This is a genomic window from Paenibacillus caseinilyticus (assembly GCF_027533645.1).
Taxonomy (GTDB): domain Bacteria; phylum Bacillota; class Bacilli; order Paenibacillales; family NBRC-103111; genus Paenibacillus_G; species Paenibacillus_G caseinilyticus.
Window position 1 is genome coordinate 115,344 of the sequence record NZ_JAQAGY010000001.1, and the last position, 115,343, is coordinate 230,686.

Annotated in this window: 103 protein-coding genes, 2 tRNA genes, 1 other RNA gene and 3 pseudogenes (1 of these 109 only partly in view); 32 read left to right on the forward strand and 77 right to left on the reverse strand. The window is 55.2% G+C overall.

All coding sequences use genetic code 11. The features are described from left to right. The 27 genes and pseudogenes from O9H32_RS00480 to O9H32_RS00605 form a co-directional block, all read right to left on the reverse strand. On the reverse strand, positions 1 to 1,316 hold the 5' portion of the coding sequence (locus tag O9H32_RS00480) for a CoA-acylating methylmalonate-semialdehyde dehydrogenase (RefSeq protein WP_269863750.1). It extends 130 nt beyond the left edge of the window; only the first 1,316 of its 1,446 coding nucleotides appear in the window; the start codon lies at positions 1,314 to 1,316; its stop codon lies off the left edge, out of view. A 20-nt stretch (positions 1,317 to 1,336) separates the two neighbouring features. Continuing rightward, on the reverse strand, positions 1,337 to 2,344 hold the full coding sequence (gene iolC / locus O9H32_RS00485; protein ID WP_269863751.1) for a 5-dehydro-2-deoxygluconokinase: 1,008 nt from the start codon (positions 2,342 to 2,344) through the stop codon (positions 1,337 to 1,339). A 2-nt stretch (positions 2,345 to 2,346) separates the two neighbouring features. Beyond that, the gene (iolE, locus tag O9H32_RS00490; protein WP_269863752.1) at positions 2,347 to 3,258 is read right to left on the reverse strand and encodes a myo-inosose-2 dehydratase; all 912 of its coding nucleotides are present in this window, start codon (positions 3,256 to 3,258) and stop codon (positions 2,347 to 2,349) included. Positions 3,259 to 3,284: 26 nt separating this feature from the next. After that, positions 3,285 to 5,153: a 3D-(3,5/4)-trihydroxycyclohexane-1,2-dione acylhydrolase (decyclizing) gene (gene iolD, locus O9H32_RS00495; RefSeq protein WP_269863753.1), complete on the reverse strand. Its 1,869-nt coding sequence runs from the start codon at positions 5,151 to 5,153 to the stop codon at positions 3,285 to 3,287. A gap of 513 nt (positions 5,154 to 5,666) precedes the next feature. Then, complete coding sequence (locus tag O9H32_RS00500) at positions 5,667 to 7,214, reverse strand: response regulator (RefSeq protein ID WP_269863754.1); 1,548 nt, start codon at positions 7,212 to 7,214, stop codon at positions 5,667 to 5,669. Continuing rightward, positions 7,207 to 9,108 (reverse strand): sensor histidine kinase, encoded by a 1,902-nt coding sequence (locus O9H32_RS00505; RefSeq protein ID WP_269863755.1) that lies wholly within the window; start codon positions 9,106 to 9,108, stop codon positions 7,207 to 7,209. The genes O9H32_RS00500 and O9H32_RS00505 overlap by 8 nt, the downstream gene beginning before the upstream one ends. A gap of 35 nt (positions 9,109 to 9,143) precedes the next feature. Then, positions 9,144 to 10,793 (reverse strand): type 2 periplasmic-binding domain-containing protein, encoded by a 1,650-nt coding sequence (locus O9H32_RS00510; RefSeq protein WP_269864298.1) that lies wholly within the window; start codon positions 10,791 to 10,793, stop codon positions 9,144 to 9,146. A 226-nt stretch (positions 10,794 to 11,019) separates the two neighbouring features. Then, positions 11,020 to 11,898 (reverse strand): LysR family transcriptional regulator, encoded by an 879-nt coding sequence (locus tag O9H32_RS00515; protein WP_269863756.1) that lies wholly within the window; start codon positions 11,896 to 11,898, stop codon positions 11,020 to 11,022. Continuing rightward, positions 11,883 to 12,782, reverse strand: coding sequence for a LysR family transcriptional regulator (locus O9H32_RS00520; RefSeq protein WP_269863757.1), 900 nt, complete (start codon positions 12,780 to 12,782; stop codon positions 11,883 to 11,885). The genes O9H32_RS00515 and O9H32_RS00520 overlap by 16 nt, the downstream gene beginning before the upstream one ends. Before the next feature lie 321 nt (positions 12,783 to 13,103). Further along, the gene (locus O9H32_RS00525) at positions 13,104 to 14,606 is read right to left on the reverse strand and encodes an alpha/beta hydrolase family protein (RefSeq protein ID WP_269863758.1); all 1,503 of its coding nucleotides are present in this window, start codon (positions 14,604 to 14,606) and stop codon (positions 13,104 to 13,106) included. A 499-nt stretch (positions 14,607 to 15,105) separates the two neighbouring features. Beyond that, entirely contained in the window at positions 15,106 to 16,242 is a 1,137-nt protein-coding gene (locus O9H32_RS00530) for a sugar ABC transporter permease (RefSeq protein WP_269864299.1), read from the reverse strand. 59 nt (positions 16,243 to 16,301) lie between these two features. Beyond that, on the reverse strand, positions 16,302 to 17,813 hold the full coding sequence (locus O9H32_RS00535; protein ID WP_269863759.1) for a xylose ABC transporter ATP-binding protein: 1,512 nt from the start codon (positions 17,811 to 17,813) through the stop codon (positions 16,302 to 16,304). 81 nt (positions 17,814 to 17,894) lie between these two features. Then, positions 17,895 to 18,962 carry a D-xylose ABC transporter substrate-binding protein gene (gene xylF, locus O9H32_RS00540; RefSeq protein ID WP_406627235.1) on the reverse strand — a complete coding sequence of 356 codons (1,068 nt, stop codon included), beginning with the start codon at positions 18,960 to 18,962 and terminating at the stop codon, positions 17,895 to 17,897. Positions 18,963 to 19,228: 266 nt separating this feature from the next. After that, positions 19,229 to 20,824 carry a response regulator gene (locus O9H32_RS00545; protein ID WP_269863761.1) on the reverse strand — a complete coding sequence of 532 codons (1,596 nt, stop codon included), beginning with the start codon at positions 20,822 to 20,824 and terminating at the stop codon, positions 19,229 to 19,231. 12 nt (positions 20,825 to 20,836) lie between these two features. Beyond that, positions 20,837 to 22,651, reverse strand: coding sequence for a cache domain-containing sensor histidine kinase (locus O9H32_RS00550; protein ID WP_319946914.1), 1,815 nt, complete (start codon positions 22,649 to 22,651; stop codon positions 20,837 to 20,839). Further along, positions 22,590 to 23,639: a substrate-binding domain-containing protein gene (locus O9H32_RS00555; protein WP_269863763.1), complete on the reverse strand. Its 1,050-nt coding sequence runs from the start codon at positions 23,637 to 23,639 to the stop codon at positions 22,590 to 22,592. Before O9H32_RS00555 ends, O9H32_RS00550 begins: the two co-directional genes overlap by 62 nt. 30 nt (positions 23,640 to 23,669) lie before the next feature. Continuing rightward, positions 23,670 to 24,743, reverse strand: coding sequence for a substrate-binding domain-containing protein (locus O9H32_RS00560; protein WP_269863764.1), 1,074 nt, complete (start codon positions 24,741 to 24,743; stop codon positions 23,670 to 23,672). A 229-nt stretch (positions 24,744 to 24,972) separates the two neighbouring features. Next, positions 24,973 to 25,890 carry a chitinase N-terminal domain-containing protein gene (locus O9H32_RS00565; RefSeq protein WP_269864300.1) on the reverse strand — a complete coding sequence of 306 codons (918 nt, stop codon included), beginning with the start codon at positions 25,888 to 25,890 and terminating at the stop codon, positions 24,973 to 24,975. After that, positions 25,876 to 26,742, reverse strand: a pseudogene (locus O9H32_RS00570) (glycoside hydrolase family 30 beta sandwich domain-containing protein); the annotation flags it as partial. The pseudogene O9H32_RS00570 and the gene O9H32_RS00565, both read right to left, overlap by 15 nt. Before the next feature lie 24 nt (positions 26,743 to 26,766). After that, positions 26,767 to 27,129: pseudogene (locus O9H32_RS00575) on the reverse strand (carbohydrate-binding protein); the annotation flags it as partial. 6 nt (positions 27,130 to 27,135) lie between these two features. Then, positions 27,136 to 27,540: pseudogene (locus O9H32_RS32750) on the reverse strand (carbohydrate-binding protein); the annotation flags it as partial. Between the two features lie 113 nt (positions 27,541 to 27,653). Further along, entirely contained in the window at positions 27,654 to 28,574 is a 921-nt protein-coding gene (locus O9H32_RS00580) for a carbohydrate ABC transporter permease (RefSeq protein WP_269863765.1), read from the reverse strand. A gap of 15 nt (positions 28,575 to 28,589) precedes the next feature. Next, positions 28,590 to 29,525, reverse strand: a complete 936-nt coding sequence (locus O9H32_RS00585) for an ABC transporter permease (protein ID WP_406627243.1) — start codon at positions 29,523 to 29,525, stop codon at positions 28,590 to 28,592. A 101-nt stretch (positions 29,526 to 29,626) separates the two neighbouring features. Continuing rightward, positions 29,627 to 31,315, reverse strand: a complete 1,689-nt coding sequence (locus O9H32_RS00590; RefSeq protein WP_269863766.1) for an ABC transporter substrate-binding protein — start codon at positions 31,313 to 31,315, stop codon at positions 29,627 to 29,629. A gap of 130 nt (positions 31,316 to 31,445) precedes the next feature. Beyond that, complete coding sequence (locus O9H32_RS00595; RefSeq protein WP_269863767.1) at positions 31,446 to 33,167, reverse strand: cache domain-containing sensor histidine kinase; 1,722 nt, start codon at positions 33,165 to 33,167, stop codon at positions 31,446 to 31,448. Positions 33,168 to 33,183: 16 nt separating this feature from the next. Further along, positions 33,184 to 34,743, reverse strand: coding sequence for a response regulator transcription factor (locus O9H32_RS00600; protein ID WP_269863768.1), 1,560 nt, complete (start codon positions 34,741 to 34,743; stop codon positions 33,184 to 33,186). 479 nt (positions 34,744 to 35,222) lie between these two features. Continuing rightward, complete coding sequence (locus tag O9H32_RS00605; protein WP_269863769.1) at positions 35,223 to 37,841, reverse strand: adenosylcobalamin-dependent ribonucleoside-diphosphate reductase; 2,619 nt, start codon at positions 37,839 to 37,841, stop codon at positions 35,223 to 35,225. A 395-nt stretch (positions 37,842 to 38,236) separates the two neighbouring features. Here O9H32_RS00605 and dat point away from each other — a divergent pair, with 395 nt between their 5' ends. Then, positions 38,237 to 39,076: a D-amino-acid transaminase gene (dat, locus tag O9H32_RS00610; protein WP_406627236.1), complete on the forward strand. Its 840-nt coding sequence runs from the start codon at positions 38,237 to 38,239 to the stop codon at positions 39,074 to 39,076. 376 nt (positions 39,077 to 39,452) lie between these two features. Here the strand turns inward: dat and O9H32_RS00615 are convergent, their stop codons facing one another. After that, on the reverse strand, positions 39,453 to 40,295 hold the full coding sequence (locus O9H32_RS00615) for a lipoate--protein ligase family protein (RefSeq protein ID WP_269863770.1): 843 nt from the start codon (positions 40,293 to 40,295) through the stop codon (positions 39,453 to 39,455). A gap of 211 nt (positions 40,296 to 40,506) precedes the next feature. On the opposite strand from O9H32_RS00615, the gene O9H32_RS00620 reads away from it, so the two are divergent. The 3 genes from O9H32_RS00620 (at position 40,507) to O9H32_RS00630 (ending at position 44,458) form a co-directional block, all read left to right on the forward strand. Beyond that, complete coding sequence (locus O9H32_RS00620) at positions 40,507 to 42,309, forward strand: DEAD/DEAH box helicase (RefSeq protein ID WP_269863771.1); 1,803 nt, start codon at positions 40,507 to 40,509, stop codon at positions 42,307 to 42,309. Continuing rightward, entirely contained in the window at positions 42,306 to 43,367 is a 1,062-nt protein-coding gene (locus O9H32_RS00625) for a YqhG family protein (RefSeq protein ID WP_269863773.1), read from the forward strand. Before O9H32_RS00620 ends, O9H32_RS00625 begins: the two co-directional genes overlap by 4 nt. A 152-nt stretch (positions 43,368 to 43,519) precedes the next feature. After that, positions 43,520 to 44,458, forward strand: coding sequence for a hypothetical protein (locus O9H32_RS00630; RefSeq protein WP_269863774.1), 939 nt, complete (start codon positions 43,520 to 43,522; stop codon positions 44,456 to 44,458). 101 nt (positions 44,459 to 44,559) lie between these two features. Here O9H32_RS00630 and O9H32_RS00635 read toward each other — a convergent pair whose 3' ends face one another. The 3 genes from O9H32_RS00635 to O9H32_RS00645 form a co-directional block, all read right to left on the reverse strand. Beyond that, on the reverse strand, positions 44,560 to 45,906 hold the full coding sequence (locus tag O9H32_RS00635; protein WP_269863775.1) for an arsenic transporter: 1,347 nt from the start codon (positions 45,904 to 45,906) through the stop codon (positions 44,560 to 44,562). 42 nt (positions 45,907 to 45,948) lie between these two features. Beyond that, positions 45,949 to 46,110: a hypothetical protein gene (locus O9H32_RS00640; protein ID WP_269863776.1), complete on the reverse strand. Its 162-nt coding sequence runs from the start codon at positions 46,108 to 46,110 to the stop codon at positions 45,949 to 45,951. A 260-nt stretch (positions 46,111 to 46,370) separates the two neighbouring features. Continuing rightward, the gene (locus O9H32_RS00645) at positions 46,371 to 46,592 is read right to left on the reverse strand and encodes a YqzE family protein (protein WP_269863777.1); all 222 of its coding nucleotides are present in this window, start codon (positions 46,590 to 46,592) and stop codon (positions 46,371 to 46,373) included. 254 nt (positions 46,593 to 46,846) lie between these two features. Here O9H32_RS00645 and O9H32_RS00650 point away from each other — a divergent pair, with 254 nt between their 5' ends. Continuing rightward, the gene (locus tag O9H32_RS00650) at positions 46,847 to 47,263 is read left to right on the forward strand and encodes a YjdF family protein (protein WP_269863778.1); all 417 of its coding nucleotides are present in this window, start codon (positions 46,847 to 46,849) and stop codon (positions 47,261 to 47,263) included. A gap of 225 nt (positions 47,264 to 47,488) precedes the next feature. Here the strand turns inward: O9H32_RS00650 and argS are convergent, their stop codons facing one another. From argS to O9H32_RS00675, 5 genes are all read right to left on the reverse strand, one after another. After that, the gene (gene argS / locus O9H32_RS00655; protein WP_269863779.1) at positions 47,489 to 49,201 is read right to left on the reverse strand and encodes an arginine--tRNA ligase; all 1,713 of its coding nucleotides are present in this window, start codon (positions 49,199 to 49,201) and stop codon (positions 47,489 to 47,491) included. Positions 49,202 to 49,475: 274 nt separating this feature from the next. Then, entirely contained in the window at positions 49,476 to 49,964 is a 489-nt protein-coding gene (locus O9H32_RS00660) for a GNAT family N-acetyltransferase (RefSeq protein ID WP_269863780.1), read from the reverse strand. A gap of 125 nt (positions 49,965 to 50,089) precedes the next feature. Next, on the reverse strand, positions 50,090 to 51,226 hold the full coding sequence (locus O9H32_RS00665) for a DUF2264 domain-containing protein (protein ID WP_269863781.1): 1,137 nt from the start codon (positions 51,224 to 51,226) through the stop codon (positions 50,090 to 50,092). Positions 51,227 to 51,526: 300 nt separating this feature from the next. After that, positions 51,527 to 51,610, reverse strand: a tRNA-Leu gene (locus tag O9H32_RS00670). A gap of 402 nt (positions 51,611 to 52,012) precedes the next feature. Then, a tRNA-Leu gene (locus O9H32_RS00675) sits at positions 52,013 to 52,096 on the reverse strand. Positions 52,097 to 52,283: 187 nt separating this feature from the next. Between O9H32_RS00675 and O9H32_RS00680 the strand changes: the two genes are divergently transcribed. Beyond that, the gene (locus O9H32_RS00680; RefSeq protein WP_269863782.1) at positions 52,284 to 53,279 is read left to right on the forward strand and encodes an LCP family protein; all 996 of its coding nucleotides are present in this window, start codon (positions 52,284 to 52,286) and stop codon (positions 53,277 to 53,279) included. Between the two features lie 535 nt (positions 53,280 to 53,814). Here O9H32_RS00680 and O9H32_RS00685 read toward each other — a convergent pair. Genes O9H32_RS00685 through O9H32_RS00695 form a run of 3 tightly spaced genes read right to left on the reverse strand, consistent with a single transcriptional unit; the run spans position 53,815 to position 55,084 of the window. Next, positions 53,815 to 54,105 carry a hypothetical protein gene (locus tag O9H32_RS00685; RefSeq protein ID WP_269863783.1) on the reverse strand — a complete coding sequence of 97 codons (291 nt, stop codon included), beginning with the start codon at positions 54,103 to 54,105 and terminating at the stop codon, positions 53,815 to 53,817. Between the two features lie 23 nt (positions 54,106 to 54,128). Beyond that, the gene (locus tag O9H32_RS00690) at positions 54,129 to 54,857 is read right to left on the reverse strand and encodes an adenosylcobinamide amidohydrolase (protein WP_269863785.1); all 729 of its coding nucleotides are present in this window, start codon (positions 54,855 to 54,857) and stop codon (positions 54,129 to 54,131) included. Beyond that, complete coding sequence (locus O9H32_RS00695; RefSeq protein ID WP_269863786.1) at positions 54,854 to 55,084, reverse strand: hypothetical protein; 231 nt, start codon at positions 55,082 to 55,084, stop codon at positions 54,854 to 54,856. The genes O9H32_RS00690 and O9H32_RS00695 overlap by 4 nt, the downstream gene beginning before the upstream one ends. Positions 55,085 to 55,178: 94 nt before the next feature. Here O9H32_RS00695 and O9H32_RS00700 point away from each other — a divergent pair, with 94 nt between their 5' ends. Continuing rightward, a complete protein-coding gene (locus O9H32_RS00700; RefSeq protein WP_269863787.1) occupies positions 55,179 to 55,502 on the forward strand; it encodes a hypothetical protein in 324 nt (107 codons plus the stop codon). A gap of 149 nt (positions 55,503 to 55,651) precedes the next feature. Here O9H32_RS00700 and O9H32_RS00705 read toward each other — a convergent pair whose 3' ends face one another. Both O9H32_RS00705 and O9H32_RS00710 read right to left on the reverse strand, forming a co-directional pair. Beyond that, a complete protein-coding gene (locus O9H32_RS00705; RefSeq protein WP_269863788.1) occupies positions 55,652 to 55,975 on the reverse strand; it encodes a hypothetical protein in 324 nt (107 codons plus the stop codon). A gap of 222 nt (positions 55,976 to 56,197) precedes the next feature. Continuing rightward, complete coding sequence (locus tag O9H32_RS00710) at positions 56,198 to 56,767, reverse strand: xanthine phosphoribosyltransferase (RefSeq protein WP_269863789.1); 570 nt, start codon at positions 56,765 to 56,767, stop codon at positions 56,198 to 56,200. Between the two features lie 313 nt (positions 56,768 to 57,080). Here O9H32_RS00710 and O9H32_RS00715 point away from each other — a divergent pair, with 313 nt between their 5' ends. Then, the gene (locus O9H32_RS00715) at positions 57,081 to 57,803 is read left to right on the forward strand and encodes a DUF4309 domain-containing protein (protein WP_269863790.1); all 723 of its coding nucleotides are present in this window, start codon (positions 57,081 to 57,083) and stop codon (positions 57,801 to 57,803) included. 135 nt (positions 57,804 to 57,938) lie between these two features. On the opposite strand, the gene O9H32_RS00720 is transcribed toward O9H32_RS00715, so the two are convergent. After that, positions 57,939 to 58,565, reverse strand: coding sequence for a DedA family protein (locus tag O9H32_RS00720; protein ID WP_269863791.1), 627 nt, complete (start codon positions 58,563 to 58,565; stop codon positions 57,939 to 57,941). Between the two features lie 193 nt (positions 58,566 to 58,758). On the opposite strand from O9H32_RS00720, the gene O9H32_RS00725 reads away from it, so the two are divergent. After that, positions 58,759 to 59,805 carry a YkvI family membrane protein gene (locus O9H32_RS00725; protein WP_269863792.1) on the forward strand — a complete coding sequence of 349 codons (1,047 nt, stop codon included), beginning with the start codon at positions 58,759 to 58,761 and terminating at the stop codon, positions 59,803 to 59,805. Here O9H32_RS00725 and O9H32_RS00730 read toward each other — a convergent pair. Both O9H32_RS00730 and O9H32_RS00735 read right to left on the reverse strand, forming a co-directional pair. Next, positions 59,731 to 60,174 (reverse strand): hypothetical protein, encoded by a 444-nt coding sequence (locus O9H32_RS00730; protein ID WP_269863793.1) that lies wholly within the window; start codon positions 60,172 to 60,174, stop codon positions 59,731 to 59,733. The two genes, O9H32_RS00725 and O9H32_RS00730, sit on opposite strands and share 75 nt — an antisense overlap. A 34-nt stretch (positions 60,175 to 60,208) precedes the next feature. Beyond that, the gene (locus O9H32_RS00735; RefSeq protein WP_269863794.1) at positions 60,209 to 60,484 is read right to left on the reverse strand and encodes a hypothetical protein; all 276 of its coding nucleotides are present in this window, start codon (positions 60,482 to 60,484) and stop codon (positions 60,209 to 60,211) included. A gap of 161 nt (positions 60,485 to 60,645) precedes the next feature. Between O9H32_RS00735 and O9H32_RS00740 the strand changes: the two genes are divergently transcribed. Continuing rightward, entirely contained in the window at positions 60,646 to 61,410 is a 765-nt protein-coding gene (locus O9H32_RS00740; RefSeq protein ID WP_269863795.1) for a glucose 1-dehydrogenase, read from the forward strand. A 79-nt stretch (positions 61,411 to 61,489) separates the two neighbouring features. Further along, positions 61,490 to 62,422 (forward strand): EamA family transporter, encoded by a 933-nt coding sequence (locus O9H32_RS00745; protein ID WP_269863796.1) that lies wholly within the window; start codon positions 61,490 to 61,492, stop codon positions 62,420 to 62,422. Positions 62,423 to 62,691: 269 nt separating this feature from the next. Here the strand turns inward: O9H32_RS00745 and O9H32_RS00750 are convergent, their stop codons facing one another. Continuing rightward, a complete protein-coding gene (locus O9H32_RS00750; RefSeq protein WP_269863797.1) occupies positions 62,692 to 63,831 on the reverse strand; it encodes a glycosyltransferase family 4 protein in 1,140 nt (379 codons plus the stop codon). Between the two features lie 228 nt (positions 63,832 to 64,059). On the opposite strand from O9H32_RS00750, the gene O9H32_RS00755 reads away from it, so the two are divergent. Beyond that, on the forward strand, positions 64,060 to 65,208 hold the full coding sequence (locus O9H32_RS00755; protein WP_269863798.1) for a GGDEF domain-containing protein: 1,149 nt from the start codon (positions 64,060 to 64,062) through the stop codon (positions 65,206 to 65,208). A gap of 136 nt (positions 65,209 to 65,344) precedes the next feature. Here the strand turns inward: O9H32_RS00755 and O9H32_RS00760 are convergent, their stop codons facing one another. From O9H32_RS00760 to queD, 5 genes are all read right to left on the reverse strand, one after another. Beyond that, entirely contained in the window at positions 65,345 to 66,163 is an 819-nt protein-coding gene (locus tag O9H32_RS00760) for an aminoglycoside N(3)-acetyltransferase (RefSeq protein WP_269863800.1), read from the reverse strand. A 20-nt stretch (positions 66,164 to 66,183) separates the two neighbouring features. Then, complete coding sequence (locus O9H32_RS00765) at positions 66,184 to 66,654, reverse strand: hypothetical protein (protein ID WP_269863802.1); 471 nt, start codon at positions 66,652 to 66,654, stop codon at positions 66,184 to 66,186. A 202-nt stretch (positions 66,655 to 66,856) separates the two neighbouring features. Then, positions 66,857 to 67,552: a 7-cyano-7-deazaguanine synthase QueC gene (gene queC, locus O9H32_RS00770; protein WP_269863803.1), complete on the reverse strand. Its 696-nt coding sequence runs from the start codon at positions 67,550 to 67,552 to the stop codon at positions 66,857 to 66,859. A 107-nt stretch (positions 67,553 to 67,659) separates the two neighbouring features. Next, positions 67,660 to 68,394, reverse strand: coding sequence for a 7-carboxy-7-deazaguanine synthase QueE (locus O9H32_RS00775; protein WP_269863804.1), 735 nt, complete (start codon positions 68,392 to 68,394; stop codon positions 67,660 to 67,662). Next, complete coding sequence (queD, locus tag O9H32_RS00780) at positions 68,391 to 68,861, reverse strand: 6-carboxytetrahydropterin synthase QueD (protein ID WP_269863805.1); 471 nt, start codon at positions 68,859 to 68,861, stop codon at positions 68,391 to 68,393. Before queD ends, O9H32_RS00775 begins: the two co-directional genes overlap by 4 nt. Before the next feature lie 135 nt (positions 68,862 to 68,996). On the opposite strand from queD, the gene O9H32_RS00785 reads away from it, so the two are divergent. Next, positions 68,997 to 70,382: an RsmB/NOP family class I SAM-dependent RNA methyltransferase gene (locus O9H32_RS00785; RefSeq protein WP_269863807.1), complete on the forward strand. Its 1,386-nt coding sequence runs from the start codon at positions 68,997 to 68,999 to the stop codon at positions 70,380 to 70,382. Between the two features lie 316 nt (positions 70,383 to 70,698). Beyond that, the gene (locus O9H32_RS00790) at positions 70,699 to 70,917 is read left to right on the forward strand and encodes a CsbD family protein (RefSeq protein WP_269863808.1); all 219 of its coding nucleotides are present in this window, start codon (positions 70,699 to 70,701) and stop codon (positions 70,915 to 70,917) included. A 331-nt stretch (positions 70,918 to 71,248) separates the two neighbouring features. On the opposite strand, the gene O9H32_RS00795 is transcribed toward O9H32_RS00790, so the two are convergent. Next, positions 71,249 to 72,310 carry a hypothetical protein gene (locus O9H32_RS00795; RefSeq protein WP_269863809.1) on the reverse strand — a complete coding sequence of 354 codons (1,062 nt, stop codon included), beginning with the start codon at positions 72,308 to 72,310 and terminating at the stop codon, positions 71,249 to 71,251. Positions 72,311 to 72,567: 257 nt separating this feature from the next. Between O9H32_RS00795 and O9H32_RS00800 the strand changes: the two genes are divergently transcribed. Beyond that, positions 72,568 to 72,657 (forward strand): YjcZ family sporulation protein, encoded by a 90-nt coding sequence (locus O9H32_RS00800; protein WP_269863810.1) that lies wholly within the window; start codon positions 72,568 to 72,570, stop codon positions 72,655 to 72,657. A gap of 274 nt (positions 72,658 to 72,931) precedes the next feature. Here the strand turns inward: O9H32_RS00800 and O9H32_RS00805 are convergent, their stop codons facing one another. The 3 genes from O9H32_RS00805 to O9H32_RS00815 all read right to left on the reverse strand — a co-directional run bounded on the left by O9H32_RS00805 (position 72,932) and on the right by O9H32_RS00815 (position 76,105). Beyond that, positions 72,932 to 73,759 (reverse strand): Cof-type HAD-IIB family hydrolase, encoded by an 828-nt coding sequence (locus O9H32_RS00805; protein ID WP_269863811.1) that lies wholly within the window; start codon positions 73,757 to 73,759, stop codon positions 72,932 to 72,934. Between the two features lie 82 nt (positions 73,760 to 73,841). Then, complete coding sequence (locus O9H32_RS00810) at positions 73,842 to 74,588, reverse strand: pseudouridine synthase (RefSeq protein WP_269863812.1); 747 nt, start codon at positions 74,586 to 74,588, stop codon at positions 73,842 to 73,844. 5 nt (positions 74,589 to 74,593) lie between these two features. Further along, positions 74,594 to 76,105, reverse strand: coding sequence for an RsmB/NOP family class I SAM-dependent RNA methyltransferase (locus tag O9H32_RS00815; protein WP_269864303.1), 1,512 nt, complete (start codon positions 76,103 to 76,105; stop codon positions 74,594 to 74,596). A gap of 297 nt (positions 76,106 to 76,402) precedes the next feature. On the opposite strand from O9H32_RS00815, the gene O9H32_RS00820 reads away from it, so the two are divergent. Then, on the forward strand, positions 76,403 to 76,885 hold the full coding sequence (locus tag O9H32_RS00820; RefSeq protein ID WP_269863813.1) for a thioredoxin family protein: 483 nt from the start codon (positions 76,403 to 76,405) through the stop codon (positions 76,883 to 76,885). A 146-nt stretch (positions 76,886 to 77,031) separates the two neighbouring features. Here the strand turns inward: O9H32_RS00820 and O9H32_RS00825 are convergent, their stop codons facing one another. From O9H32_RS00825 to O9H32_RS00835, 3 genes are read right to left on the reverse strand one after another with little or no spacing between them, the layout of a single operon-like run. Further along, a complete protein-coding gene (locus tag O9H32_RS00825) occupies positions 77,032 to 77,448 on the reverse strand; it encodes a DUF309 domain-containing protein (protein ID WP_269863814.1) in 417 nt (138 codons plus the stop codon). 46 nt (positions 77,449 to 77,494) lie between these two features. Then, positions 77,495 to 78,298, reverse strand: coding sequence for a GTP pyrophosphokinase (locus O9H32_RS00830; RefSeq protein WP_269863815.1), 804 nt, complete (start codon positions 78,296 to 78,298; stop codon positions 77,495 to 77,497). 18 nt (positions 78,299 to 78,316) lie between these two features. Beyond that, positions 78,317 to 79,420, reverse strand: a complete 1,104-nt coding sequence (locus tag O9H32_RS00835) for a quinone-dependent dihydroorotate dehydrogenase (protein ID WP_269863816.1) — start codon at positions 79,418 to 79,420, stop codon at positions 78,317 to 78,319. A gap of 178 nt (positions 79,421 to 79,598) precedes the next feature. Here O9H32_RS00835 and O9H32_RS00840 point away from each other — a divergent pair, with 178 nt between their 5' ends. After that, entirely contained in the window at positions 79,599 to 79,736 is a 138-nt protein-coding gene (locus O9H32_RS00840) for a hypothetical protein (protein WP_269863817.1), read from the forward strand. Positions 79,737 to 79,884: 148 nt separating this feature from the next. Here O9H32_RS00840 and O9H32_RS00845 read toward each other — a convergent pair whose 3' ends face one another. The 6 genes from O9H32_RS00845 to O9H32_RS00870 all read right to left on the reverse strand — a co-directional run bounded on the left by O9H32_RS00845 (position 79,885) and on the right by O9H32_RS00870 (position 87,789). Further along, the gene (locus tag O9H32_RS00845; RefSeq protein WP_269863818.1) at positions 79,885 to 81,504 is read right to left on the reverse strand and encodes a stalk domain-containing protein; all 1,620 of its coding nucleotides are present in this window, start codon (positions 81,502 to 81,504) and stop codon (positions 79,885 to 79,887) included. Between the two features lie 29 nt (positions 81,505 to 81,533). Beyond that, the gene (locus tag O9H32_RS00850; protein ID WP_269863819.1) at positions 81,534 to 83,390 is read right to left on the reverse strand and encodes a FecR family protein; all 1,857 of its coding nucleotides are present in this window, start codon (positions 83,388 to 83,390) and stop codon (positions 81,534 to 81,536) included. A gap of 120 nt (positions 83,391 to 83,510) precedes the next feature. After that, entirely contained in the window at positions 83,511 to 85,313 is a 1,803-nt protein-coding gene (locus O9H32_RS00855; protein WP_269863820.1) for an adenylate/guanylate cyclase domain-containing protein, read from the reverse strand. Between the two features lie 262 nt (positions 85,314 to 85,575). Next, entirely contained in the window at positions 85,576 to 85,809 is a 234-nt protein-coding gene (locus tag O9H32_RS00860) for a ferredoxin (protein WP_269863821.1), read from the reverse strand. Positions 85,810 to 85,957: 148 nt separating this feature from the next. Continuing rightward, positions 85,958 to 86,473 carry a molybdopterin-guanine dinucleotide biosynthesis protein B gene (gene mobB, locus O9H32_RS00865; RefSeq protein ID WP_269863822.1) on the reverse strand — a complete coding sequence of 172 codons (516 nt, stop codon included), beginning with the start codon at positions 86,471 to 86,473 and terminating at the stop codon, positions 85,958 to 85,960. After that, positions 86,470 to 87,789, reverse strand: coding sequence for a DNA polymerase IV (locus O9H32_RS00870; RefSeq protein ID WP_269863823.1), 1,320 nt, complete (start codon positions 87,787 to 87,789; stop codon positions 86,470 to 86,472). The genes mobB and O9H32_RS00870 overlap by 4 nt, the downstream gene beginning before the upstream one ends. Positions 87,790 to 87,951: 162 nt before the next feature. On the opposite strand from O9H32_RS00870, the gene cimA reads away from it, so the two are divergent. Beyond that, a complete protein-coding gene (gene cimA / locus O9H32_RS00875; RefSeq protein ID WP_269863824.1) occupies positions 87,952 to 89,607 on the forward strand; it encodes a citramalate synthase in 1,656 nt (551 codons plus the stop codon). A 105-nt stretch (positions 89,608 to 89,712) separates the two neighbouring features. Here cimA and O9H32_RS00880 read toward each other — a convergent pair whose 3' ends face one another. Continuing rightward, on the reverse strand, positions 89,713 to 90,267 hold the full coding sequence (locus tag O9H32_RS00880; protein WP_269863825.1) for a TlpA family protein disulfide reductase: 555 nt from the start codon (positions 90,265 to 90,267) through the stop codon (positions 89,713 to 89,715). A gap of 222 nt (positions 90,268 to 90,489) precedes the next feature. On the opposite strand from O9H32_RS00880, the gene O9H32_RS00885 reads away from it, so the two are divergent. Together O9H32_RS00885 and O9H32_RS00890 are read left to right on the forward strand one after the other, a co-directional pair. Beyond that, positions 90,490 to 91,809, forward strand: a complete 1,320-nt coding sequence (locus O9H32_RS00885) for an MFS transporter (protein ID WP_269863826.1) — start codon at positions 90,490 to 90,492, stop codon at positions 91,807 to 91,809. 84 nt (positions 91,810 to 91,893) lie between these two features. Continuing rightward, complete coding sequence (locus tag O9H32_RS00890; RefSeq protein WP_269863827.1) at positions 91,894 to 92,352, forward strand: M67 family metallopeptidase; 459 nt, start codon at positions 91,894 to 91,896, stop codon at positions 92,350 to 92,352. A gap of 53 nt (positions 92,353 to 92,405) precedes the next feature. Here O9H32_RS00890 and O9H32_RS00895 read toward each other — a convergent pair whose 3' ends face one another. Genes O9H32_RS00895 through O9H32_RS00905 form a run of 3 tightly spaced genes read right to left on the reverse strand, consistent with a single transcriptional unit; the run spans position 92,406 to position 95,625 of the window. Further along, positions 92,406 to 93,143 carry an exonuclease domain-containing protein gene (locus O9H32_RS00895; protein WP_269863828.1) on the reverse strand — a complete coding sequence of 246 codons (738 nt, stop codon included), beginning with the start codon at positions 93,141 to 93,143 and terminating at the stop codon, positions 92,406 to 92,408. Between the two features lie 13 nt (positions 93,144 to 93,156). Then, complete coding sequence (locus O9H32_RS00900) at positions 93,157 to 94,236, reverse strand: DUF294 nucleotidyltransferase-like domain-containing protein (protein WP_269863829.1); 1,080 nt, start codon at positions 94,234 to 94,236, stop codon at positions 93,157 to 93,159. A gap of 39 nt (positions 94,237 to 94,275) precedes the next feature. Then, positions 94,276 to 95,625 (reverse strand): ammonium transporter, encoded by a 1,350-nt coding sequence (locus O9H32_RS00905; protein ID WP_269864304.1) that lies wholly within the window; start codon positions 95,623 to 95,625, stop codon positions 94,276 to 94,278. Positions 95,626 to 96,059: 434 nt separating this feature from the next. Between O9H32_RS00905 and O9H32_RS00910 the strand changes: the two genes are divergently transcribed. Both O9H32_RS00910 and O9H32_RS00915 read left to right on the forward strand, forming a co-directional pair. Further along, positions 96,060 to 96,491: a MerR family transcriptional regulator gene (locus O9H32_RS00910; protein WP_269863830.1), complete on the forward strand. Its 432-nt coding sequence runs from the start codon at positions 96,060 to 96,062 to the stop codon at positions 96,489 to 96,491. A gap of 39 nt (positions 96,492 to 96,530) precedes the next feature. Continuing rightward, complete coding sequence (locus O9H32_RS00915) at positions 96,531 to 97,211, forward strand: zinc metallopeptidase (protein WP_269863831.1); 681 nt, start codon at positions 96,531 to 96,533, stop codon at positions 97,209 to 97,211. A gap of 57 nt (positions 97,212 to 97,268) precedes the next feature. Here the strand turns inward: O9H32_RS00915 and O9H32_RS00920 are convergent, their stop codons facing one another. After that, entirely contained in the window at positions 97,269 to 99,113 is a 1,845-nt protein-coding gene (locus tag O9H32_RS00920) for an ABC transporter substrate-binding protein (RefSeq protein WP_269863832.1), read from the reverse strand. A 111-nt stretch (positions 99,114 to 99,224) separates the two neighbouring features. Here O9H32_RS00920 and O9H32_RS00925 point away from each other — a divergent pair, with 111 nt between their 5' ends. Continuing rightward, positions 99,225 to 99,368 (forward strand): hypothetical protein, encoded by a 144-nt coding sequence (locus O9H32_RS00925; protein WP_269863833.1) that lies wholly within the window; start codon positions 99,225 to 99,227, stop codon positions 99,366 to 99,368. A 50-nt stretch (positions 99,369 to 99,418) separates the two neighbouring features. On the opposite strand, the gene O9H32_RS00930 is transcribed toward O9H32_RS00925, so the two are convergent. Further along, positions 99,419 to 100,354, reverse strand: coding sequence for a LysR family transcriptional regulator (locus tag O9H32_RS00930; RefSeq protein WP_269863834.1), 936 nt, complete (start codon positions 100,352 to 100,354; stop codon positions 99,419 to 99,421). A 317-nt stretch (positions 100,355 to 100,671) separates the two neighbouring features. Here O9H32_RS00930 and tpx point away from each other — a divergent pair, with 317 nt between their 5' ends. Continuing rightward, the gene (gene tpx / locus O9H32_RS00935) at positions 100,672 to 101,175 is read left to right on the forward strand and encodes a thiol peroxidase (RefSeq protein ID WP_269863835.1); all 504 of its coding nucleotides are present in this window, start codon (positions 100,672 to 100,674) and stop codon (positions 101,173 to 101,175) included. Between the two features lie 78 nt (positions 101,176 to 101,253). Here the strand turns inward: tpx and O9H32_RS00940 are convergent, their stop codons facing one another. Together O9H32_RS00940 and O9H32_RS00945 are read right to left on the reverse strand one after the other, a co-directional pair. Then, the gene (locus O9H32_RS00940) at positions 101,254 to 101,643 is read right to left on the reverse strand and encodes a DUF1499 domain-containing protein (RefSeq protein WP_269863836.1); all 390 of its coding nucleotides are present in this window, start codon (positions 101,641 to 101,643) and stop codon (positions 101,254 to 101,256) included. A 101-nt stretch (positions 101,644 to 101,744) separates the two neighbouring features. After that, on the reverse strand, positions 101,745 to 103,103 hold the full coding sequence (locus O9H32_RS00945; protein ID WP_269863837.1) for an ROK family transcriptional regulator: 1,359 nt from the start codon (positions 103,101 to 103,103) through the stop codon (positions 101,745 to 101,747). Between the two features lie 63 nt (positions 103,104 to 103,166). Between O9H32_RS00945 and xylB the strand changes: the two genes are divergently transcribed. Next, a complete protein-coding gene (gene xylB, locus O9H32_RS00950) occupies positions 103,167 to 104,699 on the forward strand; it encodes a xylulokinase (protein ID WP_269863838.1) in 1,533 nt (510 codons plus the stop codon). 258 nt (positions 104,700 to 104,957) lie between these two features. Here xylB and fsa read toward each other — a convergent pair whose 3' ends face one another. The 3 genes from fsa to O9H32_RS00965 form a co-directional block, all read right to left on the reverse strand. Next, positions 104,958 to 105,614 (reverse strand): fructose-6-phosphate aldolase, encoded by a 657-nt coding sequence (gene fsa, locus O9H32_RS00955; RefSeq protein ID WP_269863839.1) that lies wholly within the window; start codon positions 105,612 to 105,614, stop codon positions 104,958 to 104,960. Between the two features lie 105 nt (positions 105,615 to 105,719). Continuing rightward, positions 105,720 to 105,899, reverse strand: a non-coding RNA gene (ssrS, locus tag O9H32_RS00960) — 6S RNA. An 86-nt stretch (positions 105,900 to 105,985) separates the two neighbouring features. After that, the gene (locus tag O9H32_RS00965) at positions 105,986 to 106,828 is read right to left on the reverse strand and encodes a YesL family protein (protein WP_269863840.1); all 843 of its coding nucleotides are present in this window, start codon (positions 106,826 to 106,828) and stop codon (positions 105,986 to 105,988) included. A gap of 135 nt (positions 106,829 to 106,963) precedes the next feature. On the opposite strand from O9H32_RS00965, the gene O9H32_RS00970 reads away from it, so the two are divergent. After that, a complete protein-coding gene (locus O9H32_RS00970) occupies positions 106,964 to 107,053 on the forward strand; it encodes a YjcZ family sporulation protein (RefSeq protein ID WP_269863841.1) in 90 nt (29 codons plus the stop codon). Positions 107,054 to 107,224: 171 nt separating this feature from the next. Here the strand turns inward: O9H32_RS00970 and O9H32_RS00975 are convergent, their stop codons facing one another. Next, entirely contained in the window at positions 107,225 to 108,862 is a 1,638-nt protein-coding gene (locus O9H32_RS00975; RefSeq protein ID WP_269863842.1) for a DEAD/DEAH box helicase, read from the reverse strand. 333 nt (positions 108,863 to 109,195) lie between these two features. Between O9H32_RS00975 and O9H32_RS00980 the strand changes: the two genes are divergently transcribed. The 5 genes from O9H32_RS00980 (at position 109,196) to O9H32_RS01000 (ending at position 112,375) form a co-directional block, all read left to right on the forward strand. Further along, on the forward strand, positions 109,196 to 109,726 hold the full coding sequence (locus O9H32_RS00980) for a DUF4178 domain-containing protein (RefSeq protein ID WP_269863843.1): 531 nt from the start codon (positions 109,196 to 109,198) through the stop codon (positions 109,724 to 109,726). Between the two features lie 70 nt (positions 109,727 to 109,796). Next, positions 109,797 to 110,519 (forward strand): DUF4247 domain-containing protein, encoded by a 723-nt coding sequence (locus O9H32_RS00985; RefSeq protein ID WP_269863844.1) that lies wholly within the window; start codon positions 109,797 to 109,799, stop codon positions 110,517 to 110,519. 230 nt (positions 110,520 to 110,749) lie between these two features. Further along, entirely contained in the window at positions 110,750 to 111,586 is an 837-nt protein-coding gene (locus tag O9H32_RS00990; protein WP_269863845.1) for a YitT family protein, read from the forward strand. A gap of 184 nt (positions 111,587 to 111,770) precedes the next feature. Further along, positions 111,771 to 111,965, forward strand: a complete 195-nt coding sequence (locus O9H32_RS00995; RefSeq protein ID WP_269863846.1) for a hypothetical protein — start codon at positions 111,771 to 111,773, stop codon at positions 111,963 to 111,965. A 182-nt stretch (positions 111,966 to 112,147) separates the two neighbouring features. Beyond that, positions 112,148 to 112,375 (forward strand): twin-arginine translocase TatA/TatE family subunit, encoded by a 228-nt coding sequence (locus O9H32_RS01000; RefSeq protein ID WP_269863847.1) that lies wholly within the window; start codon positions 112,148 to 112,150, stop codon positions 112,373 to 112,375. A 79-nt stretch (positions 112,376 to 112,454) separates the two neighbouring features. Here the strand turns inward: O9H32_RS01000 and O9H32_RS01005 are convergent, their stop codons facing one another. Together O9H32_RS01005 and O9H32_RS01010 are read right to left on the reverse strand one after the other, a co-directional pair. Continuing rightward, complete coding sequence (locus O9H32_RS01005) at positions 112,455 to 112,751, reverse strand: hypothetical protein (RefSeq protein ID WP_269863848.1); 297 nt, start codon at positions 112,749 to 112,751, stop codon at positions 112,455 to 112,457. Between the two features lie 21 nt (positions 112,752 to 112,772). Continuing rightward, positions 112,773 to 113,927: an MFS transporter gene (locus O9H32_RS01010; RefSeq protein WP_269863849.1), complete on the reverse strand. Its 1,155-nt coding sequence runs from the start codon at positions 113,925 to 113,927 to the stop codon at positions 112,773 to 112,775. Between the two features lie 131 nt (positions 113,928 to 114,058). Between O9H32_RS01010 and O9H32_RS01015 the strand changes: the two genes are divergently transcribed. Beyond that, entirely contained in the window at positions 114,059 to 115,222 is a 1,164-nt protein-coding gene (locus O9H32_RS01015) for a putative glycoside hydrolase (RefSeq protein WP_269863850.1), read from the forward strand. The last annotated feature ends 121 nt before the right edge of the window (positions 115,223 to 115,343 follow it).

The window sequence follows — 115,343 nt, forward strand, 5'->3', positions numbered from 1 at the left end:
CCGAGATTCACGCCCAGCATACCCGCGTCGATCGTGTCGCGGAATTGACGCATGGCTGCCCCGCTGCGGGTGAAGATGCAGGCGCCATTGGCAAACTCGGAACGATTGGAGAGCTCGATGGCTTCCTCCAGCGTCCCGACACGGACAATCGAGAGGACCGGAGCAAAAATTTCGTCTTCCCAAATCTTCATTCCGCACTCCACCCGGTCAAAGATCGTAGGCCCTACAAAGTACCCGCTGCCGCCCGCCGCCTCATCCTTCCGACCGTCGCGCAGCAGCAGCGCCCCTTCCTTCTCTCCGGTGTCGATGTACTTCAGCGTTCTCTCCTTATGCGGGCCGCGGATGACCGGTCCAAGGAATACCCCTTCCTCCAGACCGCTGCCCATCGTAATGCTGTTGGCCGCTTCCACCAGTTTGTCGACAAGCTCATCGCCGATCTCCCCTACCGCGGCGACGACGGAGCAGGCCATGCACCGCTCTCCGGCAGAACCGAACGCCGCATTGATAATTTCCTTCACGGTCAAATTCAGGTCGGCATCCGGCATGACGATCGAGTGGTTCTTGGCGCCGGCCAGCGCCTGAACGCGCTTGCCATGGGCGGAGGCCGTGGTGTATACGTACTCTGCCACAGGCTGCGACCCTACAAAGGAAACGGCGGCGATCGACTGATGTTCAAGAATGCCGTTCACGACATCGTGGGCGCCGTGAACGATATTGAAGACGCCCGCAGGGAGCCCGGCTTCGTGGAACAGCTCCGCGAGACGGTTCGCGAGCAAAGGCGTCCGCTCCGATGGCTTCAGAATGAACGTGTTGCCGCAGGCGATCGCCAGCGGGAACATCCAGCAAGGGACCATCATCGGAAAGTTGAACGGCGTAATGCCGCCCACGACGCCTACGGGGTACCGGTACATTCCCGATTCGAGGTTCGTGGCGATATCGGGTAATTGTTTGCCCATCATCAGGTTCGGTGCCCCAGCCGCGAATTCGACGCATTCGATCCCCCGCTGCACTTCGCCATAAGCTTCGTTGTAGCTCTTCCCATTCTCCAGCGTAACCAGCTTCGCGAGCTCTTCCCAGTGCTCGACCAGAAGCTGCTGGAATTTGAACAGGACCCGTGCCCGGCGCGGCACCGGCGTCCGGCTCCAGCCCTTGAACGCTTCTTGCGCGGTTTGGACGGCTTGGTCCACGTCATCCTTAGTAGACAGAGGCACATAGGCGAGCACCTCTTCCGTAGCCGGATTGTATACGGGATCGCTCTGATTTGACCGGGATTCGACCCACTGCCCCCCGATCCAATTTTTCAGCGTTTGCGTCATTTGGATAGTCCCCTCTCTAGTTAAACCATGATTTCGCCGCGTTCGCAGCGGGCGATGTAATCATGCACTTGCTCCACGTTCGGCATCGCGTCGGAGCAGCTGTGGCTGGAGATGACAATGCAGGCTGCAGCGCTGCCGAATTCCATGCTCTTCTCCAGTGTCCAGCCCTGCGTCAGGCCGTACAGGAAGCCGGCCGCGTAAGAATCTCCCGCCCCGAAGGTCTTGATCACCTTCGCCGGATACGACTTGGCGCGATGGCTTGCGCCGTCCTTGGTATAGGCAATGGAGCCTTCCTTGCCGTGTTTGATGATGACGATCTTAGCGGAATAGTCGAACCATTTGGCTGCCGTCACCCGGTCGCTGCCATCCGGATTGTGATCAAAGCGCTCCATCATATCGAACTCTTCGCGCGTGCCTAAGATCACATCGCATTTTTCCGCAGCGAGGTTGTAATACACGGCGGTTTCTTCGGGGGATTGCCATGTATAGGGGCGATAATCGAGATCGAACACGATAACGGCACCATGCTTTTTGGCATAGTTCAGCGCCTGAAAGACGGCCTCTCGGGAAGGGCTTTGCGCCAGTGCCGTTCCCGAGATAAGGAACATTTTTGTCCGCGCCATCAGCTCCTCGTCCACTTCGCCCGGGGTCAGCAGCAGATCGGCGGCATGGTCACGGTACATTAGAATGCTGCAATCTGCCGGGCTCTTGATTTCGGTGAAAGCCAGCCCCGTCACGGCGCCTGTGCGATCCGTCACGACATTGCCGGTTTCGATCCGGTTCTGCTGCAGGTACTCCTGGATAAACCGCCCCATTGGATCGTTTGCGATTTTGCCGATAAACGCGGTGTGGAGACCCAATCGAGACATGCCGATCGTGATGTTGGCAGGGGAGCCTCCCACATACTTGGTGAATGTCCGCGTCTGTTCCATCGGGCGGTTGATTTCGTTGGCGTTGAGATCGATGCACAGCCTGCCGATCGCCGTGAAATCCACGCTGCGGTCCGCCGGAAATTGAATATAGGTCATCGCTATTGCCCCGCTTTCCCTGAGGATATATGAGTCAGGTAAGAAAGTGCCTTGCTCGCGAAGTCGTATGCCGGAGCAGCAGCCGGATCCTGTTCGCCCTCCAGCATGGCCCACCCGCTATAGCCACGTGCGATCAGCTCGTCTAGGATGGGTTTAAAATCCAGATCCCCGGTACCAGGCACGGTGAAGACGCCCTTACGGATGCAGGTGATAAAATCAGCCTGTTCCTCCTTCGCCTGCTCGAGAACGGCTTGGCGGACATCCTTCAGATGCACGTAAGCGATACGGTCATAATGCCTGCAGAGTAATGTATAAGGATCATATCCGCCGTAATAGGCATGACCTGTATCGTACAACAGGTAGACCAGCGAGGGATCGGTCATCTCCATGATCGTGTCGATCTCTTCCGGACGCTCTACCACTGTGCCGCCGTGATGATGATACGTCAGCTTCAGGCCGTATTCCTTGGCTATCGCGCCTGCAGCGTTCAGGCCTTCCGCCAGATGCCCCCATCCCGTGCGGTCCAGCCGAAGCACTTCTTTCTCATTCGGTGTGCGGCGCGGATCGAAGTGGAGTGACCCTCCGACCTCGCAGGTGCTGATGACGGTGCTGCCCATCTCCTTCAGGAACTGGGCATGCTTCCGATAAGCCGCAAGCTCCTCCTCACGGTAAGCGGGATCGGAGAACAGGACCGATTTCCACTGGGAGACGAGCTGCAGATTCCGCTTGCCGAGCTCTCTTCTCAGCGTTTCGATATCGCCCGGGTATTTGCGGCCCATCTCCGTTCCATGCAGGCCAAGGAGCTGGATTTCATCCATGATTTGCTCGTACGTGGTGCCTGCTCCATGTTCTTTCACATCTTCCCCGACCCAGTTAATGGGATGGGCTCCGATTTGAAACGTCCCTATGTTCATCGCATGCTCTCCGTTTCCCTTGAGTGTTATAGCGATCTAGCAGACTGGATCCGCTGCTTCATATCTTGGTGGGCCCCTACCACCTTGTCGCTGACCGATACTTCCGGCACGCCGACATTCCACCAAGACTCGTAACCGGACGTGTTCGTGCCGGGAACGACGGGGATTTCAATCAATGTGGTTATTTTCTCGTGTTTGGCCTGCTCGAGCGCCTGCGTCAGCTCCGCTTCCGTACTTGCCTTATAAGCGGCAGCTCCGAGACTGCGGGCGTGTGCGGCAAAATCAATTGGCATGTAGCTTCCGGTCAAGCGGCCCGTCGCCGGTTCCCGATATCGGAATTCGTTGCCGAAGCCGTCGCTGCCGTGTCCCCGCTGCAGGTTGTGGATGCACTGGTATCCGTGATTGTCGAATAACAGGATCGTGATCTTGACCCCTTCCTGTAAGCTCGTGACGAGCTCGGAGTGAAGCATCAGGTAGCTCCCGTCTCCGACGACGGCGTACACTTCCCGTCCCGGCTCGGCCAGCGCCGCTCCGAATGCGCCGCTGATTTCGTAGCCCATGCAGGAAAATCCGTATTCCATATGGTACGTCTTCGGCTGCGACGCTCTCCACAACCGGTGCAGGTCGCCGGGCAGGCTGCCCGCCGCACATACGATAACCGAGCTTGGATCCAGCGTCTGCTGAATGATACCGAGCGCCCGGGTCTGGGCCAGCCCCATCTCATTCCCCAGTGAAAACAGCGCATCCACCTCTGCATCCCACTGTCTCTTCAGGTCTGCGATCCCACCCTGGCTGTAGGAGCTGTGATAGCCGCCCTGCCGAGCGCTCAGTGCTTCGCCAAGTGCCTTCAGTCCAACCTTGGCATCCCCCGTCAGTGCAGCGCCGCCCCATTTGGCCGCATCCATTATGCTGACATTGATGTTAATGAACTGGGCACCAGAAGCGAATGCCGACTTCGACGATGTCGTAAAATCGGAATAGCGGGTCCCTACGCCAATGATCACGTCAGCTTCTTTGGCCAAGAGGTTCGCGGCTCGTGTTCCGGTGACGCCGATCGCTCCGACATTCAGCGGATGATCCCATGGCATCGCGCTTTTGCCAGCCTGCGTCTCGGCAACCGGGATCCCGAAGGCATCGGCGAAGTCCCGCAGTTCTTGCATCGCCGATGCATACAGCACACCGCCTCCGGCGATAAGGAGTGGCCGCTTGGACGCTTGGAGCAGCGCCGCCGCCCGGCTGACCGCTTCACGCGCCGGCGGCCTGCGGTCGATATAGTGCACCCGTTTCACGAAGAATTCTTCCGGGTAATCGTAAGCCTCCCCCTGCACGTCCTGCGGCAGTGCCAGCGTGACAGCTCCCGTCTCGGCGGGATCGGTCAATACGCGCATCGCCTGCAGCCCCGCGGACATCAGCTGCTCGGGACGGACGATGCGGTCCCAATATTTACTGACGGCCTTGAAGGAGTCCGTTGCAGAAACCGTATAATCACTGGCCACCTCCAGCTGCTGAAGCACCGGGTCGGGCTGCCGCGAAGCGAAATTGTCTCCCGGGAGCAGCAGCACCGGAATACGGTTCACCGTTGCCGTTGCGGCGGCGGTCACCATATTCAGCGCCCCCGGTCCGATCGAAGACGTACAAGCAAAAATTTGCTTCCGGTTGTTTTGCTTCGCGTAAGCGGTTGCAGCATGAACCATCCCCTGCTCGTTTTTGCCCTGGATCAGGGTCAGCCCGCCCGGGCTTCTCTCCAGCGCTTCCCCTATCCCCGCTACATTCCCATGGCCGAATATGCCCATCACGCCGCTAACGAACTTGGTCTCCTCGCCGTCAACCGATATCCATTGTGCATCGAGGAAACGAACCAAAGCTTGGGCCATCGTTAATCGAATGGCTGCCATATTACCCCTCCCCTTCTGGATTAAGCGCTTAACATAATAGTGCTAAAATCCCTTGGAAAGCCCAAATAAGGTTAAGAAGGTTAAGCGCTTTACCTTATTTATATCATAACCTGTTTACGATCACATTTCAACCAATTCTTAGGAGGGTATCCAATATGATCATCATGGCAGGGTGAAAGAAGCTGCCTCATCCACAGAGGCAGCTTCTTCTTATTACTCAGCGAGCGGCCCGGCCGGCCCTCAGCAGCTGCCGAGGCAAGCAAATGAACCTTCAAATCCAACAGTAAGTAGAGATGAAGGTTCTTTTTTCCGTTGCAGAATCAGCCGTTTTGTTTCCCGCTTTGTCTACTGCTGTGTAAGTAAATCCGGCCGCCGCGGTGGACAAAATGGGAAATGAACAGCCCTTATATAGTTTTTTCCTATGTAATGTATAGAAAACTGCAGATGGTTTGCACCGTTACATTTCCTTAGACTGAAGTTGTGAACAGGATCCTACTAAGTTCAGTGCATTCTTTACTCCTCCTTCTGCCTTCGCTGGTTTCGGAATTCCAACGCTGTGATGCCTTCGGTATCTTTGAATATTCTCGTAAAATGCTTCACATTTTCGAATCCAACCTGCTCACTGATTTCGTACACCTTCAAATCGGAGCACACCAACAGTTCCTTCGCCTTGTCCAGTCTTAACCGGCGAACATAGTTTGAGAAACTCTCACCGCTATATTCTTGGAAGGCATGGCTGAAATACGAGTAGTTGAGGGAGAAATGGTTGGACACGACCGCCATATTCAAATCGTCGGTATAATGCGTCTGCAAGTAGGCGATAACTTTTTGCATCGTATTTTGTCCCGTCGGCGCCTTCTCTCTCCGTTCTTGGATGAACCCATCCAGACTACCCAGAAGTTGCTCGACGGCTGTGTAATAATCTTCAAATCGATCGAAGTTCCCGATGTGCCCAACATGGGCGTGCAACCTTAATAGACCAAGTACCTTATACCCGTAGATGCCGAACAACTTGTCGAACAGCTCCTCGTTCAGCAGCTGGCTGATACGTTCTAGATAGCCGATCTCACAGCTGCTAATCATGCGAACATCGAGGATTTGATCGAGAAGCCCTTTGATTTCATCCCCGCGCCCCATTCCGATTAGATTCAATACTCGCCCAATTAACTCGACAGGAACGACATGACGCTCATTGCGGTCACTTATGCTAGTGTGTTCCAGCACATCGAGTTCTGGAAGCAAAATACCGTATTTCAAGGTTTGCTTCGCTTGACTGTATGCCCACCTGATCTGCTCGATCCCCTGAACAGACTCGCTAATCGCAATTCGCAGCTGCGACTCCGATCCACTTAACCTCCACCGTTCCGCCAGCCGGTAGAATAGTACCGGATCGCGTGCAATCAGAATCGTTCCGCCTTTTCCATCACGCGTGAGCATCCAATCCTTATGCCCTTGTAACAGCTCCGTGATTCCATTCCTGAAAGAAGCCGCATCCGCTCTGCTAGCCTGTGATCCCTCGCCGCGTCGCGTTAGCAAGCCCAGCGTATATCCTGCATCCAACCAGCTTAAGCCGGCTTGGTTCGGTGTTATCGCATCACCCACATCCTCCTGGGTCAAATGCAGCGTAATCAGCTCGGCAGCAAACAGACGGGCCTCTTGGCCCGCTGTGTCTGCCCGCTCTTCTCTCATCCTATAGTCAAGCATTAATCGCTCCAGAACGGCGAACAATTCCTCCCGCTTCACCGGCTTGATGAGATAATCCTTCACAGCAAAGCGGATCCCTTTCTGTGCATATGCAAAGTCATTATAGCCCGACAGCAGTACAACCTCCGGTTTAAGCGGATGGTCTTGCAGCTGCTCGATCAGTTCGATCCCATCCATAATGGGCATTCGGATATCGGTGATCATAATATCCGCAGGTTCCTGGCGGAGCAGCTCCAGCGCCTCATGGCCATTCTCGGCGAATCGGTAACTGAATAGATTAGGCAGCTGCCTCTCAATGACCGATTGCAAGCCTCTCCGAATGATCTTCTCGTCGTCGACGATCAGCAAGCTAATCACAGATGTCCGCTCCCCCTCCCATGACCCGATAAGGCAAAGTCATGATTACGCGTGTATAGCTTCCTTCCTGACTCTCGATTCCAATCCCATATTCCACCCCATAGCTCATCACTACTCGTTGATCCACATTACGCAGTCCAATTCCGTTGCTGTCCTGGTTATCTTTGCGAACGAATAATTGCCGGGCATTCTGGTAAGCGGACTCTTCCATTCGCAGCATTCGATTCAATAAGCTCAGTGACTCTTCCGGTATGCCGCAGCCGCTGTCCGTAATCTCAATGACACAAGCTTGATCACGCCGGAAGGCAGAGAGGGTAATGACCAGATTTCCATCGCTGGAATGCATGCGGCGCATCCCATGCTTGATTGCATTCTCGACTGTGGGCTGCAGTGACATTTTGAGTGATTCCTGCTTGAGGCATTCCGGTGCAATCGACAATCGGAGATCAAGTCTCCCATCATAACGGATATTCATGATCGATATATAATCCTGGACATGCTGAATCTCATCGCTGAGCATCACGTGATCCTGATTCCATTCCATTGAATACCGCATCATACCGCCCAGCGAGGTCATGATATCCGATATAAGATACTGCCCTTCAATCTCCGCCAGCATCTTGACGTTCTCCAGCGTATTGTAGAGAAAGTGGGAATCGATCTGGCTCTTCAGCGCGCGAAGTTCAGCTTCTTTGCCTGCGGCCTGCCTGGCTGCCTGCTCTTGGATCAGCTCGTTAATCTTCAGAATGAGTTTGCGGTAATGATAGCCCAGCTCTCCTACCTCATCGGTACCGGTAATGGGCGGCAGCTCGACGTTGAAGTTACCGCTTCTCACCTGCTGCATCGATACTCTTAGCGCCTTAAGCCTGCGCAGAATTATCGCCTGCATCGAGTAAGACAGCAGTACGAGGAATGCCGCTAGTAACGAAATGAGCACAATATAACGAATTCTCGAATGGTTAATGCCTTTCATCGTGTCCGCAAGACTAACCATATTGACCAGATGAACGTCGATCGATGGGATGTAGCTCTGAAATGCCAAGTAGGACTGCCCATTCACCTTGAACTGTACCGTCTCGTTATCTGTGTTACTCGTCAGCTTCACCCTGTTAATCAATTCCTCCGCGCTATGCTGTTCGAACACAGGGGAAGACTTCAAGCTGAATACCTGTCCGCTCCTGGCGACTACGATCAGTTGGGAGTTCATATCCTGCACACTACTGAACGTTCGAGAGAAGAAATTCGATAGTTTCATCGATATCTCTAGGATCCCGTTATGTGTTGCGTTGTCCGGATATTTGAATTCCTGCAAGAACGTCATGAAGGGCTCGTCCGGCGACGGTTCGGATGGCAAACCGGTGAGGACAATATTCCCCTGTATAGCCCACCAAGGCATCCCGTTCTGCTTCATCACTTCATCATGCCAAGGCTTGTCTCCAATACGTGATTCCTGCAGAATAACGGGCCAAATTTCATTCACATAAAGATTATCCGTGAATAACCGGACATTCGCAATTCGTGGATTATTGAACAGAAAATATTGAAAGCTGTTGACCACCACTTTCTTAATATAAAGAACATGCGCTGCATCCTGAGTTTGTTCAACTCGCAAATATTTGTTCATTTCCCGGTTGGATAACGCAAGCTGTGCTGTCCATCCCATCAGCTCTATGTTATTCTCAATGTTGATCTTCTCGACCTCAAGCACATTCTCGTTGTTCTTCATCAATTCTTTCATGGCCTTCGCGGAATCTTCATTAAGCGTATACCAAGAGAATAGAACAACCGGTATGAAGATAACGACCACAAAAGACAGAATCAGTTTGGCTTGAAGCGAAAGTTTAAACGTAATTGCACGTATCCCCAATAACCAACGGATTACCGCACGTCCCATCCCCTGCCTCACATCCTGCTGCTTCCTCTATAGAACTATGGATTGAGCGAAGAATTCAGCTTCTTTACATTTCGTTCATAGGCTGCTTGACGACTAGCTTCGATAGCTTCATACTCGGGATCCCCGGTAATGGTTTTCATGAACTCGGCGAACAGCTGATCAAATTCAGCATCCGACCCCGCCATCAGCAGTTTGGGCAGCGTCTCGGCCCAGAGCCGCGTGTTTTCGCCTTGTGCAATACCTTCCTTCGTCGTCGGGTCGGGATCCAGATTTTCGAACTCGGTCATGCTGATCGTCTTGCCCCTTGTCCAATCCGCAATTTGTTTGGCCGGTTCAGCATCCATCCCCGTTATCCATGCCAGATTCATGTTCGTATCCATGAGCATCCAGTACATATAAGAACCGCCATATTTCCTATCGAATGCTTGGCGGTCGGTGTTGAGCAGATGCATGGCCTCCGGCAGGAACTGATCTTTGCCGTCTATCGTATCGTAGGTAACACCCTTCTCTCCTAAGAACAAATCTTTGTTGCCCTCTTCGCTGAGCAAATAGCTGAGGAAGGCAATGGCCCGCTTCTTATCCTTGACGTTCTTCGAGATGAGCGTCACCGTCCAGCCGGAGACGCCATTTCCTGCAAGTGTCGGCGCATCATGTGCATCATTCGCAGGACCGTCAATCGCGATATACACCTTATTCGGGTCCTTACGATATAACGCTTGGTTAATCTCCGAGAAATCAGACCACTGGTACAGCATGGCAAAATAACGCCCTTGCGATATTTTTTCATCCTTTTCCAGCCGTTTTTCATCAATATAGACATCTGTCGGTATCAGCCCGTCCTCATTCGCTTGCCGGAATACCTTCAGCCATTTGAGATAGGTTGGATCGCTTCGACGGTCGTACAATTTGCCGTCTTTCTGCTGTGGAATGGCCAGGAAGTTCTGCAGATAGGCTTCCAGGGAATAGTTGCCTGTTTCCGTAAATTCATGCAGGCCGATCGGAATGAGCGGCTGGCCGTCCACTTCCGGAAACTTCTCCTTCGCAGCTTTCAGCGCGCCGAGAAATCCCTCCGGCGTGCTCATATCCGGTTTTCCAAGTGCTTCATACATGTCTTTGCGAACAACAAAGGTTTGATTAGACGTAAAAAGCTGACCATATTTTTGATAGTCCGCAGGGGATGAAGATGCATTCGGGTAGCCATACACATTGCCGTCAGCCTGTGTATACCAGCTCAGCTTCGCGGGGTCTGCGGCTTTAAAGAAATAAGGATCATACTGGTCCGCCAGCTCATTTAAGGGAAGCACCATATCCCCATTGATCATCTTCTGCACGGAATCCTCATACGAGCCTAGCGTGATGAAGTCAGGGAGCGACCTTGCCGCCATCATCGTGTTGAGCTTCTCGCTGGCATCGCCAGCAGGCACGATAAAGTTCAAGCTGACGCCGGTCTTCTTCGTAATATACTCGGAAACGACGTTTCCTCCCCACTTGCTGGTGTACCAGTCGAAATTGATATACCAGTCGAACGTAATCGGTGTCGTGTCCTGCTTCCAGGCAGGCTCATCCTTCGTTTGAGAAGGATCTGCCTCCTTAAGATTGGCTTTGAAGTTCATACGACTCTCAGCAGTGCCGCCGCTCGATGTGCCCTCGTTCCCAGAACAAGCCGCTGCGGTCGAACACATCATCAGAGCTAGTAACAGCATGGCTGATTTACCCCTTTTACCCACTCATAGCTCCCCTTCTTCTGCGCACTGATAGACTTCATGCCCTGATGCTTCCCACAAAAAAAGTGGGCTTACGCTATTCAGGAGCATCAATTTAGTGCCAGTATAAAGGTTATTGCAAGCAAATGAAAGAGTTAACATGATATTGGGGAGGGGAGGCGCACTGGATATCGCAAGCGAAATCGAGTCAAGACATAGGAATATGTTCTAGTAAAAAATCGATACATTTCTGAACAGAAGAATCCTTATAATGATGCCTTCTAAAAATAAGCTTGATCTCACGAACAGGCGTTGGATCTACAAGACGAATGATTTTCAATTGCTGACCAGATAAGATTTCAATGGAAGAAGCAGGTAAAATAGCTGCCCCCAACTTTTGCAGTACCATAGAAAGAAGAATGGCTGTGGAAGTAGACTCGAACTGTGGCTGCAAAGATTTGGCTATTGTAGTGCCCCCTGTAGGAAGATGCTCGTTTAAACTCATGTCCCCCACAAATAAGGAAGATTCTAAAGCTTCCAGCTCGCCAAAAGAAACAACGGTTCGATCTGCCCATGGATGATCCGCATAAACGACCAATGCTAGTTCTTCTTTGTACAGGTGCATCATATGAACTTCTTTATTCGGATCATAATGGTCGGTAATCCCAATATCGATACTACCATTGAGCAATTGTCGCGATGTATTCTCTGCACTGGCAAATTTTAACGTAATGTCAGGAAACTGTTCTTGAAATTTCAAAAAATGGGGTATGAAACAAAAAAAGTCCATCGGAGGAATCCCTATCGAGAGTTTATTGACCCGAGGAGCATTGCGTAACTCGTACGTTTCTTTCTTTGATTCTTCAATAAGCCTCATCACGGAAAGTGCTTTTTCGTAAAGTATTTCCCCATCGGCTGTAACCTTTATCCCTCTGCCAACTCTCTCAAATAGAGAGGCTCCCACCTCAGCCTCTAGAAAGCGGATCTGTTGACTTAGAGTAGGTTGAGAAATCATTAGAACTTCCGAAGCCTTAGTAAAGCTTCCTTCCCTGCAAATTTGAATGAAACATTCTAGTTGCCTGAACATGAAAGACTCACCTCAACTCCCCTTACATAGGACTCCATTTCTTGAATAAATATACTTGCTGTAGATCTCATCGTAACCGAATGAAGATGGACAAGAGATATATCCCAACAAGGAGTATGGCCCTCTAGTTTAACAATACGCAATGAATCGTCCCTTAGACTTTCGAGCAAAGATGTGGGTATAAGTGCTGCTCCAAGTCCATGACGAACCCAATGAATCAATACGGAAGTGGAGGACGTTTCTATGATCGACTTCAAGGTAAACCCGCAAGAGAAGCCATACATATCAATTAAGGATTTGTTTTGTTCTCGGAACATAATCGAATTCATTTGCTTCAAGGATCGAAAAGGAATCGAGGATTGATCGGCCAAAGGATGTTCGGAATGAACCAATAGCGCCATTTCTTGTCGATACAAATGAGTCGAAATGACCGAAGCATCTGAAACCGGATAGGCCGTAATTCCAATGTCCACCCTCCCTTCCAAAACTTTATTCCCGGCATCCTCTGTATCGATAATTTTCAATGAAATATTCGGGTGCTTTTGGTGAAATCTCATAAAGTAAGGGGCAAGATATTCAAGTTCAGCAGGACAACATCCAATAGAAATGGTTTCTTGAGATTTTCGGTTTCGCCCATCTATTTCATTTCGCGCCTCTTCAAGAAGATTCATAATAGCGTTGCCTTTATTCAAGAGAATTTTTCCCGCTTCGGTTACTTCTACTCCCCTGCTTACCCGATTGAACAATTGAATATTATACTCATCCTCCAACACCCGGATTTGCTGACTTAGGGTAGGCTGGGTCACACCTAATTCTTCTTTAGCTTTGGTAAAGCTGCCTGAGTTGCAAATTTGAATAAAATATTCAAGCTGGCGCAATTCCACGGTATATCCCCCCTATATTCGCCTTGCTAGCCAATACATTTCTTGGTGCTTCCCGTACTGAGTTTTCACCCGCCGGTAGTGATGATCGTGATCGTGGTTTTTGCTGGGCTTTGTAAATATTATAAGAAGGAATGCGTCGTGGAATATATCCGCTGGATTTCAGGTGAGGGTTACTGGATTTTAGGGTCGGTGCGGTTGGGAACATGATGTGTGTATTCGTTCTTCTTTAGACAAAGGAAAACTCCCCTTCCAGCAGCGGTTTAATTCCTAAACCTGTCTACTTGAAGGGGAGCCATCACAATCGGCAGCCTGTTCCGTAATTTATAATAGCGAGGTTACGAACTTCACCTCCGGAAATCGGCTATCCGGTCCTTTCATTAAGTTTCCGCCTTGATTTTTCAGATGCATATCGAAGAAATCCAGCATATAGGCATTGATAACGGAGCTCGCTCTTTCGGGCGCCATCTTTCCTGTAATGCCCAGCATTTTGAAAATCGGAGAAATGAACTGAATGTCGGTATAATTCAAATGCTCGGTATTCTCGATATAGAGGAATTGTCCCCCTTCGTCGACCGTTTCGCGCATCCGCTCAAGCTCCAACTTTTTATCTTCCGTTACTTGATCCTCCCACTCTCTTGTTGAGCCCATACGCTTAAGCTCTGCATCCGTGTAGACCCGGTTATCCATCACCCTTTTTAATTTTTCGAAATAGCTTTCCGAATTGATGAACAAAAACGGCTTTCGCAGACCCTCTCTGTCACGCAGTCGATAAAGCCCTCCATCCAGGTCTATGCCAACCGCGATCCGCGGATCGTAAGAAGCGTCATAGGCCGCCGCTCCGCCGATGGAATGACCGAATGCCCCGACATGACCGAGATCCATCCTCCCTTGGAGGTGACTTGGAATCTGCCCCGATTGGATGAGCTCGAATTGATCCAGGACAAACGCCACGTCGCCGGTGAGAACTTTTCCGAGCTTGTCGCGATTTTCTCTGCTCGTCCGGTAATCATCGCCGGGCGAGAATAAGTCGTTGGTTGTGCTCGTCGTGATTCGCCCGTCCGGAAACTCGGTTGCAAATGTATTGTAGGTGTGGTCGATCACGGCCACGATATATCCGTGACTCGCGAGATTTTCGGCTTGCGACGTGTGGAGGAACCGGGAAGAGCCGTTGCCCGGATTCGCAAGGATCAGCGGGTATGAAGTCTGTGCCGAAGAGACTTCGGCCCCCGAATAAGCATGACTGGATACGTACTTCAGATGTTGAAAAGTAAAACCGGGAAGGCCATAGTCCGCGGCCATATAATGTAAAATCGGGGTATCGGGAATCAAGGGGGCGTACTTGCCGGTGCCAGTTTGAGCCGGATACCATACCTGAACCATCAACTCTCTCTTCCCGTCTCTGGCATCGTCGAATATCTCTTCCCTATTTGTATCCACCAAATGGAGAGTTTGCGTTCCTACCTTACACTCGCCTGTCGGTTCAGGTAGTTTAAATACGGGGAAAGCATACATGAGACCCGCTGTTCCGACCAGCATGATCGCTATAGCGGTATAAGCTGCACCCAACATGAACCGTGGGATTTTGGGGGGCCCGTTTTTTTTAAAATGGCTATAACCTGAAATGGCTAAAACAATGATCGTTATGCAATAGAGGGGAAATAGCTGAACTCTGTATCCTTCCACCGTCCAATGAATAACCAGTAAAAGTGTGGCGAGCCCGCTTGCAGCGAATACTGGAATTCTACGCCGTCCTTTTTTTAGCAGGACGGTTAATGCAAGCAAGCCGATGTTTGACAATAAAAGCAACAGTTCAAACAGCCTCATCTCTATCCTCCTTTTCACAAATTCCTATTTTCGTTTGTCCCCATCTTATCCCAGCCAGGCTGGTTTAAGCTATCGATTTGCCTTACATCTACCTTACACTCATGTAATTCGATCGCCGCGCTTACATGTTGAAGGTGACTTGAACATGGTACCTCGACCGTACTTTCATCCGGCTAGTTGAGCCCAGCTTTGCTAGTCGCGCAAATATGTACAAGGGCCCATCCCAAAAGCTAGGCTGTTCGCTGCTTTTGAAATAGACCCCTTGAGTATAGTAGACGAGTTGTACTACCCTATTTCCAGTATTCTTACGTTACTGTACAGTCACCTTCATTGTCTTGCTTTCAGTCAAACCTGCATCGTTCTGTAGCTCTGCCCGGTATTCATAAGTCCCTGTGGTAGTATTGCGGATGCCATAAACACTGCAAGAAAAACACTCGTTTTTCTCATCAAATCTTACCTCCATCACCATACGGTAGCCCCGCGAGATTCATAAATGGTCTTACTTCGCGCTGTTTTTGCTGCGATTGGAGATATCAAGCCATACGGCGAAAACCAAGATACTTCCCTTTACCAGGTACTGCCAAAAGGATTCTAATCCCATTAATGACATCCCATTGTCCAGTGAGGTCATCACCAGGGCGCCGAGAATCGCGCCACTGACCTTACCGGAGCCGCCCATCAACGAGGTGCCCCCGATCACGCAAGCGGCAATGGCATCCATCTCCGCCATATTCCCTGCCGAGATCGTAGCGGATGACAACCGGGAGGTCAGTACGATCGAAGCAATCGAGGCCAGAAGGCCGCTGAATACAAAGACCATCATAGTCTTGAGTTTGATGTTAATTCCCGACATACGAGCCGCTTCCCTATTTCCGCCGATCGCATAAATATGCCGCCCGAATGTCGTCTTCGATGAGATCAGAGAAAAGAGTACCGCCAGGGCAAGAACAAAAATAATGGGAAACGGGATCCCCTTGTAACTGTTCACGATCAGAACAAATGCGATGACAAGCAGGCTGAAGCCGGCCAGTTTGAAGAGCATCACAGGGAACGGCTCTACCCGGAAGCCATACTTCAATCTGGATCTTCGCTTCGTCATGGCAGTCCACACAAAACAAGCAATCGTTACGACAGCCAGAAGCCATCCGAACCCTCTTGCAAAATAGGCATTGCCCATCAACGCGAAGACGGGATCCGAGATAGGAACCGTCATCGATTCCGTAACCCCCATTAACACGCCCCGGAAGACCAGCATGCCGCCAAGCGTCACGATGAATGCCGGTACGGCTTGATAAGCGACCAGCCACCCCTGGAGCAACCCGAGTACCAATCCTATTGCCAGTGTTCCAAGAATGACCACAATTGTAGGCTGCCCCATCCAGTTGCTGAGAATTGCAGCGATGCCGCCTGTTAAACCAACAATAGAGCCTACGGACAAATCGATATGTCCTGCAACGATCACTAGAACCATACCGATCGCAAGAATGGATGTTACCGACATTTGAGTGAAGAGATTGGACAGATTGCGCGGGGTAAGGAACGTATCATTCATGACGCCGAACAGGATCCAGATCAAGATCAATGCTCCCACCATAGTGTAGGCGCGAACATCGAATTTGAATAACGTTCTCCACATCGAGTTGGGCCCTCCGGTCTCTGCCGGGTTCAAGTCCTGCTGCGTAACTGTATTCATAATTATTTCCCTCCAGTAGCGGCTAGAATGATACTCTCCTGTGTTGCTTCCCGGTAGTCCATCTCCTTGACAAACTGGCCTTCGCACATAACCAGGATCCGATCACTCATCCCAAGAATTTCTGGCAGCTCAGAAGAAATCATGATAATGGCGACACCTTGATCAACCAGGCGGTTCATCAGATTATAGATCTCATATTTGGCCCCTACATCAATACCGCGCGTAGGCTCGTCCATAATGAGGATCTTAGGGTTCGACATGAGCCATTTGGCGATAACGACCTTCTGCTGGTTACCGCCTGATAAAGTGCCGACTGGAGTTTCAAGCGTTGCGGTCTTGGTTTTCAACTCCTGCACATACTTCTGTCCCCACTTGATCTCTTCATTGTCATTGACGATTCCGAACCGGGAGACGCGCTTCATGGTGGCGAGTGTCGTGTTGGTCTTAACATCCATGGATAAAACAAGTCCCTGCCGCTTGCGGTCCTCAGATACAAGCCCTATGCCAGCTTTGATACCCTCCGCTACCGAACGAATACGGACTGGCTGTCCGTCGATCCGGACCTCACCCTCGGATCTTCCTTCGTATGCTCCGAAAAGTGATGTGACAAGCTCCGTCCGCCCCGCGCCCATCAGGCCTGCAATGCCAAGGATTTCGCCCTTGCGTAGAGCAAAATCAACATTTTTGATGATTTTCTGATTTTTGTTTTCCTTATGCCATACCGAATAGCCACTCACTTCTAAAACCACTTCTTGCGGGCTATGCTTCACTCTTGGATAGCGGTCCGTCAATTCACGTCCGACCATCAAGGAGATCACCTGATCATCATTGGTTTGTGCCGTATTCAGTGTCGCAATCGTCTGTCCGTCGCGCAGAATCGTAATGCTATCGGTAATTCGAAACACCTCGGGCATTTTGTGTGAAATATAGATGCAGGACACACCGTTATCCCGAAGCTGGTGCAGAATCCCCATCAGGATTTCGACTTCGCTTTCGGTTAACGCGGCTGTAGGCTCATCCAGAATCAGAATGCGGGTATGCTTGGACAGCGCTTTCGCGATTTCGACAAGCTGCTGCTGGCCGATGCCGAGCGACCCGATATACGTGTCAGGGCTCACATTCAGCCCTACCCGCTTGAGCCAGACGGAGGCTTCATGATACAGCTGGTCCCATTGGACCATCCCCCGCTTTGTCGGCTCCCGTCCCAGAAAAATATTTTCCCCGATGGTCATATCCTTAACCAGTGCGAGCTCTTGATGAATGATGGAGATTCCTGCTTGCTCTGCATCCGTAATGCCCTGAAACCGTTTGGTCTCTCCATTAATCCGAATCTCTCCTATATAGGTCTCAGATGGATACATACCGCTCAGTACCTTCATCAGTGTGGATTTCCCTGCACCATTCTCACCGCAGAGGGCATGGATTTCTCCTTGACGCACCTTGAAATTCACGTTATTCAGCGCCTTGACACCGGGAAATTCCTTGGTTATGTTCACCATCTCTAATGCATACATTCCCCCAGCTCCTATCCTTTGAATTCCCCTCGGTGGGAGGTAGAGCGCTCGCTAGAATCCGCTCCCCTCCCGCCTGAGCCTTTACTGCTTCGGCCACTGATCCTTCGGTACATTCTTATAGACTTCCTCCAACTTGTGGTATCCGTCCTTGATGACCGTATCTGTCAAGTTGGTTTTGTCTACGGCAATCGGATCGAGAAGAACCGATGGAACATCGATCTTTCCGTTGTTCACCTTACTTGCTTGACCATCGACTTTGCCGTTCTTGGCGAGCGCTACGGCCATCTCTGCCGCTTTAGCCGCTATGGCCTTAATCGGCTTGTAAACCGTCATGGTCTGTTTTCCTTCCGCAATACGTTGTACAGCTGCCAAGTCGGCATCCTGGCCTGATACAGGAATTTTGCCCGCCATACCCTGAGCGCTCAGCGCCTGGATCGCACCGCCTGCCGTACCGTCGTTGGCTGCCACAACGGCTTGGATGTTGTTATTGTTCGCCGTCAGCGCATTCTCCATATTTTTCAGCGCCTCTTCAGGTTTCCAATCCTTTGAGAATTGGTCATATACAATCTTGATATCACCTTTATCCTGCAGAGGCTTTAAGATATTCATTGCACCTTGTTTGAACATATGAGCATTGTTATCCGTATCCGCACCACCGATGTACACAAAGTTACCTTTGGACACTTTCTCCGTAATGGCTTTTGCCTGCATTTCACCCACCCTGACATTATCAAAGGAGACGTAGTAATCGACATCGGAATTCTTGATAAGCCGGTCATACGAAATGACTTTAATTCCCTCTTTATGTGCTTTCTCGACGATCGGCGCTGTAGCTTCGGCATTATGCGGAATAATCACCAGCACGTCGACTCCCTGAGAGATCAGCTGCTCCGCTTGACTGAGCTGCGTAGAATCATCACCGTTAGCTGCCAGAACTTTTACTTCGCCGCCCAGTTCCTTGACTTTTGCCGTGAATAGATCCCTGTCCTTCTGCCAGCGCTCTTCCTTCAAGGTGTCCATGGACATCCCGATGACAAGCTTCCCATCATCTTTCTTCTCCGCAGTTGTTCCTGGGCTCTTGGTTTCCTGGCTGTCAGTTGATACAACGCTGCAGCCTGTCACTAATGCAGCCAGCAGCAGTCCGCTCATACTCAAACCCGTTACTTTACGCCATCTTTTCATTCTTCGCTCCCCTTTGTGATCCAAAATATGATTCAATGGAATGCGCTTTCAATAATGATGCGCTCCTTACAAATATGATTTTATCGTGATCCTAGCCAAATCTCGATGTGATATATTTTTTTACCTTTTGATTTTTTATGAATTATGAACCGCTTTCATAAATGATTTTTCCATGTGTGACATCATTCCTACAGGCCGGGGGCCGGGTAGCAGCTTCAAGAGCGCTCACCCTTCTACTCTTGAGCCAAATAGGTCCTGTAATCCGTAGGGTTTATGCCGACAGCTTTTTTGAAGGCTACGCTGAAATAATGTGCGTCCCGATAGCCAATCCTCTCTGCGATTTCGTAATTTCTTAAATCGCTCGTTCGCAGCATCTCCTTCGCCTTATCGATTCGGACCTTCGTTAAATAATCAATGTAGTTTTGGGACGTTTGTTCGCGGAACAATAAACTCAAGTAACTCGAGCTAATCTTGAATTCCTTTGCAAGCGAAGTTAACGTAATATGCTCATGATAATGTTCATCGATGTACTGTTTTAAGGTTAATACGAGAGCGGCATTGCGATCATGGTGCTTCCGGTGGATATGCTCATTAATCTGTTTAAAATGATCAAGAATGTGCCCTCTCAGAGCTTCGAAATCTTCGTATTCGCTTACGTTAACACGGTAAAGCTCGGTCTGATCCATCATATTTTCCATGCTGTAACCTAAATCGTGCACCGCCTTATAGGCCAGGAGCAGCATGTGATGGATCACGCTGCTGCTGGCTTCCGGGTTTAACCGGGCTTTCTTGATTTCAGACAAAATTTCGTCTACGTCGTTTCTGATATCTTTGAACAATCCATATTTCATATGCTCATAGAGTTTATGTTCTACCAGCATCTGCAATTGTTTGCTGTATGTTTCCCTCTCCTTGTTGAGATCGGAGAACGTATAGACGATTCCTTTGCCATGGATTTTGCTCAACGCAGCAGCATTGCAAGCCTCATGGTAAGAACTGTACATTTCTTGCAGAGATGTACACATGCTGCCAATGCCTGCTGTGAGGCGGCAGCCTTTCTCGCTCCAAGCTCTCTCAATCCATTCCTCCAGCATGGAAGCAAGGACATCGATATTCTCGTACCCGGCCACAACCAATTGGTCCAGCTTGTAATTGATCACGAGATAATCTGAATCGACTTCTTCAGTAACACGCTCCAGCCATTGACACAGCATTAGATTCGTAATATACAGATCCTCGTCCGGCACGCCATCCAGATTGGTATCGATTTGCAGGGCGATCACATGATAGGGACGGGATTGCAGGCCGTATAGGCCTAAGAATGAAATTTGTTTATCCGGTTCATTCACTACGCAATGACTCAATAAATCTCTCAAGAATTTCTCCCTTAGTATTTTTTTATTTTCCAGCAGCTGCCTGCGCATCTCTTCGCGCTCTTGAAGTTCATTTTGTGAGGTCTCCATTTCTTGTTTCGCCTTTAGGACCTTAGACAGCAGGTTGCGGGATTGAAAAGGTTTTAATACATAATCGCTTACATTGAGTCGAATCGATTCAATGGCATACTCGAATTCGGCATGTCCTGAGATGATAATCACCCGGCATTCCGGGGAAAGCTCCTTAATGTGTTTCGTTAGTTCAATCCCGTTCATTTCTGGCATTTGTATATCGGTTATGACGATCTCCGGACGATACTTTATATATAAATCCCAAGCTTCCTTCCCATCCTGAGCCTCGTAAATCTCTCCAAAACCATTGGCCTTCCAATCAATATTGTTCTTGATTTTCGCCCGAATCATATCTTCGTCCTCGGCGATCAGAACCCTCAGCATCATCTCACCTCGTTATCTGCTATGTGTTGCTGGAATGAGTACAACGGCTCTCGTTCCGCCACCCAGCGCCTGTTCCAAATACAGCCCGTATTCTTGTCCGAACGTGAGCTTAATTCGGTCATTCACATTTCGGATTCCAAAATAATCCGATTCATCCTCAATGGTCTCCGTGCCGGAAAGCACACTGTTGATATGCTTGATCTTATATTCATCAATCCCTGCACCATTATCTATCACTTCCAGCTGGATTAGTTCGTCCTGCATCTCTCCCTTTACGATGATCCTCCCGCGATCCATTCCTCTCACCCCATGGTAGATGCTGTTTTCTACAAGCGGTTGGAGAATTAGCTTCACGGTCAAAAATAGCGAAATCGTAGGATCGATGACGAATATACAGTCAAATTTATTAAAAAAACGAAATTGCTGGATATTCATATACGTACGTACATGCTCCACTTCTTCATGAATCGTTATGATCTCCTTGCCATGACTCAGGCTGGTACGAAAGAGCTTCCCTAAAGCCTCAATCATGTCCAAAGCTTCCTCCGTGCGGTTCTGTTCCAACAAGCCAATAATCGAGTCCAGCGTGTTGTATACAAAGTGAGGCTTAATCAGTTCCTGCATCGCTTTGATTTCCATCTTCCGCATTCGATCCTGATCAAGTATAATTTGGTCCATTAATTCGCGGATTCGCGTGATCATCCGGTTAAAACTGACAGCCAGCAGTCCGATTTCATCCCTGCCTTTGACCGTAGCGTATTCTGTAAAATTCCTGTCGGCAGCTGTAGAAGCCAAGAGCTGCAGTTCCTGAATCGGCTTCGTCATCACGTTGGTCAGATAAACGGCCACCAGTACAACCGCCAAGCTGCAAAGCGTTGCCGCGGCGAGCGTGATCCCTCTGATTCGATATACTCCTTTCACAAGTTCGGACTCTAGCGATACTCCTATAATCCTCCAGCCCGTGATGTTGGAAGTTTTAAACGTAACGATGTAATCTTGTTTCTCTATCGTGTGTGTAAAACTGCCGTTCTCCGTTTGTATAATCCGCTCATTGTAGATTACCGCCTTGGGATTCTGGGGGTCATCCGCATTCTCTTCATGATAGATAACTCGGCCCTGCTTATCCGTCAGATATACATACCCGCGCTTTCCCAGTTCGATGTCTTTCACAATACGTTGAAGAAACGCCGTATTGACATCGATACATATTGCGCTCGATATGCTTAACGAGGAATAATGAATTTGTTTACATATCGAAAACACATTCTCATTCAAAAGATTGGGATGCGGCGGAATGATAACCGCTTCATCCGTCTGTTTACGAGTCAATTCCTGAAAGAGGCCTACGGGGGGCTTATCCCAGTAGATCCCCCTAGATCCAATCGTATGCCCGTCCTCCAAAATAACCCGAATATCCTCCAGATCTGTCTTCATGGTTTTAAATTGATTGAACTGCTCCCACATCCGAACCGTATACTTTCGATTTTTCTCGATATTACCGGCTTCCATAAGCTTCAGATACTGAAGCAGATAGTAGTCATTGCGCATATTCAACACGTTGACGATATCACTGACATAGGTCTCCATATTTTTGTCGACACGACCGATTACTTCATTGGAGTACAGTATCGTATTCTCCTTAAGGTTACTGATATAGTATTGATACGAAATATATCCCAGTATGATAATAGGAAAAATACTTAACGTCAGAAAGCATATGATCAACTTGACCTTGATGCTGGAAGCGACTAGGTTTCTCATAAGGTTACTTAATCTCCCACGGCTCTTTTGTTTGCAAGAGCTTATCAAAGTTGCTGCGGTCCGCATATTCCAAATCCGTGTAGAACTTGCTTTGGTGTAACGGTTTGGCCTGAATCGCTTCGATCATGTGCTCCACACTCCAGCGCCCCATCATCGCAAAATCCTGACCGACCAAGCTGTCCGCCATTCCTTTTTGGGCAGCCATGATTATTGGATAAAAGGTGTCTACCGCAACAGCCAATCCTCCTTCTTCCCGCCACTTCTGGTAGTTGGGCAGCGAATCTACAGGAGAGATGAGCGGCCAGCCCCCTGCACTAAAAAAGAGATCAATGCCCTTTTCGGAGCGCATATAGGCCTCCAAAAGCTCGCCAGCCAAGGTGAGATCGTCGTTACATTCAAGCACTGCCCGATATTCTACGTCTACTGCTTCTGCTAGCGCATCTTGAAAGCCTTTTAGCCGCTCGTTCAGGTTCAGGCTTTGTTTGCTCCCAGTCATCAGAAGCGCTTTCAACGGCTCATGAAGCCGCCCTTTTTCTTTTATAATTTTTAACATTTGCAGACCGCTCGCCCAACCGATATCATAATTATCGGTCCCCACATAAAAGAGCCTCTTGCTGCTTGGGCAGTCTGAGTCGAAGGTGGCCACCTTGATTCCCGTTTCTACTGCTTTGTCAATAAAAGGAGTGAGTCGTTGCGCATCGATGCAGCTGACAATGATCCCATCTACCCTGCGTCTGATTAAGCTTTCCATGATCCTCTCCTGTTCTTCTGCCTGAGTGTCCATGGGACTAAGCCACTCCAGCTTCGCGCCATACTGTCGGACCGTCCGTTCAGCCTCCTCCTTAGCTTCCAAGAAAACAGGATTGTCCAGCGACTTCGGTACCATGGTGATAATCATTTCATTTGGCATTGACCGATACCCAGCTTTCTCAATTGAATCCCCTCCCAAATTAGAGAAGGTTTCGAGTGCCCCCTCTTTTTTTGAAACGCTTTCACAACTGAACAAAGGCAGAAATACCAAAAGAATAAGAAAACTATGGAAACTCCTCATCATTTATGCCCCCTCGGAAAACCAAGTGTCCTTCTACATTCGAGCATCTACATTATATTTATCTACGTAGATGGTACCGGTGTCAATGAAGGATTCAACCTTTTCGCCGTGAATGGCTTTCACAAGATGCTTTAACCCTAGCTCACCCATTAACATAAAATCCTGCCCCACCTCTACCTGCACAACGCCCTCCTTTACATATCTGAATGTTGAATGGTAGGACTCTGCGGACAAAACAATCCCACCTCTCCCTGTAAATTCCTTGAGAATCGGCATAGTTTCAGTCGGAGTAAGGAAGGGCCAAGGCCCAGCTACAAACCAAGCATCGAGATCCGGATTAGCTCGCGTATACTGTTCCAGTATCGTCACCGCTTTATGGAGATCTTCATCACAGGCCTGGACAGGCAAATACTTGATCCTTGCGCCTGCGGCACCGTCTTTAAATCCTTTGATCCGCTGCTCTGTTTGAAATGTACCCGGAATTCCGGTAAGAATCGCCATCTGCAGCTCTTCTCTGCCTGCAGCCAATTTGGCTAATGCTTCACCAACCTGTCTGCCCAGCCTATAATTTTCTGTGCCGGTATAAAATAATCGTTTGGAGTCCGGAGCATCGGAATCAAACGTCGCGACCTTGATCCCCGCCTCTACCGCTTTATTAATGACACCCTTCAACGCATTCGGATCGATCACACTAATCAAAATTCCATCCACCCTTTTTCCAATCATCTCCTCCATGACTTCAACCTGTCCGTAGGTGTCCGGTTTCATCGTTTCTTTCCAAAGGACTTCCACACCTAATTCTTTGGCAGCCTCTTCTGCGCCGCTCCTCGTATCACGGAATGCGGTTTGCTCCGGCGTTTTAGGGATCACAGCAATGGTCATTTTATCATTCGCTGCTTTGTGAGAGACAGCTGTCCACCGATTGGATTCTTTCGGTGCCATTCTAGAGATTGCTAATAATACCACTAATACCATTGTGAGCCATACGACCAACCAGTTTCTCAATTTGGCTGCTTCCTTTCTGCAACGAATAACTGATTTATGTATACTTTCAATCAGTTTAATGTAAGCGAGAAAGGATATACATGAGCTTTTTTTGTTAATCATTAAATTTTTTAACGCGAGCAGAATCCAGGCCTTCTCCCGGGTTGGGCTCGTCTTCATTGTGTAGGTAAGGTCCAAGGCGTGGAGACCGATAGCGTTAGCGGATGGGGCTGTGCCCTACTTCAACGTCCGAAAAGGGCCTATCCCAAAAGCCAGGCTGTTCGCTGCTTTTGAAATAGACCCCTTGAGTATAGTAGACGTGTTGTACTACCCTATTTCTAATATTCTTACGTTACTGTACTGTCACCTGCATGATCTTGCTTTCTGTCAAACCTGCATCGTTCTGTAGCTCTGCCCGGTATTCGTAAGTCCCTGTGGTACGACCAGTAATACTCGTCACGGCTGTCTGCGCATTGGGCGTGTTCACTGGTAATGTCTGCGTATCAATAAGCACACCATTCTCATACAGCTTGTACACCCCTGCGTTCGTTCCCCACCACATATTCATTGTGACTTTGTAGTCTCCATTGCCATCCCAGTTATCATTCGATAATACAATTGCCCCCGATGCCGCGTTTGTAACCTTAACAGTCATCGGTGAACATGATGTTGTACCGTACGAATTAATTAACTCGCAGGTATATACATACGTGCCGTTCACTTTCCCGCTAATGTCCGTCTTTGCAGTCTGCGCCGAAGGGGAACGATCGATTAGCGTCTGCGAGTCGATCAATACACCATTCTCGTAGAGCTTATAAGTACTGCCGTTGTTGCCATACCACATATTCATTGTGAGCGTATAGCTGCTCCCCCGCAGTCCCGTGTCATAGCCGGAATTACTCGATAGCACCGGTGCTCCCGGCACGCCCTTCGCCTGATCAGGGAGCTGTATGGGCAGCGTCGTAACGGATATTTTGGGATTGTCGGTGCTTACGTTCCCGCTTAGGTCCACTGCTTTGATTTCAAACTCGTACGTTGTCTCGGGGGTCAGGTTCTGGATCACGTATGCATTGACATCTGCACTTACCGTATTGATTTTTTGGCCGTCTCTGTAGATGTCGTAAGCAGAAACTCCCTCATCATCAACTGCCGACTGCCAGGAGAGCTTTGCACTATCGTATGTCAACGAGCTTACAGTCAGGGGAGTGGATGATGGCCAATAGGGTGGCGTCGGCTCCGTTTGATCATATTCACCTACAAAAGTTGTAATGCTTTGGGCAGGCAGATCTGCTGTAAAGGAACCGCCCGACACTGTGATGGACGATCCGGGTGCAAGATTTCTGCTGCTGTCCGTTACCCATGCAGATACCTTCTTTGTAGTCCCATTTTGCAGGACAAAGTTTTGACTTACTGCTGTAGTCCCTTTATTAATTGCAACCATAACCACTTTATTGTCACCTTTATAGGCAGATGTGTAAACCTCTGGATTGGGATTCTTAGTTGCATCAACCCTCACGTAGCCGGGACGGATAAATTTGGAATAATGCGCCATCATGTAGCCGCGCTTGCTTATCGTACCGTCCTCTTTCATGGGGCCATAACCTCTGCGGATGTACCACCATACATAGGTCTGAAAATTGCCTTCTACCATGGCGTTGTACATATGCTCCGCAACCCCCAATGCTTCAGGCCAGCGGTCTCCCGAAGTCATCTCGCTGTTCGGATAGTATACTTCCGTCATCCAGAGTTCTTTTCCCGCTCCTTTTTCTTCGAATAATGGGTAAGGGAAATCGCTAAATTTCGTGCCATACGTATGTGCGCCAAGAATATCCATATTTGCCAATGCTTCTGGGTCTTTCAGAATAGGGTCCGACATGGATTTAACATACGAAAAGGACTCCGGTGCTATGACCCTGTTATTGATGGATGGGGCATTTTCTTTCATAAAACGAAGTATTTCTTCCGGAGACCACCACGTCCACTCATGTGCATAATCAGGCTCGTTTTGAACGGAAATCGCATACAGATTGACACCGTTACTTTTCATAAATGAATCGAATTCGTTTAAGTACTGTGCATACTCATCGTACATATCGTGTTTAAGGCGTTTTGCTGTTGAATCTACAATATATGGGGTAACATGGATTTGATCTATATTCGGTCCATCTGTACCGGTCGGTACCAGTTTTAATGTATTATTGTTCCCAACGCTCATAGGAATCTGGATCGACTTATCCCCCCAGACAGCCCAGCTGCCGGTACTTTCGAAGGTTACATCACTGATCATTTTCGTACCGTTAACATAAACATCCACCTTGCTGATCCCTGACTCAAGTGCGTACCTAATCTTAAAGTTTTTCGTTCCTTCACTCCCAATAACGATGTTATTCCACTGAACAGCTGCACCCGAAGAAGCCTGAAAGTTAACATAACCGCTACCACTATAGCCCGTATGGGTGCTTTCTATTACCGAGTTGGTCAACGTAGTACCCGTCTCTGCTTCATAAATGGTGCCACTGCCTGTACTCGAATCGCGAGTGAAGGTCTCGACCATTTCACTCGGGGGATTCCATGGTGAAGCAAACACGATGGCTCCATGTTCTATCGCCTTTTTTGCCGTTTCCACTTCTTTTATCCAGTTATCTTTATTTTCATGGATCGGAATTCTTAAAACAGAGAAACCCAACTGGTTTTCTCCATTGCCAAAGGCGGTTTCTCTTTGGTCTGGTGTCAAATCTCCAATCCAAACGGAGTGGTTCATACCTCCAAAACCGCGTATCGTTTGTTTTTCTGCCGATAAATTAACCATGACATCATGTGCTGCTGAAACTTCGGCAGCTGCCGGTGCGGTCACCATCAGCGGCAGCGCAATTACGGATGCCAATAATACATGAATGGATTTTTTTACACGTGAAATCATGATATCGTCTCCTTAAAAATATTATTTGGGGCTGCTTAACAAACTCTGCTTTCCCCCTCTCTTAAAGAGCAGCCCATTATTGCATACGCTTTCAGTGTAGCAACTTCAAGAGGTCACCCCTTTACACCGCCGACGGTCATCCCTTGTACGAAGTATTTCTGCAGGAAGGGATAGATGAGCAGAATAGGAACGGTTGCAATGATTGTCATCGTGGCACGGATAGAGGTTGGCGTTACCGTGTTGACGTTCCCGCTTTGGGCGAAAACATCGGCGGCCGATTGCGAACCTGCTGTCGTATTGGAGGTTTGGAGGATCTTCATCAGCTCATACTGCAGTGTGCTCAGATTCAGATTGGATGAGTTGTACAGGAACACATCAAACCAAGAGTTCCACTGTCCTACGGCCACAAATAAAGACACGGTTGCCAGTGCCGGAGTCGTCAGTGGTAAGACAACCCGCCAGAAGGTGGTGAACTCGCCTGCCCCATCGATACGGGCCGATTCAAGGATTCCATCGGGCAGACCCTCGATGAAGGAACGGATTACGATCATGTTGAACACGCCGATGATCCCTGGAATGATATATACCCAGAACGAATTGAGCAGACTGAGATTTTTAATTAACAAATAGGTGGGAATCAACCCCCCGCTAAAATACATGGTAAATATGAAAAACATGGTTACGAACTTTCGAAATACATAATCCTGGCGGCTGATCGTATAAGCCAGCATTGCCGTGCACAATACGGAACTTACAGTTCCGATAACCGTCCGTAGCGCTGAGATGAAAGTGGAATGGTAAATGCTCGATTCCCCAAAAATATATTTGTAATTCTCCAGCGTCCACATTCGTGGCCAGAGGTAGATACCGCCCTTGATGGCATCATTGGCATCATTTAACGAAACGGCAATCATATTGACGAAGGGATATAAGGTAACGATCATTAAACATACCATGGAGATGACGTTGCAAGTATCAAACAAACGATCGCCCAAGCCGGAGCTGCGCAGCCGGGACGTTTTCCCATATTCCATGACGGATACCCTCCTTTAGAACAACCTGTTTTCACCCATTTTCTTAGCGATAGAGTTGGCGGAGAAGAGGAAAATGAAACTGACCAGGGTTTTGAATATGCCGGCAGCCGTTCCGAGGGAAAAGTTGCTCATCGCCATACCATACTTCAACACAAAAATGTCAAGATTCTCCGAATAGTCTACATTCATGCCATTGCCCAGCAAGTATTGGGGTTCAAATCCCGATTCCAATATATTTCCCAGACTCATAATCAACAAGATAATGATAACCGACTTCATTCCCGGCAGCGTAATATGGCGGATTCGTTGGAACCGGTTCGCACCATCCATTTCAGCCGCCTCATATTGAGCTGGATCAATGGAAGTAATGGCTGCCAAGTAGACGATCGTATTCCAACCTACATCCTTCCATACTTCGGAGACTCCGAGGATCCCCCAGAAATATTCCCCTTTCGCCAGCCAAAGCACCGGTTGATCTATCAGATTCAGATGCGTCAGCAGTAAGTTGATTATCCCTTCCGGCGACAATACCGTCATTACAATACTTGCCGCCACAACCCATGAAATAAAGTGAGGGAGATAGCTTACGGTCTGGACAACCCGTTTGAAAAAGATGTTCTTCAATTCGTTTAGCAGAATAGCAAGTGTAATTGCAGTTACAAACCCTAACAACAGCTTGATGGAGCTCATGACCAAGGTGTTTCTTAGTACCCGGTAGAACGTATTGTCCTGAAAGAGAAAATGAAAGTTAGTCCAGCCGACCCACTCTTGCTCTAAAAGGGCCTTGGCCGGCCTATATTTCTGGAAAGCCATCGTCCATCCCCAAAGGGGGACATACTTAAAAATAAAAGCCCAGATTACAAAAGGAATGGACATCAAGACAAGGGCTCTCTGTTGGTGAACACGCTTAAAAAAGAGAGGTGCTTTATTTCTATTCCCTAATCCCGCAATGGCTGCTGAGATTGTGGATTCCTTATGGTTCTCCACTTGGTGTTTCTCCTTTCCGGTAGCAAAGCGTTCAGAGTCGAAAGGTATCACGATTCAACTCCTGCTTACCACTTGCCAGCTACCCGGTCTTGTACGGCCTTGGTGATGGTATCCTCATATACCTTCTTGTCCAGTTTGTTCAACTCCGTAATATATTCCTTCCACGTTGTTTCGAATTTATCCTGAGATTCCAGAATCAGCTTGGACAAATATTTCTTCTGCAGATCATCAGATTTGGTTGTGAAGATTTGTTCCGGCGAGCCTTGAGGGATATTAATGGACCATGCGGGGAACCACTTGCGTTCATCCGGCTTGTTGAAGTAATCACTGAAGGTCTTTGCACCATATGCTTCAAGGATCTTCTTGTCTCCATCGGTATATAATTTCGTTGCTACTTCCGGCTGGAATGACGGTGTAAAAGCGTTACCGTCCTTTAAAACAGAGTTACCGCCGTAGCGTGGCCAGTCGTATCCGAAATGAGTGAATCCAAATTGGCGGGACAATTCAGGATCTTCATGGTATTTGCTCTGGTCATCCTTATAGTAGAAACGACCCTTTTCGTCCACACTGTAGGTTTGATCCTTAATTCCCCAGGAAAGCAGAATCTGATTCTCTTCTTTCAGCATGTTGTCGAAGTACTTAATGATGCGAACCGGGTCTTTGGCATTCACAGTAATCCCCGCACCGTAGTTGTTTACAAATCCCGGCGGGTCAATGTACTGATCTTTGATTCCCTTGTCGAATACGATCGGCAATGGCGCATAGCGCTTTTCATCAATACCAGCTTTCTTCAAATTCTTGGCAGCATCTCCAACCTGCCATGCGTAGTTAAAGTAGCCGAGAACCCGACCTGAAGCCAGTTTGGCCAGATATTGATCCTTATTCATGGTGAAAGACTCAGGATCAAACAACCCCGCTGCATTCATTTCATTCAGCTTCTTAATCCATCGCTTTTGATATTCGGTTCCGGCTACGATCTTTGCTTCATGCGTTTTCATATCCACTATGACACCGCCGTCATTTGGATAGCCGGCCAAGTGCATTGCTGGGTTTTGCAAGGTGAAGAAATTGTTAGTTACACCGGCGGATATCGTAAATCCTATCGTCTCCTTTCCATCCACCTTCGGATATTTTTCCTTGTACTTTTTGAGTAATTCAAAGTACTCATCAAGGGTCGTAATTTGGGGGTACCCGAATTCTTTCAGTACAGAACGCTGAATCCAGAAAGCACCGCTGCCGATATCAGGTTCCGCAATATACCCTTGGTTAGCTGTGAAAGGCAGCGTATAGATTTTCCCATCCTTAGCCTTCATCTTATCAAAATAAGGTTCATAAACGCGTTTGATATTGGGGCCGTACTTCTCAATCAGCTCATCCAGCGGAATGTAAACTCCCGCATCCATTAATTTCGCCATCTCGCCACTGGAGCTAATCACATCTGGATAGTCTCCGCTTGCAATCATGACCCCCGCTTTGGTGGCGCTGTCGCCTACTAGGTATTGCAACTTAAAATCCACACCCGTTTGCTTCTGCAGCTCCTTACCGATCGTTGTTTCACTAGCCATGACATCTTTCTTCCCTTGCGCAAAGAGAAAATAAGAGAACGTAACAGGTGTTGTGTGATCTGCTCCCTCAGTTCCAGATGCTTCCCCTGACTCCGGTGCCGCATGGTCCTTACTGCCACTGCATCCTGCCATTGTTGCAGCTGCCAGTACGGCCGCCAACCCAGCAGTCCATACTTTACTTCTGTACATCTGATCCATTTCCCCTCTCGTTTTTCCCATAATCTGTACACGCTTTCATTATAACAAGAATAAACTTTGCTGATTAGACAACAAACTTTAGTTCGTAGTATGAAAAGTATATTGAAAAGCGACTACCTTATCATTGATCTGTGGGTAGAGGCAGCACGATCTCAATATGTGTCCCTTCCCTTTCCACGCTATGGATATGGAAAATAAACCGATCTTGATAGATTAGCTTTAGGCGGTGAAAAGTATTTTTCATTCCGACTCGTTCTCCCATCACATCGTCTTGAGCGAGGTACTCGCGGATTTCTTCCAATTGTAAAGGGGACATGCCGATTCCATTATCTTCAAGCGTGAACTTGAGTTTGTTTGACTGAACGCCGATCCGGACACGAATGATCCCCTTCTCCGGCACCGATTCAATCCCATGAATGCTCGAATTTTCAACAAATGGAAGGAAAATCATTTTCGGAATCATGAAATGCAATGCATTTTCATCCACCTGAACATCGTATTCCAACTCTTCATCAAACCGGTACTTTTGAATTTCGAGGAAGCATCGAATGACCTCCAGTTCCTCGCCTACCGTGATCCAATCCCGGGTCCAAGAGATGGATTTACGGAACATTTTGGCCATATTATGTATAATATCCGCCGTTTCCTCTTCGCCCTTGATCACGCTTCGCATCCGTATGGATTCCAGGGCATTAAACAGAAAGTGGGGATTAATCTGACTATGCAGGGCATGGAGCTGGGCACGCTGCTGCTTTAGCTCCAGATCTTTCTTCTGGATATCCGTAAGATAAACGTCGGTGATCAAACTGTCGATGCGCTCGGTCATCCGGTTGAACTCATTTGTAAGCTGACCGATTTCGTCGCGGCCATTCTCGTGGGGGATGGTCTGAAAGTTTTGGTTCTTAACCTTCTTCATATGCTTGAGTATCCGCACAAGACGGAGATGCAGAGACCGGGAGATGGCAGCAATAATAAGGGAAGGTACCACGAAATTAATGCACGCAAGCAAAATAACGAAGGACCCCGACTTTCTTACTTCATTTAAAACCATTTCTTGATTCATAACCCCATGTAACGTCCAGCCTTCCAGATAATTGATCCCTGTGTAAGTGGTTTGGAATTCTTTAGACTTTGATGGCAGTGGAATATCTTGAAGCATTACGGTCTGTAAGGCCCAGTTGACATCTGAATCATTGCTGTACTGTACTCTTCCCTGGGGATCTACGAGATACACCTTACCATCAAAGCTGTTGCTGCCGAATGATTGGCTGATGTATTTCATGTTTAGATCAACCTTGAGTATTTGATTAAAATCGGTCGTGTAGTTGTCAAGTCTCTGAATCAGGCTGAAGGATTGATCTGAGCTTATGAGAGTAGGGTAGGGTGCGGAGAATGACTTGAACTCGGAATACCAGCCGGAGCTCTTGATCTCGTCGGTCAACGGCTCAATGTAGCCAGACAGAATGGTGGGATTATCGGTGTATACTTTATAGGCACTTTGAATAATCCTGTCGGAATTGGAGAATTGCCCTTTCAAATAAGAATTATAAGCATCCACATAGTCAGATGCCCCATTATAGCGGCGTGCAATATATTCGTTAAAAATGCGGTCGGCATAAAACGAATAGGATAGTCCAGCGGCTTGGTCAACGATGACTTTAAAGGACTCTCTAATATTTTCTAAAGCCCGATTGGCATCACGGATCTTCTGGTTATGAATATTCGTTGTAGTCACATGATAGAAGACGACATTTGTCATCACAATGGGAATGAAGACAGACAGCACATACATGAGGAGCAGTTTGTCGCGTAGTTTCATATGATTGAGATGAATGGTTCTCACGTAAAACCGCCCCCGTCTATTCTTTTTTTACCAGTTTGTTCCGATATTCCATGGGCGAACACTTTTCCAATTTCTCAAACTGGGTTACGAAATAGTTTGCATTCTGGATGCCTACTCTTGCCGCAATTTCATACATTCGCAGGTCGGTTTGACGGAGTAATACTTTGGCTTCCTTTACCCGCAGCTCCAAAAGGTAATCGTTAAAATAGACACCGTAGGTCTTCCGGAAGAGCTGTCCCAGATAGACGGAATTCATATAGAAGTGAGCGGCAATGGATTTGAGGTTTATATTGTCCATATAGTGGGAGTCAATATATTTCTTAATTTTCTCGATATCCCCTTTCATGCGCTCCCTGCGCAGCTCTGCAATATTCTCGGCAGCGTCGGAGACCATGTGCGTAAAGTGCTCTTTCAACTGCTGGAGACTCCAGGTGTGATATTCCTCTTCCATCGTTTCTAGCAACCGCCGCTGTTCTTCATCGTTACCTTTCATTTGCTTCATGACCCCCATCACTCGGTTGCTGAAACGGGAGAGCGTGCTGACAACGGCTGGCGGCGTAAATCGCCGTTCATGAAAAGTCTGAAACAAGCTTTCAATCATTGCCTTACAAGCTGCCTTATTGTTTTCCTCTAACTCTATCAGTAAGGGATCGCAGATGCTTGGGTCAAGAGCGAAGGAATAATGAGGCTTGTCCTTCACCTGGTCGTATAGAATCACTTCGTTATGACATTCTGCAAACTTGTGTTTGAGTGCCTCATTGGCGCTGAGATAGGACTGTTTGATATGAGTGATGCACTTCACCGTGTCGCCAGCAAAGAGGGTTACATCACGGTGCGAAAGCGTTGAAATCTCAACCCGGATCGCCTCCAGCGCCTGCGAAAGATCTCTCCCCCAACAATGAAGCAGATCGGTGCTTAGCAGCATTCCGAATAAGCCGGGTCGCTGTTCAAGTACTGGGATTCTGATTCCGGCTTTCCCGCAGGAACACAACATATCCTCGAACATTTTTAGACCAACCTGCGGCAGCCCTGGCGCAGCATGGACCTCTGCAAATACATACAGGTAAGCGGAGATTCCTTCCATGCCCAATACCTCGGCATACCACTCCGCATCTTCGTCTTGAAGATTCTCCTTCAGTAACGCTTCGAGAGTAGAAGCGACCGAAAAGCTCCTCCCCGTAAGCGTTGTCATTCGTTTCATGCGAATCTTTTCCGCCAGCTTCTTTAGCGTAACTGCCAATTCATTAACATCAATGGGCTTCAGAATATAATCCTGAACCCCGAAACGTATGGCTTGTTGAGCATACTTAAAATCATTATAACCACTGATAATAATGAATTCAGGGTCTACTCTCTCCTCTTCTTTTACGCTGCGGATTAGCCCCAGTCCGTCCAATACCGGCATCATAATGTCGGTAATGATCAGATCTGGCTCGAGGGTGTTGATCATGGCCAACGCATCCCCGCCGTTTTTGGCTTCGCCCACCAATGTAAACTTGAACTGCTCCCAGCGGATCAGCTTTTGAAGTCCTTTTCGGACAAATACTTCATCATCCACCAATAAAACCTTAAACATATCCTGGCCTCCTTCTGAAGACTGTTGAATAGTAATCGCTTTATTCGTATTACGGAAGAGATGACTACGAAAGAAATGGGTATGGGATAAATCATACGGTAATACCCGTTCATCCGCATTTCGCTCCGACCCCCTGTCTCTTCATGATATCACTATACCCCCTATACGTTTTCAAAAAGGGAAGCAGATGAAGAATAAGCGATAATCGGCATCCCTGGTACATTACAAATATCATTAGGAGAACTGAACTGTCAATAATTCACTTTTGTTTTCTATCATCCATATATTGCGTTTGTATAACCTGCAAGAGATATCAATTTTCAAATAAACTTGGTTTACAAAGAAAAACACTGTGGTACGGCAGTAAACACCTCTGCCAACCGCAATGTATATTTATTCATATTTATACATATTAATGTATTTTTGTGTTATAAAATCTGCAAAAAAAAAAAGAGGCCCGAAGGCCTCTCATCTAAAACTTAACTGCAGCGGCTGTAGCCGCAGTTGGAACAATTCTTGCACCCTTCGCTGTTGATCAGCGAAGCCGAGCCGCACGAAGGACACAGGTCGAGCGACGTGGCCGCGTTGCGGGTCACCGCATACTGCGCCGGCGTCTCCTGGATCATGTCGATCTCCTGCGTCGCCGTAACAAGCTCATCGGCGCTGTCCGTGAACTCGCCGTGGGATTCGAGTGCCTTCGCAACCGCATCGGCAATAGACTCGACACGGTTGGCGCCGAACCCGATCGCACCGGAGCCGCCGATGCCCTTGAGGTGCTTCACGAGCAGATCGACCTTGTTCCCGTGGTCGCCGTAGCGCAGGAACAGGGAGCAGACGCGGCCGAGCGCTTCGGACATCGCGAATACGTCGGAGCCGGCTTTGCCCACGTTGAGGAAGATCTCGCTCGGGGAGCCGTTCATGTCGTTGATCGTGATATACGCCATGCCGAACGGCGTATTGAACTTGTATGTCGCGCCGCGCAGCACCTGCGGACGGCGTTTGTATTCCTTGTCGAAGACCTTCTCGGTCTTCGCATCGATATTCACCGCGAGCGTCTGGGAGAGGCTGGTCAGCGAAGCGTTCGATGCTATCGGCGCAGCAGCCGGAGCCGCTTCAGCAGCTGCCGTGTCCGCAGCAGGCGTACTGACCGCTTCGGCCTTATCTTCCTTCTTCTCCGTCGAGAGCACCTGCACGTCGCGGGAGCCGTCGCGGTAGATCGTCACGCCTTTGCAGCCGAGATCGAAGGCGAGCTCGTAGAGCCGCTTCGTCTCTTCGACCGTGAAGTCGGCCGGGCAGTTCGCCGTCTTGGAGATCGAGCTGTCCACCCACTTCTGGATCGCCGCCTGCGCGCGGATGTGGTCTTCCGCCGAGAGATCCATCGCGGTCACGAAGTGGGCCGGCAGATCCTCGTTCGGATGTGCGTCCTTCCACTCCTGGGCGATCGGTACGTACTGCTTGTCGAAGCCGAGGCGGCTCTGGCGGTAGTATTCGAAGGCGAAGTAAGGCTCGATGCCGGTCGACGTGCCGACCATCGTGCCCGTGGAGCCTGTCGGCGCCTGGGTGATAACCGTGACGTTGCGCATGCCCTTCTTCTGGATGGCCGCCCCGACTTCCGGATACGTAGCCACCATGTTCTTCATGAACCCGCTCTGCAGGAACGGCTCGGCATCGAAATGCTGGAAGGAGCCCTTCTCTTCGGCGATGTCGGCAGAAGCCAGATAAGCTTCCTTCGCCATGAAGCCGTACAGCTTATCGAGGAACTCCAGCGATTCCGGGCTGCCGTAGCGGATCTCCAGCTTGATCATCAGCTCGGCCAGCCCCATCGAACCAAGGCCTACGCGCCGCTCGCCCTGCTGGTTGATCCGGTTCTCTTCGAAGTGGTACGGCGTCTTGTCGATGACGTTATCGAGGAAGCGCGTCGAGTACTGCACGGTCTTCGCGAGTTCGTCCCAGGCGACGTCATGCTTCTCCTCATCGTAGAACTTCGAGAGATTGATCGCCGACAGGTTGCAGACGCCCCATGCCGGGAGCCCCTGCTCACCGCACGGATTCGTGCAGATGATCGGATTGAAGTACCAAGAGTTCGACATCTGGTTGTAATATTCCAAGAACACGACACCCGGCTCGGCGGATTTCCAAGCGGATTCGATGATCGTATGCCATACGTCTCTTGCTTTCACCGTACGGTACGGGATGACACTGCGGCCGGCTTTCTTCCACTTGTCGAGATCGCCGTCCCATACGTCGTCATACTCCGGATCCGTCGTGTCCGGGTAGACCAGCTCCCAGTCCAGATCTTCCTTCACCGCCTGCATGAAACCGTTGCTCACGCATACGGACAAGTTCGCGTTGGTGATCTGGCCCATGGTCTGCTTGACTGTAATGAAATCGACCACATCCGGATGCCAGTCGTTGATCATGAGCATGAGTGCGCCCCGCCGGCTGCCGCCCTGTTCGATCAGCCCGGTGGCATAGCTGAAGAGCCCGCCCCACGAGACCGCGCCGGAGGACGAACCGTTCACCCCGCGCACCACCGAGCGCCGCGGACGAAGCGAGGACAGATTGATGCCTACGCCGCCGCCCCGGGCCATAATCTCGGTCATCTCGGAGAGCGTCGCCATAATGCCGCCCCGGCTATCGTGAGGGGAGGGGATGACGTAACAGTTGAACAAGGTCAATTCGTCGCTCGCACCCGCCCCAGCCGCAATCCGGCCGCCTGGCACAAGCTTCCAATCATCAAGCACATAACGGAATTTCTCCGTCCATTCGCTCTGTTTCTCGGGCGTTGCTTCCACGGAAGCCATCGCAGCAGCCAAACGGTCCCACATCTCCTGAGGGGATTTCTCGCGGGTCAGCGTCAGCTTCTCGACCTGGGATTCGACAACGTCCCCGCTGCGTGTGCGGACCTGAACCGTATTTCCCTGTCGTTCGATGACCTCGCCTACTTCCTTCGCAGGAAACTTAGGATCGTCCTTCGTCAGCACGAGTACCGTGTCGCCCACCTTGGTATTCGAGGTATCGGCGTCTTTCATCGCATATCGATCAAGGAAAATTTTCTCGCTCAAGCCTTCTAATTTGGTCTGCTGTATGGTCTTCACAACAACAACCTCCTGTATGTAAGATCATCGGAATGTACAATATCTGGTTGAGAATACGATTATACAATACAATATGTAGTGTTTCTAATAGCCAAAAAGCGAATTTCGGCGTCCAGGACAATCTGCCGTGCGATTCTCTTACGTTTTCTCTTCCTCGCTCTCTTTCTCATTCGTGCTAAATTAAGGAATTTCGACAATCTTGTCGAAGAACCTCCCCTATCAGGCACCTCTGCGAAGCCTCATTCCACCGGCTGTCAGTCATCCGTCAGGCTGGAATCCTTTGACAAAGGCGGGCCTGTCTTGGTAGTCTGAATCCAGATTAGCATAAGCCTAAGGGAAACATCAAACATATGTTCCCCGCCTTACCCCCATTGTATGTCAGGAGGAGCATCCGCATGTCAACCATCTACTGGTATCAAAATGAGTTCCTTCCCAAAGAGGACGTCCGCATCTCGCCCGAGGACCGGGGCTATTACTTCGGCGACGGCGCTTACGAGGTGTTCCGCGTCTACGGCGGCCAGCTGTATGAGGCAGACGCCCACTATGACCGTCTCGTCCGTACCGCCGAGGCGATCCAGATGTCTCTCCCCATGTCCAAGAGCGAACTGCTCGGCGGACTGAACGAACTGGTTACCCGCAATCAGGTGCAAGAAGGCACCGTCTACCTCCAGTTGACCCGGGGCATTGCCCCCCGCGCCCACAGCTTCCCGCAGGACGCGGAGCCCGTCCTGATGGCCTATGCAAGTGAACTGAAGCGCCCGCTGGCTGCCATGGAGAAAGGGATCCGTACCGTGACGATGGACGACATCCGCTGGCTGCGCTGCGACCTCAAGACACTGAACCTGCTCGCCAACACGATGGCGAAGCAGCACGCGCTGTCCCAGGGCGCCGATGACGTCATCCTGCACCGCAGCGGCACCGTCACCGAATGCAGCGCCTCCAACGCCGCCATCGTCCAAGACGGCCGGATCGTCACGCATCCCGCCAACCATCTGATCCTCCACGGCATCACGCGCATGGTCGTGCTGAGGCTGGCGGCGGAGCTCGGCATCCCGGTGGACGAGAGGCCCTTCACCCTGGACGAGCTGCGGGCGGCGGACGAAGTCTTCATCACGGGGACGACCGTGGAGGTGACCCCGGTGATCGCCATCGACGGTCAGCCGGTCGCCGGCGGACTGCCAGGCCCGGTAACCCGGCGGCTGCAGGATGCGTTCGCGCAGACCCTACGTCCTTGAGTTTTTACCACGCCCGTCTGCATGTGCATCATCGCATTTTGACAAAACCATGAACAGGCAAAGCGAATCCCCCGGAAGAAAGATTCCGGGGGATATTTGCGTGTCAGTGAGCCTGCCGCACCAGCCTTGCGCCCGCAGGCCGATCCCTGGGCGGACCCTCGTACGGACTCCGGTACGAACGCGAATCGGACTCCATTCGGACTCCATTCGGACTTCATTCGGACTTCATTCGGACTTCAGTACGGATTGTAACCGCAGCCTCTGCGCGTGATCGGCACGGACCTCCCTTACGGCTGGCGCACAATAGGAAGGCTCGGGACCCAAGTACCTCCGCTATATCAGCCGGCCCGGCCCTCCCGCTCGTACATCCAGAGGCCTACCGGCGCAGATTCCACTCCGGATTCCCGTACTTCTCCTCACGCAGGCGCTGCGCCAGCTCTTCTTCCCATGAGGTCAGCTCTCCCGGAACGAGCCGGATCCCGAGCCCCTCGGCGATGCCGGCCGCGAACGCTTCCTCCACGTCCCCCAGCGTCACATCCCGCAGACCGGCACCCTGCCGCAGCTCGTTGATCGCCACCGCTTTGCGCAGGAACTGGGCTTTCATCCGCTCCCCGACCCGCTCGCTGGCGAACTTCAGCAGCCCGAACAGCTGATCCGCGTCGAGATCGAGCAGGATTGAGCCATGCTGCAGCAGGGCGCCCTTCTGCCGGGTCTGCGCGCTGCCGGCGATCTTGCGTCCCTCGACCACCAGCTCGTACCACGACGGCGAATCGAAGCAGGCCGCCGAACCCATCGACGCATACTGGCTCTTGTCCTCTTCGCTCTCGAGCTGCACCATGTCGGCCGCCAGCCCCAGCCGGCGGAAGCCGAGCAGCAGCCCTTGGCTCAGCACCCTGTACGCCTCCGTGACGCTGCGGGGAATCCCCTCGTATTGCTCCGAGACGATCATGCTGTACGTCAGTTCGCGGTCGTGCAGTACGGCCCGGCCCCCGGTCGCCCGGCGGACGAAGCCGATCCCTTGGCGCTCCAGCGCCTCGAAGTCGACCTCGGTCTGCGCCTTCTGGAAGTAGCCTACCGACAGCGTCGGCGGGTTCCAGCCGTAGAACCGCACGGTCGGCGGCACTCTCCCTTCGCTGTGCGCCGTCAGAATCGCTTCATCCACTGCCATATTGTAATCCGGTGCGGAAGAACCGCTGCGGATCCATCTCCATTCGTTCATTCTTCTCCAACCTCCTAAGTCCGTCCCTTCATCATAATGGATCGCGCTTTCGTTTGAAAGTTTTTCTTTGTGTACATACTAGGAATTGATTGGAGCGTAAGAGAAGACGGCCGGCAGGCCGGTTACAGCAGGGACCCCCGGACACAGCAAGAGCCGGGTACTGCCTGACCCGAAGCCGTTCCCCATGCCAGAAGGAAAAGGAGCGCGTGAGATGCAGCCAACCGAGCGGAAGGAACACTTACGGCAGTTGAATGAGCATGTCCAGATCCACTTTGAACGGGACTGGTTCGAAGAGCTGCACCAGCGTGCCCAGCGCAACGGTCCCTGGGACAGCTTCACGATGTTCAAGCTGGCGCACGAGGCGGAACGTTCCGGACTCATCCACAGCTTCGACGAGCTTCAGTGCCTGACGCACCTGCCGAATCTCGTGCCGATGGACCATCAGATCGAGACGGCCAAAAAGGTGCTCACCGGGATGCGCGGGCGTGCGATTCTGGCCGACGAGGTCGGACTCGGCAAGACGATCGAAGCGGGTCTCATTCTCAAGGAGTACCTGATCCGCGGGCTCATCCGCAAAGTGCTGATCCTCGTCCCGGCCTCCCTGGTCCTGCAGTGGGTGCGCGAGCTCAACCAGAAGTTCGGCATCCCGGCCGTCGCCCAGAAGAAGGAATACATGTGGGCCCAGAGCGACATTATCGTCGCCTCCATGGACACGGCGAAGCGGGACCCTCACCGGGAGATCGTACTCGGCCTGGAGTACGACATGCTCATCGTCGACGAAGCCCATAAGCTCAAGAACAAGAAGACGACAAGCTACCAGTTCATCAACGAGCTGCGCAAAAAATACTGCCTCCTTCTCACGGCGACCCCCGTGCAGAATGACCTTGGCGAGCTCTATAATCTCATTACGCTGCTGAAGCCCGGCCAGCTCGGCGGCAAGACCAGCTTCCAGGCCAACTTCGTCGTCGACAAGCGCGTCCCGAAGAACGAAGAGCAGCTGCAGTCGGAGCTCAGCAAGGTGATGATCCGCAACCGGCGCAGCGACGGCAACGTGAACTTCACGAAGCGGATCGTCCGCAATATCCCGCTCCAGCTCTCGCCGGAAGAACAGGCGCTCTATGATGGCGTCACGAACTTCGTGAAAGGGCGCTTCGAGGAAGCTGGCGGCGATCTCAGCTCCGTGCTGTCCCTCGTAACCCTGCAGCGGGAAGTCTGTTCCTCCCGGGACGCCGTGTTCATTACCTTGGTCAATATGTTCAAAAAGACGGACGAAGACTCCCCGCTGCGGCCGCGGATCTGGGAGCTCGTAGAGCTCATCCGCAGCATCAAGGCGAACACGAAGGCCGAGAAGGTAATGGAGCTTATCCGCGACATTGACGACAAAGTGATCATCTTCACGGAGTACCGCGCTTCCCAGGAGTATCTGATGCAGTACCTCAAGGAGCACAAAATCTCGTGCGTGCCTTACCGCGGGGGCATGAACCGGGGGAAGAAGGATTGGATGATGGATCTGTTCCGCAGCCGCGCCCAGGTCCTGATCGCCACGGAAGCCGGCGGGGAAGGCATCAACCTGCAGTTCTGCCACAACATGATCAACTTCGATCTGCCGTGGAATCCGATGCGGGTCGAGCAGCGGATCGGCCGTGTGCACCGGCTCGGGCAGAAGGAAGACGTGAAGATCTACAATCTGTCCACCACCGGCACGATCGAGGAACATATCCTCTCGCTGCTCCACGAGAAAATCAACATGTTCGAGCTGGTGATCGGCGGGCTCGATACGATCCTCGAGCGCTTCGAGAAGAAGACGTCGCTCGAATCCCATCTCGCCAAGCTCATCCTCACTTCCGGCAACCAGGACGAGATCCGGCGCCATCTGGACGATCTCGGCCAGACCTTCACCCAGGTGCGCACCGAGGTGCAGCAGGAAGCCGCTGACGGTTCGCGTCTGGCGAGCATGCTGAACGCCGTCGGGCAGTCGGTGCCGGGAACCGGCACGGAGGAGGCACAGCCATGATGAACACCGAGCAGATCCGCAGCTTCGTCATGCGCTATCTCGAGGCAGAGCAGTGCGAAATTCAGGAGAAGCACCCGGCTTACGTGACCGTGAAGCTGTCCCCCTCCGCGGACCAGGACTTGAATCACCGTCCTTATTATTGGAGCTTCGTGGAGCGGACGGGCGTGACGCCCGAGACGATGACCTGCACGTTCATCTTCGATCCGGACACGTACCGCGAGCTGCATCCGCCCCAGGGCGTTCCGGCTGCCGCCATGGCAGCGCCGCCGGGGATGGCCGGCGTTCCATCGCCGGGCTCTGCCGCACCACAGATTCAAGCTTCTGGCGCAGCCTCCCCGGCAGCCCCCGGTCCAGCCGGACCGCAGGCGCCCGGAAGCCCCCCGCCGCAGGGCGACAGCATCCTCGGCCGGTATTTCGGCTTCGTGCCGACGTCCTTCACCGCCCGGGTGCCCCGGGACGAGATGACCTACGGCAGCCGGCGGCTCGAGCAGATCTTCGGCGCCGTACGCGGCAAGGGCCGGTTCGTCCGGCTCTTCGAGCATTACGTGCCCGCGCAGCCTCACTCCTCGACCGTGCCGTACGAGAGCTGGTTCGGCGTGAACTACAAAGTCGAGCTGGCCTGCGACATGAAGCGCAGCGAGATCCACTCGATCGGCATCCAGCTGCAGACCGGGCAGCTGCGGGAAGAGTTCCACGAGTGGATCTCCGGCCGCAAGATGACGCCCCGTCTGCCCGCTCACGTGTATGTAACGCCCGACAAGATCACGCTGCCCCGGGCAGTTCTCTTTCTCGAACAGCATCTCGAAGAGAAGCTTGCGGCGTACGACCACGGATGGGCCCGGGATGCGCAGCTGCGCCTGAGCGAGGAGCTCGAGCGCATCCGCGGCTACTACGACTCCCTGCTGCAGTCAGCCGATCCCGAGAAGAGACCGGAGATCGAAGCGCAGTACGCCAACCGGATCAACGAAATCGAATGGCAGTATCGCCCGCGTGTGCATGTATCCGCCATCAACTGCGGTTTGTTTCATGTCCCCGCTGCGAACGGGGCTTCCTTCTGACGAAGGGCCGCGAAGCTTAGCGGTTCTTCGGGAAAACTTTATTTGTAACGCTTACAGGTTCTAACAAACTTTTCGCCGCATACCCTATATACTAAAGACATATTCGATACGGACAGCGCATAGAGCCGCCAAAGCCCCTACTTCCAGCAAAGATGGTGAATATCTTGAACAAGCTCACGCTCGCTCTGACCGCGCTGCTCCTCGCTGCCGGCCTGCATGCCGCAGGACCGCTCGAATACGCTCCCGCCCTGGCTGTGGAGCAGGCATCTTCCACGGAAGAGTCTATCGCCCCTTCCACGGATGTGCCGCAGCAGCAAACCGCCTCCTCCTTGGAGGAAGCCGTGCAAAGCCTGATCGCCTCCATCTCCGCCCAGAAGGGCTTCGAGGACTGGCAGCAGGCGCAGTGGACAAGCTATCCGCTCGGTCCCGGCACTCACGGCTGGGTCGTCCTCCTGAAGACCGGCGGCCGCGAGACCGGATATCTCGTGATCCACGATACCGGTGACGGCGCCTACCGCCTCTCGGAATACGGCCGCGGCGAATACCCATTATTCAGCTTACAGACTCTGCATCACTCTCTGGTGCAGCTTGACCTTATCCCATCCGACATTCAAGCGCAGCGCCTGTATTACAATCCGCTCGAAGCCTTCTGGATCATCGCCGCCCCGGGCGGCAGCCCGCTCCGGTATCTCGATGCCAAGACGGGCGAAGAGCTCCCGCTGAAGCCCGGAGACCTCCCCAAGCTGGAGCTCCGCGTATCGGATGGCCAGCTCTTGCACACCGGGAGCCCGGCTCCCAGGCCCCAAGAGCCCGTTCATGGCATCAGCTCCTTCGATCCCTACGAACGCCTCCCCTGGGTGCAGTCGGCCTCTGCCGCCCCTCCCTCCTCCGATGTGCTTGGAGCGTGGCTGGAACAAGGCCGCAAGCCTATCTTTGCCGCCAATGTATACAGCGGCCGGCATCTGATCCCGCTGCCGGTGACCGGTCTGCAGACTTGGTCCGGCGGCACCGCCTATGTCAGGGTTCAGGAAGACGACGAACGTTATCTTCCGCTCGAATCCATGCAGCGTCTAGGCGGGTTTTACCCCTAACCTTTGGTTTCTCTCCTCTCCTATATAGAAAGCTTCCAGCCACCCCGCTCCGGATCTTTTCCGGCAGCGGACGGCAAGAAGCTTTCCTTTTTTTTGTTTATTCAAAACATCCACCCGATCCAGTAGGCCAAGATGAAGAGCGTGAACAGCATGGCGGGAGGGATCGTCGTGAACGTGACCATGACATATTCCTTCCAGGGCACGTGAACCTTATGCTCCTTGAGAATGCCGAGCCAGATCAGGGAGGCGAGGGTTCCGATCGGCAGGAGCAGCGCCCCCAGATCGCTTCCGATGACAGCGGCCAGGTAAGCTGTTTTTAACGTCATCGGGTCAAGCTGCATGCCCGTCAAAGTCATCGTACCGATCATCAGGGCGGGATGGTTGTTGAACATCACGGACATCAGCGTAGTCAGCAGCCCCATCACGAGACTTGCCGAGAGCAGGCTCTCCTGGATCCAGGGCTCGAATGTCGTGACGAGCAGGCGCGTCAGGCCGATATTGTTCAATCCATAGATAATCACGTACATCCCGAAGGCGAACACAAGAATGTGCCAGGGCGTCTTCTTCAGCATGTCCGCCGGAGGAATCTTCAGTGCGACCCAGCGCCAGATCAAGAGGACGACTGACCCGAGTACGGCCACCAGATCGATGGGAATATCAAGATAGGATGCCAAGAATAACGAGCAGCGGACCAGGAAGACGAACAGCAGAATCCTATGCATGAAACGGTCGCGCTTCATGGACGCCTCGGGATCGGCAGGATGCTGAAGAGGGTGTCGTCCCGGTCCGTGAAAGTGCATGGCGCGGTGAGGCAGTTTCTTCGGCAGGCGGTCACGGTAATAGAGAAAGAGAAGTACGGCAAAAAAGAGCAGGCCGAGCGTCGATGGTATGAACATGAGCAGCGTATGCATGTATAAATCCATGCCTACGATCTTCAGGGCGATGAGGTTGACGATATTGCTTACGCCGATCGGAGCGCTCGACGCTGTGGCGATGAGCGCTCCCGATAGCAGATAAGGAACCTTCTGGTGGTTCTTGAGCCCGAGCCGCTGCAGCAGAATCAGCAGGATCGGCGTTGTGATCAGGATGCTTCCATCATTGTTAAAGAACAGCGTCATCAAAAAACAGATCAGGTTGACGTACCAGAATAAGCGGATGCCCGATCCCCTGGCCCGAGCGGCCAATCCTTCCGCGGCCCACTGGAAGAAGCCGAAGCTCTCCAGCACGATCGCCATAACGATCGTTGCCATGATGGTAATGGCCGCGCCGCTGATGGTCGTGCCGATCCGGCCAAGGTCCGACACCGACACGCTGCCGCTGAGCACGACGAGCGCCGCACCGATCACGGCAGGCACCGCCTCGTTCAATCCTTTTGGACGGAGAAGGATCAACAGCATCGTCATCAAGAAGGAAAACACCGTCAAACTGATCATGGCCGGTTCCGTCATAAGACATGAACTCCTCTCTCCATGGGTTGTTTGAGGTGCTGATTACTCCCTGGCCAAGGCCGGCGGCAGTTCGGGCAGCTGAGTCTCGGGCAGCGCAGTCACATAGGCCTCCATCTCAGCCTCCTCCAAGGCGGGAGGCAGGGGGGGCTTCAGGACGAAGTACAGCGAGCCGCCGGCCGCAGCGATTATCAGCAGCGTAATCATCTCTCATTCCTCCTCTCGGGACCGGACCTCTATATGAATATGCCGTACGAAATTCCGGGACGGATTCATAGGAAGGCCATCTGCCGTTGATATAAATCCATACTGCATGATACGTTACATGATAGAGAGATGTTCTGAGAGAAAAGCCTGTCTTTGGCCGAATTCCGCATTACGGCAAGGGGAGCAGCTAAGAAGCGAAAGCACAAAAAAGCCCCAGCCGGGAGGGGCCGAGGCGAATCTTAAGCACTTTTCTACCGTTTCTATTCTCTCGCTCTTTCTCTGAATCTTGCGATCTGCTCCCGCAGCGGGCGCAGCCACATACTCAACGCCAGCGGCAGCATGCCGAACCACCGGTACTGCCAATGCTCGCGCGCTTCCCTGCGCCCCGCCCTCTTCTGACGCCGCACTTCCTTCGGAGTCTCGATGTACTTGACGACCTGGACGGTCAAGTATTTGACGAGCTCGTCACCCTTTGCTGCCATATCCAAGCTTTCACCTCATCCTTAGGTCTGTTCTACCATTATCGCCCGGGACCGTTTGAAGCAAACCCGCCCTTTCCTTATAATGGAGATGAGCGTAAAATCGCGGTCCGGTTGGTAGCCCGGATGCACGGAGCCTATGGATGGACGCGCAAGCGGATGCGCAATGGAATCCTCTTGCCCGCTCTTTCTCCCCGTGTCATATCCTTCCCCCCTCGGGATGTCCATCGCTCGCAAGACAGAGGGAGGGGAACGAAATGAAGCTGACGGTGTTTTTCGAAGGTGAATTCTGGGTTGGGATCGTGGAAGCGGAGTCCGGCGGGGTATACAAAGCCTGCCGGCATGTCTTCGGTTCCGAACCGTATGATGCGGAGGTACTGGACTTTGTCCGCAGGGATATGCTGCCTCTGCTGGAGAGGGTTCAGGCCGGCATAGAAGCCGGAACTCCGCCCCTGGACCGCGGGCGCGTGAATCCCAAACGGCTGGCGCGTGAAGCGGCCCGAGAGATGCAGCGCACCGGTGTCCGCAGTCTCGCCCAGGACGCGCTGATGCGGGATCTCGAGCACCGCAAGAAGACGCGCCGGATCGTCACGAAGGCGCAGAAGGAAGCGGAGCAAGCCCGCCGGCGCGAGATTGCCGTCCAGAAGGCAAAAGCCAAACACCGCGGCCGGTAACGGCACAGCGCTGTAGTGACGCAGCATCAGTAATGGGCGCCGCGCCGGGATCTTGACCCGGCGCGGCAAGGGGTCCGGCCCCTGCTGTACGCGCCGGAATCCAGGACCGGGACTGCTGCTGAGCCCGGCGCTGCCGCCATAACCCAAATACCCGCTTATCCGAAGACGCGTCTTCGGGATAAGCGGGTATTTGGGTATTCCGGTATTCGCAGAACCGGGAAGAGCCTACACTTCGTTCGGCGCTTCCAAGCCGATCAGCGAGAGGCCGTTGCGGATCGTCGTACGGAAGCAGTCAGTGAGCGCCAGACGCGCAATCCGCACCTCCGCCTCATCCGCCGTCACGATCTTGCACTGATGGTAGAAATGATTGAAGCTCTGGGCCAGATCGATCAGGTAGCGGGAGACGATGGACGGCTCCAGCTTGTGCATCGCCTGCTCCACGCGCTCCTTGAACAGGTACAGTTCACGCAGCACCGCTTGAGCTTCGGGGTTCGTCAGGTGCTCCGGGTTCAGGGACGCAGCCGCAGCCACTTCCGCCGGATCGGCTTTGCCGATGACACGGCATGCACGGGCATGCGCGTATTGCACATAAGGTCCGGACTCCCCTTCGAAGTTCAAGGCATCGTCCCAGGAGAAGACGATATCCTTAATCCGGTTGTTGCTGAGATCGTTGAAGATGATCGCGCCGACGCCGATCTGGCGGGCCGTTTCATCCTTGTTCACCATGCCCGGATTCTTCTCCTCGATGATGCTGCGCGTCTTCTCGATCGCTTTGCCCAGGAGGTCTTCCAGGTTGATGACATTGCCCTTACGCGTCGACAGCTTCGCGTTCTCGAGCGATACTTTGCCGAACGGCACGTGCTGGAGCTGATTCGCGGCCCACTCGTAGCCCATGAGTTCGAGTACCTTGAACCATTGGTGGAAGTGCAGGCTTTGGCCGGCATCCGTCACATAGACCGCCTTCTCAAAATCGTAGGTACGCTTGCGGTACAGCGCCGCCGTCACGTCACGGGTATGGTACAGAGTGCCTCCGTCCTTCTTGACCATGAGTGCAGGAGGCATATTGTAATCGTCGAGACGGACCAGCAGTGCGCCCTGGTCTTCTTCCAGCAGCGACTTGGCCTTGAGCTCGTCCAGCACAGCCGCCATCTTGTCGTTGTAATAGCTCTCGCCGGCGTAGGAGTCGAAGGAGACGCCGAGGATCTCATACATCTTATGGAACTCTTTCAGCGAGATGTCCACGAACCAACGCCACAGCTCCGTCGCTTCGGCATCCCCTTGCTCCAGCTTCACGAACCAGGCACGGGCCTCGTCGTCGAGTTCAGGCTTCGCGTCAGCCTCGTCATGGAACTTGACGTAGATCCGCTGGAGTTCCGCAATGCCGTCCGCTTCCACCGCGTCCTTGTCGCCCCAGAGCTTGTACGCCACGATCAGCTTGCCGAACTGGGTGCCCCAGTCGCCGAGATGGTTGATTCCGACGCTGTTATACCCGAGGAATTCGAAGATTTTATAGAGAGCGTTCCCGATGACCGTAGACCGCAGATGTCCGATATGGAACGTCTTGGCGATATTGGGCGAAGAGAAGTCGATCACAATATTGCGGCCCTGCCCGATATTCTGGGAGCCGTAACGCGCCCCCTGCTCCTGCACTGCGCGGATCACCTGGGAGGCGAACTGCGACGGATTGAGATACACGTTAAAATAACCGGCAACGGCATCCACCCTCTCGACAGAGGCATCCGGGGTCCATCCCGCTTTGAGCTCTTCCGCAATCGCCTGCGGAGCCTTGCGCAGCGCCTTGGCCAGTTTGAAACAGGGCAGCGAAAGATCGCCCATCTGCGGATTCGGCGGGTATTCGATCAGGTCCGCGAGCGTTTCCCGGTCCAGACCTTCGAACTTCCCGGCCAGCTGTTCCGCCAGCCAATGTTTGTAATTCATTATCGGACAAACCCCTTTCGTCGTACAAAGAAGGCGGGCACAGAAGACTCGCATACCGGGACGGGCAGTGGGCGGCGCAGCCCGTGGGGATCACAGGGCCGCAGCCGGAGCCCTTCTCCGATTACAACAAAGCACCCCGCCTGGGGGTGCCGTTCTGCGGTGCTTCTTGACTTTCCAGCCTTTGCATACCTTCCATTATATCGGCAGCCCAAAACCGAGTCAAGCTTGGGCGCAGCCCTTCCCGCCGCCCTGCGGTCGTTCCGCCGGAGCCGGATTACAGCATCTTCTGGAGCAGAATCACATCGAGCATCCGGCCGAATTTGAATCCGACCTGACGCATCGTTCCCACCGTATCGAAGCCGTAGAGATGATGGATGTGAATCGAGTTGTCATTGCCCTCTACTATACGGGAGAGCACCGTATGCAGTCCCGCCTCGCGGCCCGCTTCCAGCAGCGCCTCGAACAGCTTCTTGCCGGTGCCCTGTCCCCGGTGCCCCTCATGGATGTACAAAGAAAGCTCCGCCGTTCGCGCATAGGCCAGCCGGTCGGAATATTGGTTGAGCGAAGCCCAGCCGATCACGATCCCGTCCACCTCCGCGACCAGTACGGGATACGCGTCCCCATGCTGTTCGAACCACGCCTCCTGCTGTTCCAGCGTGCGGGGAACCGTGTCGAAGGTGGCTACCGTGTTCAGCACGGCTTCGTTATAGATATCTACGATTGCGGGAAGATCGCCCGCGGCGGCTTTTCTGATGATGAGCATGGTTCGTTCTTCCTCTCCATATCTTGGCTGTATCCTATTCTACTGCCGCATACTATAGCAGGGTTTGGAGAGGTTGACAACCGTCAATATTAGGCAAATGTCAGAAAAGCTCACGTTAGATGAGTTCACCCATACAGAGCGCTGTCAATGGGAGCTCCTGCGCCCGACCACAGCTTCTTGGCGGTCCACTCCGCTTCCCCGTTCCAGAACGGATCCTCCGGCGGGAGCCCCAGCGGCAGGAACACCGCCGTGCACAGATACAGGCTTCCGGTCGAGATATAGCCCTCGCCGAGATTCTTCTGGCTTCCGCAGAAGCCGATGGTCAGCCACCCCGCCGCATCGAACGTGCCGGGGGCTTCGGCCAGCCGCCGCATCACGGCCGTCAAGGCGCAGCGCACCGCGGCAGGCTCCACGCCCTCCGGCAGCTCCCGGCGGAGCGCCATCTGCGCGAGCAGCTGGAACGCGCCGAAGCGGTAGGCCAGCGAGCGCCCCACCGGCGGGAAGGTGCCCTCCGGCGAGATCAGCCGCTCGAGCACGGCTGCGTGACGCTGGGCCCGCTGCAGCACGGGCAGCCGCATGGCCTCCCATTCCGGGAACCGGTGCGCAGCCTGCTCCACGATGTCGATCAGCATCGGCTGGATAACGAAGGAGTTGTAGTAATCCCAGTGGAACTCGGGCCCGTCCCCATAGACGCCGTCCCCGAGGTACCACTGTTCGTGCTGACGAAGCGCATAATCGAGGCGCATCGGGTCTCCCGCCTCCTCTGCCCGCTCGAGGAAGGCTTCGATCATACCGCTGAAGAGCAGCCAATTCGAGAAGCCGGGCCGGATCGCCCGGGTCGCCCGCAGCGCCGTGAGCACCTGCGCCTGCACCCGTGCGTCCAGCCGATCCCACAGCTCGCCTGGGGCGCGCATCAGTGCATGAGCCAGGAAGGCCGCATCCACCACCGGCTGGGAGCCTTGGCTGAAGTTCATGTAGTCCGGTGACGAGGGGTCTGTCCCCGCATCGATCGCTTCGCGGGCCAGCCCCGCGTACCGCTCGCGCAGCCGCCCTTCTTCGCCGTCGCGGCTCCCCGCTTCCAGCCAGGGGGCTATACCCGTCAGGGTGCGACCAAGGGCTTCGAGGTGTGTATACTGCCCGCGTCCCTCCGTATGCGCCTCGACAGGCATGAGCGCCTTCAGTCTCCGTTCGGACAAAGCGGTAAGCACCGGCCCGGCGATCCGGCACAGCGTTTCGATCCAATAAGTGCGGTCCTGATGCATGTGGCAGCCCTCTTTCATTGTGTAATTGAAACGTTTAAATTAAACTTGAACGTATTATATCAGATAGAGGAGCAAGCTGCCGCATTTATTTGGAAGAGCGGCCGCGGTATCCTGGCTCTCTCCCGGCCCTTGATGCAGGCGATGGATTCTCCTCGCGGCTGCCAGGCACGGAGCTTCAACGCCGACGCATAAGCAGGATCGTCTCTTCCCTCTCTTCACCTGACTGAAAAATCCTGGGCTCACAAATAAACAAGGGCCTGATCCCTTCGGATCAAGCCCTTGTTCCTGTATTGCTTGCGATGCGGTCGAGAGGACTCGAACCTCCACGGCTGTTACACCACTAGAACCTGAATCTAGCGCGTCTGCCAATTCCGCCACGACCGCACAATAGATACGGTAAACTTCGTTTGACCGTATAATTCGGTATATTGCGTTAGATAATCGTTAGCAATGAGGCTTCCTAATGATCCAGCGCCGTTCTTCTTACCGATAAATCGTAGTATATATCGTTTATTTCAAGAAGTCAAGCAAGCGGAAATTCTTTCACCCCGGTCCAATTTGCAGAAGAAGATGCTGACACCTTTGAAGAAAAAAAGTCGGCAGCGTATGCTGTTGACCGACACTCAATTTCCGCGTAATGTTCTCTTGCTGCGCTGCCACTCCACTGCCAACCGCGAGAGTAGATGCCCATTCGTTCATGAAGAAGACAAAACAAAAAACGCCTCCTATCCGTTAAAACGGACAAGAGGCGCGACGATGCGCTTATGGTTTGAATAATAAAAGCAATGCGGTCAAGAGGACTCGAACCTCCACGGTTGTTACACCACTAGAACCTGAATCTAGCGCGTCTGCCAATTCCGCCATGACCGCATATGATGAGTATCCGCTGTGAAAGAATTCTTTATGAAAGCCTTCTCTTCAGGAGACAAGTAGTATCTTAGCATTTTGAATAGCCACAAGTCAAATATTTTTTTACAAGCGGTTTTATGATACAATTCGTATACCCGAACGGGACCGTACTCTACTGGTGACCGTTCATAAAGAGTAGGTGCACAGCATGCGAAAGTGGGTCAAATACGTTATAGCGGGTCTTATCGCAGCGGCCGGAGCGGCAGGGCTTCTTTACCGTGAGCTGCAGCCATCCCGGCATTTTGAGGAGAAACAGCACCCGGTGGTCGCCTCCCCCGCGGCGGATCTTCCGGATTCGGCCTCTGCTTCCGCAGGCGGGCAGCCGCAGCCGACGCCCGAGCAGCCGAAGGAGCCCCAAGCCGAAGAGGACCATTCCGGCAATTTTAACGTCCTCATCCTCGGCCTCGATACCCTCGGGCAGCAGTCTTCGAGGTCGGATGTCATTATGCTCAGCCGCGTCAAACCGCAGGAGCGCAAAGTTAACATGGTCTCGATCCCGAGAGACACCCGGGTTCAGCTTCCCGGCATCGGACTGACCAAAGTCAACCATGCTCATTTTATGGCTGAATTGAAGGGCGGCAGCGAAGCGGGCACGGATGCCTCCATCCAGGCGGTAAGCAACCTGCTTCAGGTTCCTGTCCATTACTATGTCAAAATGAATTTTAAAGGCTTCGTCGATTTCATCGACGAGATCGGCGGCGTGGATATCGAGATCCCGGCCGACATCTACTTGTCGACGCTCGGACAGCCTCTGTCCGCCGGCAGACAACACTTCGACGGATGGAAGGCCTTGGCCTTCGTAAGGGAACGCTATTCGCTCGATAACGGCGACTTCGGCCGGCAGGCCGACCAGTCGGCCCTGGTCCGCGCGGTGGTCCAGAAGCTGCTCTCCCCCGAACGCCTGCCCGATCTTCCGGGTCTGATCAAGAAAGCCAAGCAGAACGTGATCGACACTAATCTCTCCGACAGCGACATTATCTCGCTCACGCTCATGTTCAAGGATTTGATGCCCGAGGACATGGTACACGTGCAGCTGCCCGGCCACCCCCTTACCGCGCAGGATCCGCTGGTCGGCCAGCCTCTCTGGTACTGGGAACCGGATCTAGCGGAAGTCCGCAGCATCGGCAGTCAATATCTGCGCTAACTAGTAAGAAGAAGCCGTCTCCCTTGAGGGGAACGGCTTCTTTGCTGCGCAAGAGTTACTAACCGATCCAACGGCTGATCCCCCAGATGATGAGCGCCCAGATCGGAAGCGTAAACAAAATTCCATACACCGTCCCCTTCAAAGCCGAGCCTTCCCTCATCCGCCCCGCCTCCCGAGCCATTATGGTCTAACAGTATATGCGCGGCCGCACCCCGGTATGACGGCTCCCGCAGATGCACGGGCACGGTACGAACGCCTAGCGCGCCCGCATCATCTTTTGTACAAGAGCTCATATACTCCTCTTAGGAGGGATGTAACGTGGTGATTCTGCAAATCCTGACGGGCATACTGCTGGCGGTGCTGTTCTGGAAGCTCGTGGAGTTCACGGTTCATGTCCTGCTGATGTCGATCGGGCTGTTTTTCTTGCTGTCGTTGTGTTCCCGGGTGTCCTGCTCCTGCTGGGAAGCCTGCTGCTTCTCGTCGTCAGTCTTTTCGCTACCTTGGGGCTGCTGTGTATCGGCGCTTTCTTCCGCTCCTAGCCTTCCCGGATCGCCCTCAGGGCCATGGAAGCCCAGGTTTCCGCTTCTTCCTCCGTCTTCTGGCAGGGCACGTCGAACAAATGCGTCCCCGCACCGGGGGAGTTCAGGTCTCTCATGACGACCTCTCCTTTGACTCCCTCGCCTTCGGCATACAGTTTGAGGATATAGTCCTTCTCGAGTTCCACGCTGCGCCAAGATTGTTCATCCCTGCGTTCCATGCGGATGCCTCCTGTCCATTGGTCTGTTCTTCCTCTTCCGTCCGATTCCCCTGCTTCGCGCTCACTCATAGAGTGTACGGCTTCCGGCGCTCTCATTCCTTCACCATCCGGTCGCCGCGATTCAAACACCTCGCCGCCGACTCGACCGCCGCTTCATATACAGTGCGGGAGATCGCATACCCGAGGTTCGTCGAAATGCCCGCATAGCGGTGGCGCTCTCCCTGCTGCAGCGAAGCGATCATGACGGCATCCGTCGATGTGCCGGTGGCGGTCAGCCCGCAGTCCTCCAGCCTGACATCGAGGTCTTGGAGCGCTGCAGTCTTGGCTTCCGTAGCGGTAATGACCGCGTTCACGAAAGCGGCGTCAGTCAAGTACCCATCGATGACCACGATGATATTGATCGTCCCCGGATTCCCCGGGTACAGCAACGATTCATCGCATTCCCTGCCGCCGCGGATTCGGTTGCTTAGCCCCGCTGTGACCCAGGAGCAGACGCCCCCGCCGAGGCCGAGCTCCGCATGCCGATACCCCCGGTCCCGCAGATCGGCAGCCGTCAGCAGCGCCGCGGTTTCCTCCCAGGGGGTGCCCAGCCCTTCGAGATAACTCCGCATCTCCTGAAGCGGATCTTCCGCCAGATAATGCTTCGACACTTGGCGGTTGATCAGCCGCCGGGCCGTTGTGAAGCCTTCGCCCCACATGGAGGAATTCAGCACCCGCAGAGGGGCCTCACCTTCGATAGTCAATAGGCTCTCGTACCCGTTGTCAACGAAACTGGATGACAATCCCTCGATGGGCAGCGTGGAGTACGTGGCCCTCCTCACTGTTCCTCCCCGTCCGGGAACAGCTCGGCCCTGGTCTCGATATATGGCTGGTACACATAACTGCGGTCCAGCTTGACGACTTTGCGCGTGCGCTTGCGGATCATGACGGTCTCGTCATCCCAGGCCACGACATAGCCCCTGACGTCATTGGTCCGGTCGGCGTCCCGTACGATTCGAAGGAGGGTGCCGTCCAGCCGGTATTTGTCCAATTCTTCGTCGGTAATCATCCCTATTCCCGCCTTTCCTTTGTTATAAGAATACACCAAATGGGGGATACAATAAACAGAAGCATGAGACGGCAATACAGAGGGGGCATGAAGCGTGGACAAGAAAACCTTTTACATCACCGTAGGGTCCGGCGAGATCCTCGAGCCCTCCAATACGATCGGCAATTTCGATTTCGAGATTGAGGCGACAGAGGAAGAGATTGACCAGCTTACCGATCTATTCGAGGACCAGGAGCTCGCGGGAGAAGACACGGCTATACGTGCTCATATCCCTTACCGCCTGTATCATAACGATAAGGAAAATGACGCCTACGACGCTAACCTGCAGGAAATTTACCGTATGCTGCACAAGCTCGGCACCCAGGAGACCCGGCAGCATATCGAGTCAATGAACATCCTCGGCGAGCAGGCGCCCTAACAAGATAAACGGCTTCGCCGTCCTTTAAAGGACGGCGCGCGTTTATTAGAATATAAGATTACAAGATCGAGCTCCAGTGAGAGTATTTGTACAAAAAAGAACCTGTGTCGCCGGCATGCCGGGGAACAGGTTCTATCGTTAGCTCTATATTAGCCTACATGCTCGCGGGAGTCGTTGGTTTCAAACCAGAAATCCAGTACTTTGCTGGACATCACCCGCTTGTTGATATAATCGATCTGCTGTTCCGTGAACTGCTCTTCCCACGAAACGTCGAGTTCTTTGCACAGCTTCACAACGGTGAGCAGCTCGGACCAGGCGACATACCGTTTGTACCAAAAGAATTGTGGATGCTCAATCATATAGGGATACAGATCATCGAAATCCGTATGTTTACAATCCAGGGCACGTTCAAAATGGTTCTTGGCCTCATTCAACTTCGTAACGAAAAAATCAACCGGAATTTCTTTCCCCATGCTAGCTGCACCTCCCTTGTTAGTCAAGCAACAATCCTTATTGCATCAATACCCTGCTTACGGCTACAGTGATCCGACAGTCACGCTACCCCGCTCAGCTAATGGCTTGTATAATAGCAAACCTATGACAGGACATCAATATCCAGTCGCTTACTGCTATTATAAATGAAAACGACTTCGGATGGAAGGCTTCGTCCCACAAACCCCTGCGGCCAAATCTTGTTATTCGAACTCGATCCGCCCGCCCGCAAGCGAAGATATTCTCACGAGTGACTCGACACGGACGCCAGACTCCCGAATCGTCCGTCCGCCGGCCTGGAACGACTTCTCCACGGCAATACCCAAGCCCAGGAGCTCCGCCCCCGAGCGGCGGATAATGCGGATCAGGCCGCGGGCCGCGTCCCCATTGGCAATGAAGTCATCGATGAGCACGACACGGTCGGTCTCGTTCAAGAACTCTTTACCCACCATAATATCCGTTACAAACCCTTTGGTGAACGACGGCACCCGTTCACAGTACATTTCGGCATCCGCATTCAGCGTTTTTTTGCGTCTGGCGAACACCATCGGCACGCCAAGCTCCTGGGCTGCGGCGAACGCAATCGGAATACCCGAAGATTCGATCGTCAGGATCTTGGTTACGCCCTGCTCGCGGTAGAGTCTGGCGAACTCCCGTCCCATCTCCGTCGTAAGCTTGGGGTCAACCGCATGGTTCAGAATCGCATCCAGCTTGATGACCTCATCCGATACCACCACGCCCACTTCGCGAATCTTTTGTTTCAATTGTTCCATTCTTGTTTCTCCTTCCGCACTTCAACCTTATTCGTAAACTTATCATAACGCCAGCGGGGGTTTCAAGTACCGTCTGCCGGGAAGTTTCCTCCAGTCCGGTGCAACTTTCCTGTTTTAACCCTCGTCGAATAGGGTAATAGGCAAGAAAGATCGTGCTTCCTCAAGCATTCGGCATGTTGAAAATGAAAACAGAGCGCCAGCTTTCATTTTGGCCGGATTCGGGCCGATTTGCTCTTTGAGTCGCGGAGCCGGACAGAGTATGATTAGATAGTCTATCTTGACAGAGCACTTCTGAACGGAAAGGAAGTTCGTGATGACCAGAAAGAGAGCCTTCACCGGTTTCTTGTCCGTCTTGACCATAGCTTCATTGGCTGCGGCCAGCTGCCAGAACGGCAGCAGCCGCGTCTCCGAATCGGCTCCTCAGCCCGGACCGGAGTCCCCTGCGGCCCAGCCGTCCCGGTCGGTCGTCCTCGACCTGCCTGCAGGCCCGCCGGCCCCTGAACTTCCGGCCGCCGCCGCAGCCCCCGAAGACAAGGTATCGCTGGCGAGCAACACGGAGACAACGGCGGGGGCCGGGAATACTCCCCCATCCAAAGAAACCAAAAGCAAGTCCGCCGCGGCGGACAAACCCAAGATCGAAATCAAATCGCCGTACACCGAGACGAACCCGACCCTCCTCGGCTTGACGCTGAAGACGGGGGCCGATGAGATTACCGGAAAATTCGGCAAGCCCAAAGAAACTTTCGTGATGGAAGACGATGCCGATCCGATTACCGTATATGACTATACCGACTTCCTCATCGGATTCAACGGCCAGAACCAGCTCCACTTCGTGGACGTGCGCAGCGGGGACGTCAATCCCGGGCTTAACGGGCTGAAGCTGGGCGACCCCGTGGCGAACGTATACGAGGCTCTGGGCAAACCGGACGCCAATACAACCTACGTGCTCACCTACAAAGCGACGGGGGCCATCCTCAAGCTCGATATTGATCCCAAAACCCAGAAAGTCAATTCCATCAAGCTTTTTGCGGAATAGCGGACCGGCTGGCTAAGATCAAACAATTAATTTGAGAGAGCAAAAAAGCCTTGACCGGGCTTCCGGTCAAGGCTTTTTTGCTGTATTCACACTGGGCTGTCATAAGAGGAGCCGCCGCATATGGCCGGTCTCCCCTCACTCCGGAGAGGAGGAGCCGTAAGCCGACTTTTTGCGGCGCCGGTAGCGGAGGAACGCAAATACGCCTGCAGCAAGGATAAGAATGAGTACGATGGGAAGTGCCATATGATGATGAAGCCCACGAAGCAGCAGCAGCGCATTGGCGCCGATGACATGTCCAAGCGTAAGGAACGTCGTGACCCATACGAGGGCGCCGGTCCCTGCATACAACAAGTAACGCCAAATTCCCACATTGCTGACCCCGGCCAAATAACAGGTAAAGTGACGTACCCCCGGCACGTAATAACCGAAGAAAACGGCCCACATGCCGTATTTCTTGAACCAGCCTTCCGCGATCGCAAGGCGCTCCGGCGTCAGCTTGACCCACCGGCCGTACTTGTAGAGGAACGGCTTGCCCACCGTCCGCCCGAGGGTATAACTGACCATCATCCCCGTCATCGCCCCAAAGAATGTGACGACCAGCGTAGGGCCAAAATGCAGCACGGGATCCCGGGCTGCCGTCAAGGTGCCCACGGTCGTCATCAGAATTTCATCTGGTACCGGAACGCCGACGATTCCCAATGCCAGCAGACCGTACAGCGCAATGTAACCGTAATGGTCTATATACTGCAGAAGATGCTCCACTCTGACACGCTCCAGCAATTTTTTCGATAGTAGAAGGGCCCTTGTCGAAACTTGTACCCTTCTTCCCCATTGTATCAGAAAACACCCGAAAGCCCAAGCTCACCTCCTGCCCCCTGAAGAAAAGGCATGAGGCTTGCCTCCCATTCATAGGTTGTATAGTAAGCTCAGGTCGGCGAGGAGGACTCTTGTACGCATGAAAAAATGGACGGGCGTCTTGCAGGTCAGTTTTACCTATGTAGGCACGGTGGTTGGCGCCGGCTTCGCAACCGGCCAAGAGATACTCCAGTTCTTCACCCGCTACGGATGGATGGCCACGTTCACCATCGGCTTGTCCACGTTCCTGTTCATATGGATCGGCATCAAACTGATGATTCTTGCAAGCGAGGTTGGCGCCAAATCCTATGAAGATCTCAACAAGCTGCTCTTCGGCGAGAAGGCGGGCGGATGGGTCTCCCTGCTCACGCTGATCTCCCTGTTCGGCGTCTCGACGGTCATGCTCGCAGGGTCCGGGGCCGTCTTCTCGGAACAGCTCGGCTTCCCCCACCAGCTCGGTCTGCTGCTCACCTTGGCGCTGGCTTACGTACTGCTCGTACGGGGCATGGATGCCATCGTAGCGGTGAACACCGTGGTGGTCCCGCTCATGGGGGCCTTCATCTGCCTGATCGTCTGGCAGACGGTCGGCACTCCGGGCTCAGGCCGGTGGCTTACGCTGGATTCTGATTATCCCGCGGCCCGGATCTGGTTCTCTCCCCTGCTGTATGCCGCCTTCAACCTTACGATGGCCCAAGCCGTGCTCGTCCCGCTCGGGGTGCGTGTCGGGGACCGCAGTGTGCTCCGCTGGGGAGGCATTGTCGGCGGAATCTGGATCGGCATCATGCTCCTCGCCGGGCATTATGCGCTGTCAGCCCGTATGCCCGGCATCACCCAGTTCGATATCCCGACAGGGCAGCTCATCAAGGGTGTCGGCCCCGTGCTGCAGCTGCTTTTCATTCTCGTCATCTACGGCGAAATCTTCACCACGCTGCTCTCAGACGTCTATGGCTTGGTCCTGCAGCTCGAACAGCGGACAAGATGGCCCTATCAGGTTCTGCTGCCGCTCGTGCTGCTGCTGAGCTTCGCGGTCAGCCAGTTCGGATTCAAGACGCTGCTCTCTTCGCTCTATCCCCTATTCGGACTGTTCTCCCTCGCCTGGCTGGCTCTGATGATGGTCCGGCGAAGCGGTGCTTCCGGCGCCTCCTGAACCCAGCACCAGGAAGAGTCGGACCGTCATCATGAACATTCCCGTGACGCAGAAGACGAAGCCGCACAGCAAGTATCCGTAGTGGTAAGGCGGGAAGGCCTCCGCATCGCGCAGCACGGCGATCAGGTCCGTGAAGAGGAACAAACCGCCCGTAAGGAACAGGAACAGAAGCATATAGTCAAAATAAGTCCACTGCCGGGGCACAGCTGCCTGCAGGTGGGGCAGAAGAGGCATCTTGACGTTCTCTGCCCCGAGGGCGGCTGCTGCCGCCGCACGTCCGGCCGACCAGACGGTCCACGCCATCCATACGGCCGCTCCGGTCATTGTCATTCCCACTATGGCGCCCATTACGGCAAGCAAGGTCATCATGCTCTCTCACACCTCGGGTTATCGGGATTGGTCGTTATTCATACGTAAGTCGGGCAAGCCGGTAGACCAGCCAGAGGAACATACCGAAGACGGCTGCAGGCATCAGCAGGAGCAGCCAGGGCAGCCCCTTCGGCAGAACATGGCGGGGACTGCGCAGGAGTAAACGGATCGGCTTCGGCAAGCCCATGTCCCCTTCCAGGCGGGAGCTTGCTGCCATCGGCTCCGGCTTGGACTGCGTACGGGAGATCTTCCCCCGCTTCCACCCGTCCCGGTAAGTCAGCTCTCTGGGTGCACCATCTCCTGGTTTCATAGAGAAGCTCCTTTCTACTTGAAATCATCCTGCCGGATTCGCTATACTCAGAGGAATGAAGTGCCCCGGAGGGCGCAGGCTTCATCCGTGATATGTCCAGAATATACGATTGCGCTTTCGCTGTACAATGCTGCGGATTCCATTGAACCGGAGGTGAGGTTATGAGCAAAGTAGCCGCAGTGACGGGCGGGGCCCAAGGGATTGGCCGCGGGGTCGCCTTGGCGTTCGCCGAAGCCGGATACGATATCGCGGCCGCCGACACCGACAAGGAAGCGGGCCACGAGCTCGTCCAGGACATTCGCAGGCGCGGGGGCAAAGCGATGTTCCTGCCGGTCGACGTCGCCAAGGAAGACGATGTCGAGCGGTGGTTCAAGCTCATCCGTGAAGACTTCGGGCGTGTCGACGTGCTTGTCAACAATGCCGGCATCATGAGGCCCGGCTCCATGCTGGAGCTTCCCCTGGCGTCGTTCGACGAGGTGCTCGGTGTCAACCTTCGCGGAACCTATATGTGCTCCCGCCTGGCCGCCCGGCTCATGAAGGAACAGGGCTCCGGCGTCATCCTCAACATGGCCTCCACCCGGGCGCTCATGTCGGAACCGGATACGGAGTCGTATTCGGCTTCCAAGGGCGCCCTGCTTTCCTTGACCCATGCGATGGCCGTGTCGCTCGGACGCTACGGCATCCGGGTGAACGCCCTCTCCCCCGGCTGGATCGAGACGGCCGACTGGCAGAAGGCCTCCGCGCGCCGCACGCCGAATCATTCGGATCGCGACCGGCTCCAGCATCCCGCCGGCCGCGTCGGCGCCCCGCCGGATATCGCCGCCGCCTGCCTCTACTTGGCCGGCGAGCAGGCCTCGTTCATCACCGGCCAGAATCTCGTCATCGACGGCGGCATGACGGTGAAGATGATTTACGAAGAAGAATAGCACCAATCTGGAACATCAGGCGCCGCTTCCGGCTCAAAGGGGAGGGCGCCATCACCTTGTGGACAGGGAGTTATCCGTGATGTGGTTTGTATTCGCAGCCGCCTCGGCCCTATGCTTCGGGCTGAGAGGCATTCTGTATCAATGGTCATCGCAGCGGCCGATGGACCGCAGCCTCATGCTGCTTGGCGTCTATTTCAGCGGGATGCTCATCGCCTTAGCCGCCAGTCTGCTCACCTCCGCCCCCTGGAGCCCGGCCGTAGGGATGGGGGCCGCGCTCGGCCTGTTCTCGTTCATCTCCAACGCCGCGATGTACAAGGGCTACGCCGTAGGCAAAACCTCCCTCGTCGCCATGTTCACCGCGCTCCCCCCTGTCGTCGTCGTGCTGCTCGCTTATCTGATCTGGGGAGAAAAACTGAACGGCTGGCAGCTGCTCGCTTTCTTCATTATTATCGCGGGCGTCCTGATGATCCGTTATTCCAACGACATCTCGCTGAAGAACCTCCAAGGCGCCCAGTGGGGGCTGATCGCCATGCTCTTCTTCGGTCTCACCGACCTGTCGACGAAGGGCGCCACCCTGATGGGCGCGGCGACCCTGCCCACCTTGACGCTGATGTATGCGACCGGCACCGTGCTCTTCGGCCTCTCCTGGCAGGCCGGACGCGCAGGTGCCTCGGCGGCCCGAGCGGAAGCGGCGCGGGGACGGAGCGAAATGGCCGCTGCGGGTGAAGGCAGCGCCGGTGCCGCCCCTCCTGCCCCGCCTGGGGCATGGACGAGCCGGCGAACGCTGCTGTGGGGCATGGCGGTCGGCCTGACGAATATCTCGGGCATGATGCTCCTCATGCCCGCCTTCCGGCTCGGGGTCACCGGCCTGGTCTCCGTCGTCTCCGCGATGAATGTCGTCATCGTGCTGCTCTACGCCCGCTTCGGCCTCCGGGAACCGTTCACCCGCCTCGAAGCCGCCGGCCTCACAGCCGCTCTGGCGGGCATCGTGGTGCTCCGGCTCGCATCGTAAGCGGATAGCGGAAGACGGGCGCCGCCTCAGGAATAGCCAAAGTGCGGGCTCAGCGAGTGCCGCTTCCCGTAATGCTCAGTAAACCAAAAGCCTGGCGGCAGAATCCGCCAGGCTTTTGGCTGTGCCGGAAGGCCGCGACGGCACCGGCTGCAGACTTCCGCGGAGGCCCGGCCGGCGGACCGTCAGCCAGTTGCGGGGCGCGGCGGTCTTCCGAGGAGCGGAAAGAGCGCACGCCCTCCCCCGCCTCAGACCTGACCCCTGGCGACGCTTCAGGCGTCCTTGCTCTCCTTACGGTACGTCCGGTACACGCCGCGCAGCTGCTGGACCACGCGGGCCATCGAGTACGACTTCGTCGCCTTCTCGAGGGCCACACGGCCCAGCTGATAACGGTACATCGGGTCCCCGATGACCTTCTCAAGCGCACTGGCCAGCGCTTTCACGTCACCGACGGGAACGAGCAGGCCGTTCACCCCGTGCTCGATCTGTTCGGTGATGCCCCCTACCTGCGTCCCCACGACGGCCAGGCCGCACAAGGCCGCTTCGGCGAACACCGAACCGAACGCCTCCGCCTGCGACGGCAGGACGAAGACATCGAAGAACGGCATGAAATCCTCCGGATGCAGCATGTAGCCGTAGAAGATCGTATCCTCGTAGAGGCCCTGCTCGATCGCCAGCGCTTCGAGCTGCGGCCGCATCGGGCCGTCTCCGATAAGATGAAGCACGAACGGATGCCCTCTGCGGCGCAGTTCGGCGCAGGCCAGCAGCAGCGTATCGAGGCCCTTGGCCGGCACGAGGCGGCAGACCGTAATGAGCTGCGGCACCTTGTTCTCATGGTGAACCGGGCGGAACCGCTTCTCATCGAAGCCGTTCGGGATGACCCCGATTTTCTCGGGCTCCTGCACGTACTCCGAGAGATACTGCTTGAAGGAGTTCGATACCGTAATGAGCTGATCGACCGTTTCTTCCAGTTCCCGGTAGATCGAGGTCAAGAATTGGTGCTCCGGTCCGTCCGCCACTATCTTGCCGTTCAGAATCAGCTCCCGCTCATAGCTCGAGTGCACCGTCATGATCAGCGGAATGTCCGGGAACAGCCGCTTCATGACGAGGGCCGCAATAGGATGATGCGCATGAATGAGATCGTATGATTTGTGCTGGCGGAGCTTCGTCCACCAAATATAATCCTTGTACGTCTGTATGTATTTGTCCACAATGGGATGTCCCGCATAGACCGTCCAATCGAATGTGGAGAACGATATTTCCTCGCTCCCCTTGCTCCGTACCCGTTTGGGAAGCGAGAACAAGTCCATCTCCCAGCCCCGCTTGTTGAAACGGTCCAGCATAAAGGGAACCATGGAGGATACGCCGCCCGGCTGCTCCGGCGGAAAAAACAACGCTTGCAGAATACGCATGATTCTCCTCCTCCGGTCTTCTCTTTGTTGTCGCCTGCGGCATGAGGATCGCTTCTTGGTGCCGCTATGCAGCACGCTTTCCTTTCGCCCTGTCCTTGCACTCTTCCATCCTAACAGATTCTCAGAACCTATCACAAGACTTTCCGAAACGAATATATGTTTGGTATAATAGACAGGTGTCAGTTATATTCACACCATTACTCAAGGCCGGAGGCTGTCCCAAACCGCATGAATCCGAATCCGATGTCACTCCGCGATATGCTCTACGGCCCCGCCGGCTCGGTGTATCTCTACAGCCTTCTCATCGTCATCATCCTAATGACCATGATGGTCTCCTTCCGGCTGCTCCTCTCACGGCGCAAGATCGGCTACCTCTCGATGATCATTGCCCTGGGGCTTCTGGTCATCCAGCATATCCAGATGATTGTCTTGGCTTACTCGGGCGAACTGTCGCCGGGAGAGGAATATACCTCGCTTCTGCTGAAGGTGCTGGCATTCGTCACCGTGAACGCCGGCATCTACCAGCTCTACAATGCGACCAAGCAGAGGGATTTCATCCTCTATGGCTGCACTGCGGCGGTGACCGTCCTCGTCTCGCTGACTTACTGGTCCGCACACCGCTGGCTCGCCGGAAGCCCTCAGCTCCAACCGCTGATGAGGCCGCTCGGCATGGAGCTGTTTTTGTTCGTGCTGATCTTCCTGTGCTTCATGCTGGTCCACCCCCGGATCGGGCAGAACGGGAAGTACCAGACGATGCTCACCGTCTATTTCGCCTCCCATGCCATCCATATGGCCAATGTGTATCTGTTCGGCGGGAAGCAGGGAGAGCTGCGCTTGCTTGAGCTTGCCGTTCCCTTCTTCTTTTATATCGTACTCTTCCTCTTCATCGTTGAGAGGGTTATCGAAATCCTGCAGGCGATCTACACCTCGTCCATCACCGACGGCCTGACGAAGCTCTATAACCGGAAGTATTTTGAGACCCGGGTCTCCCAGCATATCAAAAGCGGCGCTCCCGTCTCCCTCATCTTCAGCGACATTGACAATTTCAAGCAGCTCAACGATACGAAAGGCCATCACATGGGGGACAAGGTGCTGAAACAGGTGGCCCGGATTCTCGCAGAGGAGACGGAAGAAATCGGGATCTGCAGCCGGTACGGCGGGGAAGAGCTGGTCATCCTCGTGAATGATCTGGATACGGATGCGCTGGAGCTCGCCGAACGGATCCGCATGCGGGTCGAGAAAGAAACGGCCGTGACACTCAGCATAGGCTGCAAGCGCTGGCGCAAGCGGATGACCGCCGGTACCTTGATCAAGGGAGCCGACAAAGCGATGTACGAGGCCAAAACCACCGGCAAGAACAAGGTGGTCCAGGGGTAGTGAATGGAGGCTTCTCCAAAGCCCCATTCTTTACTCCTTGGACCGAGGCCTTCGCGTGCGCGCTTCTGCCGGAAGAGGGCCGGCTACCTTCCTTCGCATCCGCCGGCTGAGGCTTGGCCTGGCTCTGCCCGCCGGCTCACGGACGGGCTGCCTGTCCCCGGTTCGCTTCCATCCACTTCACGGCAAAGTCCACCAAGGCCCGCTGCGGCATGAGCAAGGTCCGCGCCTCAGCGACGCTCCCTTCCTGTACCAGACCGGAAGCGGCGGCGAAAGCCTCCCCGATCTCCTCAAAATCACCGCTGTCGATCGCCACATCCCGGAAAGCCGTCCACACTCTCTTCCCGTCGATCTTCACGGGCGCCGCCTGCTCCATCTCCGTTTGGCCCGAATAGGCTGCGCGATATTCGGCCAGATGAATCGATGTGTTGTTCGCATGTCCCACGCCAAGGAGCAGCACACGGGCATCCGCTTCGTACAGACGGGCCAGCGGGGAGGTCTCCCCGAGACTGTAGGCCAGCGCATGCCCTTCCGTGATCCGCACGGCTCCGGTGCCCCAGGCGGCGAAGGACAGCTGCGGATGCGCGCTGCGCAGCACACCTTCCTGCGCCCGGAAGCATTCGGCGATGACCCCCATGCCCCGCGTCGGCGTCAGGCTGGGATCGTACGCCGGCATCGTGCGGCGGATCTCCTCCCACCAAGCTTCGGGCACCGGCGGATTCTGCCAGTGCGAGGGGTCCGAGAGGTCGCTGGAGTGGGCCGGCATCACCAGGGTCCCCTCCCCGCCGAGCACCTCCTCCAGCGCCAGAATGACGGAAGCCGGCCCGCCCGGAATCCAGCCTCCGAACGATTTCAGTGAGGAATGTACGAGGAGCGTCATCCCTTGATGCAGCCCGATTCCTCTGAAGTCTTCGATCAGCTTATCTATCGTGTACATGTTCCCTTCCAAGGTTTTCATCCTAATGCCCCTCCTTTCTATTATCGTGTATGATGCAGCCTGGAGCGAGCGAGCCGGATCCCCCCGTAGAACGCCACGAACGCCGCTGCCGTTCCCCACAGGACGTAGCTGCGGAAGTAGAAGGCGCCGCAGTACATAGGAAGCTCTTCGCAGAGCAGCGCATTGCCGCTCCACGGATCATAGCCGAGCAGGTAACCGAGGACGGCCGCTCCCCCTTTTTCCAGAAGAAGACCGGTTCCTGCGGCATGCATACAGAGCAGCAGCGGACGCTGCCGGATATGCCGGTACAGCAGGAACCCCATCGGCATATATGGCAGCACCGAGAAGAGCACCCCGTAGTAGATCCATGATACTTCTGTGGAATCGTCCGCCGGCACATGCCAGAGCAGACTGTAGCTCATCGCCGTCAGGAAAAAGGTGATGAGATAGAATCCCCCGAACAGCCAGCAGGACAAGAACGTAACGGTCACCCATGGATAGCCCGGTTTCATAACATCACCCCGGTACTACTGACGAGGAGGAGCAGGCAAAAGTTTCCGGACAGCCGCCGGAAGGTGGTGCTTTATGTCATGCAAAAAAGCGCTTCGCCTCTTCGGAAGAGACAAAGCGCTTATCGTGCTGCGCAGGTTGTTAGGGCATAAATCAAGCAGGCTGCCGTGTACAGCCCGCAAGGGACATGCCTCTGACCGGCCCCTAGGATTCGCGGTACGGGATCGGGTCGGAGGAGCCCGCTTCCTCGAAGCCCTTCAGCCGCAGACGGCAGCTGTCGCACTCGCCGCAGGCCTCTTCCTGACCATTGTAGCAGGAGGTGGTGAGCTGGTACGGGACGCCGATCCGGTTGCCCTGGCGGACAATCTCCGCTTTGGTCCAATCGATGAGCGGCGTCTCGATGCGGATCGGTCCGCCTTCGACTCCGACACGCGTGGCCAGTGCCATGACTTCTTCAACCTTGCGGATGAACTCCGGACGGCAGTCGGGATACCCGCTGTAATCGAGTGCATTCACGCCGATATAGATCGCTTCGGCTCCCGTCACTTCGGCATACGAAGTGGCGATGGACAGGAACAGGAGATTCCGGCCGGGAACGTAAGTCACTGGAATATCCGAGCCCTCCAGCCCGGTCTCTCCTGCAGCCGGCACCTCAATGCTGTCATCGGTGAGCGCGCTGCCGCCGAATTCCTTCAGGAACCCGAGCGAGATGACCTTATGTCGGGCCGAGACGCCGTAGAACTCGGCGACCTTGCGCGCGTTGTCGATCTCCCGCTTTTGGCGCTGTCCATAATCGAATGTGATCGGGTACAGCTCGTACCCCTTCTCGCGGGCCAGTCCCATACATGTGGTGCTGTCGAGTCCGCCGCTTAGAATAACGACCGCTTTTTTGGTGGTCATGGTTCGTTCCTTCTTTCCTCTTAACTTTAACGTATGTACGTCTCCTTCTCCAAGGAGGCGCTGCCGCTTCCGTCTTCCGAAGCGGATGGAAAAACCCGGCCCTGCGCTTACACGCCCCGTTCGGCCGGGTCCCAGATGATTTTGTGCAGCTGCATGTTCAGCTTAACCCCGCTCAGGCCATGCTCCAGCATCAGACCGACCAGCTTCACCGGCGGCATCGTCTCCCACACTGGAGAGAACAGAGGCAGCGCCTTCGTCGGATAGTCGCGGAGCACCTGCACGGCTGCAGAGAAATCGCGTTCGCTTCCGATGACGAACTTGAGCTCGTCCTGCGGGCGGAGCAGCGCCAGGTTGCCCTTCAGCATCTTATCCTCTTCGCCGGAATCCGGCAGCTTGTAATCCATCACGTAACGGACCACCGGCGAATCGATACGCTGCAGGAACGGAGCCAGATCGATCGCTCCGTTCGTCTCCACATGCAGGTCCGTGTAACGGCCGGTGGCCACGAGCGCTTCGATCAGCGAAGCTGACTTATCCCCATAGAGCAGCGGCTCCCCGCCCGTGAAGCAGATGTGCTTCGACTTGTACTTCCCCGCTTCCTCCACAATCTCGCCGATCGTCATGACGAATTCGGCTTCGGCCGGCGGGTAGCTGTACTTCGTATCGCACCACGTGCAGCGCAGATTGCAGCCGAACAGCCGGATGAAGACCGTAGGGAACCCGGCACGGGTGCCTTCGCCCTCTACGGTCTCGAAGATCTCCACCATCGGCAGCTTGATGCCGTGCGGGTGCCGTGCATTCTCTTGCCTCTCTGAAAGCTCTTGCTGTTCCAAATCGATCATTCCTCTCCCATCATCCGGGCGGTGACCGCTGCGAACGAGGTCGGCGTCTCCCATAAGCGGACTTCTTCCAGACGGACCGCAGGGTACAGGGCCTCGTCCTTCAGCGCCGCCGCCAGCTGCTCGTAGATCCAGACGACCATGTTCTCGGCCGTCGTGTTCATTGGAGGCAGCACGTCGTTCAGGTAGCGGTGGTCGAGCAGGTCGATGACACGTTCCTTGGCGATCCGCTTGATATCGCCGAAGTCGATCGTGATCCCCCGCTCGTCCACTTTGCCCCGCATGATCACCTGCAGCTTGTACGTATGGCCGTGGAGGCTCTGGCATTTGCCTTCATAACAGTGAAGATGGTGGGCGCTGTCGAAGGTGAATTCCTTCGAGACCAGCACTTCCCGATCGTGATATTTAAGCTCGCTTTTCTGTATATCTTCTCCCAGTATCTGCACTTTCTTGGGAATCGCGTACTCCATTAGAACTCCCCTCTCCCAAAAGACAATCCATTATATCATGTCCGGTTGACTTCTCACAATAAGGCGAAACTTGTATAATAAAGGAACCGTGCGGGTCCGCACGGCCGAAGCGATGCAAGGGAGACCGACGACAAAATGACCACCTTACCCTCAAGCTATATCGAACAAATGCGGAAGATGCTCGGAGAAGAGTCCGGGGCGTTCCTGGACAGCTACGGGCTGCCCCGGACGCAGGGACTGCGAATCAACCCGCGTAAAATAAACCCCGAAGAGCCCGGGGCGCTGCTGGAGCTGCAGCGTCTCTTCGCGCTGGAGCCTGTCCCATGGTGCCCGGGCGGCTATTATTACCCTGAGGACAGCAGGCCCGGCAGGCATCCGTACCACGCCGCCGGCGTGTACTACATCCAGGAGCCGTCCGCCATGTCAGCCGTCGAACTGCTGGATCCGCAGCCCGGCGACATCGTGCTCGACCTTGCGGCCGCACCCGGCGGCAAGTCGACCCACATCGCGGGCAAGCTCGCGGGAGAAGGGCTGCTGATCTCCAATGAGATCCATCCCGCCCGGGCGAAGATTCTGGCGGAGAACATCGAGCGGATGGGCATCGCGAACGCGGTGGTCGTCAGCAGCAATCCTCCGCAGCTCGCTGCGCGGTTCCCCCGCTTCTTCGACCGGATCATGGTGGATGCCCCCTGCTCCGGCGAAGGCATGTTCCGCAAAGACCCGGACGCGGTAGCCGAGTGGTCGCCGGCACATGTGGAGATGTGCGCGGCCCGGCAGCTCGACATCCTGCAGGATGCGGTCCGCATGCTGAAGCCGGGCGGCACGCTCGCCTACTCGACCTGCACGTTCAACAGGCTGGAGAACGAGGAGACCGCGGAAGCGATCCTGAAGCTGTGCCCGGGACTCGAGCTCGAGCGGACCGAGCGCATCTGGCCGCACCGGCACCGGGGCGAGGGCCATTTTGTCGCCGTGTTCCGGCTGACGGGGACGGATGCGGCCGCAGAGGACGCTCCTCCGGCCTACAAGCGGCGGGCCCCGGCGCGAGCCAAGCGGGGCACCGTCCGGCCCGAGGAAGAGGCCGTACGGCTCTACGAGCGCTGGTCCGCCGAGACCTGGGCGCCCGAAGGCCCGGCCTTCCCGCTGCCGCCGGGCGAGCCCTTCCTCTACGGCGAGCAGCTCTACTGGCTGCCGCAAGCGGAGGGCTGTCCGTTCGACGGCAGCCTGCTGCAGGGCCTGAAGGTGCTGCGCCCCGGACTTCACCTGGCCGAGGTGAAGAAAAACCGGGTGGAGCCGGCGCATGCCTTGGCCCTTGCGCTGCCGAAGGAAGCGGACGTCCAGCTCCGAGTGGACCTCCGCGCGGACGGCGAGGAGATCCACCGCTACCTTCGCGGCGAGACGTTGGAGAGCCCGCTGCCGGGCAGTGGGTGGACGCTCGTCACGGTGGACGGGTACCCGATCGGCTGGGGCAAGCTCTCCGGCGGCCAGCTCAAGAATCACTATCCGAAGGGCCTGCGCCGTTGAAGCCCGGAGCAAAGGAGGCAGGCGGCGGCAGTGCAGGCTCGCCGGCTCCGGAGTATACCGCAAGCGAGGCGCCTGAAGGAACCGCCAACACAAGGCTTGGACCTCACCAATTGTGCTGTTATCCAGTGTAAGGCGTGGGTGTACCCCAGCCATCAGCGCTGCAGAACCTTGCCGTATGGGCGGCATTGACGCGTCCCCGCCTGGATGCCCGCCCCCCTTCAGGTTCACGGCTCCTCCTCCCGGGTAAGGGAGAGGAGGCGGACTTGTCCCACCGACAAGTCTAATTCATACCTGATGGTACAAGGAGGGACCCTTCATGGAGACGACGGTACTGAAAGGCAAATGGAACCAGATCAAAGGCGAGGTCAAAAAGCAGTGGGGCGAGCTGACCGACAACGATATCGAACAAATCAGCGGCGAGAAGGACAAGCTGATCGGGATCCTGCAGGAGCGCTACGGGCACGCCAAAGAGGATGCCGAGAAGGAATATAAGGAGTGGGCGGTTCGCTGGACGGACAGCGATCCGCTGCACTAAGCGCCCAGGCATACTGCCAGGCGAGCACGGAGAATAGGCCCGCCTGGCAGTATGCCTGCGGCTCCTCGAAATAAACGCGCATCGTCCTTTAAAGGACGATGCGCGTTTATTAAAAAGATCAGATGACCGAAACAAACAATGCGACTTTCTGATATTCAAGGAACCGCACAGAAGGTCCGGACCGTGAACAAAAAAGGCGGAAGCTTAGCTTCTTGCTTTTTTTGCTGTTCCGCTTCATCCCCTCGCACCTCTGCACCGGGCCTTCGGCTGGAAAAGCACGGCAAAAAGAACGCGGCTTTCTTCGCCCCGCCCTTTTTGACCGCTTCTTATGTTAATGGAACGACTCCGTCTCGAACAGCACTTCCTCAATGACCCGGCTTCGGTGCATCATCGACAGGTTGATCGCCTCGTAGTCTTTTTCCTTATCCAATTCCTCCATGAGCAGCGCTGCAATCTCCTCGCGTTCCGACGGATGGCCCGGCTCCCGAAAATCGATAAAGCCTGTAAGCTGCCTGTCGCTGATATCGACTGTAGCCGTGCCGATCGGCAGGCCGCCGCTAGACTGCTGATAGATCTCGTAGGTCAGCACATCCCCGTCGTCGCGGGCCAGAACGATCGTATGATCCCGGCTTCCCGTGAACACATCTTCATCCTCATCGTCTTCGAGCAGAAGCAGAGAGTCCTCGTCCGACTCATCGAGCAGGTCCTCATGCGTCAGTTCGATCGTCTCGATGATCTCATTGTCATACAGCATATGGATCACGAACGTATCCACTTCATCCTCATCGAAGTCCAGCACGAGCAGGTCGGCTGCCGCATCCAGGATATCGTCCTCCGGTTCGATCATCCAGTGGACCGTTCCGCTGACTTCTCGGTCCTCGATCTGCAGGAAGGCTTCCGCCACCCAGTCCTCGTCCCCGTCATAGATATGATACTCCACCGCGTCCTCCGCTTCGCCGACCAACACCAGCTCCAGGTCGCCGAGCGTCAGTTCGTCGCGCTCGTACGGATCGTCATCCTCCAGCCGCGTGTCGGTATCGATCCATTCGGTGTCATAGTCGAAATCCTCTTCCGCCGCCTCGAGTCCTTCGCGCAGGGAATCGGCTCCTTCCGTGGCAATCACATGGTCGAAGGAACTGTAGGTCACCATCACTTCGCATTCCTTGGCCCGCAGTGCGCCTACCAGCGATTGTACATAGGAGTGCACGTGATCGTACACTTCGTCTTTGGCCTCGGCAGTGAGAACTTCTTGTTCCAGCTGGATCGAGCCAGCGACCCGGTCCGACTCCCGGTATACGAGAGTGAGGGTACCGACGTACCTGTTCTTATACAGGATATCGTTGACCTCGCCGCCGGCCGTCTTCAAATCCGGTCTAATCCACACGTGATTCATCTTATTCCCCTCCCAATCTGCCGCTTGGCTCATAGATCAAGGCATGCCTCACTACATTTTCCTACGGCCTTAGCATGTCCTTCCACGCCCAAACTCTATGCGCCGGGCGGATGTCTATACGACAATCAGGATATCCGCATATGCTGTAATGTAAACCGAACCTCACACACACCGCACAAAAAAAGCAGCATAACCGGCTAACGGTCGCTTCCCGAAGGGGTTCGGTCCGATTCCAACACCCGTAAGGAGGAATTTCCATGTCTGCTGGAACAGCTTACACTTCGGCTGGTATCATCCTGGTGCTCTTCATTCTGCTTGTCATCATCTCGAGTGCTGTCCTGATCTAATATAGAGTGGATAACGGGGCACCCCCGTCCCTGTATCCTGCTTACGTTAAGAAACGGCTTCACCGTCATGCGCGTTTATTAAAAATATCAGATGACAGAAACGAGCAATGCGAGTTATCTTTTCTGAAATTTCAAGTGAAACGCCTGAGCGTCCTTAGCGGAACATCAACGTTTCATTGGCTGTCCTGTGATTAAAAGAGGAGCATCCCTGGACAGGGATGCTCCTGTTTCACTTCCAAGTTCTTTTCGCAATCGTCTGTACAATCCAGCCGCGTTATTCCTTTCTTGCGGCCGTACCAGCAGCGGATGCCAAGACATGCCGCTGGATCGCTTCATGCACGCCTTCCTCGTTGTTCGAGAGCGTCACCGTATCGGCCGCCGCCTTCACCGCCTCGGGCGAATTCTCCATCGCAATGCCGAGGCCGGCAAAGCGGATCATGTCGATATCGTTGTAATAATTGCCGATCGCCAGCACCTCGGAGGACGGAATCTCCCAGAGCTCGGCCAAGTAACGAAGAGCACTGCCCTTGGATACGCTGTCCAGCATAATATCCAGGAAGTGAATGCCGCTGCGGATGCTTTGGATCCCGGGAGGCAGCCCCATCTTCGACAGCTCCGCCTCGGCCGCATCGAGTTCGTCGCCGGAGCCGAAGAGGGTGCACTTCACGATCGGCGCCGTGAGGGCCAGCACATCCTCCACCCGCTCGACCGTCACGCCGAATTTGTCGTACATTTCGGACACCGCATCTCCCAGGCGGTCGACGAACATATCGAGCGCCGTACAGACATCGTAGTGGATCCCCCGCTCGCGGCAGAACCGGATGAGCTCTTCGATCTGCCCAACTCCATAGCTGAATTCGTGCAGCAGCTTCGGGCCGGGCGACTCTACCGTTGCCGCCCCGTTATGGGTAATGAGCACACCCTGCAGTCCGAGCTCATCGAGCACCGGCACTGCATTCCCGGGGCCTCTGCCGGTACAGAGCACGATGCGCGCGCCCGCCTCATAGGCCTCCCGCACGGTCAGCGCCGTCCGTTCCGTCAATTCATCCTTGTCGTTGAGCAGCGTTCCATCCACATCCAGTGCAATCAGCCTGTAGCTCACCGTCTTCACTCCATTCTCTCTGCCTTCTGCATCGCACTTGCTTAGGGCCCCGGTGTGATGGGTTATAGCCCTGCTCCAGCTCTCAGACGCCGGTGTGCTGCCGAAGCCCTTCCAGCTCCGCTTCCGTCAGCTCCCTGGCGCTGCCGAGCGGCAGCTGCGGATCAAGCTCGAGCGGTCCCATCGACAGGCGCTTGAGATACACCACACGCTTGCCGACCGCCTGAAACATCCGCTTCACCTGATGAAACTTGCCTTCTTGGATCGTCAGCTCAATCCTCGAGAGCTCCCCGGCTTCTGGATCTCCCTTGTGCAGGATGCGCAGCTGCGCCGGCATCGTTACATAGCCGTCATCCAAGGCAACCCCCTGCGCAAAAGCTTCGATGTCCGTCTCGCCTACCGCCCCTTCAACGTCGGCGTAATACGTCTTCGGCACGTGCTTCCTCGGCGATAGTAAGTTGTGGGACATCTTGCCGTCGTTGGTCAGCAGCAGCAGGCCTTCCGTATCCTTATCGAGGCGGCCGACCGGAAAGAGCTCCAGGTGGGCATAGGCTTCATCCAGCAGATCGAGTACCGTCCGGTCCCGGTTGTCTTCCGTTGCCGATACCACCCCCGGAGGCTTATGGAGCATGAGATACACGAACTCCCGGTAGCGCACCGTCTCCTCGTCCACGCGGACGACATCCTTCTCGGGTACGATCTGCTGCCCGCTGTCTTTGGCGGTCTTGCCGTTGACGGTCACCGCCCCGGACTTCACGAGCAATTTGATTTGGCTTCGGGTGCCGAAGCCGGTATGAGCCAATAATTTATCGAGCCGCAAAGAAGATTTCATCGCGGTTACGTCCACCTCCAACCCGGGGGATATTCATTCTTGAGCAGTCCCTCCTGCCACTTCGCCCAGCCGACCGGATAGCCGTCGACACAGACGAGCGTATAGCCTTTGGCCGGTACCTGCCCGCCGGCCTTCTCCAGCTCCTCGGGCTCAAGCTCCAGCGTCTCGCCCTTCAGATACCGCACCGCGCGCGGATCGCCTCCAGCGAAGTGCACCCGGCGCGCAGCCTCTTCGGCGCGCAGCCCCATGGCGAGCGCGTGTGACGGAGCAAAGCGGCCCTTCGCGGCGCTGCCGAGGTACCAGCCGGGCCGCACGACGCGGATGCCGTCAAGCCTCGGCAGGCCGGCGGGCGCGGCGTAGACATGCTCGCCGCGCAGCACGAGCTCCGCGCCGCCGTATGGCTCGCCCGCGAGCGCCTCCGCTGCGAAGCGCACCAGCGCCTCGAGCGGGTCGGCCGCCGCAGCGGCCTTCGCGGCCGGGCGGCCGCCCGGAGCGCGGCGCGCCGGCTTCGCTGCCGGCGGCCGGGTCCCGCGCGCGGCTGGCGCAGGCGCCGCGGCCAGCGCAGGCTCGCCGCCGGCCGGAGCGGCGTGGCGGCGCAGGGCGGCCGCGAAGTGGCCCTCGCCCGCGAGGCGGTGGGGCCACAGGCGCGCGGCGCCCGCCGTCTCCGCGGCGCGGGCGCTGTCCCCGGCCGGGACCCAGTCCGGCCGGCCCGGCGAGAAGCCCGGCAGCGCAGGCGCCGGGACGACCTCGAAGTCCGGGTGCTCGTCCAGGAACCCGGCGATGATCGCCTCGTTCTCTTCTGGCGAGAACGTGCATGTGGAGTAGACGAGCCGTCCGCCGGCCTTCAGCATGACGGCGGCCTGCCGCAGCAGGACACGCTGCATCGCGGCATACTTCTCCGTCCAATCCTCCTGCCAGGCTTTGGCCATCTCCTCTTCCTTACGGAACATTCCTTCTCCCGAGCAGGGGGCATCGATCAGAATCCGGTCGAAGTACCCGCGGAACGCCTCCTGCAGCTTCGCCGGATCTTCGTTCAGCACGAGGGCACCGTGCACCCCGTTTAGCTCGAGATTCTTCACGAGCGCCTTCACCCGTTCCGCGTGGATGTCGTTGGCGGCGATGAGACCGGAGCCCTGCAGCTTGCCCGCCAGCTGTGTCGTCTTCCCGCCCGGCGCGGCGCAGAGGTCGAGCACCCGGTGTCCCGGCTGCACGTCCAGCAGTTCCACGGGCGCCATCGCACTCGGCTCTTGAATATAGTACAGACCCGCATGATAATGCGGGTGTTTGCCCGGACGGACGCCTTCTTGATAATAGAAGCCGGCGGGAGCCCAAGGGATCCCCTCAAGCTGCCACTCGGTCAGCTCCAGGAACTGCGCCGGCGTTATCTTCAGGGTGTTGACACGGAGCCCGTAAAGCCTCGCTTCTCCGTAAGAAGCTTCGAACGCCGGGAACTCCTCTTCCCCGAGCAGTTCTTTCATATGTACTAAGAATGATTGCGGCAGCATACACTCCGCCATGAAGCCTGACCCCGTTTCCTTATGCGATTCTTGGTGCCCTTCCGGCGCTAATCCGCCCCTGTCGGACTGCCCGGTCTCCAAGCCTTGCGGCACAGGACCTGCAAGTACCCCCATTGTACTGTTTCTGCCCAGGACCCGCAACCGCCCGCAGCCTCCTGTCCCGAAGCTGCCGATCCCGTGGAACGTTCGAAATTCCTTCACTTTTGTGGGAAGGCTAAGGAGGAATTTGGACAGCATAAGCCGAACTCTAGGTACAGGGGCAGCACTACTACATTCCATGAAATGAGGGGCAGCAAATTGAAAAAGCTGGGGATTTTCCTAGCCGTCATTCTCGTCCTCTTCGGCGCGCTTTACTTCGTAAACCAGCAGTCGAACAAGGAGAAATTCGGCAAGCACACAGACAATGTCTACGGCGTCTCGCCGGACAAGCTTCACCCGGAAACACTGAAACTGCTCGATGATCCGAATTATCAGAACATTATCCTGCCGGCCGCGCTCGATAAGAAACTGGCCGCCAAGGAAGATTTCTTCGTGTATTACTTTGCGTCCACTTGTCCGCATTGCAAGGTGACCACACCGATTTTGATGCCGGTCGCCAAGGAGCTTGGCATCCAGATCAACCAGTTCAATCTGGAAGAATTCAAAGACGGCTGGAAGAAGTACAGCCTGGAATTCACGCCGACGCTTGTCTACTATAAGGGCGGACAAGAGGTGGAGCGTCTCGTAGGCGAACAGACAGCCGATAAGCTCAAAGCCTTCCTCGAGAAATATAAGAAGTAAAAGCGGGGCCAAGTTTGGCTTACCCGCGTTCTCCGGGCAGCGGGACTCCTGCCCCCAAAGAAAGGCCTTCACGATGGTATCGTGAAGGCCTTTTTGGTTATGTATCCGTAACTCCAGGGTGCAAGCCGCATCGATCCGCTGCCCGTTCAATCCTCAGGGTGCGGCTCTGGCGGATGCTGCTGGAATTCCTCCACCAGCGCCTCCAGCTCCTCATCCAGAATGCGGATATCCAGATCATAGAACGGGAACGGCTCCTGCGGCAGGCGCAGGAGTTTGTCAAGATAGGTCCGGCCGTCGTCCCGCAGCTTCCCCAGATCGATCCCAAGGGTCTGCTCCGGGCGGCCTTCGAGCTTCTCGAGCGCAGCGGTCATCAGCTTCACCGCTCCATTGCTGTTGCCGTTCCTGTAATGATACAGGCCTACCGCCACCTGCAGCAGGCCTTGATACAGCGGATTCCGGCCTTCCTCGAGCCACAGCTCTTCCATCACTTCGTGACATTCAAAATAATCGCGCGGGTTATTGAAATAATAGACGAACAGCACGTACAGACGGTCGTAGCCCATGGTCCGAGAGTCCCCCGTTTCCCTGCAGCCCCCCTCGCGGGGAGGCTTAAGACTGTCCTGCTTTTTTGGCTCTGGAGATCGCTTCGGTGATCTGGTTGTACAGCTCTTCGAGCTGGCGGAGATCGTCGGTCTCCCAGAGCTCGTTGAAGCGGAGCTGGAACTGTGCGGCCTCCCGCACCCGGTGGTAGAAGTAGAGCTCCTGGATCGCGTTGAGCACCTTCGTTACCGTGTTGGATTTGTCTTCGAAGAGCTTCTGCGCTTCCATGATATCTACGCGGATGGAGCTCATCTCCTGGTCCAGCAGATAGGCGGCTTCAGCGGCTTTGCTGAGGCGGTTGACGACTTCCTGCGGCAGGCTTTCCCGGTATTTGTAGTTCAGCGAATGCTCGATCGTCGCCCAGAAATTCATGGCCAGCGTGCGCAGCTGGATCTCGGCGAGCACCCGTTTCATACCGAGCGCCGTCTGGACCGGATATTCCACGATCATATGATAGCTCCGGTAGCCGCTCGGCTTTTTGTTCACGATATAATCCTTCTCATAGAGAAGCGTCATGTCTTCGCGGCTGCGGATGAGCTCGGCGAGCCGCTCGATATCCTCCACGAATTGGCACATGATGCGGATGCCCGCTATATCTTCAATGCCGGTTTCAAGCTTCTCCATCGGCACGCTGAGGCGCTTGGCCTTATCCAATATGCTCGAAATGCGCTTGACCCGCCCCGTTACGAACTCGATCGGCGAATACTCTTCCCGGCTCTTCAGCTCCGTACGCAGGGTTTTGAATTTAACTTTCAACTCTTCCACAGCCTGATCGTAAGGCATCAGAAATTTCTTCCAGTCCCGTCCGTCCATACGTCGTCCTCCGTTCTGTTACTTGCCCCGGTGTGCCGCCCCTATGGCTTCCTTCACATTCGCGAAGCCGTCTTTCTTCAGCAGTCTCACGAGGCCTTGGTTGATCCGTCCGAGCAGCGCCGGTCCTTCATAGATCAGCGCCGTATAAATCTCAACCAGCGAGGCACCCGCACGAATCTTGGCATATGCGTCTTCGGCCGTGAAGATCCCCCCGGAGCCGATGATCGGAAGCTTCCCTTCCGTCGCCCGGTAGAGACTTGATATCAGCGCCGTCGAACGCTCGGTCAGCGGCCGGCCGCTGAGGCCTCCGGTCTCCTCGCGGTGCTTGCTCATCAGGCCATCGCGACCGATCGTCGTATTGGACGCGATAATCCCCGATACGTTGCTGCGCAGGATCGTGGCTGCCATATATTCGACTTCCTGCGCCGTAAGGTCCGGCGCGATCTTGACGAGCACCGGCTTCTCCCGGCCGCCGAAGCGGGCATGCTGCCGCCCGATCTCATCCTTCACTGCAGCGAGAAGGCCGGAGAGTTCGTCCCCGTGCTGCAGGCTCCGCAAATCCGGCGTGTTCGGCGACGAGATATTAACCACGAAGAAATCCCCGTACCCGTAGAGCGCTTCGATGCAAGCGCGATAGTCATTCTCCGCCTGTTCGTTTGGTGTGGCTTTGTTCTTGCCGATATTTATGGCGAGCGGAATGGTCCGCTTGCCTTGATTGCGGAGATTGCGTTTCATGCCTTCGATGCCGACATTATTGAAGCCCATCCGGTTGATCAATGCCGTATCTTCCGGCAGCCGGAACAGCCGGGGCAGCGGGTTGCCCTCCTGTGGCTTCGGCGTTACCGTCCCGACTTCCATGAAGCCGAAGCCGATATTCGAGAAGCCAGGTACGGCTTTGCCGTTCTTGTCGAGCCCTGCAGCCAGTCCCACCGGATTGGGGAACTCGATACCCCACAGCTCGGTCCGCAGTTCCGCGGCAGGCCTCACGCCCCATACGGCGTTCAGCACCGTCCGTCCCCCCGGCAGGTTCCCGAACGTGTGCAGTCCGTCGATGATCAAATGGTGGGCCTTCTCTGGATCCATGCCAAAAAGAACCGGCTTGGCGATGTTTTTGTACAGCATTTCCTTGCGTCCTCTCCCCCGTGCAGCAGCGCTTGCTCTGTCATAAAAGTGTCTTCTGATTAGTGTATCTTTTTGGCGCACAAAAATAAAGGGGAGCCGCCAACAAATCCCTACTGGTAAAACGATTACAATATGATACTATACTCTTACACCATTCAAAAAGGCAGGGCTGATCACCATGCAAAAAAAGAAACCGGCTCCCCAGCTGTCCCGCAAAGCAAAAGAAGAACCGAACAAAAAGCTGATCATTTGGGTCAGCTCCGTATTTGGCGCCCTTATCGTCGGGATGGCCGTCCTCCTGATTCTCAATCAGTAGACCTTAATCCGTAGACCTCATCCAGCCGGCTCCGGCCACTCTATCCCAAAAAAACACCTGCCCGCTTGGAAGCATCGCTTCCCGCCGGACAGGTGTTTTTGGCTTCTTCCCAGCTCGGCTGGAAGGTCTCCATCAAGTCCGCCTCTTCTTAGGACGCGGCTGCCTTGGCACTGTGCTCAGGCCTTCTTAAGATGGCCGTACGTGACGCGGCATCCCACTGGACGTCGAGCCCAATCTCCTCCGCGAAGAACCGCACCGGCACATAAGTCAAGTCGTTCTTGATGTAAGGCGCAGCATCCGTCGGCTTCTCCTTAAGCAGAGCTGCTCCCGCGTACCGGCGGATACCGGTGCGTCCTACGTCGAGCTCGACGGACTCCCCGTCTCTCGTCAGCTTCACGGTACGTGCGACCGCCTCGAACGCCACCTCGTAGCCCAGCGCTTCCGTGACCGCTCGCACGGGAACCATTAAGCGTCCGTCCGTAATTTCGGGCGGCGCGTCGAACCTCATCCAGCCGCCGTCCAGCGCAACCTTCGGCTCATCCCCTTCAGACATACCGGCCGGCAGCCGGTAACCGCTTAGCAGACGGAGCTTGTTGTTGAACGAATCCGCCACGAGCACGCGGCCGTCCCCAAGAACAGCAACGTCCGATGGACGGCTGAACGACGCATATCCTTCAATGCCGTCCACCCCCCCGCTCTTCTGCCCCGCTGCTCCCGCCAGCGTGGAGAGCTGCCCGTCAAGCAGATAGCGGACCGCATGGTTCTGGCTGTCCGCAATGAGCAGTCCGCCTTCGCTTGTCACAGCGATGCCCATAGGGTAGTTCAACCTGGCCTGCAGGGCCGGACCGTCCGCGAAGCCGCCGGGAACGTAGGGGTCCCGGAGGAGGGCGGCCGTTCCCCCGCCGGCCACTGTCGTTACCGTGCCCTGTGCCAGATCGATATAGCGGATCCGCTGATTGCCCGAATCGCTGACATACAGATTGCCCCTTGCGTCGAGAGCAATACCGCTCGGCTCGTTGAACTTGGCCTCAGTGAGCGGCCCGTCGGCATAATCCCCAGCTGCCGCTGCCTGCCCCGGCGTAGCTTCGACTACGCGGCCGGAGCGCGCGGTCAGCGTCGTAACTTCGCCCTCTGGCGAAATTCGCCGGATCGTGTGGCCCAGCGTGTCGGCCACATACAGCGTACCGTCCGCAGCAGCAGCCACGTCACCCGGGCGGTAGAACTCGGCCGCCGCTCCCCTGCCGTCCTTGGCGCCAATCCGGCCGCTGCCCGCAACGGTGGTCACGCGGCCCTTCGGGTCAATCCGGCGGATGGCATGGTTGCCCGCGTCGGCGACATAGAGGCTTCCGTCCCCGCCTGCGGACAAGCCGAGCGGCTCCTCGAACAGCGAGGCATCCCGCTCTCCATCCAGCAGGCCGCCGGCCGGGTAGCCCTTATCGTCCATACGGTACAGGACGCCGGCGAGGTCCGCGACCCCATCCGGGGTCCATCTGCGGATGACATGGTTGCGCGAATCAGAGACGGCAGCCGTGCCGTCAGGCAGCACAGCGAGCCCCGCTGGAACGCGGAACGAGGCGGCCGTTGGCCTGCCGCCTGCACTGCCGAGCCGGCCGGTGCCTGCGGCTGTCGCCACATCGGTCAGGAGCCGCCCTCCCTCTCCCCGCAGGCCCCCGGACCAGGATGATGCCGCCTCCGCCGATCCGGTGCTTCCCCCCACGAGTGCGGACAGCAGGCATACCGCCATCCATTGCTTCGCCTTGAATCTCATTGTTGATTCCTCTCCCTGTTCCTGATGGACTATGGTGCGGTAACCGTCAAGGATACCGGGGCGTTCAGCTCGTATACCGTCTCCCCGGACGCCTTCAGTGCCTTGAAGTGAAACAGCTCTACCTGCGCGGTCTCACCGGGCTTCATCCCGGAAGTCTCCAGCGGCAGGTCCACCAGCAGGGCTGGTGCTCCGTTCAGGCGTACCGGAGCCGAAGCCTCGCTTCCACTGCGCTGGAAGAGCGTGCCCGCATAGATCCACTCGCGCTGTCCGGAACCTTCCGTCTGGCGCAGCATCTCGGCAGTCTGCTCTCCGTCGAAGACCGTGGAAGGCGTATCCTGGAGCCCGTCGTTCTCCGTACCCGCGTAGTTCAGCTTATCTCCGGCGGAAGACAGATGGGCTTCCACCGCATAGAACGGCATATCGGCCGTGAAGCCCTCCATCTCGATCCGCAAGCGGACAGAGCCCGGCCCCGCTCCCGCAAGCTGGGTAACTTTCACATGAGGCCCAACCGGCGGCGGAGTCTCGGACCCCTTTCCCGAATCCGAATTCGAATCCGATCCAGAGTCTTGAACCGGATCAGGGGCTGGCTTGCTGATCCCGGACTCATTCTTGACGCGGTTCTGCTCGAAGGCTTCCCGCGCCGCTGCATCCAGCTTCTTGCGAAGATCCCCCAGCGCTTTCTCCGCCAGCTCCCGTTCCGTTCGGCGGTTGGCCTCTTCCAGCGCCTTCCGCTGCTCCTCGGCTTTCTTCAGCACTTCTTTGAGCCTTTCCCGGTTCTTGCGCAGGAGCTCGTCTTCCGCGGACGCTGTCCCTTTGCCGGACAGCCCGGCTTTCTTCTTCTCGATTTCGGGATCGAGCCCAGCCGTCTTATCCAGCGGAGGAACCTGCGAGAGATCCAGTTTTTTTCCGCCCTCCGGCAGGCTCCGGTTCACCTCATCGATGAGCCCCGCTTCGATTTTGGCCCGGTCGACGGCTTCTTTGGCGATATTCGGCAGCAGGGCATCGAAGTTGCGAAGCACCCCCAGAAGATCGCCGTCCGTTTCGAATTTTACTATCGACTGCGGATCGGGCCTCGCTGTCCCCCGGTCAAACTGCTCTTTCAGCTTTTGCTTGATCGCCTCGTTCTCCTGCTGGATCTGGCCGGCATTCCTCAGGAACGTCTCCAGTACCTTGGGATCGGCGAGACCGACAATCCGGGCGACATCCGCATACTCCACTGCTGTTCTCAGGTCGTCAGGCAGGGTCTGCGACTGGAGCTCGATCTGCTGCGACGGGTAGATCATCGCGGTCTGCTCCGTTGGTGTCCCCTCTCCTATACCGCCTTGCGCACCGGGCTCACTGCTTACTGTGGTGGCAGTTACTTTGCCTGCAGCCACGAGCATCACCGTCTCCCCTGTCTGCGGATCAATGAAAGTGGCGAACTGCGTTCCGCGCACCCCCATCACCGCCGTCGGCGTTTCGAGCTCCACCTCATCCTCCGAACTCACGAGTGATTTTACCTTGGACCAGAGGCTGCCCGCCCAGGACTTCACCCTGGTCTTGTTCCCCGCACCCTCCGTCAGTTCGGCCATATAGATCTCCGTATTCGCCGCCACCGTGAACTCTACCTCGCTCTGCCCCACCCGGAGGATGGCGTATGAGTCCGCTCCCGTGTACAAGTAATCCCCCTGATTCAGATTCAGATCCTTGTACACCCGGAAGGTCTTGGAACCGCCGGCTTTCTTATATTGGACGTTCCCCGATACTTCCGCCACGTAAGCCGCCCTTGCCGATTCGGCCCGGGCCTCAGGCACCGCCTGGAAGAAGGACATCAACACCAGCAGCACCGCCAGAGCGGCCGGCATACGGACGGAACGCCCCGGTTCCCCTTGTACTCTCTCTCTCACCTTCGAAACCCCTCTCTGTCTGCGAGCATCCATGCGAATCTATTTCTATTATTGTAAAAGCCAGCCAGCCAAAGATCAACGAAAAAGAACGAGAATCGTCAAACGGTGTCGAATATTCGGCTATTCCGCCTCTCGCAGCCCTATGGCTTCGTAAATCTTCACCGGCATGCTTTTCCCCTTGAGAAGCTTCTCGCCCGCGTCCCTGTAGCGGAAAGCTTCGCTAGTGCGCGCGTAAGTAGCCTCAGAGACAAAGATCTGATGGGGGCCGGTGGAAGACTCGATCCGGGCGGCCGTATTGACGTTGTCGCCGATCGCCGTATAATCCATCCGCAGGTACGATCCGATATTGCCGACAATGACGTCGCCGGTATGGATCCCGATACCTACGGCAATCTCGACGCCGTATTTGTCGTACACTTCCCGGCGAACCCTGCTCATCCCTTCCTGAATCTCGCAGGCCGTCTTCACCGCGCGGTACGCGTGGTCCGGAACATCGAGCGGGGCATTGTAGAGGATCATCGCCGCATCCCCCATGAATTTGTCTATCGTTCCCCCGCTCTCAAGCGCCCGCTCCGTGATCAGGTCGAACAGGGTATTGAGAAAGTCGACGACTTCCTCCGGCTTCAGCTTCTCGGACAAGGAGGTGAACCCCCGGACATCAAGGAAAAGTATCGTGAGCTCTTTGGAGATGCCCCCGAGTCTGATCTCCTGTTCGCTTCTGGCGATCTGCTTGACGAGATCCGGCGAGACATACCGGCCGAACTGCCTCGTAATATACTGTATTTGCAACGATTCGAAGTAGGTCTTCATCGCCAGATTGCCGAGATAAGCGAGCAGTCCGCAGGCTCCTGCTGCCGTAATGTCCAGATACTGCCCGCTCCATGCGAACAAGGCATACTGTCCGGCGAGCAGCCCCCCGAACACCGCTAGCGCCGCCAGCGCACCGCCGATCGCCCGCATCCTCCATGTCAAGAGACCGAGCAGCAGCAGCACGAATCCCGCCAGTACGATGTCCGTTCCCCTGCGGACGGGTACAAGCATCTGGCCTTGCAGAATCTGGTTCAGAAGGTTCGCGTGCGCATACACCAGGTGCATGTGCTTCTCGACCGGAGTCAAGCCCTCGTCGGTACCCGGCACCGTATAGCCGATCAGGATGATGCGGTCTTTGAATATCTCAGGCGGGACCGCTCCCTTCAGCACGCTGGAGAACGGAATCGTCTCGAAGTCGAACGCCCGTGCATCCCAGCGGATCAACGCCTCGCCCTTCGGCTTGCCCGGCAGCTGAGGAGGATCGAGGTACCTCGCGACGTCGGCCCCCGCCAGCTTGGCGGCTGCTAGCGCGAGCGAAGGATAGGGGCCTGCGGGCGTGTCCAGCACCATCCAGTTCGTGCGGATCACTCCGTCCGTATCGTCGAACGCCGCATTGATATGCGCCGGGTTCCCCCCCTTCCGGAAGGCCGGGATCGGATCGATGATCCGGTCCGAGCGGAGCAGCTCCCCCTCCCGAATGACGGTGGAACGGCTCAGCCGCTGCTCCACTTCGCCGTGCGAGGGCAGAATGACATTCTCGTGCTTCGCGAGTTCCCCCGCGAACTTGGCGTCTCCCTCGCCTCCGCTATCCGTATACAGCTCGATATCGAAAGCGACGGCCTTGGGCTTCCCGCTCTCCAGCCGGGCGAGAAGATCGGCATAGAACCCGCGGTCCCAAGGATACGGCCCGAGCTCCCTGATCGACTGCGTATCGATAGCGACGACCAGAATATCCTCATGCGGCTCCCGCGTCATCGTGGCTTTCATATGGAAGTCGAACAGCTGGTTCGACAGCATCCGCAGCGAATCCGTGCCCAGCAGGATCAGGCAGAGCAGGAGGACGACCGCATTGCCTGCCGCAATCACGCCCGCTTTGCTCCATTGCTTTTTCATAGATGGGCCCTCCTGAGGTTGATAAGTGTGATGTCCGGTACCGCCGCACCGGGCTGTGACTCCCATCTTAGCATGACGGGCCCCCTGCGGCGAGCGCTCCCCTTCAGTTGGCGCAACCAAGATAAACAGTTTCTCCGTCTTTTAATGACGATGCGCGGTTATGAGATAGATAAGATGACCGGATCGAGCCCTGGCGAGATTTACATTCTTGTATATGAAAAAAGCCTGTTCCCCGAAGGAAACAGGCTTGTCCTAGGACCTATTAGTTGAAAGGCGTGTCTGCAACTTTGATGGAGTCGGTAGGGCAGCCGTCTTGTGCATCCTGGAGATCGTCGTACAGGTCTTCAGGAATCTCGATTACGCCCTTGTTGCCGTCCGCTTCGTAGATGACTTCAGCCAGACCCTCGTCGTCGTAGTCGTAAATGTCAGGTGCAGTAGCGCCGCAAGCGCCACAGGCGATACAGGTTTCTTTATCCACGATTGTGTATTTTGCCATGATTACTCTTCCTCCTCGAATGTGTAGCCTCATCCTAGAATATAATATAAAAGACTCCAAAGTTCAAATAGAAAAGTTACGACCAGGTGATAAGCTAAGCTTATAGGTCTGCCATTGAGCAGTACCATGCCGGACCACGTCCGCTTTATTACTCCTTATTACCCTTCAGAGAAAGCACAAAACAGGCGATCCCGCGGACATCGTCCGGGTGGAATACCGGCACTCCGGCAGGAGGAAATCCGGCAGCTCCCGCGTCGGGCGTGACCCAAGCAAGGGGCTGAGGCGACAATTCGCGGAGGATACCCGCCTCGGAAGGCGTCCGGAACAAAGCGATCTTATCGTGCAGCTCTTTCTTGAATCCTTCCACCAGGACGTAATCGTACAAGCCGCTCTCCTGCAGACGCTCCACCGTCTCCTGAAGCCCGGTTCTCCGCCGCTCATAGGTACGGACCGCGTCCGGCGATACGACAATCACCGCCGACGCCCCAGCCCGGACGAAGCTCGTGGAATCCGCTCCATCCTCTTCCTTATAGTGTCCGTGGGCGTCGTGTTTTATGACGGCCACACGCACGCCCTGCTCCTCCAGAAGTCCGGCAAGTTTCGCCAGCAGAGTGGTTTTGCCGCTGTTAGACCAGCCGGCCAGTCCGATGACCGTGGCGCTCATGGGCCTTCCTCCTCCTTCAGTCCCCGCAGCTTCAGATGATCCATCTGCAGCGAGGTTCCTCTGCGCTTGCTGTTGCGGATCAAGGAGGACGGATCGTCCCCAAGCATCCCTGCCGTCAGCACCGCCCCTTCGCCGAATTTGTCGCGCAGCGCATCCATCGCCTTCGTCAACTTGTCCTTGGCAGGCTGCTGCTGATAGCTGAACAAGTCAAGCTGGACCGCCGCCTCGCTGCGGGCCGTCAGGCCCTGCAGCGTGACGCCGAGCAGACGCACCTCGCTGCCTTCGGGCCAGTGCCTGTCGAAGAGCGCACAGGCGGCCCGGTAGAACTCGTCCGTCTGCTCCGTCGGCTCCTTCAGCTTCGAAGCCCGGGTGATCGTCTTCATGTCGGGATCCCGGATGGTGATCTGCACCGTACCGGCCATCAGCCCCTGCTTCCGCAGGCGGCGCCCCACCTGATCGGACAGGTTCAGGAAGACGCGGTGAATCTCTCCGCGGTCCTTATAGTTCACGGGCAGCGTCGTCGTATGGCCGATGGACTTGCTCTGCTCGGAATCGGGGTTCACGGGCGCATCGTCCTCCCCGTTCGCCGCCCGCTTCAGCGCAGCGCCCATCACGCCGAACCGGGCGGTGAGCAGCCCTTCGTCCGCGGCAGCCAGCTGGCCTAGCGTATGAATCTGCAGACGCTTCAGCTTCTCCGCTGTCTTCTTCCCGATGCCGTATAGCTGGCCGCAGGGCATCGGCCAGAGCACCGATGGCACGTCCCGCTTGCGCAGCACCGAGATGCCGCTGGGTTTCAACATATCGGAGGCCATCTTCGCGAGCAGCTTGTTCGGCGCCACCCCGATCGAGCACGGAAGCAGCAGCTCGATGCGGATCCGGTCCTGGATGCTGCTGGCGATCTCGAGCGGTGTCCCGAAGATTTTGGAACCTGTGATATCCACATAGCATTCGTCTATCGACACGGCCTGCACCAGCGGCGAATAAGCGTAAGCAATCTTCATGAAAGCCCGCGAGAAACGGCGGTAGAGATCGAAGTCGGGGCGGATGAGGATGATGTCCGGGCAGAGCTTCTGCGCCTCCCTCACCTGCATCCCGGTCTTGACCCCAAGAGCGCGCGCACGATAGGAGCAGGTGACGACGATGCCGTGGCGAAGCTCCACGCTGCCCGCCACGGCGGTTGGCTTGTCTTTATACTTCTCCGGCTCCACGGCTTCATGGACGGAACAATAGAAGGCGTTCATATCGATATGCAGAATCACCCTCCCGTTGACGGGGTACCCCGCCGCAGGTCCGCTGCCTTTGTCCGTTTCGTTCACGAATATCGTCACCTCCCTTTTCAATCAGCATACCGCCCCCAATCCCAAGAGGCAAGGGCGCTTCTTTTTCCGATCGGAGTACTGAAAATATATGAAAAGAGCATAGATGGAACTGCGCCACATATGCTATAATTGTGCAAATCTATTATACCTTACTAAGGGATGCAACGAAGAGGCTGCCGAAACAGGAGGAATACGAGAGTGAGTACAGTTAAAATTTTCGATACTACCCTGAGGGATGGAACACAAGGTGAGGGCGTCAGCCTTTCCGTGGAGGACAAACTCAAGATTGCCCAGAAACTGGACAGCTTAGGCGTTTCCTATATCGAGGGCGGCTGGCCCGGCAGTAATAATAAAGATATCGAATTCTTCCTGCGTGTGAAGGAGCTTCATCTGAAGCATGCCAAAGTGACGGCCTTCGGCAGCACGCGGCGCAAAGAAACGCTGGCCGAGAATGATCCCAACCTGAACCGGCTCCTGGACGTCGGCGTCGAAGCGGCGGCGATCTTCGGCAAATCGTGGGACTTCCAGGTACATACCGCGATCCAGACGACGCTCGAGGAGAACCTCGCGATGATCTATGATTCCGTGCGCTTCCTGAAGAGCCGCGGCCTTGAAGTCATCTACGACGCCGAGCACTTCTTCGACGGCTACAAGAGCAATCCGGAGTATGCCATCGCCACGATCCGCAAAGCCGAGGAGGCCGGCGCCGATTGGATCGCCTTGTGTGATACGAACGGCGGCACGCTGCCTCACGAAGTATCTGCGATCGTAACGGATGTGCGGAGCCGGGTCGCCTGTCCGATCGGCATTCACGCCCATAATGACTGCGAGCTCGGCGTCGCCAACTCCATCGCAGCCGTGATGGCCGGCGCATCCCAAGTCCAAGGAACGATCAACGGATACGGCGAGCGCTGCGGGAATGCCAATCTCGTCTCGATCATTCCGAATCTCCAGCTGAAGATGAACTATGATGTCATCAGCTCCGAGCAGCTCGCTTCCCTCACCAGCGTGGCACGGTATGTCAGCGAGATTGCCAATATGCATATGCCGATCAATCAGCCGTATGTCGGGACGGCCGCTTTCGCGCACAAAGGCGGGATTCACGTATCGGCGATTCTCCGCGATTCGAGCACGTACGAACATATCAAGCCCGAGCTTGTCGGCAACAAGCAGCGGGTGCTCGTATCCGAGCTTGCAGGTCAGAGCAACCTGGTCTTCAAAGCGCAGGAGCTCGGGCTCGAGTTCGATACGAGCAAACCAGAGACGAAGTCGCTCATCGACAGAATCAAGACGATGGAGCATGAGGGCTACCAATTCGAGGGGGCCGATGCCACCCTGGAGCTGCTCATCCGCAATGCTTACGGCCAGCTAGAAGAGATCTTCACGCTCGAATCGTTCAAGATCATCGTCGGCAAAACGGTGAACCAGCCCGTCGTATCCGAGGCTATCGTCAAGGTACGGGTCCACGGAGAATCGGTCTACAACGCCGCCGAAGGCAACGGACCGGTCAACGCGCTCGATAACGCGCTCCGCAAATGCCTTGAACGCCACTATCCGGCGATTCAAAACATGCATCTGGCGGATTACAAGGTCCGCGTGCTGGACGACAAAGATACGACGGCTGCCAAGGTTCGGGTTCTCGTCGAGTCTTCGGATTTCCAGAGCTCCTGGAGCACGGTCGGCGTGTCCGAGAATATCATCGAAGCGAGCTGGGAGGCACTGGCCGACAGCATCCGCTACGCGCTGCTCAACCAGACCCCTTCCCAGATCAAGCAGCAGGAATACCGCGAACCGCTGGGCATCGTTAACCATTAGTTGGAACAGATACTACCAAAAAGCCGCTGCCTCCGATCGGAGGCAGCGGCTTTTTGCGCATCGTCATTGAAGGACGGCGAAGCCGTTTATCTTGCTTAGCCGGATTCACGGCCCGGCAGTACCGATCAGCCGCTGGATTTTCGCTTCGAGCTGATCGGCGGGCAGCACGTGGATGACCTCCACGAGCTTGCCCTCTCGGTCGATCAGATAGCTGGAAGGCACGAGCCGCAGCCGGTAAGCCTCCGCTGCCGTTCCCTCGGTGTCGAGCAGCACCGGGAAGGTGAACTGGTACTTCTTCACGAACGCCTTGGCTTCCTTGGCGCTGTCTTCGCTCGTCACATTCACCCCGTAGAAATCCACCCGGTCCTTATACTTCGCGTACACGGCTTGAAGGTCGGGCGCTTCTTCATGACACGGACCGCACCACGATGCCCAGAAGTTCAACAAGAGCGGCTTGCTCCGCCCGCCTCCCACGGCGAACTCGCCTCCCCCCATTCCCTGCAGCCTCAGCGCGGGAGCCGGAAGGCCGGGAGCTACACGGGGCGGTCCCGAAGCCGCAGCATACACCGGCTTGCCGTCGCCGCGCCGCTCTGTCAACTGAACGAGCAGCAGCGCTGCCAAGAGGCTCATCACCGCGAGGATCCCGCCGTATCGTCTCATTCGCTCATCCCCTGTTCTTTCCATGATGGATTCTCTTAGCAGTATTGCCCAAGAAAGGCCAAACCTTACGGCGGTCAGCCCAGAACTTCGTCACACACCGAAGTGTTCCTCGCGGTACGATCCTGCCGTCCGTCTCCCTGCTGAGGGTACAGGCATGAGGGGACACTCCCCTGGGAATAGTAAACTTACGATAGAATGAATGAGTAAGGAGGCTTCATCCGGGTGGAAAAGACGAAATCCAAAAGACTCCAAATTTCATTTGAAAGCGATATGGCTTCCGCTCAGGAAGAAGGACAGCATCAAACGAAAAACAAGAAATCTTCTTCCTCCGAGGGCGGTTCCTCCAAAGGCCATCTGATGGAGTTCGTGGCCATCGCAAGCGTCCCCATGGTCCTCGTACTTGGGAACTCCATGCTGGTTCCCATCCTGCCGGACATGCAGGAGAAGCTCGGCATCTCCCAGTTCCAGAGCTCGCTCGTCATTACCTTGTTCTCCGTCACCGCGGGGCTCGTAATCCCCATCTCGGGCTATCTGTCCGACCGTTACTCGCGCAAGGGAGTGATGATCCCTTCCCTCATCATCTACGGCTCTGCCGGCGTGCTGGCGGGCTTCGGGGCAGTATGGAACTCGTATACCATCATCATCATCGCCCGTGCCATCCAGGGGCTGGGAGCAGCCGGGACGGCCCCGATCGCCATGGCGCTCGCCGGAGATTTGTACAAAGCCGGTACAGAGAGCAAAGCGCTCGGCCTGACCGAAGCTTCCAACGGAGCCGGCAAGGTCATCTCGCCGATTCTCGGCTCGCTGCTGGCCTTAATCGTCTGGTATGCCGCTTTCTTCGCTTTCCCGCTCTTCTGCCTGGCTTCGCTCCTGCTGGTTATGTTCGTCTTGAAGGAGCCGAAGAAAACCAAAGAAGCGCCGAAGCTCGGCGCCTACATTCACGGGATCGGCAAAGTGCTCAAAGAGAAAGGGCGCTGGATGATTCCAGCCTTCTTCGCCGGCTCCCTCGCCTTATTCGTGCTCTTCGGCGTGCTCTTCTATCTGTCGGACATTCTGGAGGAAGCGCCGCACAGCATTGAGGGCGTGCGCAAAGGGATGATTCTGGCCATCCCGCTGCTGGGCCTCGTCATCACTTCATATACGACGGGTTCCTTCATCAAGAAGAACGGCCGCTTGATGCGGATTCTCATGAATATAGGACTGGCCGTCATGTCGATAGCCCTTGGACTGTGCACCTTGTTCTACGACGGCAACATCTATGTATTCATCGGCCTGCTTACGCTCAGCTCCGTCGGAACCGGACTGCTGCTCCCCTGTCTCAATACGATGATTACAGGTTCTGTAGGACGGGAGCAGCGCGGGGTCATCACATCGCTCTACTCTTCCCTCCGGTTTCTCGGGGTAGCCTTCGGTCCGCCCTTGTTCGGCTGGATGATGGACAAGTCCCATGGCCTGGTGTTTATTGTGGTCACTACCCTTGCCGTGATTGCACTGGCGCTCGTCTTTTTCCTGATCAAGCCCCCCGCCCGGATCAAAGGCTGACGCTTGGCACGCCGCCCCCAGGAAAGGTATAATGAACCTTACTTGGCAGGGCATAGACGTGTGATAAAGGCGGGACTACGCAAAATGGCACCACTGCTCACCTTACCGGAACAGATATACCGGGAGATGGTCACCCATGGCCTCTCCCTCCTCCCCGAGGAAGCCTGTGGGGTTCTATCGGGCTATCCCACAGAAGAGGGAGGCTGGATCGCGCACCGCTTTCATCCCGTACCCAATATTTCGGTTCAGCGCAGGCACCGGTTCGAAATGGAACCCGGTCGGCTCATTGCGCTGCTTCACGAAGCGGCGTACCGCGGCGGGGCAGTGATCGGGTTCTTCCATACACACCCCACCACACCGCCGATTCCCTCCGAATGGGATCTCGCCACAGCCTGGCATACGCTGCCAAGCCACTGGATTCTCTCGCTCCAGCGCCCTTCCGTACCAACGATGGGGGTGTACCGATACGTTCAGGATGCTTCGGGCCTCTTGCAGGCCAAGACTCTGCCATACCGGGTACTTCCAGACTCCCCTACCCTATAACCAACACAAAAAAATCCCCAGACCAGCATTCGCTGCATACCGAAGATCCCATGTCAGTTCGTATGGCTGAGGTGCGTATAGAGATCCCCAAGCGTCTGTATGCCTCTAGACTCCACTTCCAGCATTAATTTGCCCCATAACTTCGCCGTCATCACTGCATCCTCCAAGGCATGGTGCCGAACCGTAACTTCGATCCCGTACAAATCCAGCAGCGTGTCCAGATCATAGGCAGAGAGCCTCGGATTCAGCCACTTCGCGATCATCATCGTATCGAGCAGACGGTGGGACAGATTAACCTTGGAGGTCTTCCACAGGGCCGAATTCAAAAAATGCTTGTCATGACCCGAGCCGTGGGCCACCAGCACCTTCTGCTGCACGAACTCCAGGAAGCCGCGAAGCGCATGAATCAGATCCGGAGCCTCTTCCACCATACCGTTGGTGATCCCTGTCAGCTCCTCGATTTCCCGGGGAATAGCCCGCTTGGGGTTGACGAGACTGTAGAACGTCTCATGGCCGGACAACAGACGGCCGGTTACGTTCACAGCGCCGAAGGAGATGATTTCATCGCCGTTATAAGGAGAGAATCCGGTGGTCTCGAGGTCAAAAACCACCACTTCCACCGTATCCAAAGGGATTTCATACAGGGAGTTCTTTCGCTGCTCTTTCATAATAGAACGGATGAACGCCATCTGCTGGGCGCTCTGGACATCGAACATCGACGTGAGGGCAGGCGTCAATCCGCCCATTTTGTACAGATGCCACATCCGTCCCGCGGGCCTCATATCCTTCATAAGCGGTTCTCACCTAACCTTTCTCGAGCTCATTGTGAACGCTTCGTTTGACATACTTCTGCAGTTCTATGCCGATGCGCAGACACAGCTTCAGCTCTGAGATCCGCTCCTTGGTCAGCTGCTCCGCCGTCAGCTTGCCGCGCGTAGTGTACCTGCCGCCCTCCACCTGATAAGGGGTCATGGACCGCAGCTTGAATGCCAGGCTCAGCGCTTCCAGCCAGTCGAGACCGATTTCCTCCTCCACATACCCCTCCCGGATCAGCGCGAGCATCCGCTCTTCCGTCGACGTACTCCGGATGCCTGCCTCGATGGCGAGCAGCCGGATCCCGTTGACGATGGGAATGTAAGCCCCGTACTTGACGTCCACCCCTCCCGCATCTTCGCCGTACCGCTCCTTGATGAGCTGGCCGAAGAGGCCCAGCGAGACTTTGTGGTGCAGCGTATTGTGAAGCAGGTGCTCGAGCATAGCCGGGTGCGCGGCCACATACGCATGAAACTCTTCCGCGACCGCCTCGCCGAGCGCCTGCTCGCCGTATACCGTGCGAAGATCAGCGGCGATCAGCAAATACCGCACGTTCTCCCAGTCCGGGTCCTGAAGCCAGCCGGCAATCGTCTGCCGGTATGCCGTTACACTTTTGCGCCACTTGGCGTTCGTACAGATAACATTGCCGCTGCAGGGCGGATACCCCGCCAGCTCCAGATTGCTTGAGATCTGCTGCGCGAGCCCCTGGAAGTACGCCTCGGCCGCCGCTTGCTCACCCGGTGACGAGGGGTCCTGGTACACGAGCCCGTTATCCTGGTCGCTCCACAGTGTCTGCTCCCCCCTGCCTCCGCTGCCGAAGAGCAGGAAGGCATAAGGCAGCGGTGCCGATGACCCATGCGATTCATCGTACTCCCGCTCGGAGAGCTCGATCACCCGGCGGATGACCGCATCGTGGAAGCGGTTCGCAGCCCGGTTCCACTCCAGGGGACCGGCAAAAAGGAGATGCCGCCGGAACTCCCCATGCATTCGATCCCGAAAGGCCCGCAGCTCCTGTATACCCTGAGCGGCCGCCGCTTCCCCGCAGATCTGATCCAATGAGAGACGTTCCATGACGACATCCCCTTCTATTTCTATTGTTGTGTAAAGCCTTTAGAAGCTCGCCGAATTGCCTCCGGCGGATTTCTTCATTTGCTCAGGATAGCCGTAAGAACCGTGCTCCGACAAGTCAAGACCGACTACCTCTTCTTCCTCCGTAACGCGAAGGCCGATCGTGACTTTCAAGATAGACAGAATAATGAAGGACACGACGAGAACGAAGACGAAGGTAGTGAAGATCCCGAGGGCCTGCACGCCAAGCTGCTCCAAGCCGCCGCCGTAGAGCAGGCCCGGCTTGCCCACGCCCACTTTCTCGACGAGTTCCGGTGTTGCAAAAATCCCGTTGGCGAGCGTCCCCCAGATCCCTGCAATCCCGTGAACGGAGAAGGCATAGATCGGATCGTCGATGCCAGCTTTTTCGAACCACTGCGCCGTAAAGAATGTCAGGATACCTGCCACTGCACCGATGATTACGGCATCTCTCACCGTCACGAAGGCGCAAGAAGCGGTAATGGCCACAAGTGCTGCCAGCACACCGTTCAGCATGCTTGGAATGTCCGCTTTGCCAAAATAGATCCATGCTACCACGATCGCCGCCACACCGCCGGCCGCCGCCGCCAGGTTCGTTGTCATGGCAATGTAACCGAAGAAGCCGTCACCCATAGCGCTAAGCGTGGAGCCCGGGTTGAAACCGAACCAGCCGATCCACAGAATGATTACGCCAAGTACCGAGAGCACCTGATTGTGACCCGGAATCAGGTTCGGCGTTTTATCTTTATTGTACTTCCCGATCCGCGGCTTGAGCATCAAGGTAGCGACCAGAGCTGCCGTTGCCCCCTGCAGATGCACGACCGTAGAGCCTGCGAAGTCCTGCTTGCCGTGTCCGGCGAGCCAGCCGCCGCCCCAGATCCAGTGAGCCGCTACCGGGTAGATGAAGATGACGAAGAGGATACTGAAGATGAAGTACACCGAGAGTTTGGCGCGCTCTGCGAAACCGCCGAAGGCGATAGCAAGGGAGACGCCGGCGAAAGCGAGCTGGAAGAGGAATTTAATGCCGATCGGCACATCGGAGTAAGACAGTGAACCGAAGGCTGCGGTCGCCTGCTCTTCCGATCCGTCCACGAAAAAGCCCTTCATCCCGATGAAGCTGTTGCCGTCGCCGAAGGCTAGACCGAACCCTACCGCCCAGAACGCGATCGCACAGATCCCGAAGGTAAGGATCGTTTTGCCGGCAACGTGCCCCGCATTCTTCATGCGTGTGGAACCTGCCTCAAGCAGCGCGAAGCCCGCCTGCATGAAGATGACGAGAATGGCGGCCAGCATGACCCAGACCGCATCCACCGCTCCCTGAAGTTGAGCGGGTGTCGCGTCATCCGCGGCAAAAGCCATGGCTGTCGGCAACATAACTGACATAAGACCCGTAGAGAAGAGCAACTTCTTTAACAAACCGACCACTTCCTTCTTAATGTTAGTTTATATAACACGTTTTGAAATTCTTATTGTCATTATATAGGCCGTCATTTCTTTTGGCAATAGGTTTTTGAATAAATACTGGGTAAAAACGAAAAATAACCTAACATCAAATGCGCATAATTCGGTTTTCTTGTCCATATACTAGGGGATTCGGATGCAAAAACGTAACATAGCATCGCTCCCCTCCATTTTCGTTCCAATATTTAGGAGGTGATTCGCCGAGGTTGTCTCAGGCTAATAATGGAGAAGCATAACGTTTGACTGTATGGTTTGGGTTCAGGTATCATGAGATAGGGAATGCTCATTCGTTTTGCACCGGAGGCCGGCCCAATCTACATATAAATGAGGTGGAGGATGATGGGGATATGAAGCTTTATAAAATCGGTGAGCTGGCGCGCTTATCGGAGGTCAGCCCCAGAACGATCGACTATTACACCAAACTCGGACTGATCGACCCGGAAACCCGGTCCGACACCAACTACCGGTTATATAGCGATGAAACCTTAGCCCGTCTCAAACGTATTGAATCGATGAAGAGGGAGAAGTATACCCTAGAGGAAATCAAAGCGAGTCTTCAGCAGCTGGGGAAAGTCAGCAAGGATGAAATGGTGACAGATAAGCTTACAACACTGCAGCTTTTATTGAAGCAGCTCGAGAAGGAAGCCAAGGAAGTCGGCCCGCTTCTCGAGAAACTGAAACCATCCCAGCTCAAAAAGCTGCATAACATGCTGAATCAACCCACGGCGGCCTGCATCGAAGCGCTTCTGCTTCTCTTGGGCAAAGGTCCCTTTTCGTAGTTACACTCATATTGATTTCATAAGAAGGAGTGTCATAGCATGCTGTTTACACCATGGACCGTACTCATCCTGGCAGCAGTTGGTTTAAGCTTTTGGGCAAGCTTCAGGGTTAAGGGCACATTCAACAAATGGTCTGATGTTCCCGTCACATCCGGTTTAACCGGATATGATGTAGCACGGCGCATTCTGGACGAGAACGGACTCCATGACGTGCCTGTAGAAGCGGTCCGCGGCGCGTTGACGGACCATTATGATCCCGTTGCACGTGTCGTCCGCCTCTCGGAGCCCGTCTATTACGAACGTTCCATCTCGGCCGTATCCGTTGCGGCACACGAAGTCGGCCACGCCATCCAGCACAAGGTAAGCTATCCGATGCTCGTAGCCAGACACAAGATCTTCCCTGTGGTGAACTTCTCGTCGGGGATCGCGCCTTTCCTGCTGATCGGCGGCTTCCTGTTCAAGTTCTCCGGACTGATTCTGCTCGGCATTATTCTCTTCAGTGTGGCGGTGATGTTCCAGCTGATTACCCTTCCGGTCGAATTCAACGCTTCTTCCAGAGCGCGCGACATTATGGTTTCTTCCGGATTCATCCGCAACAGCGAAGAAGAGGGCGTAGGCAAAGTGCTCAACGCCGCCGCCTTGACTTATGTCGCGGCAGCCTTGGTCTCCGTACTCCAACTGCTTGAGTACATCTGGATTTTCAACCGTTCCGACGATTAAACAGCCTCCATACTACGAAAAGCCCGGACTTCCCCTAAAGGAAATCCGGGCTTTTCTTTATGCTTGCAGACGGCTGCTTCCCTCCGCTTCCGGCTCCGCAGTGTACGCCGGCTCGAACCACAGATCCCGAAAACGGACCCAGCCGAGCGAACCCAGCGACACGTTCTTCAGCGACGGATGAAATATGGTGCGCTGCGTATGCTGGAAGAGAAACAGTACGCAGGCTTCCTCCATCACCAAGGCCCGCAGACGCTCCAGATAAGCTTGGCGTGTCGCGGGGGAGCTTTCCTGATATAATCGTGCGATGAGCCAATCCACATTCTTCCTCTGCTCTTCGCTTAGGTGAAGACGTACCGCACTGTTCTCCGCAAGGAACAACTCGATGACCGATAATTCCGGGTGTTCATCCATAATATTGCGGTGAAACCAGATATGCGCATCACTCTCCGATGCGCCGGCCGTACAGGAGCGGATCCGGTTTTCGAGCTCGATGCGAATCCCAATCTCTCCGAGCTGCTCCCGGATGCTCTCCAATTCAAAAGGGGAGTGATGATAACTAAGACGCAGCACCTCCCCCTTGTAACCGCTTTGGCTCAAATACCGCCGGGCGGCAATGGGATCGAATCCCTCATCGGTATCACTATGCTCCCGCTCATCCTCGTAGAACCACTTCGCGAACGTCCGGACCCCTTCTCCATCCTGAGGAACCAATAGACGGCGGTCAATGCCATGCTGCACCGCTTTGCGGAACGAAAGCGATTGATGCGGACCAGGCACAAGATGATTGAAAGTCAGGAAGCTGCAGTCTCTGCCCGTCTTCTCGATCGACTTCCACCCCTTCGGCGTCTCCCCGTCCTCCATCGTGCATTCATAACGCATTCCATAAGACATCGCCTCGAGTTGGCTTGCCTTCCGAACCAGCTCCGGCGTATACCAGATTTCAATCCGGTCCAGATGGGCTCTCCGGTCATAATACCGCCCGAACGCTTCGAGCACCAGCATATTGTCATCGTGCTGAACGATCTTGAATGCACCGGTTCCGATGGGGGCCATTTGAAACCTCTCTCCCATGTCGGTGACGGCATCAAAAGGAACAATACAGGAACGATTATAGCTCATATGCTGCAGGAAGAGGGGATTCGCGCGGCTCAGCCGGATCCGTACCGTATACCGGTCCGTACACTCTACCTCCTGTACGTCAACGAACAGCCATCGGTACGGTGAACGAAGCTCCTCGCTCCGCAGCCGCTCGATCGTGAACTTGACATCCTCCGAAGTCATCTCCCGTCCATGATGGAAGAACGCTCCTTTACGAAGATAGAAGAGCCATTCCGTTCCCTCTCCGAGGCAGCTCCAATGATGAGCCAATCCGCCTTCGAACGCCCCTGTCTCTTCCCGGTACCTGACCAGCGTATCGAAGATCTGCTCCACGACATGACACTCGACCAAGTAAGACAGATGGGCCGGGTCAAGGCATTCGATCTGCTTGTGATAAGGCAGCCGCAAGGTATCGGTCTGCCGGTCGTTCTGCCGGTGGGGCCGGAAGCCGAACTGGGTATCGAGCCAATAGACGAAGTGGTCTTTGACCGCCGGCAGGTGGGGATAATTCTCCAGATAGGCGAATGCCTGCTGAATATCTCCTTTGCGTACGTATTCCTGCGCCGCTTCCAGCGCCACCGCCTCTCCTGCTGCCAGCAGTCTTAGCTTCGAACGGTGTCCCCGCCCGCGGCCCGGCGCGTAGGAGATCCACCCCAGCGCCTCCAGCCGCTTCAGCACCAGATTCACGTTGCGGCTCGAACATTGGAGCAAGTCCGTAAGCTCCGGCAGGGTCACCTCGAACTCCTCATCCCTGTGTACTTCCGCGAACTTCCCGTGCAATTTCAGGTAATAGAAGTCTAACATCCGTTTCAAGCCCCCTCTTCGGTATCAAAAGATGAAGGAATAGAAAATACCTTACACTTTTTATTCATCTTTCGCAAGATATAATGAGAAGAAAGAGGGGAGCGTGGCGTCATGAATCATTTTGAGCTGGAAATGAGAATGAAGGATCACCTGGAGGAAATCCGTTCCCAAACCAAAGAGCTCCGCTATTACCGGCTGCCCTTACTGGATTGGCTGATCGGTACAAGCGGAGCCCTGATTCTAGCGGGGCTGTAAGCCTGATAATGAACACTCTATTCGGTATCGAGGTGAAGGATACCTGGGGTTTACTGCGGTTCAGTAGACCGCTGTTCGGAACTGCCGACGACCCGGTATTTGGTCGCCATAAAATCAAGCAGGAACTTCCGAAAAACTTCCGCCACCAGCGGAAGTTTTTCGCCGCTTCGCTGGATCATCCCGACACTGCGTGTCACTTGGGGCTCCACCACCCGCACCTTCACGGGCTGCAGGACGCTGATCTCCGTGAGCGCCATCTCCGGCAGCAAGCTTACGCCCATACCCGCGGCGACCAACCCCCGGATCGTATCCGTCTCTTCTCCCTCGAATCCGATCCGGGGTACGAACCCGGCTTGGCTGCACGCTTCGAGCACGATCGCGCGCAGCGAGTATTCCTCGCTGAACATGACGAACGAATCGTCTTTGAGCTGCTCCAGCCGGATCGTCTTGTGCTCAGAGAGCAAGTGACCCTGCGGAACAATCGCATACAGTTCCTCCTGGAGAAGCAGATCGCCGGTTACATGACTGTGCTTCTCGGGAAAAGGTGAAATAAAAGCCAAGTCGATTTCGCCTTTCATCACATCGCGGATCAAGCTATTATAGGTTCCCTGGCGAAGACGGAACGTAACGTTCGGGTAATGTTTGCGAAAGCTCGCAATGAGGGTAGGCAGCAGGTAGATCCCTAAGCTGTGCGGGAATCCTACGCGGATTTCCCCTTTCTCGGGATCCAGGTACTCATGAATTTCATTAACCGCCCGTTCGAGATCCGTCAGAATGCCTTCCACCCGGCATAAGAACAGCTTGCCGACAGAGGTTAGCTGCAGGTTCCTGCCTTTCTGAACGAACAATTGAACGCCCAGTTCTTCTTCGAGCTGATGAATCTGTCGCGAAACAGCCGACTGGGCGACATGCATTTCTTCCGCCGCCTGGGTCACGTGCTGCTTGCGCGCCACCTTTACAAAGTATTGAAGCTGCCGCAGTTCCACAAACGCTTCCTTCCTTCCACTGACGCCATTCTAAAGTTGTATAATCGCATGTTCCGAGGGATTTGTCCACCCCTGATTAGCCAGCTTCGGCCAGCTGTTCGTGCACCATTCACGGCAAGCTTGTGGGCTTGTCTTCGAGAATGTTATACCGGATTCCCTATCGAAGCATCTCGAAGAGGAGCGACCGCGTTCAGCGGGAGAATCCGGTGCAACCTTAGGCGACGAGTTCCGACTGGATTACTCGTCCGATCTAATGTTATAATATTCCTCGGTGAATACCAAACATTATCAGGATTTTGAAGGAGGCCCATGTAATCATGGCACAAGCGACTCTCAAAGGCAATCCGATCAACCTGGTCGGCACTCAACTGAAAGTTGGAGATAAGGCTCCGGACTTCACAGTGAACAAGAATCTGCTCGAAACCGCCTCCTTGGCCGACTATGCAGGCAAAGTAAAACTGATCTCCGTAGTCCCTTCCCTGGACACGGGCGTGTGTGATGCACAAACCCGCCGTTTCAATGAAGAAGCTGCGAAGCTTGGCGACAACGTGATCGTGCTGACGATCTCCGTCGATCTGCCGATGGCTCAAGCCCGCTGGTGCGGCTCTGCAGGCATCGACAAAGTCGTTACCCTCTCCGACTACAAGAACCACACGTTCGGTAAGGCTTACGGCGTACTCATCGAAGAGCTGCACCTGCTGATGAGATCCATCTTCATCATCGATGCGAACGATACCGTTCAATATGTAGAATACCTGAGCGAAATGACGGAGCACCCGAACTACGAAGCAGCGATTGAAGCGGTTAAGAAACTCGTATAATCGGCTGTCATCCGCTTCCAACTCCATAGCTTCACAAAAAAACAGCGTACAGCCACCCGGCTACCACGCTGTTTTTTGTCATTCGTTTATTTTATAAGCGGCAAGGCGCTTGTCGATATGCCGATAGATATCGAGGATGGTTCTGTAGTTGGCCCCCATATCCCCAAGGGATCCGCGGGAAGCGGAATAGATGTCGACAGCCGTCTTGACGGGTGTAATACCGAATAAAGTCAGTGTAATATCCTGGGTCCGGCCGGTGATGGTTTTGCGTTCGACAACAATTTCCCCGACGCTTCTTACCTCGTGAAGCAGTTTATATCCGTTCAACTTTTTGAACATATTAACGATCTCTTCCCAAGCCTGATCCATGGAGATTTTGTAGTATCTGGTTTTTAATGCCGGATCTTTCGCTTTCTCTCCCGTTGTTTCATGGCTGCGGATGAGACCGACCAAGGTACGCTTAAGCAAAGCCTTCCCTCCTCAATGAAGTAAACAATGAACTCCGGTTCACACTATCCTTAATCATATCATTGTTTGGTTCCAAGAGAAAGAGGGAATACACAATTCGTTCACGATTCGTTCGGCAGTTCGGAATGGTTCCAGACCGGCAGCGCCTCGTATTCCTGCAGACGCATCCGTGTCCTGATGACCGATGACGCGGCCCCGAGCGCGCAGCTGTTCTCACCGAGCTCCGAGTACCGGACCGTACTCCGAAACGATGCCAGATAGGAATACCGGGAAGCCAGCGCCGATAGAAGAGGCTCATGCAGCCAGCTGCCGTACTGGCTCATCGCATTGCCGACGACAATCATCTGCGGGTTGAACGTATGCATCATATTTCCTATCCCGATGCCCAAATATGCTCCGGCCCCGCGTACCGCCGCGCACGCCTCCTCATCCTCACGCTCCAGCAGGTTCAGCAGACGCTCCGAGAAGCCGGGTCTATAGTCCATGCCGAGCCGGTCGGCGACGGCCCGCTCGGATGCGTAGCGCTCCCAGCATCCGCGGTTGCCGCAGGAACAAGGGAGCCCGTCCATCTGGATGGTGGTGTGACCCACCTCCCCCGCCAGGCCCCGGGTGCCCCGGAAGAGCTCTCCCCCCAGGATTAGACCGGCACCAATCCCTCCCCCGGCGCTGAGATACAGCATGTCGCTGCAGTCCGCTTCGGCTCCCGCTCCGAACTCGAGCTCACCAAGCGCAGCGAGATTCGCTTCGTTGTCGATCAGCACAGGGAGTCCGAGGCGTGCCTCCAGATCGCTCTTCCAGGACAAGTCCTTCCACCCGGTATGCGGCATAAACACAATATGACCGGAGGGATATTCCACGAACCCGTGAACGCCGATCCCCGCTCCGATCAGCCCAAGAGGCGTTGAATCCAGCAGGGCGCGTTCCTTCTCCAGCAGCGCCAGGATCGCGGCCAGGCACAGGTCCGGATCGGCCCACGTACCGTCCGGATACGGGTGTACCGACTTCCTTACAATCTGCCCCTGCAGATCCGTAACGACAAGCAGCATATCCGTCGGCCGCAGATCGAGTCCGATGACCCGACCGCCATGCCGGTTAAGCTCCAGCATCATCGGCTTGCGCCCTCCGCTGGATTCGCCGATGCCCGTCTCGATCACCAGGTGATCTGCGATCAGCTCTTCGACCAAGGCTGACACTGTGGCCCGCGTCAGGCGCGTCTTCTTGGCCAGATCCGCCCTGGATACCGGAGCCTGCCCCCGGATCAATCCCAGCAGCGTTGATTTATTTAAACTTTTCAGAAATGTACTGTCGCCGGAAACCGGTCTCGACTTCACGAACGTTCCCCTTCCTTCTATCCACAGCAGATCTATCGTCCTATTGTATCCGATCTGCTCCTCCATGTTAAGCAGCCTGCCGATTTTACGCATTGCCTTCTTTTCTTTATCGTAATATAATTTGTTCATTAAGTAAACAAAGTTAAAAAAGCTTCAAAATTAAGCTCTTATTCTATTCTTGGGGGAAACGATATGTATTTTTTGGGGATTGATCTGGGTACGTCTGCGGTCAAATGCATCCTGGTCGACGGAAAAGGCGAAGTCAAAGCAAGCAGCAGCGAAGAATACCCACTGCTGCAGCCGCAGCCCGGATGGGCCGAACAGCACCCGGAGGACTGGTGGAACGCCACCGCATCCTGCATTCGCCGCCTGTTGGAGAAAGCCGGCATAACAGGGAGCGAAGTAGCTGGCATCGGCTTGTCGGGTCAGATGCACGGCTCCGTGTTCCTGGACAAGGAGCGGAACGTCGTGCGTCCCGCCCTGCTCTGGTGCGACCAGCGGACGGGTGCCGAATGCGAATGGATCGAGGAGACCATCGGCAAGGAGGAGCTTGGACGACTTACCGGCAATAAAGCGCTCACAGGATTCACGGCACCCAAAGCCGTATGGCTGCGCAACCGGGAACCCGAGAACTTCGAACGTACCGCCACGCTTTTGCTGCCGAAGGATTATGTCCGCCTCCAGCTGACCGGAGCGTTCGGCATGGACCTGGCGGATGCCAGCGGTACGCTGCTCCTCGACGTCGCAAACCGACGCTGGTCGGCTGAAGTGCTCGAGAAGCTCGGTCTGCCGGCTTCTTGGCTTCCTCCGCTCTTCGAGAGCAGCGATATTGCCGGCACCCTCCTCCCGGAAGCGGCGGCGCTCACCGGATTGGCTGAAGGCACACCCGTCGTCGCCGGCGGCGGCGACCAAGCCTGCGGCGCTGTCGGGGTCGGAGTGGTCCGGAGCGGGATCGCTTCGGTGGCGCTAGGCACCTCTGGCGTAGTCTTCGTACACGATGATACTTATCAGGCCGACGAGGAATGCAGGCTCCATTCCTTCTGCCACGGCGTCCCCGGCAGATGGCACCGCATGGGGGTTATGCTGGCAGCCGGAGGTTCTTTCCAGTGGTGGAAGAACCACTTCGCCTTCGAAGAACTACAGCTTGCCAAGCAGGAAGGCAGCGATGTCTACGAATTCCTGACGGAGCTGGCTTCTACGGCACCGATCGGCAGCGAAGGGCTGCTGTTCCTGCCCTACCTTACAGGAGAGAGAACGCCGCATCCGGATCCGAAGGCCCGCGGCGGTTTCATCGGTCTGAACCTGCGCCACGGCAAAGCCCACTTGACCCGTGCCGTACTGGAAGGGATCACCTTCGGCCTCCGGGATTCCCTGGAGCTGATGAAGGAGTCCGGTATCGATATCACCGAACTCCGTGTGAACGGCGGCGGAGCCCGCAGCCGCTTCTGGCGGCAGATGATCGCCGATATCTTCGGCTATCCGGTCGTCACGGTGAACTCTACCGATGGCCCCGCTTACGGCGCTGCCGTGATGGCTGCCTCCGGCGTGCTACGCAGGGAGATTCCGGACTTATGCGAGGAGTGGATCCGCGTGGAGGACCGGATCGAGCCGATCGCGGCCAACCAAGAGCGCTACCAGGCCTACTACGAGATTTACCGTAGCTTGTACGGCACGCTCCAAGGCACCTTCCATGAGCTCAGCGATCTGGCAGCGCTCGAAGCATAGACGGCAGCATACACCCCGGCTGCCGGGATGTTGGGCAGCCTGCACTCTCCGGCGGCCTGCTGCGGCTAATGAGCAGGCCCTCCCTTCAGCTCTCTCTCTTCCCCGCAACTCCTTCTTCCCCACACCTCCCTTCCCCGTGTCATGCCATAACCAAAACAAAGGAGGCTTCCGATCAACGGAGGCCTCCTTTGTTTTGGTTACCACTTCTCCTACTTGGCCGCTTTCATAATGCGGCTCCTTGTAGGGGGACGTGCTTTTCTAGAATACGGACTGCTTGGCGCCTTCCCAGTCCTTCAGGAACCGCTCGATTCCCGCATCCGTCAACGGGTGCTTGGCCATGCCTTGGATGACTTTGTAAGGCACCGTGGCAATGTGGGCGCCGAGCAGGGCCGCTTCGATCACGTGAGTGGTCGTCCGGACACTTGCTGTAATGATTTCGGAAGCAATATCATGAATAGCGAAAATTTCGCTGATTTCTTTGATGAGGTTCATCCCGATCTGGTTGATATCATCGAGTCGTCCGACGAAAGGCGATACGTAAGTAGCCCCTGCCCGTGCGGCCAGCAGTGCCTGGGTGGAGGAGAAGATCAGGGTGACGTTGGTCTTGATGCCGAGCTCCGTGAAGATTTTCGTGGCTTTCAGCCCTTCCTCGGTCATCGGCACCTTCACTACGATGCTTTCGCCGAGGGCGGCCAGCTTTTTGCCCTGCTCCACCATCTCGTCCGCTTTCAGCGAGATGACTTCCGCGCTGATGGGCACATTCCCTACGACTTCGATGATCTCTTTCACCGTAGCGAAGAAGTCTTTGCCTTCCTTGGCGATCAGGGACGGATTCGTGGTTACACCGGCAATGACGCCAAGCTCGTGAGCCTTGCGAATTTCTTCGACATTAGCGGTATCAATAAACAACTTCATTTCTCCAAACTTCCTCTCTGCTCTTAGTATTGTTCTATTGTCTTGGTCTCCCCGCCGTTATTATGTAGGTTCCTGCTGCCTGTTCACGTGAACAATCCGGCATAAAAAAAACCCGCCTATGCCGTCCGGTCAACTTGTCTCAAACCTGCGCTAGCAGGTGGGTGACCGCAGAATTGGTTTTGAAGTCCCTTTTCGAGGGCAGGTCAGCCGCAATTCTATATAGGTCTCCCTAGAAACAATCATTGGTTTAAAACACGATAACCGAAACGCACATCGCAGGATTTGGTTGTAAGCTTATTATAGTCCACTCGGAACCGAAAGTAAACCTCGGGTGAGCCGTGTACTGTTGGCACTGCAGAGAAATGATGGAGTTACCGGCTGACGTTACCGCCGCGGTCTTCCCTGCGCTCTTCAGCCTCATGCAGCTCCGCTCCGTCGAGTGCGGCCTCCAGGGCATCTCCGCCCTCTTCGGCCTTCAAGCGCTCCTGTTCCGCGGCCTCGGCTTCCTTCTCCGCGATCTGCTGCTGCTTCTCCTGCAGCTTGCCGAAGATCAGGTTGAAGTGCCAGAACGATACGATCGCAACCAGGCTCCCCATGAAGAAAGGAATAAGGAAAGTAAAGACGTTAAAGCTCACATACAGGACGACGCCGTTCAGAACGATCATCGAGATCGACCGGATCGGATTGCCGATCGTGATCAGCATCGCATTCTTTACGATCTGGAGCGTCTTCATATGCAGGTGCGACAAGATCGAGAAGAAGTGGAATAAGGATATCGTCAGCAGGACAGTCAAGGAAAGGACGAGAAAGCGCAGAATGCTGAATAATCCGCTCTGGTTGCCGTAGAACCGGAAGTTCGTATAAAGAATGACACCGAACAGCATATACAGAAGCCCGCCCAGCATCGCCTGCACGTAGTTGCTTTTGTAGCTTCGGAAGAATGTCTTGAACAGCGGCACATCCTCATCGCCCGTCAGCCACTTGCGTGCCACGCTGAACATGGCAGCCGTCGAAGGAAACAGTGTGAACGGTGCGACCACCGCCATCAGGATAAGCGTTTGCAAGACTTGATCGGAAGTTCCAGCCTGCAGCAGAATCAGCCCCAGCAGAAAGAAGGGGATTCCGCATAGAATCCAAAGTACGTTAATGACCGAAAGGCGCATAATCCATTCGGAGATGCGGTAGAAACCGCCCATGATTCCACGAAATTCCAACTTGATGCCCTCCTTCTTGTATACACCCTATTATAGCCTAATTCCCCTCTTCTAGGTAGCAGTCTATACCAAAAAGGCTGCCTGGCATACGATATATCACCACCTGGTAAATATCAAACAAAGGAGGTTGTCACTATGGGAGCAACGGGTGCATGGACTTCCACGGGAACGATCCTCGTCCTCTTCATCCTGCTGGTTATCGTTAGCCGCAGCCTTCTCGTGTAATGAACAAGAGCTAGGTCTTAATGGTAATACAAAAAGAAGCAAGCGCGCCTTAAGCGTGCCTGCTTCTTTTTTTTAATATAAGAATTCATATCTCACCAGGGCTTGATCCTGTAGTCTTATATTTCTTATAAACGCACATCGTCCTAAAGGACGGCGAAGCCGTTTATCTTGTTACACGAGAGTCTCTTCACCGCGGCCCGACGGACGGGAGTAGTTGCTGCCGCCGCCGTCACGGTTGCCGCGATATCCGCCGCCACCGCCGCCGTCACGGTTGCCGCGGTATCCGCCGCCATCACGGCTGCCGCCTTCGCGACGTCCGCCATCACGGTTGCCACGGTATCCGCCGCCATCGCGGCTGCCGCCATCGCGGCTGCCGCCACCGCCACCGCCGTAAGGACGATCGTTACGGCGAGCGCCGCCTGCCGTACCGTACGAACCCGAAGGACGACGACCGTTGCTGCGCACATCCGGCCTTCTCTTCTTCGCACGGATCGGATCTTCCGGCGTCAGCTCGATATCGACTTCCTTCTTGTCTCCACCTGTCAGCAGCTTGAGTGCCGCTGCAAGCAGATGCACGGAGTCGTGATGCTCCAGGAGGGAGATCGCGAGGCCTTTGTACTCGTTATGCTCATCTTTCTGGAGCACTTCAAGCACACGCTCAGCCGTTACCTTTTGCTTGCCTTCGATTGCTTCGGCAAGGCTAGGTACAGGCTTCTTCGTGATCTTGTGGCGCGTGATCTTCTCGATGAAATGCAGGTGATCGATCTCGCGAGGCGTAACGAAGGTGTAAGCTGCGCCTTCTTTACCCGCACGGCCCGTACGGCCGATCCGGTGAACGTAGCTCTCTGGATCCTGCGGTAGGTCAAAGTTGATCACGTGCGTTACGCCCGATACGTCGAGACCGCGCGCTGCTACGTCCGTAGCTACGAGCACTTCAATGCTGCCGTCGCGGAACTTGCGCATCACGTTGTCACGCTGATTCTGGGACAGATCGCCGTGAAGGCCTTCTGCTGCATAGCCACGCTTTTGGAGCGCTTCGGACAACTCATCTACCCGGCGCTTTGTACGGCCGAAGATGATGGCAAGATCCGGTGCTTCCATGTCGATCAAGCGGCAGAGCGCTTCGAACTTCTGGCGCTCGTGCAGTTCGATGTAGGATTGGTCGATGAGCGGCGCGGAAACATGCTTCGGAATGACCGAAACGTGCTCCGGATTCTTCAGGAACTGCTGTGCCAGTTTCTGGATATTGATCGGCATTGTAGCCGAGAACAGCATTGTATTGCGTTCTTCCGGCACCAGGCTCAGGATGGACTTGATGTCATCCATGAAGCCCATATCAAGCATTTCGTCAGCTTCATCGAGAATGACGGTCTGCACGTCATCCAGCTTAATGGTCTTCCGATTGATATGGTCGAGCAGTCGTCCCGGCGTACCGATGATGATCTGCGGCTTTTTGCGCAATCCGCGGATTTGCTTGACGATATCCTGTCCGCCGTAGATCGGCAGGGAACGGATACCTTTGAAGCGTCCGAGCTTCTCGATTTCCTCCGCTACTTGAATCGCGAGCTCGCGGGTAGGACACATGATCAGAGCGACGATCTTCTCTTCCTTGACGTCGATCTTATGCACCAGAGGGATACCGAATGCTGCGGTTTTACCCGTACCGGTTTGCGCTTGGCCGATCAGGTCGCGGCCTTCAAGAGCTACAGGAATGGCTTTTTCCTGAATGGGCGTGGATTCCTCGAAGCCCATCTCCGTGATGGCGCGCAGTACCTTTGGCTCTAAGCCGAATTCACTAAATGTTTTCAAATGATTTCATTCTCCTTTTTACTCGGGTTCTTCTGTTTTCTATACCCTTAAGTGCGACTCCTATCTTCCTAATTTAACTCTTACCAAAGACACTTTCCAGAAGTGTCAAAATTGAACAGTCAGGCCGTACTTAAGAATATCTTTAGTATTATACCACAACCCGTATTCATATTCCACTGCGCTTGGCAATGAAACGGAAAAACCTTATCATCGTAATAAGTGATAAGCATTTGGGTAATCGGTAGTATGATAACAGTAGAAGAGGCAGTGCAGAACCAACAAATCAAAAAAAGACGCCGGACAATCGGCGATTTTCCAAAGGAGCGAAGAATCATGTCCATATGGAAACGGGTCGGATCGATCTTGAAAGCAGGTAAAGAAGCGCCGCAGACCCCGCCGGCCAATCCGTACGAAGATACCCGGGTCGGGGACATTCTCACCGTGGATCTGGAAGAATACGTCGTTTCCGGCAAAGCGGTGTATTATGACCAAGGGTTCCCGCCCCACCGGTTCGCTTATTATCTGCAGAACGGCAAACATATCTCTTGTCTGCTCATTGAAAAAGGCAGGACCTACGACAGTTTCCTCTGCGAGTTCGTCGAAGGCTCTCTTGACGATCCCAATGACGTACCGACGGTGCTCGATGTCGGAGGGGAGGTTACCTATGACCTGGAGCACCACCGCAGCGATCAAGTGCGCACCGAAGGCCGCACGGATTTTCGTTCGAACGATACGGTTCTCTTCTGGAGCTACCTCGGCGCAGGGGACCGGCACTTCTTTCTCCAGTGGCAGGACGGCAAATATACCGCACTCGAAGGAACGCGCACCCCTGCGGGCCAGATTCGCTTCATGAAAGGCTCGTAAGCCCCCCGGCCGCTCAGGAGATTCGATACTTGTGGGGGAGCTTTGACAAGACAGGAGGTGCGCAAGACGCATGCAGAGCCTATGGATCCGCCTGCTGTCGCTGCTGTTGATCCTCTCGCTGATCGCGGGGTGCTCCAGCGACGCAGGCCAATATATCAAACAGAACTACTCTCTTATCGATGTGCAGGGACAAGGCAAAAGCACGGCTAAAGTTTATTCCGTCGAAGGAAAAGATGTCCCGTCCGTCGCTCAGGAAATTGCGGGGAGCGATCCTCCGCAAGAGATGTCGAAGTCATCGCAGGACCAAATGTTCCTCGTGTACAGCGACAAAGTCGTCAACGTGCAGAAGGATCCGAACCACGAGGGCACTACGCTGGTGGAAGTGGACACGATCACGTACGCCCGGGACAATTATGACTCTTCGTTCCTACAAGGCTATATTACTGCGACCCTGCTGCAATCGCTCTTCGGTGGAGGATGGTACGACAGCCACAGGGGCGGTTATGATTACCGCGGCTACCGCTCTTCCAAGAGGTACGATGACTACGGCAAGTATCAAACCGTTCCTTATCCCAGTACCGGTGGAGCCGGCAAGAGCGGCACCACTCCCCCCACAACCACGGACAGGAAAGGAAGCTATACCACGCCGCCCGCGGCCAAACCCCCGGCTGGCGGCACGCAGGATTCCGTACGCCGCAGTGACGGCTCCACACCGACTTATCGTACACCGGCCAGCGCGGGTTCCAAGCCAAGCACCTCGAAACGGTCCGGTTCATTCAAACGGCGCAAATAAGAGCTGGGACGCATCCCGCCCCAGTTCTCTTTACTGAACCTCCCCTTTCATGTAAAATATCTCTTGCCGAAAGGGGGCCGGGCGCGTCTGCTTTCGCTGTCCCCCTACAAGGCTTTCCGCCTGCCGCGGAAAGCCTTTTGCTATCCGGGACGCACCGCCCGAAGGCCTTGGCGGCTGCACGTTTGCCCCGGACGCAAACTAGACATACTACCCCATAGGAGGTGCAGCTTGTGATCCAGTGGTTCCAGCGTTCCTGGTTCGGTTCTCTGTTTGTATGTGCACTCGGCGCAGCGATCGTCGCCACGGCCTTTAATCTATTTTTGATTCCGCACCAGCTGCTCAGCGGGGGATTGTCGGGCGTAGCTATGATCGTGGGCTACTTTACGAATTGGACGATATCCCTGCTCTATCTGCTGTTCAATCTGCCTGTCTTGATCTGGGGACTGACGACGATCGGCCGGCGCTTCATTCTGCTCAGCGTATTCTCCGTAGCGATGACGACCTGGTTCATGGAGCTGGTTCCTGTCCTCGCGGTCAGCCAGGATCTCATCATGTCGGCGGTGGCCGCCGGCGTACTTATCGGTCTTGGCGCGGGCATCTCGATGCGGGTGGGGGGCTCCACAGGCGGGTTCGATATTATCGGTTCCATCTTGACGCGCAAGCGCGATTTCTCCATCGGCACATTCTCGTTCCTGATGAACGGGGGAATCATCATCGCGCTCGGGTATTTCAAACAGAGCTGGGATCTGGCTCTGTACTCCATGCTGTCCATCTATATTGCGGGCAAAGTCATCGATTCCGTACATATCCGCCATGTGAAGGTGACGGTATTCATCGTTACCAAGAAGAAAGAGATTCTGCTCAAAAAAATGAAAAAGCTTCACCGCGGCGTAACCGTCGTCGAAACGGAAGGAGCATACACCGGGCAATCCCAGCATATGTTAATTACGGTAACTACGCGTTATGAGCTCATCGATCTTCAAAATCTCGTGCGTCAATGGGATCCGCAGGCTTTCGTGAACATCACCCAGACGGTGGGCGTCATGGGACTGTTCCGCAGAACCTGATCCCGCTTGAAGAAACCGGCTGCCCATTTCCAGCCATTACCTGCTTTTTGTCAAATGTACCGGTACATAAGTCTGCAGCATATGCTATAATGAGGATGTATAATTTCATACAGGATTTCCCCTGGCAGCCTGGATTGCTAGTAAGGCGCACACGTACGCTTAACAACAATGGACAGGAAGGGTGATGCTTGTGGAAACCGTTAAATTATCCATTATCGTGATGAAGCTGACTCCCGAGATGTACCCATTCTTACGCAAACATGAACTCGAGTCGGAAATCGTCCTCCGGAACGGCTTGGCCGCGCTGGAAGCGGACGACGCGTTAGAAATCATACAATACAGTATCTCCGAGCATCAGAAAGACGTCCACCTTCACTAGAAGGTGGCGTTTTTCTTTGATAGATAAGAAACGCGCATCGTCCTTAAAGGACGGCGAAGCCGTTTATCTCGCATGCCCAAAAAATCCGCCGGAATGTTTGCGGATTCGTAAAAAATATGGGTTATCCTACCGATAAAAGCATGGTAAGATAGATTCGAGTATCATCTTGGAGGTGTACGTTTATGGGCGCATTGTCCCCCATGCATATTATTCTGATCGTCATCGCCGCTCTGCTGCTCTTCGGACCGAGCAAGCTTCCGGAGCTTGGCCGCAGCTTCGGCCGGATGTTCCGCGAGTTCAAAGATGCGACGAATGGGAACAGCTCTTCGAGCGAGCCTGTCCGCGAGATCGAAGCGAAGAAAGATCTGAGCGTATCGGCTGAGCCCGTCCAGCAGATCCCTAACAAATAAAAAGGCTTGTTTACGGCAGCTAGGCCGGTGCCCGGGGAGGGCGCCGGCTTTTTTCCATTCCCGCCAGACGCCCTGGAAGCTATGCGCGAAGATGGTTCTGCAGCTCCTGCCCAATCCGCTTCATCGCTTCCTTGACGGCTCTCTGGACAACGAGGGAGTTCTTATGGGCCGCATAGTCCGCCTCTTCGTACTGCACGCGGATTTCGGCCCTCCCCCCGGCTGCCGTGCCGTTCACGAGCGCGACGATCTCCCCGGGGTCACCGACAGAAGCTTCCGCGCTATCCCAGGCATTCACCTGGAGACTGCAGCGGAAGGCATCTCCTTCGCTCCTGCTCTTTAGAAACCCGGCGGGCTCCGCCCTCATCCAGATTTTCATGCCGCCTCCCCCTTTCCGGAATTAAGATATGCCTTTTTTGCGGTAATAGGCATGCGTACTCAGCAGCAGGACAGCGGCGATCAAAGTCAATACGGCGCCTCCGTAATACATCCCGCTCCCGCCCCAATGGTCCTTGACCCATCCGCCGGCGGAACCCCCTGTGATGCCTGCCAGCCCAAGGAACACCATGGACAGCAGGGCCTGGCCTGTCGACTGCAGCTCCCGGGGCACCAGGCGCACGGCGTATTGAACCGATACGATCCAGAAGGCCGCGAAGGTGACGCAGTGCATCGTCTGAAGCAGCATGAGGACGGCCGGATCGGTGATCGAACCATAGAGCAGCCAGCGGATGGTGTACAGGATGCCTATGATACCGAGCAGCGCGAGCTCGTGGAACTTATGCATGTACCTTCCGAGCAGCGCGAAGGTCGGAATCTCTGCCGCCGCTGCCAGCGCCCAAGCGTAACCGAGCATCGTATCGGTTGCCCCGAGATCCCGCAGATACAATACGAAGAGCACATCGTTCATGCGGTGCGGAATCATCAGGATGAAGATCAGGAAGAGGAACCACAGGAACCGGCGGTTCCTGAAGGTGCTGGCGAACATCGCTAGGGTCACCCGTGGGGCCGCGCCCTTCTCGTCCCTGAGCAGCAGCAGCAGCACGAACGGCAGCACCCAGATGCTCCAGTACAAATAAGGGATGCTCTGCAGGCCGCCCATCAGCCCCAGAATCCAGCCTGAGGATAAAGCCAACAGGGTAAAGCCCATCGACCCCCACATCCGGATGCTGCCATAGCTGCGTCCGGACTGCGCGGCCGCCTTGATCGAAAGCGTATCGAGAATCGGATTCGAGGATTGCATGAAGAAATAAAGCATGAGCATGAACAAAAGCGCCATGGGATACCCCTGCGTTTCAAAGATGCCGACGCTGGATAATAAAGTCATGGCCCATAAACCGAAAATCATCAGCTTCAGCGTCTGGTACCGGTCGCTGAGATAGCCCCAGAGCGGCTGCCCGAAGATCGTGACGAAGGGGCCGATCATCATCAGAAGGCCGATCTGGGAAGAGGAATAGCCTCTTCCCTCGAAATAGACGGGAAGGAACGGCATCAGTACCGCCGTCGTCGCATAGTAAGAAAAGGTGAGGCCGCGCAGCGTCCAAACTTGTTTGTTCACGAACATCGTTCCTTTGACATGAGTCTGGCGCATGGCCGGGTGGAGTCAGGACTTTCCGGTGCCGGGCAACCGCCCTGCAGCCAACTCTTTTATTATAATTCAAGATACTAATCTAGCAAGGAGAATGCCTCATGGAATTACTGCTTGCCGCTATGCTCCTGGCCTACGGAGGATTAAGCGGCGATCACCCCGGCACCACGTTCGAAGAGGCCGCCCAAGCGGCCGTGAGCGCGAAAGCGGCCGTGGCCCAGACCGGAGCATCCCCTCTTCCGTCCGACGCCCCCGGGAAGTCCGATCCGCAGAAGGATGCCCCCAAAGTAAAAGGGGTATACGTCACGGCCCACAGTGCTGCCGGCTCCCGGATGAACACGCTGCTGAAGCTGCTCGATGAAACAGAACTGAACGCCATGGTCATCGATATCAAGGACGACTGGGGTTATATTACATACGATACCGGCAACCCGGAGCTGCAGGCGATGGGAACCACGCAGAAAATCATCTCCGATATGCCGAAGCTCATGGCGACGCTGCAGGAACACGCAGTCTATCCGATCGCCCGTATTGTCGTGTTCAAGGACACGGTTCTTGCCAAGCAGCGGCCCGAGCTGTCGTTCGTCAATCCGGACGGAAGCCTGTGGGGCAACGCCAAGAATCCGCCCGACAGCTTCGTGAATCCCTACAAGAAAGAAATCTGGGATTACAACATCCAGCTTGCGAAGGAAGCGGCCAAAGCCGGCTTCAAGGAAATCCAATTCGACTATGTCCGGTTCCCCGAGGGATTCGAGAAGCGGGCCGATATTCTGCAGTACGGCAAGGACGAGCGGAGCCGGATCGATGCCGTCGCCTCATTCGTCCACTATGCGAGGGAGCAGCTCAACCCGCTCGGCTTACGGGTCTCCGTCGATATCTTCGGCTACGCGGCCGCGGTTCCCGCTGCCGAGGGCATCGGCCAGGATTTCGTGAAAATATCCCGAAGCGTCGATGTCATCTCCCCGATGGTCTATCCAAGCCACTATTCAGCCGGATGGTACGGCTCCCAGGTGCCGGACGCCCAGCCTTACGCTACTATCGAAGGGTCCATGAAGGATACCCACAAGAAGCTCGAGGAGCTCGGGGAGCAGAAACCGGTCATCCGGCCTTGGATACAGGACTTCACCGCCGGATGGGTGCGCGGCCACATCCAATATGGCAAGCATGAAGTCGAAGAGCAGGTCCTGGCCCTGAAAGCCCAGGGAGTGGAAGAGTTCTTGCTGTGGAACGCCGTCAACACCTATACCCCCGGCGTGGCTTATTAGTCATCGGGGCCATTCCGTAAACCGGGGCTGATCTGCAGGACACAGCCGAAACCTCATACGGCTCATGGTGATCGTCCGGACGCGTGCCGCTACACAGTGCAAGAACAGCAAAAGCCCGGTA

What these genes read in the sequence shown, in the direction of transcription:
- iolC (WP_269863751.1), bottom strand. Translation starts at nt 2,344, where the DNA reads ATGACCTATATTCAATTTCCGGCGGACCGCAGCGTGGATTTCACGGCG.
- iolE (WP_269863752.1), bottom strand. Translation starts at nt 3,258, where the DNA reads ATGAACATAGGGACGTTTCAAATCGGAGCCCATCCCATTAACTGGGTC.
- iolD (WP_269863753.1), bottom strand. Translation starts at nt 5,153, where the DNA reads ATGGCAGCCATTCGATTAACGATGGCCCAAGCTTTGGTTCGTTTCCTC.
- O9H32_RS00505 (WP_269863755.1), bottom strand. Translation starts at nt 9,108, where the DNA reads ATGGGACGTGCGGTAATCCGTTGGTTATTGGGGATACGTGCAATTACG.
- O9H32_RS00510 (WP_269864298.1), bottom strand. Translation starts at nt 10,793, where the DNA reads ATGATGTGTTCGACCGCAGCGGCTTGTTCTGGGAACGAGGGCACATCG.
- O9H32_RS00515 (WP_269863756.1), bottom strand. Translation starts at nt 11,898, where the DNA reads ATGTTCAGGCAACTAGAATGTTTCATTCAAATTTGCAGGGAAGGAAGC.
- O9H32_RS00525 (WP_269863758.1), bottom strand. Translation starts at nt 14,606, where the DNA reads ATGAGGCTGTTTGAACTGTTGCTTTTATTGTCAAACATCGGCTTGCTT.
- O9H32_RS00530 (WP_269864299.1), bottom strand. Translation starts at nt 16,242, where the DNA reads ATGTGGAGAACGTTATTCAAATTCGATGTTCGCGCCTACACTATGGTG.
- O9H32_RS00535 (WP_269863759.1), bottom strand. Translation starts at nt 17,813, where the DNA reads ATGTATGCATTAGAGATGGTGAACATAACCAAGGAATTTCCCGGTGTC.
- xylF (WP_406627235.1), bottom strand. Translation starts at nt 18,962, where the DNA reads ATGAGCGGACTGCTGCTGGCTGCATTAGTGACAGGCTGCAGCGTTGTA.
- O9H32_RS00545 (WP_269863761.1), bottom strand. Translation starts at nt 20,824, where the DNA reads ATGCTGAGGGTTCTGATCGCCGAGGACGAAGATATGATTCGGGCGAAA.
- O9H32_RS00550 (WP_319946914.1), bottom strand. Translation starts at nt 22,651, where the DNA reads ATGCGGACCGCAGCAACTTTGATAAGCTCTTGCAAACAAAAGAGCCGT.
- O9H32_RS00555 (WP_269863763.1), bottom strand. Translation starts at nt 23,639, where the DNA reads ATGATGAGGAGTTTCCATAGTTTTCTTATTCTTTTGGTATTTCTGCCT.
- O9H32_RS00560 (WP_269863764.1), bottom strand. Translation starts at nt 24,743, where the DNA reads ATGATTAACAAAAAAAGCTCATGTATATCCTTTCTCGCTTACATTAAA.
- O9H32_RS00580 (WP_269863765.1), bottom strand. Translation starts at nt 28,574, where the DNA reads ATGGAATATGGGAAAACGTCCCGGCTGCGCAGCTCCGGCTTGGGCGAT.
- O9H32_RS00590 (WP_269863766.1), bottom strand. Translation starts at nt 31,315, where the DNA reads ATGTACAGAAGTAAAGTATGGACTGCTGGGTTGGCGGCCGTACTGGCA.
- O9H32_RS00600 (WP_269863768.1), bottom strand. Translation starts at nt 34,743, where the DNA reads ATGTTTAAGGTTTTATTGGTGGATGATGAAGTATTTGTCCGAAAAGGA.
- dat (WP_406627236.1), top strand. Translation starts at nt 38,237, where the DNA reads ATGTCAACCATCTACTGGTATCAAAATGAGTTCCTTCCCAAAGAGGAC.
- O9H32_RS00615 (WP_269863770.1), bottom strand. Translation starts at nt 40,295, where the DNA reads ATGAACGAATGGAGATGGATCCGCAGCGGTTCTTCCGCACCGGATTAC.
- O9H32_RS00620 (WP_269863771.1), top strand. Translation starts at nt 40,507, where the DNA reads ATGCAGCCAACCGAGCGGAAGGAACACTTACGGCAGTTGAATGAGCAT.
- O9H32_RS00625 (WP_269863773.1), top strand. Translation starts at nt 42,306, where the DNA reads ATGATGAACACCGAGCAGATCCGCAGCTTCGTCATGCGCTATCTCGAG.
- O9H32_RS00630 (WP_269863774.1), top strand. Translation starts at nt 43,520, where the DNA reads ATGGTGAATATCTTGAACAAGCTCACGCTCGCTCTGACCGCGCTGCTC.
- O9H32_RS00635 (WP_269863775.1), bottom strand. Translation starts at nt 45,906, where the DNA reads ATGACGGAACCGGCCATGATCAGTTTGACGGTGTTTTCCTTCTTGATG.
- O9H32_RS00640 (WP_269863776.1), bottom strand. Translation starts at nt 46,110, where the DNA reads ATGATTACGCTGCTGATAATCGCTGCGGCCGGCGGCTCGCTGTACTTC.
- O9H32_RS00645 (WP_269863777.1), bottom strand. Translation starts at nt 46,592, where the DNA reads ATGGCAGCAAAGGGTGACGAGCTCGTCAAATACTTGACCGTCCAGGTC.
- O9H32_RS00650 (WP_269863778.1), top strand. Translation starts at nt 46,847, where the DNA reads ATGAAGCTGACGGTGTTTTTCGAAGGTGAATTCTGGGTTGGGATCGTG.
- argS (WP_269863779.1), bottom strand. Translation starts at nt 49,201, where the DNA reads ATGAATTACAAACATTGGCTGGCGGAACAGCTGGCCGGGAAGTTCGAA.
- O9H32_RS00660 (WP_269863780.1), bottom strand. Translation starts at nt 49,964, where the DNA reads ATGCTCATCATCAGAAAAGCCGCCGCGGGCGATCTTCCCGCAATCGTA.
- O9H32_RS00665 (WP_269863781.1), bottom strand. Translation starts at nt 51,226, where the DNA reads ATGCATCAGGACCGCACTTATTGGATCGAAACGCTGTGCCGGATCGCC.
- O9H32_RS00680 (WP_269863782.1), top strand. Translation starts at nt 52,284, where the DNA reads ATGCGAAAGTGGGTCAAATACGTTATAGCGGGTCTTATCGCAGCGGCC.
- O9H32_RS00685 (WP_269863783.1), bottom strand. Translation starts at nt 54,105, where the DNA reads ATGAGTGAGCGCGAAGCAGGGGAATCGGACGGAAGAGGAAGAACAGAC.
- O9H32_RS00695 (WP_269863786.1), bottom strand. Translation starts at nt 55,084, where the DNA reads ATGATTACCGACGAAGAATTGGACAAATACCGGCTGGACGGCACCCTC.
- O9H32_RS00705 (WP_269863788.1), bottom strand. Translation starts at nt 55,975, where the DNA reads ATGGGGAAAGAAATTCCGGTTGATTTTTTCGTTACGAAGTTGAATGAG.
- O9H32_RS00710 (WP_269863789.1), bottom strand. Translation starts at nt 56,767, where the DNA reads ATGGAACAATTGAAACAAAAGATTCGCGAAGTGGGCGTGGTGGTATCG.
- O9H32_RS00715 (WP_269863790.1), top strand. Translation starts at nt 57,081, where the DNA reads ATGACCAGAAAGAGAGCCTTCACCGGTTTCTTGTCCGTCTTGACCATA.
- O9H32_RS00725 (WP_269863792.1), top strand. Translation starts at nt 58,759, where the DNA reads ATGAAAAAATGGACGGGCGTCTTGCAGGTCAGTTTTACCTATGTAGGC.
- O9H32_RS00730 (WP_269863793.1), bottom strand. Translation starts at nt 60,174, where the DNA reads ATGATGACCTTGCTTGCCGTAATGGGCGCCATAGTGGGAATGACAATG.
- O9H32_RS00735 (WP_269863794.1), bottom strand. Translation starts at nt 60,484, where the DNA reads ATGAAACCAGGAGATGGTGCACCCAGAGAGCTGACTTACCGGGACGGG.
- O9H32_RS00740 (WP_269863795.1), top strand. Translation starts at nt 60,646, where the DNA reads ATGAGCAAAGTAGCCGCAGTGACGGGCGGGGCCCAAGGGATTGGCCGC.
- O9H32_RS00745 (WP_269863796.1), top strand. Translation starts at nt 61,490, where the DNA reads ATGTGGTTTGTATTCGCAGCCGCCTCGGCCCTATGCTTCGGGCTGAGA.
- O9H32_RS00750 (WP_269863797.1), bottom strand. Translation starts at nt 63,831, where the DNA reads ATGCGTATTCTGCAAGCGTTGTTTTTTCCGCCGGAGCAGCCGGGCGGC.
- O9H32_RS00755 (WP_269863798.1), top strand. Translation starts at nt 64,060, where the DNA reads ATGAATCCGAATCCGATGTCACTCCGCGATATGCTCTACGGCCCCGCC.
- O9H32_RS00760 (WP_269863800.1), bottom strand. Translation starts at nt 66,163, where the DNA reads ATGAAAACCTTGGAAGGGAACATGTACACGATAGATAAGCTGATCGAA.
- O9H32_RS00765 (WP_269863802.1), bottom strand. Translation starts at nt 66,654, where the DNA reads ATGAAACCGGGCTATCCATGGGTGACCGTTACGTTCTTGTCCTGCTGG.
- queC (WP_269863803.1), bottom strand. Translation starts at nt 67,552, where the DNA reads ATGACCACCAAAAAAGCGGTCGTTATTCTAAGCGGCGGACTCGACAGC.
- O9H32_RS00775 (WP_269863804.1), bottom strand. Translation starts at nt 68,394, where the DNA reads ATGATCGATTTGGAACAGCAAGAGCTTTCAGAGAGGCAAGAGAATGCA.
- queD (WP_269863805.1), bottom strand. Translation starts at nt 68,861, where the DNA reads ATGGAGTACGCGATTCCCAAGAAAGTGCAGATACTGGGAGAAGATATA.
- O9H32_RS00785 (WP_269863807.1), top strand. Translation starts at nt 68,997, where the DNA reads ATGACCACCTTACCCTCAAGCTATATCGAACAAATGCGGAAGATGCTC.
- O9H32_RS00790 (WP_269863808.1), top strand. Translation starts at nt 70,699, where the DNA reads ATGGAGACGACGGTACTGAAAGGCAAATGGAACCAGATCAAAGGCGAG.
- O9H32_RS00795 (WP_269863809.1), bottom strand. Translation starts at nt 72,310, where the DNA reads ATGAATCACGTGTGGATTAGACCGGATTTGAAGACGGCCGGCGGCGAG.
- O9H32_RS00800 (WP_269863810.1), top strand. Translation starts at nt 72,568, where the DNA reads ATGTCTGCTGGAACAGCTTACACTTCGGCTGGTATCATCCTGGTGCTC.
- O9H32_RS00810 (WP_269863812.1), bottom strand. Translation starts at nt 74,588, where the DNA reads ATGAAATCTTCTTTGCGGCTCGATAAATTATTGGCTCATACCGGCTTC.
- O9H32_RS00815 (WP_269864303.1), bottom strand. Translation starts at nt 76,105, where the DNA reads ATGGCGGAGTGTATGCTGCCGCAATCATTCTTAGTACATATGAAAGAA.
- O9H32_RS00825 (WP_269863814.1), bottom strand. Translation starts at nt 77,448, where the DNA reads ATGGGCTACGACCGTCTGTACGTGCTGTTCGTCTATTATTTCAATAAC.
- O9H32_RS00830 (WP_269863815.1), bottom strand. Translation starts at nt 78,298, where the DNA reads ATGGACGGACGGGACTGGAAGAAATTTCTGATGCCTTACGATCAGGCT.
- O9H32_RS00835 (WP_269863816.1), bottom strand. Translation starts at nt 79,420, where the DNA reads ATGCTGTACAAAAACATCGCCAAGCCGGTTCTTTTTGGCATGGATCCA.
- O9H32_RS00840 (WP_269863817.1), top strand. Translation starts at nt 79,599, where the DNA reads ATGCAAAAAAAGAAACCGGCTCCCCAGCTGTCCCGCAAAGCAAAAGAA.
- O9H32_RS00845 (WP_269863818.1), bottom strand. Translation starts at nt 81,504, where the DNA reads ATGAGATTCAAGGCGAAGCAATGGATGGCGGTATGCCTGCTGTCCGCA.
- O9H32_RS00855 (WP_269863820.1), bottom strand. Translation starts at nt 85,313, where the DNA reads ATGAAAAAGCAATGGAGCAAAGCGGGCGTGATTGCGGCAGGCAATGCG.
- O9H32_RS00860 (WP_269863821.1), bottom strand. Translation starts at nt 85,809, where the DNA reads ATGGCAAAATACACAATCGTGGATAAAGAAACCTGTATCGCCTGTGGC.
- mobB (WP_269863822.1), bottom strand. Translation starts at nt 86,473, where the DNA reads ATGAGCGCCACGGTCATCGGACTGGCCGGCTGGTCTAACAGCGGCAAA.
- cimA (WP_269863824.1), top strand. Translation starts at nt 87,952, where the DNA reads ATGCAACGAAGAGGCTGCCGAAACAGGAGGAATACGAGAGTGAGTACA.
- O9H32_RS00880 (WP_269863825.1), bottom strand. Translation starts at nt 90,267, where the DNA reads ATGAGACGATACGGCGGGATCCTCGCGGTGATGAGCCTCTTGGCAGCG.
- O9H32_RS00890 (WP_269863827.1), top strand. Translation starts at nt 91,894, where the DNA reads ATGGCACCACTGCTCACCTTACCGGAACAGATATACCGGGAGATGGTC.
- O9H32_RS00895 (WP_269863828.1), bottom strand. Translation starts at nt 93,143, where the DNA reads ATGAAGGATATGAGGCCCGCGGGACGGATGTGGCATCTGTACAAAATG.
- O9H32_RS00900 (WP_269863829.1), bottom strand. Translation starts at nt 94,236, where the DNA reads ATGGAACGTCTCTCATTGGATCAGATCTGCGGGGAAGCGGCGGCCGCT.
- O9H32_RS00905 (WP_269864304.1), bottom strand. Translation starts at nt 95,625, where the DNA reads ATGTTGCCGACAGCCATGGCTTTTGCCGCGGATGACGCGACACCCGCT.
- O9H32_RS00910 (WP_269863830.1), top strand. Translation starts at nt 96,060, where the DNA reads ATGAAGCTTTATAAAATCGGTGAGCTGGCGCGCTTATCGGAGGTCAGC.
- O9H32_RS00915 (WP_269863831.1), top strand. Translation starts at nt 96,531, where the DNA reads ATGCTGTTTACACCATGGACCGTACTCATCCTGGCAGCAGTTGGTTTA.
- O9H32_RS00920 (WP_269863832.1), bottom strand. Translation starts at nt 99,113, where the DNA reads ATGTTAGACTTCTATTACCTGAAATTGCACGGGAAGTTCGCGGAAGTA.
- O9H32_RS00925 (WP_269863833.1), top strand. Translation starts at nt 99,225, where the DNA reads ATGAATCATTTTGAGCTGGAAATGAGAATGAAGGATCACCTGGAGGAA.
- tpx (WP_269863835.1), top strand. Translation starts at nt 100,672, where the DNA reads ATGGCACAAGCGACTCTCAAAGGCAATCCGATCAACCTGGTCGGCACT.
- O9H32_RS00945 (WP_269863837.1), bottom strand. Translation starts at nt 103,103, where the DNA reads ATGAACAAATTATATTACGATAAAGAAAAGAAGGCAATGCGTAAAATC.
- xylB (WP_269863838.1), top strand. Translation starts at nt 103,167, where the DNA reads ATGTATTTTTTGGGGATTGATCTGGGTACGTCTGCGGTCAAATGCATC.
- fsa (WP_269863839.1), bottom strand. Translation starts at nt 105,614, where the DNA reads ATGAAGTTGTTTATTGATACCGCTAATGTCGAAGAAATTCGCAAGGCT.
- O9H32_RS00970 (WP_269863841.1), top strand. Translation starts at nt 106,964, where the DNA reads ATGGGAGCAACGGGTGCATGGACTTCCACGGGAACGATCCTCGTCCTC.
- O9H32_RS00980 (WP_269863843.1), top strand. Translation starts at nt 109,196, where the DNA reads ATGTCCATATGGAAACGGGTCGGATCGATCTTGAAAGCAGGTAAAGAA.
- O9H32_RS00985 (WP_269863844.1), top strand. Translation starts at nt 109,797, where the DNA reads ATGCAGAGCCTATGGATCCGCCTGCTGTCGCTGCTGTTGATCCTCTCG.
- O9H32_RS00995 (WP_269863846.1), top strand. Translation starts at nt 111,771, where the DNA reads ATGCTTGTGGAAACCGTTAAATTATCCATTATCGTGATGAAGCTGACT.
- O9H32_RS01000 (WP_269863847.1), top strand. Translation starts at nt 112,148, where the DNA reads ATGGGCGCATTGTCCCCCATGCATATTATTCTGATCGTCATCGCCGCT.
- O9H32_RS01005 (WP_269863848.1), bottom strand. Translation starts at nt 112,751, where the DNA reads ATGAAAATCTGGATGAGGGCGGAGCCCGCCGGGTTTCTAAAGAGCAGG.
- O9H32_RS01015 (WP_269863850.1), top strand. Translation starts at nt 114,059, where the DNA reads ATGGAATTACTGCTTGCCGCTATGCTCCTGGCCTACGGAGGATTAAGC.